Below are 115,343 nucleotides of genomic sequence, written 5' to 3'. Positions count from 1 at the left end.
ATATAAAAACATCATATTAGGTTGCATTACCCTATTCGCTTTGCATTCTTGTAAAAACGAACAATTAACCAACAACAGAGGAAAAGTTAAATTTGAAACCATTTCGGTTAGCGGTAAAGTTCCTGGAAGGATTGGAAAAATTTACGTAAAAGAAGGCCAAGTCGTAAAAAAAGGCGATACCCTTGCGGCCATGGATATTCCCGAAGTTCATGCAAAAATGATGCAGGCCGAGGGCGCTATTGTTTCAGCTAAAGGACAATTAAACATGGCTTATAATGGTGCTACAACCGAACAATTAAATCAAATTGAAGGCCAATTAAGCGCGGGAAAAGCCCAATTGCAATTTGCCCAAGAATCTTATAACAGATTGCAAAACATGTTTCAGGATTCCTTAATTAGTCAACAACAATTTGATGAAGTAAAAATGAAACTCCAGATGGCCAAAGCGCAGGTAGATGGTTTGGAAGCGAAGCGCGACGAAGTGAAAAAAGGGGCCAGAGCAGAACAAATAGAACAGGCCAAAGGGCAATTAGACCGAGCACTCGGGGCCAAAGAAGAAGTGCTTTCGGCGTCCAAAGAACAGTATTTAATGGCCCCGGCAGACATGTCTGTTGAAACCATTAGCTTGGAGGAAGGCGAATTGCTTACTCCGGGTTTCACCTTGTTCAATGGCTATAAAACCGATAGTGTTTATTTTAGATTTACCATTCCGGAATCAAGGATTTATGATTTTGAAGTGGGCAAAGAGCTCACGCTTATCAACCCTTATACCGAAGAAGAAACCAAGTCTAAAGTTGTAGCCATAAAACAATTGGCGCAATATGCAGATATTACAAGTACGGCACCGCTGTATCAATTGTCAGAATCTATTTATGAGCTAAAAGTGGTACCAACAACAGACGTATCAAAACAGAAGTTTTTTATCAACGCTACAATACTTATCAAATAATGAAAGATTTTATAAGCTTACTCCAGGTAGAATTTAAGCGTATTTTTTCAAATGGCGTTTTACTCGCTATCTTTTTTGGAGCACCAATAGGTTACGGTATTTTATTTGGCTATGTGTACCAACAAGGAAAGGTTGTAGATCTTCCCATTGTCATTATCGATGAAGATCGCAGTCCGGCATCCGATAAAATCATTGATGCGCTTGAAGATAACGAAGGTTTATTTGTTGCGGATGTTAGAGCAACTGATGGTAACATACGCGCTGAAATGCCCACCGAACAATACGCTGCGGTTATAACAATACCCACCGATTTTGAAAAGCATATTTTACAGAAAAAGCATCCTGAAATTCGAGTGGATTTAAATATGGCGAATATTTTAAATGCCAATACAGCAAGCAATAATATCAATACGGTTTTGATGACGCTAAACGCTGGAATGGAAATAGAAGGACTAAAAAAACAAGGACTTCACCCAGCACAGGCCATGGCCTCTTACGAAAGCTTTAAAATCAACTTTAACAAACTCTATAATTCTTCTGGGAACTATGTTAATTTTATGTTACCCGGAATACTCGCTGCCATTATGCAACAGGTTATATTTTTGGCCATGGCATTGGTGTTTTCGCGAGATTTTGAAGACGGTTATTTTGCACAACTTATTCAAAAAAGCAAGTCGTCCTTATATCATATTTTTTTAAAGGCGACCCCGTTTTTATTAATGCTTCCTTTTATGTGGCTATTTATTAGTCTGCTCTTTGTTTATTTTAAAATTACTGCAGATATTTTTAATTTTCCAATGCTCCTATTAACTGTCTTGTTAACACTGGCTTCCATGTTTATTGGTATGCTGTTTTCCATAGCTATTCCGAATCAGTTAAAAGCCACAGAGTTATTAATGGTAATTTCTACACCTGCATTTATTTTAAGTGGATTTACATGGCCAACAGAAGCCATACCCAATTTAATTACCAATGTGGCACAATTTATTCCCGTTACGCAATTTTTAAGTGGTTTTAGAAGAATTGCCTTTTACGGAGGTGATTTAGCATCCATACTGCCAGAAATAAGGATTTTATTATTAATCATTGTTGTGGCTTTTGTGAGCATGGTTTTACTGCTACAGTTTAAGATTAATTCGCAGTTCAAAAAAGAAGCAAAAACCGTTGTAGAGACAGATTTGCAATAGCATTGCAGTTTATTTTATTTTAAAAAACCGCTAAATTATCCGTAATGAAAACACATATCAAATCAATCAGGCCTTTTGTTGGCGCAAAAAACTATAATATTTCCAGACAATTTTACAAAGATTTTGGGTTTGAAGAAATTAAAATCTCAGAAAAGCTGTCATACTTCCAATCGGGAAATTTTGGGTTTTATCTACAAGATGCCTATGTAAAAGATTGGATTGACAATACCATGGTTTTCTTGGAAATTGTAAACGTAGAAGCGCATGCATCCAATCTAAAAAAACTAAATCTGGAAGAAAAATACAATGGTGTAAGAATTTCAGAAATCCAATACAACGATTGGGGAAAGGAATACTTTGTGCACGACCCATCGGGTGTTTTGTGGCATGTTGGGGCGTTTAAAATGGCTTAAAGCATCTTCAAAGTATTCAATTCTTGCTCGGTTAAGTGTTTCCAATGTCCGCGCGGAATATCTTTTTTAGTTAAATGCCCAATGGCGACACAATCCAAACTAATAATATCATACTTTAAATAATCGAAAATAGTACGGATAATGGTATTGCCCGTGTTTTTAATTTTTAAGCCAATTTCTTTTTTTGATGCACCATCAATATAGCTAATCTCTTCAACAGCGATCAGTTTTCCTTGAACCTTAAAACCTTCCTGAATTTTTTTCAGGTCTTCAAATTTCAAATTTTTATCTAATTCAATGTGAAACAAACGCGCCACCCCGCTTTTTGAGTTTGTAAATTTATCTACAATAATATCATCGTTTGTAAACAGCAACAAGCCTTTAGAGTTTCTGCCCAACCGCCCAATGGGTTTAATGCGCGAACTGGTTGCGTTGGCCACTAAATCCATTACCGTTCTACCTTTACCTTCGCTTGTGGTGGTTGCAAATCCTTTTGGTTTATTAAGCAAAACGTAGGCTTTTTTCTCCGGGTTTATACGGGCGCCATCGTAACGTACTTCGTCACCAATTTTAACCTTATAACCCATTTCGGTAATTATTTTTCCGTTAACGGAAACCAACCCCGTGGCAATATGCACATCGGCTTCGCGACGCGAACACATACCGGAATTTGCCACATATTTATTTAAACGAATCTCGTTTGGATTAGATGGTTTTTTGGGCTTTGTCTCGTTTCGTTTAAAAGCTGTATTGCCTTTTACATAACTTTTTTTGAAGTCCTTTTTAGATCCGTCAACTTTAGTTTTTCCTTTTCTTTGTCCGCTTTGTTGCTTACTCATCACTTTAATTTTGCTGCAAAGATATAGCTAAAATTGCTATTGTTGTTTTAAGAAGTAGATTTTTGTTAAATTCTATTCAATACCAAATCAACATTAATTAAAACAATACAAAAAACGCCAGCTAAAATGATGAATTTTAAAGTATTATGAAGTATCAAATAGTGAATTTTGGTTTTAGATTTCCAGAGTAATAACAAAAACCCAAACAACAGTACAATACATAAATAAAAGTAGATGTACATGTAACCAATTTCAAAACGATTTATCAATAAATATATAGGAATTAAGGTTAAAACAGCTAATACCGTTAGCATAATTTTTGATGCTTTTTCGCCGTAAACAATGGGTATGGTTTTATAATTTAATAGTAAATCACCTTTTAAGTTTTCAAGATCTTTAGTAAGTTCTCGCATCGATATGATTAAAAACAAAAATATGGCGTGAACAAAAATGACGGTTTCAAAATTTTTGTAATACATAAAAATGGCAAAAAACGGGGTAATGGATAATATTGCCGATGTTAAGTTGCCAATAAAGGGCATTTTTTTTAATTTATGCGAATAAAACCATATACCAAATATATAAACCGAAAAGAAGATAACGGGTTTAAACGACACATAGCTTGCCATAATAACTGCCAAAAAATTCAACACAAAATAGAATGACAGCTTTGTGTTTTGGCTAACCAACCTATCGAGTTTTGATTTATAGGGCCTATTAATCAAGTCTTTCTCTGAGTCGTAAAAATTATTAATAATATACCCGCCAGCAATAGTAGCAGCCGAAGCAAAAACCAACATAAGCAAATTAACATCGAAAAGCACGGTTTTAAGTGGCTTATCGTGCGCAAGAATATATATGGCCGTTAGGTACTGCGCAAAAACAATTACTAAAATATTGTAACCGCGCACCACAGAAAACAGACTGAAGAATTTTAATAGTATGTGTTTCTGCCTTCTGGATAACATTTGGAAAATTTGATGAGATTCTGAATCACATTTCGGCAAGCTCAATGTAAAAGTTCAGGATGACAGTCTTTGGAATTTAGAAGTTATAAACCACTTCTAACTTATAATCTTTCAGGGATTTTTTGGCTATGTCTATATTTTCGGTAAAGCCTAAAATATATCCGCCACCGCCAGAACCACAAAGTTTTAGGTAATACTCGTTGGTTTCAATGCCTTTTTTCCAGAGCTCGTGAAACTGTTTAGGTATCATGGGCTTAAAATGGTTTAAAACCACTTTTGACAATTGTTTGGTATTGCTAAACAACGATTTTATATCGCCTTTTAAAAAATCGTCCACACAGGCGTCGGTATGCTTAACAAACTGGTGTTTTATCATTTTTCTGAAACCTTCCTGTTTCATTTTTTCCATAAAAATACTTACCATTGGAGCGGTTTCGCCAATAATACCACTATCTAACAAAAACACGGCGTTTTTACCTTCGGTTTTTTGCGATGGTATGCCAGTAGCTTCAATGTTATCTTTTGAATTTATTAAAATTGGAATGCTTAGATAACTGTTTAATGGGTCTAAGCCCGAAGATTTTCCGTGGAAAAAAGACTCCATTGCCGAAAAAATCGACTTTAATTTAAGCAGTTTTTCTCTGGTTAAATTTTCTAAAACGGTAATTTTATCATGGGCATATTTATCGTAAATAGCGGCTACCAAAGCCCCACTACTGCCAACACCATAACCTTGCGGAATAGACGAATCGAAATACATACCTTTTGCAACGTGTTTTTTTAAGGCCTCAATATCGAAAGTTACTAATTGGGCATCGATACAACTTAAGTAATCAGCAAAGCGTTTTAAACTTTCGTTGGATGCCTTAGCCGACACGTTAGGGTTTTGGTCCACCTTCAAAGCGCCATTGTAAAAGTTATAAGGAATCGATAAACCTTTGGAATCTTTAATGATTCCGTACTCTCCGAAGAGTAATATTTTTGAGTAAAAAAGGGGTCCTTTCATAAAAGTGTTTATAAATTTCGACACTAATGTTTAACAAATATAGGTATTTTTTAAACAAAACTACACAGTCTGATTAATTAATTTCGCACCAAAACCAATTTGGTCGCAAATATAATGTCCATTTTGGCAATATGCAACTAATTCATTTTTAATGAATTCCAAAACAGTTTCGGTTTCATTTTCTGGATACAGCACATGCACATTCGCACCAGCATCTAAGGTAAAACAAATATTTGAATTGGTTGCTTTTCTAAACATCCATATTTTGTTAATAATTTCCAGGGTATTGGGTTTCATTAATATAAAATACGGCATGCTGGTCATCATCATCGCATGTAGTGTTAAGGCTTCACTTTCAACAATCTCTATAAATGTTTTTAAATCTCCTGTTTTAAAGGTGTCAATTAGGATTGAGAGATTGTTTTGAGCTTGTTTAAAACGTTCTATTGCAAACGGGTGGTTATGCATTAAGTTGTGCCCAATGGTACTGCTTACTTGCTTTTCGCCTTTATCTACCAATAAAATGGTATCGTTGTAATTTTTGAAATTGCGGTGGACTTTAAAAGGGTATTTTACGCCAAATAGATCTGAGCTGGCTTCTATTTCGTTATGTTTGCCCCAAACCACCATATCGCCTTCAAGACTTCTGCAAGCGCTACCCGAACCCAAGCGTGCTAGAAATGATGCTTTTTGGGTGAAATATTCATCTGTAATTTCTGGCTTTAATGCTTTTTCAATACTCATTAAACATAAGGCCATTGCGCTCATACCCGAGGCCGATGATGCGATACCAGAACTATGCGGAAATGTATTTGAAGTTTCTATTTTAAAATGATAGTCTTTTAAAAATGGCAAATACGCTTCAATGCGTTTAAAAAACGTTTCTATTTTTGGTTTAAAATCGTCTTTCTTTTCATCATCTAAAAATATTTCAAAAGAAAACTCGTTGCTATTTTCTTTTTTAGAAAAACTAAGTGTTGTGGTTGTTTTACAATTATTTAGCGTAAAACTTATCGATGGGTTTGCTGGAATTTGGTTTTCCTTTTTGCCCCAATATTTAACCAATGCAATATTGCTTGGCGAGGACCAGGTAAAACTCCCTTTTTCTATTGAATTTTTATGTGCTTTTAGGATAAAATCTTTTGCTCTCATTATCAAAAATTCTTCGTGCAAATATAGTGACTTTGTTACATAAACACTTGTTTTTGATTCTATATGATGACATATTGGTTTTTTTACGATGCCTTATTAAACAATACAATCATTATGAAAAATCTAACTTTTATCTTCGTTTTACTTTTTACTTCTTTAGGCTTTATTAATATACATGCCCAAAATACAGACCCCAAAAACTCTACAATTAAAGGTTTTAATTTTGCTGTTAAAGGTGGCGCAAACTTCTCCAAAACCCTAGGAGATGTTCAAGAAAACCAGTCTTTTTTAACTGATTTTAATATAGGCACTGTTGTTAAAATTCCAACAGGTTTAAACTTTAATATTCAAGCTGAACCTCAATTATCCAGAGTTGGCAGCTCTAGAGATGGAAAAACCGAAAGTCGATTTACTTTTTTAGACATTCCTGTTTTGGCTCAAATACACTCTTCTAATAATTGGAGTTTTGAGGCAGGACCAAAAGCAGCAGTTACTTTAAGCCAGAAACAACGTAGGCAAGAAAATCTAGAAACCGTAAACCGATTAAAAAAAGTAACACTGGGTTTAGTTGGTGGAGCTACTTATAATTTTGACAGCAATTGGTTTGGTCAATTCCGTATTAATTATTGGCTTTCAGATATCATTAGAGATGGTGCAGGCGATAATGAAGGCACATCGATTTTGTTATTTCAATTCTCTATTGGTTATTGGTTTAATTAATTACGCTAAGTTCAATAATCTTTACCATGGCACTTTAGTTTCTTGCTGTAGAAGAACACCCTAAATTACCTTAGGCCATAATATAGTAAAACGGGTACCTAAAGGACAGATGGGGCGTAAAAACGAGACCGTAACATTTTATAAACCAAAAGGTAATAACGTAACTTTATACGTTGAGTTATTTATTTGGGAGAAAATTAGTCAACGCTCTATTAAATAAAGCGAAAATCAAACTTTCTTTTTACCCCGTTAACATAAAAAATGTAAATTTAGCCAAAGACTATAAAATTTTAACAGCAAAATGGTTGCAAATACAATTGATGAAGTCATAGAAATTTTAGGAAACATAATTGAAAACTCCAAAAAAGACGAAAGCACTTTGGGGTATTTTGCTTCGTTGTACCAAAAAGTAACCATTAGCGTAAAAAACAAACTGCACACCAATTATTTTGATGATGACGCAAGAATGGAAAAGCTGGATGTAATGTTTGCCAACCGGTATTTATTGGCGTACTCGAATTACAAACAAGGGAAGCCTAATACAAAATCTTGGGACTCGGCTTTTAAAGCTTCAAAACAAAATAGTTTAATTGTGCTCCAACATTTATTGCTGGGTATGAACGCGCATATAAATTTGGATTTGGGCATTGCTGCTGCTGAAGTATCGGATGTATCATCAATTGATACATTACACTCAGATTTCAATAAAATCAATGCGGTATTGGCAGATTTAGTTGAAGAAGTACAGGAAGATTTATCGAAGATCTGGCCCACTTTAGTAAAAATCCTGAAGTTCGCAAATAAGGTGGACGACTTTTTTATAAACTTTAGCATGAGCATAGCCAGAGATGGTGCATGGAAATTTGCAAACGAGCTGGTTACCCAAAAAGAAATAAAAAGCAGAGAACAATATATTGCTATACGAGACGATAAAATAGCAGCTTTATCAAAATCTATAACCGTTCATAAAATTGTGGTGCGCATTATATTTTTTATTGTAAGGATTGGAGAACGCGGGAAACCATCGGATAAAATAAAAGCTTTGGAAAAAGTGATTAAAAGGGAATAAGTACCTTTAGATTGATGTTGAAGGGTTTGCGGATATTGAAAAGTTTGTTTACTAGAAACTTGACTTTATCAGAAAAAAATGATAACTTCGTTTAACGGCTAATATTAAACATTAAAGCGATTTAATATTGGTTGAGCATTGGCAAACATTTGGAATGAAAATTGCAGATATTTAAAAAAGCTATTGCTTTTAATAATTATGAATTCAAGTAGGAAAAAAACAATTGGAGCAAAATTTAGAACTGCTGGTTCTACAGTTAAGAAAGGCCACGTTATTGCAAGAGACGGTCATTGGGTTGTCTTTAAAGAAGGAGCCGAAAGAGTGTTGCATGAATTCGATGATAAAAAAAGAGCCGTTTTAACTGCTAGGGAAATTTTAAAATCAGGAAAAATAGAAGTTCTTGTTCTTCATAATTCTGATGGGACTGTTGAAAAAGTTCAATTAGCTAAGTAAAAGAATGGCATTTGATAAAAATATTTTTATTAATTGCCCATTTGACGACAAATACAAAACATTACTAAAAGCTATTGTTTTCTGCATTGTATATTTAAATTACAAACCCCTTTTATCTGAAACCAATAATTCTGCTGATTCACGAGTGGATGGAATTATTAATTTAATAAGTAACTCCAAATATAGCATTCATGACTTGTCAAGATTGGAGGCTAGTAAGAAAAATGAGCTTGCAAGATTTAATATGCCATTTGAATTAGGAATGGATATTGGTTGTAAAAGATTTGGCTCTGCTTCTCAAAAAGAAAAATGCTTTTTTAATTCTAGATAAGTTAAAATATCGCTACCAGAAATCCATTTCTGATATTTCCGGCAATGATATTTCTATTCACAATGAAAAGCCTGAAAAGGCGTTAAGACAAGTTAGAAATTGGATAAGAAAACTAAATGGAAACCATATTGCCAGCGCAAATAAAATATGGCGATTGTATAACGAATTTAATGGCGATTTTTATGAAATTGCAGAAAACGATGAATTGAGTGCTGATGAAATTTTAGAAATGCCTTGGGACGAATTTTATTATTATATTCAAGAATGGATTAAAGGACGTAAAGACTTTGTATAAAAACCAATTGCAAACTAAAGAAAACCATTATACGAACCCCTTTAGAAACAAAACAACTTTTCGATTTAAAAAACTAGAACTTAGCTGATAGGTGCGTTAGGGATAGTAGCGGCATCCTTTTTTGAAAAGAAGGAAAACACACTTTATTTAGAACTAAAATTTAACAGGTAGCCACGTTGTTCCTCCTCGCTATGACGTAAAAAAGATATAGCGGATAGCCCGACCCTTGTGGTAACGCCCAAATGAATAAAAAGCGTACCGCTTAAAAATTCAATATCATAGCCTTACAACTCGTAACGCACCCGTAATGTTATAAAGCGCGGTTGTATAAAGGTTTCGGTGTTAAATACGGCGAGGTTGCTGGCGCTGTTTCGCACGCGCGAATCTATATCCAACAGGTTAGTGGCTTTAATTTCGTATTCCCATTTAGCATCGTTGTTTTTTCTGTAAGATAGAGAAGCATCCCAGGTCTTAAAAGATTGCGATGGCTCTGTACCGCTGTCTTGATTAGTATAGGTGAATTCGGTTTTGAAGGTAACCGATTGCCAGATATAAGCATCGAAATCTATGGACGGCGCATTGGTAACAAACTTGGTTGTGCTTGTGCCCAAATTATTGTTGGAAACGCTATAACGGTACCTAATCCTTAGGTTTGGTGCTTCCCTGAAATTAGTGCGCAATTCGGGGCGATAACTTTGGGTAAACCGCTCGCTTAACGATTGCCGGCCTTGTACAAACTGATTGATTTTACTGTAGTTGAAATTGGCAGATAAACTGGCTCTTAATTTACCAAAGGTGCGCTGTATGCGGCCGTTTGCAGATACGCTTTCGTCGGCAAAATTGGAGTTGAAAAAGGTGCTTGTTCTAATCACGTTTTCAAAATCTGTTAAGCCTCTAATTTGGTCGATATTTTTTGAATATGAAAGACGCCCAAAAACATTGGTATAGTTAAACAGGTTGAAGCTGCTATAAAATAAACTTACATTGTGCGATAGCGCGTTTTGTAAATCTGGCTCGCCAAACTGAATGCTGTTAAAATTGTTAAATACTAAACCTTGAGCTAATCGGGTAACATCGGTAAATTGATTTTGCATGGTATAACGCAGGGTTAAACTTTCGCTTTTTTTAAATTGGATTCGAGTTTCGAAATCTGGTAGAAACTTAAAAAAGTTGTTTCTAAATGTTTCTCCAAACTGGCTGTTTTTATTGCCGTAAGCATGTAGTGAAAACCCGGGAGTTATGGTAAATTTTCCGGTTTTTAAAGTATAGTGAAGGCCTAAATACACATCGGTAAAATTGTAATCGGTATCGTTAGCGGCACGTCCGCTATTAAACGTTGGCGTGGGTTGAAACTGTGTATTGCCCTCTAGAAACTGAAAGATATTAGAGTTGAATTGCTGATTACTTAAAATTGCTCCTAATGTAAAATTGATGTTGCTTTTTGCATTGAGGATGTTGTAGTAATCTAACTTGGCATCTAATTGATTAGATTTTATGCGTCTGTTTTGCCCTAAATTGTAATTATTTAACGTGGTATTAAAGCCCATGGCTTGTGCCGTTGTATCAAAGGCATCTCTATCGTTGGGGTCTGTTGCATCGTTATTATTGGGGTCGTTTACCAATAATGCATTGTAAAACGGGTCTTCGTTTTTTATTAAATGCTGTGCTTCAAAAGCAAAAATATTGGTTTCGTTAAGTGTGTAATAATAATTCAGGTTTTGATTGATGCTAAATGGCGTAACCTCATCCAACTGGTTTGTATTGCCAATTACCGAAGATAAGAGGTTTTGGGTTTGGTCGTCTTTTGAAAAGCGCCCCAAAACATCATAATCTAGCTGGTTGTTAAAATTTGGTTTGTAAGACAGGCTTAATTTGGCTAGCCCCTGGTTAGAGCGTTCTTTACTGTTTTGCTCGGTAGCTTCGTCTGGAATTCCCAAATCGGAGTCGGTATATTGAACAAAACTGGTTTCTTTAGATAAAATCCTACTGCTGTTATATATGGCAAACCCACTTATATCGAGGCTTTTTTTAGGCGAATAGCTAAAATTTGATGCTGCAAGTTTGTTTGTTATTTCGAGCGCATTGTTTTGGCTAGTTAAAAAATTAAGTGCGTTGTTGCCCAGGTTTATGCTTGTGCCACTACCTCTGCTGGGTGCCCTAAAGCCACCACCAAAACCGCGAAGGTCTCGCCGTGTTACAGCCAAATCTCCGGTGTTATTAAGGTCTCCAATAAAATTAAGGCTAAATTTAGGGCTGTAATAAAATAACTTGGGTTGGGCTAAATAGAGCGTATTGTCTGGAGATTCGCCTGCACCGGCGGTAATATTACCAAACCAAAAATTTTCTTTGCCCTCTTTAAGTTTTATGTTTATGGCAACATTGTCTTGGTTGTTTGTTACATTTCTTAATTGACCAACTTCTGAATAGTTTCGCAATACCTGTACTTTATCAACTGCATTAGACGGGATGTTTTTAGTTGCCAATTTGGTGTCGCCATCAAAGAAATCCTTCCCGTTAACCATAAGTTTATTTACCACTTTGCCTTCCACTTCTACTTGCCCGTCATCATTAATTTCTACACCCGGTAATTTTTCCAAAACATCTTCAAGTTTACGTTCTGTTCCTGTTTTAAACGAATCGGCATTGTAAATTAAGGTATCTCCTTTTACCGTTACGGGCATTTCGTAAGTGAGTTCAACGGCATCTAATGCATTGTCTGGCATCATGGTAACATTCTTAACAATATCTACTTCTTTGGTGGTAATGGTTTCTTTAAAAGCCTTCATACCTATATAACTAACTTGTAAACTATAGGTCGTGTTTTTTTCTAAATTTAATTTATAACGCCCGCCATCATTAGTAATGCCGTAAGATTCCAGAGCTTGGGTTTCTTGGTTTATGGCTATTACATTAGCCAATTCAAGCGGATTGCCTATACTGTCTTTTACGACACCTTCTAATTTTATCTGGGCAAAAGCTGTACTTGCTATTAATAAGAATAGCGTGCTTATTTTTAATTTCATTTAGTTGTTTTATTGGTTGGTTAATTTAGGTACTACCCTCTTCTTCCGCCTCGACCTCTTCCTCTAAAGTTTTCGCGTAATTCCTTCATTTTCTTTTCCAGGATTTCCTGATATTCTAGTTTAGTAACTTCTTTTCCTTTTGAAGGTTTATTAATAACAACTTTTTCACTGGGATTGATCACTATTTTTGAGCACAAAACGGTTGTCCTTCCTGCGCTTACTTCTAAAATCAAACCAGGAAGCCCCCAATATTCTCCTGGGCCTTGGCTGATTGGAATTTGTAGTGTGTACCACGCTTCAACCTGAATTAACTTCTCGGAATTGTTGGTTTCTGGCTCTTTAGTTTGGGTTGAATCTTGCTGAGGGGTTGTGTGCTGCGAACGTCTTCTAAATCTTGTAAAATCAAAATTCGTGTCGGGAATTGTTGCGGTAGCCTTAAAGCACATATATTGCCCTATTTGTTTGGTTTCGCTACCCATTACCCAATTTATTTGGGGTAATGAATCTTTTATTAAAAACTGTTTTCCGAATAATTCTTGATCTTGCAAAAACGCTTTCTCCTTGATGTTTTTATATTGATTGCCACCTGTAAAACTAGACATAATCCCTCTAAATCGGGCACCTTGACCTTGACCGGGAGCTTCCAGTTTTTCTTCCTCTTTATAATTAGATTCGGTTTTGTTAAAGTTTAAAACGTATGTTTTTTCAAGCATGCTTTTCATACGTTCTGCGATCTGCTTTTTTTGTTCTTCGCTCATTCCAGGCCGCCCAAAATTATCCATATCGATAGAGGTTTTGGACATATAATAGGCTTTGGCTTGAAAATCTTGCGCTGTTAGTGGTAGAGAAACCAAAAAAAACAAAAGTAAAGTGGCACTTTTTAAAATGGTAGTTATCATAAATTTAATTTTTAACATTAAGTTGCTGTAAACACATCGATTTTTTTTAGACCCAAACAAAATCCCTTAGTTTAAGTACGCTGTGTTAAAATAATGTTAAATTGATCTGTTTTTGGAGTTTTCATACCCTTTTATCTGTTTCTTCTTCCTGTTCTGTTATTTCTAAACTCCTGCATTTTTTCAACAATTATTTTTTTGTATTCTTGCTTGTTTACTTGCTGCCCTTTATCTGGAGCATTAATTTTTATTTTCTCTTCTGGATTTATTACAATTTTTGAACAAAGAATAGTGGTGTCGTTTACGTTAACTTCCAGTATTAAACCCGGCAGCCCCCAATATTCGCCAGGACCTTGGCTAATGGGCAGCTGTGGCGTGTACCATGCAACAACCTGGGTGATTTCTTCTAGTGTATCAGTTTCGTTGGCGTTGGAAGCATTGTTGCGCAATTGGCTCCATGAAAACGAATACCAAGATAGTTGGGATTTAGCAATTAAAGCAGTTGCCTTAAAACAAGTATATTGTCCTATTTGCTTAGATTCTGTTTGCAATTTCCATTTAAGAGGCATTAGGCTATCTTTAACCAAAAACTTTTTTCCATAAAACTCTTGAGCCTGCAAAAAGGTATTGGTTTTTACATTTTTGTACTGTGTTCCTGGTGTAAAATTCTTTCCCCAAGAATCTGTTGCTCCAGAAATAGCATCTAGTTTTTCATCTTCTTTATAAACAGAAGCTTGTTTATTGAAGGTTAAAACATAGGTTTTTTCCAACCTATTTTTTAAACGTTCTGCAATTTGTTTTTTTTGTTGTTCGCTCATTGTTGCTCCCCAACTACCAAGATTCATAGGGGTTTTTGAAAAATAATAAGCTTTACCCTGAAATTCTTGAGCAAATAATGAAGCCGAAACAGATAATACGATTAAAAAAGCAGAGTGTTTAGCAAAGAAAGTTTTCATGACTCGAGTGTGTACGATTGTTGTGTTTAACAAATATACAAAATAATTAAACAAAACTATTAATTATCAATCAATTAAACATTATATCCAGACACCATATTATATTTAAAGGTTAATACAGTTGAGAGAATTTTAATTTGTCCACCAACTCTAATCATCACCCTTTCGCCATCGCCACCACCTCTTCTGTACCGAAATTGCTCCATCATTTCTTTTGTATTTTTCCCATAATCTGGTCAAATTTTGTTTGGTAACTTCTTTCCCTTTGTGGGTTCTAAAATATTAACAGGCGCGTTTTGGATTTATAACAATCTTGCTGCAAACCAAGGTTAGGTCGCCATCGTTAACCTCTAAAATTAACCCCGAAAGCCCGTGAAATTTTGAAGGCTGATTATTAACGGAAATTTTCGGCGAGTACCAAACCGTAATTGCTCGGTATTTGGTTAATTCTTTGGTTTCGCCATTCTGCATTATATGTTTGTGGGGTATAATCATCTTTAAAAACCACCTTAAAACAAGTGCAATTGCCAATGTTTTTGGTTTCGTTTACCTATTCCCTTTTTCGGTTGGTTAGCGTGTTTCTTATAAAAATAAAAAAAAACAGATTTCCTTAAATTTCTGTTATAAAACAAAAACGCGGTTTTAAACCTGTCTGTAATTCTAAATAAACTTTGGGAAACGATGACTTTTTTATCGGCAAGAAGTATGGATGTATTTATAACAAAACTCTGCAAAAAACTTAATAAAGGCGGGGGGGGGGAACATAAAAAATAATTAATGTTCGCATATTGTGTTACAAGCTTATTTACCGAGGCTTCTGTTTTTGTTTATACCCTATTTTTTTTTTACATTGTTAATGTAATATTGCAATATTACGATAATATAAATATAAATCTAGTACTGTTCGTTATGTTATGGCTTTTTCGTATTTTTCAGCCTATAATGAAACATGCCTTTTACATCTTTTTAATCCTGTCTTATGCCGGTTTCTGTCAAGAACCTATTGCAACTTCATTAATAAATAAAACCAATCTTAAAGCTGAAACATTTGTAGGTATCGATAATTTCGGAACCATTTTTTACATAAACAACAACGTTTTTAATAAAAAGCAAGCAAACAAAAGCCTCACTTATAGCAATGTGCAGTTGGGAAAAATCACTTACGCAAACACATTCAACCCATTAAAAATCAACCTGTTTTACAAAAACTTTAACACGGTTGTGATTCTAGACAACAGGTTGGGCGAGATATTTAAAATTGATTTCAATTCTATTCAGCCCTATAAAAACGTTTCGCAAATAACCACAGGGTTCGACAATACCCTTTGGATATTTAACCAAGACACCCAACAATTGGAATTATTCGATTACAAAGCAAAAAAAACGCGGGCAAAAACACTTCCGGTTAAAAGCAATGTGTTGCACATAGCCAGCAATTACAACTACTGCTGGCTGCTTACCAAAACGTATCTTTACAAATACAATTATTTTGGAAGTTTGATTTTTAAAACTGCAAACAATGGGTTTTCAGAACTGGCAGAACACAACGAAAATATAATCTTAAAAAAAGACAACAAGCTATTTTATTTAAAGAAAAACACCAAAACCCTAACGCCAATTAAAACACCCAATTTGTTGATAAAACAGTTTTTTGTAACGGGCGAAACCTTGTATATTTACGCAAACGAAACACTACAGGAATTCCAATTAAAAATAAATTAACTTATAACATGCATATTGCTATTGCAGGAAACATAGGCGCAGGAAAAACAACGCTTACAAAATTATTGGCAAAACATTATAAATGGGAGGCTCAACTCGAGGATGTTGTGGACAACCCCTATTTAGACGATTTTTACAACCAAATGGAACGCTGGAGCTTTAACTTACAGGTTTATTTTTTAAATAGCAGATTTCGTCAAGTGGCTCAAATCCGCGAAAGCGGAAAAGACATTATCCAGGATCGCACCATTTACGAAGATGCCCATATTTTTGCTCCCAATTTGCATGCCATGGGATTAATGACCAACCGCGATTTTGAGAATTACGCATCGCTTTTCCAGCTTATGGAATCGTTTGTACAAGGCCCAGATTTACTAATTTACTTGCGCAGTTCCATCTCTAATTTAGTCGATCAAATCCATAAACGCGGGCGCGATTACGAAAATTCCATAAGCATCGATTATTTAAGCAGGCTAAACGAACGCTACGAAGCTTGGATTACAAAATACGATAAGGGCAACTTGCTTATTATAGACGTTGATAACTTAGATTTTGTTTCGAACCCCGAAGATTTAGGAGATATAATTAATAAAGTCGAGGCAGAAATTAACGGCCTTTTTTAGGGCGTTTTTACCAAAAAAGGTAAACCGCGCTTTCCGTTATATCTTTTTCTCGTACCTCAAAAAAGGATGCCACATCAATCGCTAACGCAAACAAAAACAGCCACATCAAAAAAAGATGCGGCTGTTTTTGTTTTAAATAACCAACTGCTTAGCTATTCTCTTCTTTTTTCAAGTTAGAAACGGCTTGTTTTACTTCGGTCTCTGTACCTTCAAACGTTTCATAATTAGTGGTTTTTTCACCATTTTCATTTACAACAGTAGTAACTACGGCTTTAAAAATGCCGTCTTCACCTTCATTCATTTCTACTTTAATATCTTTCGAAATATTTTGGGCCACTAATTCCGTAGCTTCTTTTTCTTCAGTATAAGCTGCCATACCTTCAGCAGTAATAGCGATACTAGGCGCGATAACCAAAGCTACAACACTCATTAACTTTAATAATATATTTAATGATGGCCCAGACGTATCTTTAAAAGGATCTCCAACAGTATCACCAACTACAGCAGCTTTGTGCGCTTCCGTTCCTTTTCTACCTTGTTCTTCAATGGTTTTCTTAGCATTATCCCAAGCACCACCGGCGTTAGATTGGAAAATGGCCATTAGCACACCACAGGTAGTAACACCTGCCAAAAGGCCTCCTAACATTTCTGCACCTCCAATAAAACCAACTGCAACAGGAACAACTATAGCCAATAAACCAGGGAGTACCATTTCTTTTATAGAGGCCTTTGTTGAAATTGCAACACACTTATCGTATTCTGCATAACCATCGGCAGCATCAAAGGTTTTTCTTTGCTCTGGAGTTGCTTTGGACATATCGGAGTCAACCGCCCGCATCACTTCTAAAGCGGCTTTTAACTGAGGTATATCTCTAAATTGGCGGCGCACTTCTTCTATCATGGCCATAGCAGCACGACCAACGGCGTTCATGGACAGGGCCGAAAACACAAATGGAAGCATACCGCCCACTAATAGTCCTGCCATAATATCTGGTTGAGACACATCAATAGCCGTTACACCGGCTGTTTCCATAAAGGCTGCGAATAAAGCTAAAGCAGTTAAAGCTGCTGAAGCGATGGCGAACCCTTTGCCAATAGCGGCAGTTGTATTACCAACAGCATCCAATTTATCGGTGCGCTCTCTTACTTCACTAGGTAATTCTGCCATTTCAGCAATACCACCTGCATTATCAGATATTGGCCCGTAAGCATCAACTGCCAGTTGGATCCCAGTGTTTGCAAGCATTCCTACCGCTGCAATTGCTATTCCATATAGCCCTGCAAAGTAGTGCGATACTAAAATTGCAGCAGCAATTAACAAAATTGGAATAGCGGTACTCATCATACCAACCCCTAGGCCAGCAATTATATTTGTCGCACTTCCTGTTTCAGACTGTCTAACGATTGAATTAACAGGTTTTGTTCCTGTTCCTGTGTAATATTCGGTTACTTTACCAACTGCCAAACCAGCGACCAAACCAGCAATGGTAGCTAGAAACACTCCTGTAGAGGTATATTCTATTCCTTTGTAAAGCCATGATTCTGGCAACATTTGCTGAATTATAAAATACGATGCAACCAACATTAATCCTGCCGACCCAAATTCTCCTATATTTAATGCAGCGTGCGGCGAACCACCATCTTTAACCCTTACAAAAAATGTACCTATTATAGACATTATAATACCAACTGCGGCTAATACCAATGGTAAAAACACGGCTCCAAGGCCATTAAACTGTGAAGCAAACTCTGGTAAGGTTGCAAAAATTGCACCTAATACCATGGTACCTATTATAGACCCTACATAAGATTCGAACAAATCGGCTCCCATTCCGGCAACATCGCCTACGTTATCTCCAACATTATCGGCTATAGTTGCAGGGTTTAATGGATGATCTTCTGGAATACCAGCTTCAACCTTACCAACCAAATCTGCACCTACATCGGCAGCCTTGGTATAAATACCACCGCCAACACGGGCAAATAATGCAATTGAAGATGCTCCAAGAGAGAAGCCCGAAAGTACATTTAGCACTTCGTTTATGCCCCAACCCATTTGGCTGTAAATCATAAACAAACCACTTAGCCCCAATACGCCCAAGCCTACAACGCCCAAGCCCATTACAGCACCTCCTGCAAAGGCTACTTCTAAGGCTGTTCCCAATGATGTTCTTGCAGCACTTGTGGTTCTTACGTTAGCTTTGGTGGCCACCTTCATTCCTATAAAACCGGCCAAGGCAGAACAGATAGCTCCAACAATAAACGATACAGCTACCATACCGTTGGACCCTACTTCATTAATTCCTTTAAAATATAATAGGACTGCAACGGCTACTACAAAGATTGCAAGTATTTTGTATTCGGCTTTAAGGAAAGACATGGCGCCATCTGCAATGTTCTTAGCTATCCTTTTCATTTTTTCCGTGCCTTGATCTTGCTTAGATACCCATGCGCTTTTTATAAAGACAAATAAAAGTGCCAGTACACCAAAAAGTGGTAAAAATTTTACTATTAATTCCATATTAGTTAGTTAGTTTTAGTTAATTATTTTTTTTTAACGGGACTAAAAATAGGAAAATATAAGGGATAAAAAAAACCACCTTATACATAAGATGGTCTATTTTTATATTAACCTATATTTAATCATTTTAGTTAAATTGTAAAGGTTCTTTTTTTCTTGTGCTCGCTTTCTTCATATCGTTGTACGCACTTGTGGTAAATGTCTATGGCTTTTTCGGCATCGCCCCAACCACCAACATCTACTTTCTTTTCTTCTAAGTCTTTATAAACCTGAAAAAAGTGTTCGATTTCTTTAATTATATGCGGATTTAAATCGGTCAGGTCTTTGTTCTTACACCAAATGGGATCTGAAACCGGGACACAAATAATTTTTTCATCAGGTCCTTTTTCATCAGTCATGTGGAATACCCCTATGGGTCGCACTTCCATTACCACCATTGGATAGGTTGGCTCTGTGCCCAACACCAAAACATCTAACGGATCTTGGTCCAAGGCTAAGGTTTCTGGAATAAACCCATAATCGCCCGGGTACATCATGGATGAAAACAAGGTACGGTCGAATCGGATTTTGTTCAGTGTAAAATCGTATTCGTATTTATTCCTACTGCCTTTTGGTATCTCAATTAACACATCAAAGGTTAATCCTTTATTCTTAGTCATATTTTTTCCTTTTAGGGCTGCAAATGTACTGAACGCTTTAACATTTAACAACAAAAAACACTTGTTTTTTACTGCAAAAACCTAAAGCTGAGACAAACTACATAGCATATAAACCTAGATACCGCTGTTTGTATTTAAATAATGAAAAAATCAATTTCTTGTACTAAATTAATGTTTAACTTAAAACCAGGTGCTTGTGCTCTTAAAACTTGTTTAATTAAAAAATTAAAAGTATTGCTACCACAGATTCTAAATAAGTAAAGCTTTGGTAAACGGAATAAAGACAACTTATTATTAAGCTAATCAAAATTTACAAAACCAGCCCCTAAAAATAAAACCCAAAGGTTCCTGTTACACCAAATTTACGTGCATTGGGGTAGATAACACTATCTTTATAATTACCTCTAAAATTAAAGTCGATTCTAAAGACTTTAAAAATATTGCCAATGCCCAAACCATACTCGTAATACGGTTTATTGTTTGGTGCCACCAACGGAATACTATTGGGGTTATTGGTTGTGCTTAAGTTAATGTTTTCTTGCGAAATTTCGCCCCAAACACCACGAACACTTACAATCTCACGAAGATTAAGTTGTCGTAAAAACGGAATTCTTGAAAAGAATCGTCCGTTAAAATTGTGTTCTAAATGAAACGATGCGTAACTATCGCTTACAAACTCGTAATAATCTAACTGTGAAAAGGTGTTGTAAATTGAAAAATACGATTGATTTCCGGGAATAACGCTTAACAAACCCAATGGCACTTCGCCAAAGGTTTTGCCCGCTTCTAGGGTTGTGTACAACCTGCCAAAACCACCAAGTTGCCAGGGCTGTATGTACGATAGTTGTAGTTTGGTATAGCTAAAATCGCTATTGAATACTGTTTTATCGCCACGGCTTATTTGCGCAAAAATACGAGCAAAATCGTCGTTTGCGGTTCGTCGCTCTACGCCAAAGCCTGTCATTTTTCGCTTAGGAAAATAAGATAGAGAAAATGCGGTTTCAAATTGTTTTATTTCAGATGAAAAACCTGTTGGCGATTGGGCATCGACATAATCTAAACTAAAGGTTGCCGATGCCGACTCTAAAGTGCGGTAGTTGGCACCGAGCCTAAAAACAAGGTTGCGCCAAGGCTCAAGTTGCACTGCTAAACTGGTTAAGTTGATGTTCGTTAATTTGTCGTTTGCCCCGGTTCCCACAACCGATGATGAGGCTAAACTGCGCCCCAAAACATCGGTGCTTGTGGTTAGGCTTGCCCCTATTTGTTCTACATCGCGCCGGTTTCCGCCAGAAATAATCAATCGGCTTTTTTTGTCCAGCAGCCATTTGCCCGAAATACCATATTTGAATTTATCGTCTCTAAATCCGTAAGCCAAAAAACCTTCTAAACGCCACAAATCGTTTCTGCCAAAATAGGTGCGGCCGCCAGTGCGCAATCGCAGGCCTTCAACTTCGTTAAACCCGAAAGTTGAAAAAATAGGGCCGTAATCTAACGGCAACGTGTTAAACTCGATATAACCCGATGCTAATATGCTTCCTAAATTATAGAGCCGTTTAAACTTTTTTACGGTTTTTAGGGTATCCAGCATTTTGTAAACGCCTTGTTCGTCTTTGTTTAGGTCTTCTAAACGGTTTGCTGCCCAAAAGGCATCGTCCCTATCGTAAATATCTTTATCGTAATTGTAAACTTGCCTGTCGTAGAATTTTTTATCTAAGGGTTTATCAAATTTGTAATTATCGAAAAGTGTGGTGCGCTTACCATAAATGCCTCGCGATTTTTCTTTTTTACTTAATGCAAAATCAGACATCATATAATCTCGTTTTACAAGGAAAATGGAATCGTTAAGCACGTCGAATTCTTGTTCGATATAAATATCTTTTACCCAATTTATATTGGCACTTTTTGAGGCTTGTAAATTAATTTCCTTAATGGCATAGGTAGAATCTGCCACCCAAAAATCGCCTTTAAAAGTGAGTTCGTTTTTACGGCGCGGATAATAAATAATGTTGTAGCACCATTTGTTATCGATATATGCACTGTCTGAAAGGACATAATTATAAGTGTTTATGCCGGTTTTTGAAAGCGGACTTACAAAGCTTTTATCGAAGAATTTAAGGTAATTATCGTATATATTATAATCGGAATACAAATCGCCAACAAAATCGATAATAACTTGATTATCGCTAAAGCCCGAGTTTTTGTTGCCTTTTAAAACTTCTTTTTCTTTGTTTATAATGTTGTCGCCATAAACCTTTGATACGGCTTCGTTAATAAACATGGGCAAGTAGGTTTTACCGGTAACGCGTGAGGTATCTACTTCGTTAAACACAAACTCCATACCTCTAAAGAGTTTGCTTTTTATAAGCGCGCTATCGATGGTGTTTATATCGAATTCTACTTTTTCGTATTTATCGTATTCGTATTGCTTGTAAAGGTTTAATCCGTTTTTACGTTTGTGTTCCCAAATTTTACGTAGCAAATCGATAGCGGGATTATTCTTTTTTGATTGCTTTCCAGAGACGATAACCACAGCATCTAATTGTGCTGTTTCTTCTTTTAAAATGAATTTTAAATTGTAGTTTACTTTTTTTTCTAATTGAATCTCCAGGGTTTGGTAACCTATAAAGGAGATGGTTAGAGTGTTCCAAGTTTCGGCAGATTCTAAATAGAATTTCCCGTTTTCATCGGTAATGGTACCATCAGAAGACCCTTTGAATATAACGTTTGCGAACGAAACGGCTTCGTTATGTTCATCAAACACATAACCGCTAACTTTGGTTTGGGCTGATGCTGAGATAAATCCGAATAAAAAAAATACGAATAGTAGTCTTATGTTCATAGTATAAAAAAACTCCATCAACAATCGTGCTAATGAAGTTTATATAACGTAAATAATATCAATTTATTTGTATAATACTTTTTTAACGGCTTTTATTACCTCTGTGTAATCTGGCAACCACTCTTTTAGTAAAACCGGTGAGTAGGGTGCTGGCGTATCTGCTGTGTTAATTTTTACAATGGGCGCATCTAAATAATCAAAGGCTTCAGACTGTACCAAATAAGTGATTTCGGTTGCTACATTTCCAAAGGGCCACGCTTCTTCTAAAACCACTAATCTATTTGTTTTTTTAACCGATTCCACAATTGCTTTTCTGTCCATGGGGCGTACGGTTCGCAAATCGATTATCTCGCAAGAAATGCCTTCTTTTTCTAGTTCATCGGCAGCCTTGTAAGCTTCTTTTATAATTTTCCCGAAAGACACTATGGTAACATCTGTACCTTCTCTTTTAATATCGGCAACACCAATTGGCAATACATATTCGCCTTCAGGCACTTCGCCCTTATCGCCGTACATTTGCTCGCTTTCCATAAAAATAACTGGGTCGTCATCGCGAATGGCAGCTTTTAACAAGCCTTTGGCATCGTATGGGTTTGATGGTACAACCACTTTTAAACCCGGTGTATTGGCAAACCAATTCTCGAAAGCCTGCGAGTGCGTTGCCCCTAATTGGCCCGCAGAAGCTGTTGGTCCACGAAACACGATAGGGCACTTAAACTGCCCCCCGGACATTTGCCTAATTTTAGCGGCATTGTTTATAATTTGATCAATTCCAACTAAAGAGAAATTAAAGGTCATGTATTCTACAATAGGCCTGTTCCCGGTCATGGTAGAGCCAATGGCTATTCCTGCAAAACCAAGCTCTGCAATTGGCGTATCGATAACCCGTTTTGGGCCAAACTCGTCAAGCATCCCTTTTGAGGCTTTGTAAGCACCGTTGTATTCTGCAACTTCCTCACCCATTAAATAAACGCTTTCGTCCCTTCGCATTTCTTCGCTCATGGCTTCGCAAATGGCTTCTCTAAATTGAATTGTTTTCATTAATGCTGTTTTTAAGATCGAATTGCAAAAATAACAATAAATAGAATACCTTGTTTAAAAGAATTATCTAAAAATTTATTATGCGCGCATAGTAAATATTCAAAATAAAATAATTAACTTCGTTGCCATGAAAAGCTTGCGGTTTTTTACTGCTTTTGGTAGGTTAAAATCGTGCTCTTTTAAATAACTAAGTATTAATACATAAACGATTTATAATGAAAATTTTAGTGTGTATAAGTCACGTTCCAGACACCACATCGAAAATTAATTTTACAGATAACAACTCAAAATTCGACACCAATGGCGTTCAATATGTTATCAACCCAAACGATGAGTTTGGTTTAACCCGTGCCATGTGGTTTAAAGAAAAACAGGGCGCAAGTGTAGATGTTGTTAATGTTGGCGGTGCAGAAACCGAGCCAACTTTACGTAAAGCGCTAGCTATTGGTGCAGACAGTGCCATTCGAGTTAACACAGCTGCATTGGATGGTTTACAGGTAGCCAAACAATTAGCAAAAGTAGTGCAAGATGGCGGCTACGATTTGGTTATTGCCGGTCGCGAATCTATTGATTATAACGGTGGTATGGTTCCGGGCATGTTAGCTGGTTTAACCCATGCCAATTTTGTAAACAATTGTATTAGCCTTGAAGTTGACGGGGCAAACGCTACGGCGATTCGTGAAATTGATGGCGGAAAGGAGACCGTATCAACAACCTTACCATTGGTTATTGGTGGACAAAAAGGATTGGTTGAAGAAAGCGATCTGCGCATCCCTAACATGCGGGGTATAATGATGGCTCGAAAAAAACCATTAACCATTGTTGAACCTGTTGAAGCAACAGCAGGCACCACTGCGGTTAATTTTGAAAAACCTGCGCCAAAAGGTGCGGTAACATTGGTATCGCCCGATAATTTAGACGAATTAGTAAACTTGCTTCACAACGAAGCTAAGGTGATTTAGCCTGCTAAATCATCCTGAATTTATTTCAGGATCTTTTAAAGTTTACGAAAATATTAATTAAGATTCCCGTCTTCACGGGAATGACAAATAAAAAGATTGCATATTATGTCAGTTTTAGTATATACAGAATCAGAACAAGGAACATTTAAAAAAACAGCTCTCGAGGTAGCCTCTTACGCCAAGTCTGTAGCAAACCAATTAGGAACCACAGTAACTGCGTTAGCTATAAACGCAAACGATACTGCTGCTTTAGGGAATTACGGAGTAGATAAAGTTTTAAACGTAAGCAACCCGCAACTCGATGCTTTTAGCGCAAAAACCTATGCCGATGTTTTAAAACAAGCCGCAGAAAACGAAAATGCCAAAGTGGTAATTTTAAGCTCGAGTGCAGACAGCAAATATCTAGCTCCTCTTTTAGCCATTGGCTTAAACGCAGGTTTTGCTTCAAATGTTGTTGAAGCACCATCAAGCACGTCGCCTCTTACCGTTAAACGTAACGCCTTTACAAACAAAGCTTTTAGCATTACAACCATTGATACCGATGTTAAGATATTGGCGGTTTCTAATAATTCTTTCGGATTAGTAGAATCTAATGGTAGCGCTTCCGCGGAAGCGTTTTCGCCCTCAATTTCAAAATCTGGTGTAACCGTGAAATCTGTTGACAAAGCTACCGATAAAGTAACCATTGCCGATGCCGAAATAGTGGTTTCTGCCGGTCGTGGTTTAAAAGGTCCTGAAAACTGGGGCATGGTTGAAGAACTGGCCGAGGTTTTAGGCGCTGCAACTGCATGCTCTAAACCAGTATCTGATTTAGGATGGAGGCCCCATGGCGAACACGTTGGGCAAACCGGAAAACCAGTAGCAGCAAACCTTTATATTGCCATTGGTATATCTGGAGCTATCCAACATTTAGCGGGTATTAATGCTTCAAAAGTAAAAGTGGTTATTAATACCGATGCCGAAGCACCGTTCTTTAAAGCCGCAGATTACGGCGTTGTGGGCGATGCTTTTGAGGTGGTTCCGCAACTCATAGAAAAATTAAAAGCTTTTAAAGCGCAACAATAAATATTTTTTTATAAATTGTAATAGCAAAAAGACTGTTTAATTTAGCATTTTATCTTAAATCTGCTTTGGCAGTTGGTAAAGTCCTAATTTAAACAGTTCTTTGTGCTTAATTAACTACCTTGGCAATATACACTTGGTATTTTTTAATAAACATGTTTTTATTAGGAGATAACCCTCTAAATATTTAAGTCTCGATTATCGAGTAAACTATGAGTTTAGTAAGATTAAACATAAAAGGCATTTCGTACAGCCAAACCCAAAATGGCGCTTATGCCCTTATTTTAAACGAAGTAGAAGGCGATCGCAAACTCCCCATTGTAATTGGCGCTTTTGAAGCACAATCTATAGCCATAGCTTTAGAAAAAGAAATTCGCCCGCCTCGGCCTTTAACTCACGATTTATTCAAAAATTTCGCCGACAGGTTCGATATTGTTGTAAAACAAGTTATTATCCATAAATTGGTAGATGGTGTTTTTTACTCCAGTTTAATCTGCGAGCGCGATAAAATTGAAGAAATAATAGATGCCCGAACCAGCGATGCCATAGCTTTGGCCCTTAGGTTCGATGCTCCTATCTTTACCTATAAAAACATTCTTGACAAAGCCGGTATTTACCTAAAAGTGAACCCCAAAAAAGAAGACGAGCAAGAGCTACAAGACAGTATTTTGGTTGACGATATCTTAGCCAATGAGCTAGAGCCCAAAGCTCCTCGAGACCATTACAAAACCAAAACACTAAAAGAGCTTCATCAATTATTGGACGAGGCCGTTTCAAACGAAGATTACGAAGCCGCTGCCCATATTCGCGACGAAATTTCAAAACGCTAATTTTTTAAAAACAATGAAACAGGTTTTTTTGTCTTTAGTTGCTATTTTCTTGTTTTCTACTTCAATATTAATAGCACAAGAAACAAACAAACAAAAACCTACTGAGGCTATCGAAATTGTTTCGCAAACTGAAACTATACTAATAGATTCAACAAACATAAATTTACCTAAAAAAGAAGCCGCAAACACCTCAGAGACAGCCTCTTCAAAAACAACTGAAAGCACCATAATACCAAACCAAGGCTTTTCATTAAATAGTTTGTGGCGCGGTGTTTTAGGTATGGTTACCTTAATTTTTATTGCCTTCCTTTTTAGTAGTAACAGAAAAGCAATAAATTGGAAAATTGTAGGTATTGGTTTAACATTTCAACTATTAATTGCTATTGGAGTATTAAAAGTGGAATTTATTAAAAATATTTTTGAATTTATTGGTGGCTTATTTGTTGAAGTATTGGAATTCACAAGAGCTGGCAGTAAGTTTTTATTTGAGGGTTTGGTTGTAGATATGGACACTTTCGGTTTTATTTTCGCCTTTCAAGTGCTTCCAACTATTATCTTCTTTTCTGCTTTAACATCAGTTTTATTCTACTTGGGCATCATTCAAAAAGTAGTAAAAGCGTTCGGTTGGTTGCTTTCTAAATTATTAAAGATTTCTGGAGCAGAAAGCTTAAGTGTAGCCGGAAACATTTTTTTAGGGCAAACCGAAGCCCCACTTTTAATAAAGGCCTATTTAGAAAAAATGAATAAGTCTGAAATGCTTTTGGTAATGATTGGCGGAATGGCCACCGTTGCCGGAGCGGTATTGGCAGCCTATATTGGGTTTCTTGGTGGCGACGATCCTGCCTTACGGCTATTTTATGCAAAACACTTGTTGGCGGCATCGGTAATGGCTGCACCTGGTGCCATTGTAATTTCTAAAATACTATATCCACAAACCGAAAACGTTAATACCAATGTTAAGGTTTCGCAAGAAAAAATAGGTTCTAACTTTTTAGATGCCATTGCCAACGGCACCACCGAAGGTTTAAAACTGGCCGTAAATGTAGGGGCTATGCTTTTAGTGTTTGTCGCTTTTATTGCCATGTTTAACGGTATTTTAGGATGGGTTGGCGATGTAACCACTTTAAATGGATGGATTGCAAACAACACCGCTTACCAAAGCCTATCGCTCGAACTTATTTTGGGTTACGTTTTTGCCCCGCTTATGTGGCTTATAGGCGTTGCAAAAGAAGACATGGCCTTAATGGGGCAGCTTTTAGGCATTAAACTTGCCGCCAGCGAATTTATAGGCTACATCCAATTATCCGATTTAAAAAACGTAGCAAATACAACACATTTAAGTTACCAAAAATCTATAATTATGGCCACTTATATGCTTTGCGGGTTTGCCAATTTTGCATCTATTGGCATTCAAATTGGTGGTATTGGCTCGCTAGCGCCCGGGCAACGCAAAACCTTATCTAAATTTGGCATGAAAGCCTTAATTGGCGGTACCATCGCCTCTTTAATATCGGCTACCATTGCCGGAATGATTATTGGGTAAAAAGCCCCTTTACTTTCCCAAAGGGAAATCGAAGCCCAAAATAAATCCGTTAATAACTTTGTGATATTTTATTGGAGAAACAACCCCCTAAGTTTAATGATTTTATATATTTTTAGCACTGGCATTTTGTTGTGCTGGCATGGCTTGAAATAAGGCCGGTTTTATTGAAAAACACCTTACAAAGCCAGTTAAAACAGCTATTGACTAAGATTCGATTTCAATTATAAAACCAAGTTTAATTAAAAAACATTTTCGCTTTCGCGGAAAGAAAACATGAAACAATACCACGATTTAGTAAAACACGTTTTAGAAAACGGCAACAAAAAAGAAGACAGAACAGGCATAGGCACAAAAAGTGTTTTTGGTTACCAAATGCGGTTCGATTTAAGTGAAGGTTTCCCCATGGTTACCACAAAAAAACTGCACTTAAAATCGATTATTTATGAGTTGCTTTGGTTTTTAAAAGGCGATACCAATATTAACTATTTAACCGAAAATGGTGTGAAAATCTGGAACAGTTGGGCAGACGAGAATGGCGATTTAGGTCCTGTTTATGGCCACCAATGGCGCAACTGGAATAACGACGAAATAGACCAGATTAAAGACATTATTAACACCCTAAAAACCAACCCGAACAGCAGGCGCTTGTTGGTTTCTGCTTGGAACCCTTCGGTTTTACCAGATACCTCAAAAAGCTTTAGTGAAAATGTGGCCAATGGCAAAGCGGCGCTTCCGCCCTGTCATGCTTTCTTTCAATTTTATGTTGCCGATGGTAAATTATCGTGCCAACTCTATCAACGCAGTGCCGACATCTTTTTAGGAGTTCCTTTCAACATTGCAAGTTATGCGTTGCTTACCATGATGATGGCTCAAGTTTGTGGTTACCAAGCTGGAGAATTTATTCACACCTTTGGCGATGCGCATATTTACAGCAACCATCTTGAGCAATTAGAATTACAATTATCCCGTGATTTAAGACCGCTACCAAAAATGATTTTAAATCCTGAAATTAAAGATATTTTTGATTTTGATTTTGAAGACTTTACACTTGTTGATTATAATCCGCATCCGCATATAAAAGGGGTTGTTGCGGTATAAAACCGTATTCAATCTTTTTTTAAAACAAAAAAAAGCGCTTTCAAAAATTTTAAAAGCGCTTTTTTGTCTGATTTCTTTATGGGTTTAACTATACCGTTAACACACCGTTTTCTGATGCAAATTCGTTTTTTGCATAAGCATCTGCTTGCTCATCGTTTACGTAAGCACCATCAATAAGGTACCTAAACTCGTAAGAATTGTCTTTCTCTAAGTTTAATGTTCCTTTAAAAGTTCCATTTTTCAGTTTTTTAAGTATTGTTGCATTCTCGTCCCATTGGTTAAAACTCCCAATTACCGCTACTTTTTTTGCATCTTCTGCAGGTACCGTAAAAGTAACTTTACAAATAGGTTTGCTTTTTAAATACTGTTTTGTAATAGCCATGATTCTATCTTGTTTAATTTAGTTTTATTTTCAACCGGCAAATTTATAAAACAATCACATATTTACAATTATTTAAAACACTTTAAGTCAAAGATTTATCGTTTTAACAATACGTCTTAACAATAATTTAACGAAACCGCTTATTTTAACGAATTAATTAGCAAAACATCAAAAAAAATCCTGTTATCCTTTTATTATTTTTAATCGGTCTTAAAACGAAAACGTTTTAGTAACCAATACTTAAGCAACATTTAAGGCAAATTCTCCAAATAAGCTCCAAAAATCGTTTGGTATTACTAAAAGTTTTAACTTTACAGCTCTGTTATTTTATTATATATGTTCGGAAAGAAAAAACAAAAACCCTTAATAGACGCAAACCAATTAGAGCTAATTGAAAACGCCCAAAAACGCATTAAACAAAAAAAGCGCTTATACGTTCACTTTGTTGTATTTTTAATTGGAGCACTATTTTTAATTGTTGCCAATACCATTTTGGGCATAGGCAAAGACGTAACCTTTTTTGGCAAAGAATGGTTTGTATTTGCTATTTTGCTTTGGCTTTTCTTTTTATTGTACCATGTCTTTAATGTATATGTAACCCATAAATTTATGGGAAAAGCTTGGGAGAAAAACCAATTAGACAAACTGGTTGCAAAACAGCAAGAGCGTATTGATAAACTTAAAGCGGGCTTTGTAAAAGAAGAAACCTTAATAGCGCAAAGCGAAGTTTATAATAAAACATTACCCAAAACCCAAAACCCAAAACCTAAAATAGAATTGACAATAATTGTCGCTGCCGCGGAAAATGATGCCATTGGAAAAGGCAACAAACTTATTTGGCATTTAAGCGACGATTTAAAACGCTTTAAAAGCTTAACCAACGGCCACCATATTATAATGGGGCGCAAAACCTTTGAAAGTTTCCCGAAACCCTTGCCCAACAGAACGCACGTAGTTATTTCAAGACAAAAAGACTACAAAGTTCCCAGCGGTGTTATTTTGGTAAACTCTTTAGAAGATGCCATAGACGCTGCAAAAAACGATGCGCAACCCTTTATAATTGGCGGTGGCGAAATCTACAAACAAGCCATGACTTTAGCCGATAAAATTGAGTTAACGCGTGTACACGAAAGTTTTGAAGCCGATACGTTTTTCCCGAAAATAGACACCTCTGTTTGGAAAGAAACCGCAAACACCTTTCATTCAAAAGATGAAAACCACGAGCATGAGTTTTCGTTTTTGACTTATGAGAGAAAGTAACTAAACTTGACTTAAACAGAAAAAAAACGATAACCTCACTTAGCGTCGGATGCAAGTTACCTGTGCCAAACTTGTTTTCAGTATTAAAGCGACGTATATCCGCGAGCCAATTGGCAACAATATAAAAATGACTAAATTTGGAAAATGAACAAATGGACTAAATTAAGTATAGATTATGCAAATCAAAGGTCATACTTAGATGACTTATTTCAAGTTTACCCCACAATTCCTGAAGGAATTAGAGATATTAATGAAGATGTTTGGGCTGAAGTTGAAAAATCTTTCAAAAAGAAAGATAATGACTTATTAATAAGGCAATTATTAAAGTTTGATTTGTTTCCAATTAAGGATAGTTACATAGCATATTTGAAAAGAGATGGTTCTGCAATAGACAGAAACCCAAGAACAATAAACAGAGTTTGCGGTCGTCTTTATGAAATGGGACTTGAAAAAATATTTGAAAGATGTAGCGAACCAAAAGAAACTAACAGACAGATAGGTCCAATGTTTCGTGATTGGTTAAAAAGAAAATCGCTTGGCGTTGAACCTGTTTCTTTAGATGTTTTTTTAAGAAATGACAAAGATGCTATTCTGGATGCAAGCGACAATGCAATGATGAATTTTGCTAAAGAAAATTTAGGATATAACCATAATAAAGGTTTAGATTTTGTTGGTCGTTTCAACAAGCAATATGTAATTGGAGAAGCTAAATTTTTAACCGATTTTGGTGGACATCAAAACGCACAATTCAATGATGCTATTAGTACAGTTGAAGCCAAGGGCGTTAAAGCTGTTAAGATCGCAATATTAGATGGAGTTTTATTTATAGAAGGACGAAACAAAATGCATAAATCAATAACAGAAACTTACAAAGATTACAATATTATGAGTGCTCTTGTTTTAAGAGAATTTCTTTATCAACTATAAACACTATGAACAATTTACTTTTAAAATCAGATAATATTATAGGACTTAATTACCTTCTTAACGAAAAAGATTTAAAAGGTAAAATTGATTTAGTTTACATAGACCCACCATTTGCAACAGGTGGTAATTTTACAATTACAGATGGTCGTGCTTCGACAATTAGTAACTCAAGAAATGGAGATATTGCTTACTCGGATAAATTACTTGGTAATGATTTCTTAAACTTCATAAAACAAAGATTGATTTTACTGAAAGAATTAATGTCTGAAGAAGGCTCAATATATCTTCATATTGACTATAAAATCGGGCATTATGTAAAAGTTCTAATGGATGAAGTTTTTGGTTTTGAAAATTTTAGAAACGATATAACTAGAGTAAAATGCAATCCTAAAAATTTTAATAGGCTAGGTTATGGCAACGTAAAAGATTTAATTCTATTTTACACTAAAACAAACAATCCTATTTGGAACGAACCAAGAGAAAAGTACACAGAAAAAGACCTTGAAAAATTGTTTTCAAAAAAAGACAAGCAAGGAAGAAGATATACAACTGTTCCAATTCACGCACCAGGCGAAACAGAAAATGGGAAATCGAACCAACCATTTAAAGGAATTTCACCACCAAAAGGTAGGCATTGGAGAACTAATGTAGAAACTTTGGAACAATGGGATAAAGATGGATTGATAGAATGGTCTTCAAATGGTAACCCAAGAAAAATAATTTTTGCAGACGAAAGAGAAGGTAAAAGAGTGCAAGACATTTGGGAATACAAAGACCCACAATATCCAACTTATCCAACAGAAAAAAACCCTAACATTTTAGACTTAATAATTCGTACTTCTTCAAATAAAAACAGTATTGTTTTAGATTGTTTCTGTGGTTCAGGAACAACATTAAAGTCAGCCCATTATAATAGTAGAAAATGGATAGGGATTGACCAATCAGATCACGCAATTAAAGCGACTAAAGAAAAACTTGAAAAAATTGAAGGAGACCTTTTTATTGAAAAACCTGCATACGATTTTAAAGAGCTTAAAGAAAATACAGTTGCAAACAAAGAAGTTTATAGCTAATGGTTATTTTGTGCTGAAATTCAAGATTTTAACACATAATAAAATAAGTGCTAAATTGAAAGTTTAGTACTTCGAAACCTCAACGAGCAATAAATAAAACTGGCAAACAAATCTTCAATAATTTATTCCCATTACCTTTTTCTATTTTCCGTAATTTCGCAACATGGTAAAAGAAATCCAACTTCGTATTACACTTAAAGAAGAAGCACAACCCAATATTTTAGTTTTAAAATCTGCCCTAAAACTCGATATCGATAAAAGCGATATTACGGGTGTAAAAATTCTTAGAAAATCTATTGATGCCCGTAAACCAAAAATTGTTTTTAATTATAAAGTTGCGGTTTATATTAAAGAGCCTGTACCAAAAAACCCAGAATACATCTTTAATTATAAAGACGTATCAAAAGCGAAACCCATCCATATTATTGGGTTTGGTCCAGCGGGCATGTATGCCGCTTTGCGCTGTATAGAACTGGGTTTTAAACCCATTGTTTTAGAGCGCGGTAAAAATGTGCAAGACCGCCGCAGGGATTTAAAAGCAATAAATCAAGATCATTTTGTAAACCCAAACTCCAATTATTGCTTTGGCGAAGGTGGCGCCGGCACGTATAGCGATGGTAAATTATACACCCGAAGCTTAAAACGTGGCGATGTGCGTCGTATTTTTGAAAACCTCGTGTTTCACGGGGCAACCAATCAGATTTTAGTCGATGCGCATCCGCATATTGGCACCAACAAATTACCCAAAGTGGTACAGAATATTCGCGAAACCATTTTAAACTATGGTGGCGAAATCCATTTTGAAACACGCGTGGTAGATTTTACTATAATAAACAACAAAATACAAGCCATACAATTGCAAAACGGTAACGAAATGGTTGCTAACCGCGTTATTTTGGCAACCGGACATTCGGCTCGCGATATTTATTATTTACTTTATAAAAAGCAAATTGCCTTAAAAGCAAAATCGTTCGCTATGGGTGTTCGGGTGGAGCATCCGCAACATATTATTGATCGTATTCAATACCATTGCTCTGGCGAACGCAACCCTTTACTTCCGGCGGCTTCTTACGCTTTGGTGCAGCAAGTAAACGCCCGTGGTGTGTATTCGTTTTGTATGTGCCCGGGCGGATTTATAGTGCCTGCGGCCACCGCTAACGGCGAGGTTGTTGTTAATGGGATGTCGCCTTCAAGACGAAATAACCTGTATGCCAATTCGGGTATTGTTGTTGAAATTAATGCCGAACAAGATTTACGGAAATACGAGCAATTTGGGGTTTTAAAAGGCTTGGAATATCAAAAGAATTTAGAGCGATTAGCATTTACCGCAGGCGGAAGAAGTCAGGTTGCTCCGGCGCAACGCTTAACCGATTTTGTTGAAGGTCGCTTGTCGAACACTTTGAATACCACATCGTATCAACCTGGGCTAAACTCGGCACCTTTACATTCACTTTTACCAAAATTAATTGGGAGCAGATTGAGAAAAGGTTTTGAAGCATTCGGACAAAAAATGGATGGCTATTATACCGAAGATGCCAATGTTGTTGGTGTGGAATCTAGAACCTCATCGCCCGTTAACATCCCACGAAAAGACAATTTAGAGCACATAGAGATTGAAGGTTTGTTTCCCTGCGGCGAAGGCGGCGGTTATGCTGGTGGCATTGTTTCGGCTGCTATGGATGGCGAACGTTGTACCGAAGCAGCAATTGTAGGATTGTAGGATTGTAACTTGGGCTCTGCGTTAGGGATTGAACGACATGTTTGAGCTCGCCGACGCAGGAGGAAGCGAGTAGTGAAAGCCCGACCCCTTTTCGGGGTAACGCCCAAATAATTATTTTATCTGTTTTTCTAAAAGCAAAGTAAGCTATCTTGTTTAAAAGATTTATTCCTATTTTTGCAGCATTAAAATTTAAAACACTATGAACGCATATATATTTCCAGGCCAAGGCGCGCAGTTCTCAGGAATGGGTTTAGACCTTTATGAAAGATCTGCATTGGCACAAGAATTATTTGAACAAGCTAATGATATTTTAGGCTTTAGCATTACAGACACCATGTTTGAAGGCACTGCCGAAGCCCTTAAGGAAACCCAAGTAACCCAGCCCGCCATATTTTTACACTCGGTAATTTTAGCCAAAACTTTGGGCGACAGTTTTAAACCCGATATGGTTGCGGGACACTCTTTGGGCGAGTTTTCTGCTTTGGTTGCCAACGGAACTTTAAATTTTGAAGATGGTTTAAAGTTGGTATCGAAGCGTGCTTTGGCGATGCAAAAAGCCTGCGAAATTAAACCCAGCACCATGGCCGCTGTATTAGGTTTAGATGATGATATAGTTGAAAAAATATGTGCTACAACCGAAGGTGTTGTAGTGGCAGCAAACTACAACTGCCCTGGGCAATTGGTTATTTCGGGCGAAATTGAAGCTATTAATAAAGCCTGCGAATCTTTAAAAGAAGAAGGGGCACGACGTGCATTGGTGCTGCCCGTTGGTGGTGCATTCCATTCGCCTTTAATGGAGCCTGCCCGCGAAGAATTGGCTGCGGCTATTGAAAACACAACATTTAGCAAACCCAACTGCCCCATTTACCAAAATGTAACGGCAAATGCGGTTATTAATGAAGCCGAAATAAAAGCAAACTTAATATCGCAATTAACAGCGCCAGTGCGCTGGACCCAATCTGTACAACAAATGATTGCCGATGGCGCTACTTTATTTACCGAAGTTGGCCCAGGTAAAGTATTACAAGGATTGGTAAAGAAAATTAACAGAGCATCTGAAACGGCTTCTGCAACTTTTGAAAGTAATAGCTAAATGAAATTATCGAAACGCTCTATTTTTATTTTATTGGTTATTATTGTTACAATTGCAATAGATCAAATTTCAAAAATTTGGGTTAGAGCTCATGTTGTAGCAGGAAGCCAATCTGAAATTATTGGTGATTATTTTACGTTACACAATGTAGAAAACAGTGGTGCTTTTTTAGGTCTGGGCAGCGATTTAAGCGAAACGCTTAGAATATTGCTGCTACTAATTCTACCCATTGTTGTTTTGGCCTTGGTGCTGCGTTATGTTTTTAAAGATAAAACTCTAGATAAGTGGTCTCTTTTTGCCTTTTCCAGTATTATTGGCGGCGGTATTGGCAATGTTTACGACCGTTTTGTTTATGGATCGGTTACCGATTTTTGGCATATCGATTTTGGTGGTGTGTTTAGAACCGGTATTTTTAATTTGGCTGATTTATCGGTTACTACCGGCATGATTATTTTGGTAATTTCTAGTTTTAGGAAGAAGAAAAAATAGCCCAACAAATTTATTATAAACAAATCGCCTAGGATATATTCACTAGGCGATTTAATTTTAATGTTAGTTGTTTTTTTATTGCTTTGTCCAAACGCTAGTTGCGTTAATAAAACCGCTGGAAACCTCAACACTCCAAGTACCATCATCGTTTACAGTACCCGAAAACGCAATGTTATCGCCACAGCAATCTGGAGCAGAACCGTTAAGCGTGCCACAAACATCTGTAATATTGCCAATTGAGGCATCTCCGCATATTCCAAAAGGGCCACAGAACAAACCATCGTAAGCACCTCCAGAATAATCAGACAAAGCATAAGATCCGCCACCATTATCAGTTACCGTTACAGTATATTCATAATTTGTAATTGGTGCCACACCGCAACATCCTGTTCCTGTACTAGAAACTAAATAAGTTCCCCCAATATTCGAAGGGCAAGATACAGGATAGTTAATAACAATAGAAACCAGTTTAGAGTTGCTAAGCGTTGTTCCTGTGTTATCTGTACCGTCATCATTCAATATGCTTAAAACCCTTCCGTCTGGCATGGTAAATCTTGTAGAAATCCTTAAGATATCACCTAATTTAATATCGTCTGCACTATTTATTTCTGAAAAGGCAGCAATAATATCATTTGTAGTTAAAGAATAATCTATAGGCAAGCCTACATTGCTTGCTAACGTTGAAGTATAAGCAGATCCTGATAACGTAACATACGCAGCAATAATATCTACAGATGCAGGCATTTTGCCTTGAGCTAAATCGGCATTAAAAGCTATGGTTAACACCTCACCACTGTTAAGCCTTACAAGATCGATAATGCCATCAGACCCTGGTGCTTTTGTCATATTAGGAACTGCTCCCGCTTCTAAAACGAGTGCTGAATCCCCTCCATCTTTATTTTCACAGGAAAAACCAATGAAGGCGATTATAGTTATTAATAATACATTTTTTATAGTTCTCATTTTTTTATATTTTTTATTTGTCCCAAAACACTCTATAAGTCGCTATAGTTTTTTGTTCTGGAGCGTTTTGATTAAGGTTTAACTCGTTTTCTGGCCAGAAAAATGTTCTGTTAAAAGGGTTATTCAATGTGGTATCGGTATCGAGTAAAGGATATGGGTCTCCATTATCCAACTGATATTCATTTGTTCCATTAGGATTAGCCAGAACAGGGTAACCTGTTCTTCTGTAATCGTTATATTGATCCATTTGGTCGCCATAAGTAGCCACCCATTTTTGGGTCATAATAATTTCCAATTGTTTATCTGCGCTTGCTGCTGCAAATTCTGTTTCTATATTCGCTATAAAATCTGTTACTGCGGTTGAGCCCGACAGTACCGGCACGGTTTGGGTTGTGCCCGTTCCTGCTACAACCTGATCAACCTTAGCAAAGCTTGCCGTTATGGCTTCAGTTAATTTTGCACTAGCATCTCCAGAGATTAAGCCCACGTGCATAAGTTCGGCTTGGATATATAAAAACTCATCGTAAGTTAATATCCGTCTTGGAGCTACACCAGTACCACTTGCAACGGTTCTTGCAAAACCTTGTCCGTCATCGTATCTTCCGCCACATGGGAAAATACCCGGAAATGTAGCATCGTTGGCTACGGCACCATCTCGCCATGGGCCAACGCTACCAAAACGAATGGTAAAAAACCCTGTAGAGGAATCCCAATAATCTGCTCTAGGGTCGCCAGAAATAGGATCTGACTGATCTCTGGGAAATTGCCCTGGTTGCAATTGATTTGCCCAATAATAGGGTATTCTAGGGTCTTGGTTTCCTGTATGGATATTAGGATTCATTCCCATTATAATCTCATAAAACCATGGGCTTACATAATGATCTACCTGAGCACCACCATAAGCGGCTTGAAATAGTTGGTTACGCTCGTCTTGTGGTGAAACCGTGGCCGTATGCGTGAATTGAAAATCGTCTGCATTTGATGTAAAAAAGTTGTTTTCAGCCACCAATGCATCTAAAGCAGGTTGACTAAACAATGGTGATGATGACAACCGTATTTGATTTAATAATTTTAATTTGAATGTATTGGCGAACTTAATCCATTTACTGGTAGAACCCGCATAAAATAAGTCGTCTCCCCCAGGAACCAAGCCTCCTGGATTATTCAGATTCACTTTGGCATCATCAATTAAATTAAAAATATCTTGGTATATAGTTTCTGAATCGTCAAAAACTGGACTTACATTTCCTTGGATTAGCAAAGTCGCTTCAGAATATGGCACATCGCCCCACAAATCGACAGCTACAGACATCATATAGGCTTTAAGCAATTGCCCAATACCTTTATATACTGTGGCGCCATCAGTATCTGCTTGAGAAATCAGTGTCTCTAAATCTGTTAGTGTTAAATACACATTGTTCCAATCGTTATTTAAAGGAATATTATTGGCTTGGGTACCGTATTGATCTTGGCTACTTCTTGAGACCCCTTGATGGGTTTGCGTACCAAGAACCTCACCGCTAAAGTTATTCCAATCTGCAATTAAAGCCGTGGTTATTTCTATATTTGGCAACAACTGGTTCATTGGTGCAACGGTTGGGTTATCTGTATCTGTATCTACATCCAAATACTTGTCGCATCCAAAAAAAGATATAACGACGATAAGTATTGGTAAAATATGATACCTTTTAAATTTTATGTTTTTCATTGTTTTTTTATTTAAAAAGTTAAGTTGATTTTAAATCCATATCGCTTAGACGTTGGTGCTGAAGAGTTTTCAATACCCTGGATTCTACTAGAGCCAAAGGATGTTATTTCTGGATCGTAATTGGTGTATCTTGGTACATTTGGCGCAAAATACCATAGGTTATTACCAAATGCGCTTAAAGAAATTTTACCAAAAGGCGTTTTTTCCAACCATTTGGACGGCACATCGAAGGTTAAATTCAACTCTCTTAAACGATACACCGTACCATCGAACACCGTACCTTGATCGGTTGAGTTTATGCCCCAAGTATTGCTGGGGCCTCCTCCTGTAAAGTACAAATCGTTTGTATCGATTTGCGTTGTATTAGGGATTCGGTTTCCGTTACTATCCAGAGTATAGTTTCCATTTACATCACCATAAAACCCAGGGATAATGTGGGTACGCTCTCTATCTTCTGTATCTTTGGTAACCCCTCTTCCTAAAAGAGAGCCTATGCTTATAGACTGAAAGTCTCCACCTTCTCTCCAATCGAACTGAGCCCGTAACGACCAATTTTTATAAGTAAACGTGTTGATAAAGCCCATTTTAAAATCTGGGGTTGGATCGCCGATTATATCACTTTTTGGATCTTGGAATATCCATCCTGTAGATTGATCGATAATATAATTACCCTCATCGTCCCTTTGGTGTTTGGTACCAAAAAACACGCCGAATGGCTGCCCTTTAATAGCATAAGCTATCTGGTTTCCGTCCAATCTTATTCTTTCAAGGCCTTCAACCAACTCGGTAACCTCATTGGTGTTTTTGGTAAATGTGGTAAATATGTTCCATTTAAAGTTCTCGGTTTGAATGGGCACTAATGTTAAGCCAATTTCCACTCCCGTGTTGGTCATTTCCCCTATATTGGTATTAAAGGATGTAAAACCACTTGATCTAGGAACAGAAACCGGTGAAATTAAATCGGTTGTGGTTTTTTTGTACCAAGTAAAATCTAGGGCAATGCGTCTTTTAAAGAACTCTAAATCTGCACCAATTTCAATTTCGTCTGTAAACTCTGGAGTAATAGATTGATCTCCCAAACCAGTTCTATTACCTATAACAGGAACAGATGCAAAGGGGATTCCTAGAGCAAATGTAGTACTTAAAAACTCTGCACCTGCATCGTTACCAACCGATGCCCAACCACCTCTAAGTTTAGCAAACGTTAGTACGTTACTGTTTAATTTGAAAGCTTCGGTAACAATTAACGACAAACTTGCTGATGGATAAAAGTAAGATCGATTATCTATGGGTAAAGAAGACGACCAATCGTTTCTTCCCGTACCGTTTAAAAACAAAAAGTCCTTATAAGACAATGTTAAATCTGCAAATACACCTACATTTCGTTTTCTTAAAAACCCTACACTAGTAGGGAGAAACAAACTGTTTTGATTTGAAACCGTTACCGTATTTGCCAACGTGTAAATGCCCGGTGATATAAAGGTAGTTCCTAAATTAACATCTCGGGCAAAAGAATTTTGGTAGGTATTAAAGCCTGTAATAACCGATAGATCTAAATCTTCTGTTAGCGTATAATCAAAGTTCAATAGAAATGTAGATTCTAGATCTTCGATAGTTACATTATCCAAAGTAATTGTTCCGCCTGTTAAAGCTGAAGCTATGGATTGCGGGTGCCTTATTTCTTTTCTTTCGAGATTATACTTGTTGTAACCCACTTTAAACGAGGCCGAAATATTATCGTTAATGGGCACACCAAAACTTAAGTTTGTAACAATTCTATTTGAATTTGTAATAACCTGATCGTTCTCCCAAGACCATAACGGATGGTCCCAACCTGTGTTTGGAATTACAGAACCTCCAGTTAATGGATTGGTATAGGGAATTGATAAATCCCAAGTACGCCCTAACCACAATGTTCTTGCAAAAGAAGCTGAAGACCCCGAAAATTGATTGTTGCCAAAAAACCCGCCCACTTGCTGCGTATCAGAATAACTTGCAGAACCGCCAATACTAATGTTATTGGGCAGTTTAAAATTTCCGCCCGCAGAAAAAGAAGTTCTGTCGTAGGTATTAAATGGGATGTAGCCTTTTTGCTGCAAATCAGACAGCGTTACACTAAAACTACCATTTTCGTTTCTTGAAGATGCCGTAATCGAATTATCTAAAACAACACCTGTTTCAAATAAATTCTTAACATTGTTTGGCTGTGCTACATAGGGTAAGGTTTCAATTAACCCAGGCCCGTAAACATCTGGAAAAGCAGTTACCCAGCTATTCCAAACGGGAATGGTTTCCAAGGTATCGAAAGCTGGCCCCCAAGAGCCGTTGGAGCCTGCATTAAAATTAAACTGTGTACCTTGCCCGTATTTATTTTGGTACTCTGGTAAGTTGGCTATTTCCTCAAAATAAGTACCGCTACTCACATTTATACTTAATTTATTATTAGCACTTCCGGCTTTTGACGACCCCGATTTAGTTGTAATTACAATTACACCATTTGTAGCCCTAGAGCCATATAAGGCCGCTGCCGCCGCACTTTTTAACACCGATACAGATTCAATGCTGTTAGGATCCAAGCTGGAAATACCAGACTCGTAAGCACCGCCACCAGTAGTTTGGCTTGAAGTTGTTACTTGAGAATTATCATAAGCAATGCCATCTACAATAAACAAAGGTTGGCTGGCTCCACCTATGGTAGTTTGCCCGCGTATGCTTATTTGGTTTGAAGCTCCGGCAACACCGTTAGAGAAATTTACATTTACACCAGCAACTTTACCGGATAGCGAGCGTAGTAAATCGGGTTCTGAATTTTCAAGGATTTCTTCCGATTCAACCTGACTTACCGCATAGCCCAAGTCCTTGGCATTACGTTTTATCCCAAAAGCAGTAACTACCACTTCCTCTAACGATGTAGTGTCATCGCTAAGCTGCACGTTAATTGTGTTTGATGTTCCCACAACAACCTCTCTGGTAGTATAGCCAATAAAGCTAATTACTAGAGTAGCACCTTGGTTTGCCTTAATCGAGTAATTGCCATCAAAATCTGAAGACGTACCTGTTGTTGTTCCTTTAATTAAAACAGTTGCTCCCGGAAGCGGCAGACCGGAACTATCTGTTATGGTTCCAGACACTGTTTTTTCTTGTGCAAAAGATAATTGCACAACAAACGCCAGTAATAGCGTTAGTAATCCACTAAACTTTTTTTTCATTTGTTCTTATTTTATGAGTTAGTCTGCGCAGATTGTAGAAAAGGAAGGCAGCAAAGAAATTTTTTAAAAGACTAATTCAAAAAAATTATACTCTACGAAATGAAATCAAAGTTTAGAGAAACCCCGAATTTTTTTAAAAGCAAAGCTCTAAACACTGCCTCACCTTTTACAATTGCAATAGTAAAGGAAGCGGTTTAATTTGCGTTTTATGTCAAGTTTGATTTAAAGCATACATTAAATGATTTAAGTATGCTTTTTTGCCGGTTAACTGCATTAACACATTTTTAACGCCCTAAAACTAAAATATACCTTAACTTACGTACAGCCACAATAGCAAAAAAACACCAATAAACACCTTAAAAACAAGCGCTTAATCAAATAAAAAAATTTTTAGAAGCCAAATTATATTATATTGATTTAAAACCCATTATTTCTGAATTGTACTAAAGTTATATTGATTTGAAAACCCTTTTTTTTGATGTAAAGAGAAATAATGCAACTTAATTAGTTGTTTTTTTGTGTTAGTTTAGAATACTTAATTAATAGTTTTTTAATGTTTGCTCCTATAAAGGCCATAATAATAGATGATGAATTCTTAGCGAGAAAAAGAGTCGCTAATCTATTGAACGAGATTAAAGATATTGAGGTTATTGAAGAGTGCAGCTCTGGTAAAGAAGCCATTAAGGCTATAAACAACAAAAAGCCCGATCTTATTTTTTTGGATATCCAGATAACCGATATGACTGGGTTTGACATTCTGAAAGAGGTAGATGAATCTATCAGGCCTCTAATAATTTTTATAACTGCTTTTGATGAATTTGCCTTAAAGGCCTTCGATTTTTTTGCTTTTGATTATTTACTAAAACCCTTTAAGGACGAGCGTTTTTTTCAATCTACAAACAAAGTAATCGAACTATTTTCTTCAAACAAATCTAATGCACTAAATAAAAAAATAAACAATCTATTAAAGTACATTAATAATCCCAATGCCAGTTTCCAAGACATTAAACATACCAAGCTAGCTATTAAAGCCAATGGTAAAATTTCGTTTATTGAAAAAAACGACATTAAATACATACAAGCCTCTGGTTATTATGCAGAGATTTTTACCGAACAAAAAAAATATCTTTTAAGAGAATCGTTAAACTCTCTACTCGACCAATTAAAATCCTTTAACTTTATAAGGATTCACAGATCCACCATTATTAACTCTGCTTTAATTAAAGAAGTTCTTTACTCCAATTATGGCGAAATTGATGTAAAAATGATGGACGAAAAATTATTTAGAATTAGTAAGACCCATAAAAAAGAGTTTCAGAAAAAAATGGGAATCTAAACAATTTGTTTTTTTATGATAAAAAAATTAAAAAAGTACCTAGACATTAAACTAATAGGCATTTTATCTTTTTTCTATTTATTGTTTGTAATTATATATGCATCAAAAAACGCTTACTTAAGAGTGTTAATGAATAGTGAAACAGACTGGGGCGAATTTGTTTTTGGAAACTTATTAGATTGGCTCCTTATAATTATATTCATGGTTTTTATAGCCATTACTACAAACTACTTAATGAGCAAAAAAACCAAGCTAATCTACATCGGCTTTATACATCTGTTTTTTTCTTTTTTTATTGGGGCTTTCACGCTTGGCATATCATTAGTTGTAAGTAATATTAGAAACCCTTCGGAGCTACTGGATTTCTCTTTTGAGGCGTTTTGGATCTCTTTTATAAGGTTAGTGGATTTACATTTTTTAATTTACATGTCTTTGGTGGCATTAATCTATACCTACTACTACTTAAAAAAAATGCAGGAAAGTAAAATACAAACCATTAAACTCCAAGACCAGCTTTCTAAATCGCATTTAAAATTTTTACAATCCCAAATGCACCCGCACTTTTTATTCAATACCCTAAACGGTATTCATTCCTTAATGGATATAAACATTGAAAAATCGAAGAACATGGTCGTAGATTTAAGCGACCTGTTAAGAAATGTTTTAGATAAAAAAGATGAAAATTTAATTGAATTACAGGAAGAACTAAAAATACTAAAAAAGTACATTCATATTAAAAAAACGCGCTTTTCCGATCAGTTAAATATCCATCTTAATATTGAAATGGGATTGGAAAACGTGCTAGTACCCAACATGCTTATTCAGCCCATAGTAGAAAATTCTACCAAACACGGTTATGGCTCCGATTCTATTTCGTTGGAAATTGTAATTGACATCTATAAGAAAAAGAACAAACTTGTTGTTAAAGTTGAAAATAATGGCAAAGCCTTAAAGGAAAACCTTAGCGTTCTGCTTAAAAAAGGAACTGGTCTTAGCAATATTAAAGAAAGACTAGACAGTTTGTACGGCAAAAATTACAAACTTAGCATATATAATAAAGCTGGTAAGGTTATTACTAAAATTAGCATTCCTATTACATTTTCAATTTCAGAAATTGATAAACACTACTAGTCCTTTTTCCTAACTACCTGCTCCCATTTCCAAGCAGAACGCATCGCATCATCAAGCGTTAGTTTTGTTTTCCATCCAAGCTCGTTATTGGCTTTAGCAGTATCTGCATAGGCAGAAATAACGTCGCCTTCTCTTCTGCCGACAATTTTATAATTAAGTTTTTCTCCTGAAACTTTTTCGAAAGCTTTAATAACTTCTAAAACAGAGCTGCCTGTTCCGGTTCCTAAATTAAAGGTTTCGTAATTGGTTTTGTTTTTGTTTTGTAATAAACGGCCCAGAGCTACAACATGCGCTTTGGCCAAATCGACCACATGAATATAATCACGAATACAAGTTCCATCTGGCGTAGGATAATCGTCTCCAAAAACCGATAACTGCTCGCGAACACCAATAGCTGTTTGTGTAATAAAAGGCACTAAGTTTTGTGGCACTCCTATTGGCAACTCTCCTATTTTAGCCGTTTCATGAGCACCTACTGGATTAAAATAACGTAAGGCTATCGCTTTTAAATCTGGAGTAACTTTACAGGTATCTCTTATAATTTCTTCACCTATTTGCTTGGTGTTTCCGTAGGGCGATTCGGCTTGTTTAACAGGTGCGTTTTCTGTTATTGGCAATTCATCGGCTTGACCGTAAACCGTACACGACGAGCTAAAAATAAATGAAGCAGATGGTAATTTTTTTAATTCTTTTAAAATATAAACAAGCGTAGAAATATTATTTTCGTAATACAACAAGGGTTCTTGCACACTCTCGCCTACGGCTTTACTTGCCGCAAAATGGATAACGCCTTTTATATCGCTGTGCTTTGCAAAAAAGCTTTCCACTTTTGGCCTATCTTTTAAATCTAATTTTTCGAATACGGGTGTTTTTCCTGTAATTGATGTAATACCATCTAAAACGTTTTCTGAAGAGTTTGATAAATCGTCAATAATAACAACCACATAACCTTCGTTTTGTAATTCTACAACCGTATGCGAGCCTATAAAACCTAAGCCGCCTGTAACTAATATTTTATCCATTTATAAAATTTTTAAGAGTTGATGTAATGTATTCTATTTGCTCATCATCCAATTCTGTATGCATTGGTAACGAGATAACCTCCTTTATTAATTGATTTGTAACCTTAAAATCGGATTCGTTATATCGAGAATCTGCATAGGCTTTCTGCCTGTGTAGAGGGATTGGGTAATACACGCCACACGGAATATCGTGAGCGTTTAAATGTTTTACCAAAGCATCCCTATCTACACCTTTTAATTTTAATGTGTATTGATGAAACACATGGCAATCGCAAGCATCGCATATACCATCGCAATTATTTACAGTTACTGGTGTAATTATATTTTCAACACCTTTAAAGGCTTCATTGTATTTTTTTGCAGCGGTTTGTCTTGCTCTGTTGTAACTATCTAAATATGGTAATTTGGCATCTAAAACGGCTGCTTGGATACTATCTAAGCGCGAATTTACCCCTACAACATCATGGTGGTAACGCTTATACATACCGTGGTTAACAATACCTCTAATAATGTGCGCTAAATCATCATCGTTTGTAAAAATAGCACCACCATCGCCATAGCAACCCAGGTTTTTTGATGGAAAAAAAGAAGTGGACGATACATGCCCTATAGTGCCTGCTTTTGCCTTAGTACCGTCTTTGTAAGTGTAAGTAGCACCAATAGCTTGTGCATTATCTTCAATAACAAATAAATTATGTGCTTTTGCAATATCCATAATAGCCTCCATATTAGCACATTGCCCAAATAAATGTACCGGAACAATAGCCTTTGTTTTTGGGGTAATGGCTTTTTTTATGGCTTCAATGTTTATATTAAAATCGTCTGGATTTACATCTACCAAAACGGGTGTTAAATTTAGCAATGCGATAACCTCTACGGTAGCTGCAAAAGTAAAATCGGCAGTTATTACCTCATCGCCAGGTTTTAGGCCCAAGCCCATCATGGCAATTTGCAAGGCATCGGTACCATTGGCACAGGGAATTACGTGTTTTACATTGTGGTACTGTTCTAAGTGCTTTTGGAATTCATGAACTTTGGGACCATTTATAAACGAAGTGGTCTCAATAACTTCCTGAATCGATGGGTTTACAACATCCTTTATTTGATTGTACTGACCTTTGAGGTCCACCATTTGAATTTTCTTCATATAAAAAAATTTACAACTCGTTCATATTAAGAAAACAAGCTTTATTGTAATGCATAATGCCAATAGGTATTTAACGCTGCGAAATTACAAAATTCATAAGCGTTAACCAACGTATTTATTTTAAAGAAATGTATTTTAGCACTAAAGAAATAAAAGTGGGATTAATTTACAACACAGGGATTCGTATAGCAAAGTTTGGATTAAAATGTTTAGCGCCAGTTAATAAAAAAATTAGACTTGGTGTTAAAGGACGAACCGAAACCTATACTATTTTAAAAAACAACATTAGCAAAAACGACAAAACCCTATGGTTTCATTGCGCTTCTTTAGGCGAATACGAACAGGGCCTTCCTGTTTTTCAAGGCTTGCGCAAACATTACAAAACACATAAAATTGTACTCACTTTTTTTTCGCCTTCGGGCTATCAAGTTCGTAAAAACTCGCCCATTGCCAATGTGGTTGTTTATTTGCCTTTAGATACCAAAAAAAATGCCTCAAGATTTTTAAATATTGTAAACCCAGAACTCACTATTTTTGTTAAATATGATATTTGGCCCAATTTTTTAAATGAATTAAAATCAAGAGGATTAAGAGCCCTATTAATTTCGGCAGCATTTAGAGACAATCAATCGTTTTTTAAATTCTACGGAAAAACATTGCGAGACGCCTTATTTACTTTCGAGCATATTTTTACACAAAACGAATCCTCTAAGGTTTTATTGGAATCCATTAACTACAACACCGTTACGGTTTCTGGCGACACCCGGTTCGACAGGGTTTCCAATCAATTAAAAACAAACAACCAGCTACATTTTATCGAAGATTTTAAAAACAATAAGCTCTGTGTGGTTGCTGGTAGTTCTTGGCCAGAAGACGAAAGCTTATTCGTTAATTTCATTAATTCTAAAGTTCCAGAAAACATAAAATTCATCATAGCGCCTCACAATATAAAATCTCAACAAATAAAAAACTTAAAGGAAAAACTAAATACCAAAACCGTTTTATTTAGCGAAAAAGAAGAAAAAAACCTCGCTGATGCAACCGTTTTTGTTATAGATACCATTGGTTTGCTATCTAAAATATACAGTTATGCCGATATAGCTTATGTTGGTGGCGCCATGGGAAACACAGGCTTGCACAATACCTTGGAACCCGCGGTTTTTGGCATACCAATTATTATTGGCCCCAACCACACTAAATTTCCGGAGGCAAAATCTATGATAGACAATAACGGGATGTTCTCAATCTCCAATCAAAAAGAATTCAATTTTATTTTAAATGAACTGATAGAAAATAACCGGAAAAGGCTGTACTCGGGCAAAAAAAACTCAGAGTTTATAATAAAAAACAAAGGTGCTGTCATCCAAATACTCGATTACCTGCGTATATAAGATGATTTTAGAAGCAAATGTTAAAAATTCGTCCCTCTAAAAATTTGGATTTAACAGGAAGTTATTACATTAGCAGTCTAATAATTATTATTAAAAAAATTAACACTAACACAAGAAAAAACAAAAAACCAATGAAAAAATTATTTTTAAGCACTGCCTTATTATTAGTACTTAGTTTATCATTTACTTCATGCAGAGACACAAAAAAAGCTGAAAATGCTGTTGAAAACGCTGTTGAAGCAACCGAAGAAGCTGCAGAAAAAGCTGCTGATGCCGTTGAAGACGCCGTTGACAACGCAGGTGATGCAATAGAAGACGCTACTGATGCTGCTGGAGAGGCAGTTGACAAAGCTGTTGACGCTGCTGGTGATGCCGCTAACAAAGCTGCCGATAAAGCTGAAGAAGCTGTTGATAAAGCAGCCGAAGCCGCAAAAAACAAAGTTAAAGAAGTTACTGGCGGCAACTAAGAACCAACTACAATATTTACAAAAAAACCACCTAATAGGTGGTTTTTTTTATTGCTATACCTAATCTTATCTCTATATAATACACGAGTGGGATTTACATAAAAAGCAAATACACCATATTAGGTTGTGGCGGTATCTTATATTAACCCTCGCAACTTGTGCATTCTTTCTTTTGCCTAAATTTCTGAGCGGCGTTCATGCTGTGTTGGTAGTACAACGATTTAATTCCCAGTTTCCAAGCGGTAACATATATCTTATTAATGTCTTTAACCGGCATATCAGGGTGCACCATTATGTTTAAAGATTGCCCTTGGTCTATATGATTTTGCCTGTTTGCAGCTTGGTAAACAATGGTCATTTGATCAATTTCAGAATAGGTTTTAAACACCTCTTTCTCATGGTCTGTGAGCTGCTCTAAATGCTGTACAGAACCATCGTAATCGCGAATGCTTTTCCATATTTCGCTGGTATTCAATCCTTTTTCCTCTAAAAGTTCGACTAAAAACGGATTTTTAATAGTAGTTTTAATTTTAGCTATATCCTTTACGTAGCTATTAGACCAAATGGGTTCGATACCTTGAGATACTTGCCCCAAAATAAACGCCGAAGATGTTGTAGGCGCCACGGCATTTAAGGTTGTATTGCGCCTTCCGTAGCCTTTTAGCACTTCGGGTTCTCCAAAAAGTTTGGCTAATTCTTCTGATGCTTTTTTAGATTTTTCTCCAATGGCTTTAAATATTTCACTATTCAAATTAAAAGCTTCTTGACTATCAAAAGCCAACATTTTAGACTGCAATAAAGAGTGCCAACCTAAAGCGCCCATGCCCAATGCCCTGTTTTCTTTGGCAAAATTATAGGCTTTTTCCATGAACATGAAGGTTTGCCTATCATCTCTATTGTCAGAATCCCTATAAACTTCTAACTTGGTTATAAATTCTTCTAAAACGGCATCTAAAAAGTACACCATGGTTTCTACCGCATCGGTATCTTTCCACTTATCGTAATGTAGTAGGTTTATGGATGAGAGTACGCAAACAAAAGACCACCTGTTGTTTGTTGGCAACATAATTTCTGAGCATAAATTACTGGCGTAAATTTCATGCTTTTTTTCTTGATATACTTCTGGCGCAGCATTGTTTGCATTATCCCTAAAGAAAATGTAAGGGTAGCCTATTTCGCCTCGGCGTTGCAAAACTTTTGCCCAAATGGCTCTTTTGTCGGTATCACCATCAATCATTTCTTGCATCCATTCGTTACCTACGGTTACGCCATGTGTTAATTCTTGTATTGGGTTTCCTTCTGTTCCAATTTCTAAAAATTCATGAATATCTTGGTGTTCTATGGGTAGATATGGTGAAAATCTCCCGCGTCTTACTGAACCTTGACTTACCACATCTACCATTTTTTCGAAAAGCTGCATAATGTGAACTGCTCCTGATGATTCGCCATTGTTTTTTACAGGTGCGCCTCTATGGCGTAGTTTGCCAAAATAGCCAGAAGTTCCTCCACCTAGTTTAGACATCATACCAACTTCGGATTGGGTATAAAGAATATCTCCCATATCGTCTGATATGTGCGAGCCAAAACAGCTAATGGGCAGGCCTCTTTTTTTACCAAAGTTAGACCAAACCGGTGAAGCTAGCGAATAATAGCCTTCTGCCATATAGCCATAAAACTTATCTGCAAAGCCATCAATTTTTAATATTTCTTCGGCTCTAAGGGCAATTTCCTTAATGCGTTCTTCTGGTGTTGTGCCTTCTGTTAAGTAGCCCGAAGATAAAAATTTACGGCTATTATCTGTTAACCATTTTATTTCCGGTTTTTTGCCGGCTTCTTTTATTGCTTGGTTTCTGGCGTTGATTAATTCGTTGAATTTTGAAGGCGTTGCTTCTTGGTGCAGGTTTTCTGCTGTGGTTTTGTTGGTGTAGTTGCTCATTTTTTAAAAAAGGTCGTCGCTGGTTATACTTTTTGTTCTTTTACTGTAGTTTATAGATCGTTTTACAAAGAAATCGCCGTGTTTTGTACCTATAATTTCGTCGTCAAACCATTCGGTTTGTTCAACTAATTCTTGATTGATATCAAATACCTTTTCAATACCGATGCTTTCCAGTGAGTTGTTAAATCTGTTTTTAATAAACTCGTTAACAACATTTTTAGGCAAGAACTCTAATTCTCCGGCTTCAAAAATCCAATCTATTATTTTGCTTTCAGATTCAAAGGCTTCCTTACAAAGGTCTTGTACAAATGTGGCATGATCTTGATCGAACCAAGTTGGGTTTTCCGTTTTTATTATTTTAATTACGTCTATCCCGAAATCGCCATGTATCTGCTCTTCTTTAGAGGTCGCCTCTACAACGTTAGAAACCCCTTTAAGCATGTTTTTGTGCTTATTAAAAGCCATGATTATTAGAAACTGAGAGAACAAAGAAACGTGTTCTATAAACAGTGAAAACAATAAAATGGACTCAGAGAACTCTTTGTTGTCTTCGCTTTTCGCGTTTTTTAGGGCGGTTTCCAAATAGTGAACCCGACGCATAATTACCGGTTTCTTCTTAAGGTGTTTAAACTCGTTATTAAGCCCTAAAATTTCCAGTAAATGAGAGTAAGCATCATGATGGCGCACCTCGCTTTCGGCAAAAGTAGCACCAACAGATCCTATTTCAGGTTTTGGCATTTTATTGTACAGATCGCCCCAAAAGCTTTTAACCGCAACCTCTATTTGCGAAATGGCCAGCATGGTGTTTTTAATGGCGTTTTGCTCTACTACGGTAAGTTTGGTTTTAAAATCCTGTATATCGCTTGTAAAGTTAAATTCTGAATGAATCCAATAAGAATGCCTAATGGCATCTACATATTCGTATAAAGCCGGGTACTCATAGGGTTTTAAGTTTATGCGCTTTTCAAAAATATTGGTTTTCCTATTTCTAGCCTGCTCATCTCTATATAGAATATAGGCTTTGGCTACATCGTGAAATGCGCTTTCCATTAATTTTTCTTCAACAAGATCTTGTACCTGCTCTACGGTTGGCACATATTTATTGTCTTTTTCTTTTCTTTCCAACAAGGCTTTTAAAACATTTTGGGCAATGGCATTGGCGTCTTCTTTAGTACCGTTTCCTACAGAAAGCATTGCTTTTTCAATGGCATTTGAAATCTTGTTTAAAACAAAAGGACTTGTTTCGTAATCTCTTTTAATAATTTGTGTAATCTCCATAGTTTATATTTAACAGCTTTGTTATTGCAAGAATAATGTAAAAATAATCTGGCTTTGTTTTTGCGGTTTTCTGTTTTCCAAAAAGAAATACAAGGCCAGTGTTTTGCAAAAAAAATTAAGATCCTCCTTCGTTTTTTTAAACTTACAAAAAAGAAAATCCAACTTTATTTGCTCTTAACAAAGGTTGCTAAATGTTATTAAAAAAGAAAGAGGGTTTTATAAACCTTATCAACAAGTTTTTAACAAACAAAAAATAGCACTAATTACAAGAAGTTTACACATTAATTTTATAAGTATCTATCTATCAGGCTATTGTGTTTTTTGAGCAAGCGTAAAGTGAACATAAAAAGTAAAGAATATATAGCCTACACCCCTTGTTTTACTAGTGTTTTTAGAAGTTGCTCTACAAAGTTTTGGCAACTTTTTCCAGCTCTAAATACCAGTCTTCTCCAAACTTTCTAATTAAAGCCTCTTTTACAAATTTATAAACGGGCACTTGCAGTTCTTTGCCAAGTGAGCAAGCATCGTCGCAAATGTCCCATTTATCGTAATTTACCGCCGAAAATTCAGAATAGGCCTTTACCCGAACGGGATATAAATGGCAAGATACTGGTTTTTTCCAAGAAATTTCTCCTTGGTTATAGGCCTCTTCGATACCGCAAAGAGCTGTATTTTTTTCGTCAAAAATCACGTAGGCACAATCTGCATTGTTAATTAAAGGGGTTTCTAAATCGCCAAATTCCGTAATTATGTGCGTGCCTTGTTTCTCAATAGCCTCAATGCCTTCTGGTCGCAAAAAAGGTTTTATTTTTGGATAGATAGCTTTTAATATTTGAATTTCATCCTCATCAAGCGGTGCACCGGCATCGCCATCGATACAACAAGCCCCCTTGCAAGCCGATAGGTTGCACACAAAATCTTTTTTTATAATATCTTCTGAAACTATGGTTTTCCCTAATTGAAACATGCTGCAAAAATAGAGAAATTCTTTATTTAGTTTTACGCTTTAAGCATTGTTTTTGTTATACCACAATGAATTATTAATCTTTCCATCTTGCGAGAACCTCAATTTTATAAGCTTGCTTCAACATATAATGCCCAGGATTTTTTTTTATTTATTGTTACAAATCAGTATTAATCATCTACTTTTGCCGAAAAATTAAAAACAAAAGTTATGCAACTTAATTTTAAAGAGATTTTTACTGCTTTTATGGTACTTTTTGCAGTAATTGATATTGTTGGAAACATTCCTATTGTTATCGATTTGCGAAAAAAAGCAGGACACATTCAAAGCGAAAAAGCCTCAATAATAGCAGGTGTTATTTTAATTGTATTCCTGTTTTTAGGTGCTAGTATTTTAAACCTTATTGGTATAGACGTTAACTCTTTTGCCGTGGCCGGTGCCTTTATTTTATTTTTTATTGCTTTAGAGATGATTTTGGGTATAACGCTTTATAAACAAGAAGAGCACGACGCCATGACAACCGCTGTGTTTCCATTGGCATTTCCATTAATTGCTGGCCCAGGCAGTTTAACCACGTTGCTCTCTCTACGTGCCGAATTTAGAATAGAAAATATTATTGTTGCGGTTTTATTAAACGTAATTATTATTTATATTGTGCTTAAAACATCGTCTAAAATAGAACGTATTATAGGGCAAAACGGTATAAATATTGTACGCAAGGTATTTGGTGTTATTTTGCTGGCTATTGCTGTAAAACTCTTTGCCCACAATATTAAGGCTTTGTTTGAGGTTATATAAAATAAATCCATAAAAAAATGAAAACCTTAACCCTAATACTTAGCCTTATTGCTTTAGGGCTTATTGCTTTTAACTTTACCAAAGTAGATTTTAACGCGCCTTTGCAGGGCGACAGCATAATTGCCTTAATTACCATTTTAGCCGCGTTATGCGTAATACTTATGATGGGTATTTTAAGAACTTCGAAACGCATTGAACAAAAAGTAAAAGAGCGCAAATAATGTACGACACATTAATTATTGGTGGTGGTGCAGCAGGCTTGTCTTGCGCTTTGGTTTTGGGCTCTGCAGAAAACAAAGCTTTTGCTAAAAATAAACGAGTAGCTATTATAACGCATCAAAAAACATCGCATTTACAAACGGCTTTATTCAATAATGTTTTAGGATTAAAACCCGGAACCACCGGCGACTCTATATTAAAAAGCGGCAAAGCGCAATTACAAGATCTGTACCCACACATCGAGCAAATTGAAAACGAAAAAGTATCTGCGATTTATAAATTTGAAAGCGGATTTATAATAGAAACCAATAAAAACAGCTATAAATCTAAACTCGTTGTAGTTGCTGTGGGCTATTCCAATTTAATGCGGATAAAAGGTTTAGAACAATATGTTGCACCACACCCAAGGGCAGCCATTGAAAAAAACCGCATTTGGTTAAAAAACACCAATCATTTAATTGAAGAAAACCTTTATGTTGCCGGTACATTGGCTGGTTGGCGCAGCCAATTTGCCATAGCTTCGGGAAGTGGCGCGCATGTAGCCACGGATATTTTAACCCTTTGGAATGGTGGGAAACACACTAAGGTGCATGATAAGGTATAGTTAACCGCGCAAAGGAGCGAAAAAACTGAGTTTAAAATTGTTTAGGCATATCTTTACTTCCGTGGAGTACTCTTACTATTCTGATATGATTTTTTAGGATTCTATAAAATATAACATGTCCCTGTTCAGTAATACTGTACAATCCCATTTTTATTTCGTTTCGTTTTCTTCTAATTTCTGGATTGATGACCAATTGGTAAAAACCGTATCTAAATCGTTAAGATATTTTACTGCTTGATTAAAACCGTGGTAATAATGTGAATAATCAAATATGGCTTCAATATCAAAATCTGCTTCCTCCGATAACTTGTAGCTTTTTATTTTGTTTAACATTTAGCCCGTTTTATTTTGGCGTTTACTATCAATAATATCTTTTACATTGCGATTACTTGTTGCTGCAGACCAACCTTTTTCAATTTCAGCTTTTAAATCTACAATAACACGATGCCTGTACGTTTCATGTAAACGCAATGCATCTCTAACCAGCTTACTTGCGTTTTGAAAATCGCCAGATTCAATCTGATTTTCAATGTATTCTTTTTGTTTTTTTGTTAAACTTACATTCATCGTTATAATTTTTATTATCCATTAATTATAGATAATAAAAATGTCCATATTTTACGAATATGGACATTTTTTTGTTATTTGAATTTTTTTTTTAGTTTCGATTTTACTTGAAGAAAGCATACTTAAAAAACTAACAAAGGCTTCAAATTATTATTCCCCATTACTCAACTTAAGCACCTCGTCTATCATTAAATCGCGTTGATTAAAAACCTCTTCGAAAGCGCCATTGCCAAAAAGTTGGTCGGCCAAAGTGGCTTTAATATACTGTTTTACTTCGTTGTGGTAAGCCACAAAGGTTATTTTACGGTTAAGCCTAAGGTTTACATAATCTTCTATGGCATATACCCAATCTTCTTGAACCTCAAAATTATCTATAAAATCCTTTCTACTCAAATCCGTGTATGCATGTCTGTTTTTATCCAACTCCCTAAACACAAAATTACCTATAAAACCACGTCGAAATAATTGAGAAAGGGTTTCGTTGTGCATACTGTTATCAATGGGCACAAACACATCGGGGATGATGCCGCCTCCGCCGTAAACAATTTTACCTTTTGGCGTGGTAAACTTAAGCGAATCGGCGACTTGAATTTTTTCTGGGTCCAAGAGTTCGCCGCTGTCCAACCGCTCGAAATACTCGTCGTAATAATCTTTGTGCCCTTTTTTATAGGGGCGTTGTATAGATCGCCCCGTTGGGGTATAGTAACGCGATACGGTTAAACGTACGGCACTGCCGTCTCCCAGGTCCATTTCGCGTTGTACGAGCCCTTTGCCGTAAGAGCGTCTTCCAATAATAGTGCCTTTATCGTTGTCTTGTAATGCGCCGGCAACAATCTCGCTTGCCGATGCAGAGTTTTCGTTAATTAATACATAAACGTTGCCTTCTTCAAACTCACCTTTACTGGTTGAAAAGCTTTTTTCTACGCTGCCGCGTTTGTTTTTTGTAAACAGTATCAGCTTGTCGTTTTCTAGAAATTCATCTACTATTTGTTCGGCTATGTGCAAAAACCCACCGGGGTTATCGCGTAGGTCCAAAGCAATTTCTTTAGCGCCAAGGTCTATTAATTTTTCTAAACCTTTTTTAAACTCTTTATAGGTAGATTCGGCAAAACGATTGATTTTTATATAGCCCAACTTATCGGTTAGCATATACGCTGCATCAACACTTTTAAGAGGAATGGTACTGCGCTTAACGGTAAAATCCAACAGCTTGGGTTCACCTTTTCTGTAAACCTTTAAGTTAACTTTACTGTTAATGGGGCCTTTAAGTTTTTTTAAAATCTCGTCGTCTTTTAATTTATTTCCAAAAAGCGTATCGCCATTGGCCATAATAATACGGTCGCCTCCTTTTATGCCGGCCTTGGCACTTGGGCCGTTTTCGGTTGGCCTTATAACGGCAATGGTATCTCTATAGGTATAAAAACTTACGCCAATACCCACAAAGTCGCCTTTCATGCTTTCGGCAACGCGCTGCATATCTTTTTTTGGGATATACACCGAATGCGGGTCTAGATTATCCAGAATGCCATTAACCGTAACATCTACAATGCTATCGGTATTTACTTCATCTACATAATCGTAATCTATGTAGTCTATAAGCCTGTTTAACTTGTCTTTTTTGCTATTGGTAGAAAATAGACGATCTGGCGAATCGGAGAAATTTAACTTGCCGCCAATAAAAATACCAGCTGCTATGGCAAGCCCTAAAACCAGTGGTAAATATTTTTTTTGGTGGGACATTATTCGTCTATTTCTTGAATTAATTTAAGTTTGATGCCTGCTTTTTCTAGAAAGCGCAAGCCAGAGTCGTCTTTATAAGCTTGGTTGTAAACCACTTTTACTATACCTGCTTGGTGTACTAGCTTGCTGCACTCTTTACAGGGCGACATGGTAATGTACAGGGTTGCCCCTTTTGCCGATTGAGTGGACGAAGCGACTTTTAAAATGGCATTGGCCTCGGCATGCAGCACGTACCATTTGGTGTAACCCTGCTCGTCTTCGCAAAAATTCTCGAAACCCGATGGCGTACCGTTGTACCCATCAGATATTATCATTCTATCTTTTACTATAAGCGCGCCAACCTGCCGGCGTTTGCAGTACGATAGTTTTCCCCATTCCCTGGCTATTCTTAAATAGGCTTTATCGTACTTGAGTTGTTTGTGTTCTGGCATTAATTTGTTTTATAATTTGGGCTTTACCCTCATTTAAAATTTAAAAAATACGATTTAAATTTCTAGTTATTCGGGGTATGGCTTTTCGTTACAATCTTTTTTGTGGTAAACTTACTACTGTTTTTAGTACGTTTTTTATTTTAATAATTGCTTTTAAATAACCTATATATTAAAAAGCGTAAAAAAGTATTTTCACTGATCCCGATAGCTATCGAAACCTAACGCGAAACCTTAGATTTAACGAATATACTCGGTTCGTATTTTAATTGCAACGCAAGTTCGTTAAATTTTTATGAAAATTTTTGTTTTTAGTACTACATTCGCGTTAGGGATTGAGCGGTTTGTTTGAAATCCTTTTTAAAGCTTAAAAGGCATTTAGTTTGAAAAGCTCCAAAATTTAACATATTGCCACAGTAGTTACTTCTTTGCAATAAGGCTTTAAAAAGATTGAGTAGTGAAAGCCCGACCTCCCGAAGCTTTGGGCGTTACACTCCCAAAGCTTCGGGAGTGTAACGCCCAAATAATTATTTAAGTTAAAAAGTCGCTATTTAGTAACATTGGTATTACCAAACCAACTACGATTGCCGAAATAACCATTATCCAATCGCGTTTGGTAAACCTGAATATGGTTTGCACCACATAGCTTAAAAACAGGACGACAAATACAATAATTACTTGGGCGAGCTCGATGCCTAAGGCAAACTCCAGCAGCAAAACAAGTTTGTTGTCGGTGGCTCCAAGCAGCATGTTAAACTCGCGCGCAAAACCCAAACCGTGTATTAAACCAAAGAAGAGCGTGGTTAAAAACAGGACGCCTATTTTTTCTTTTTGCGCGCCCTTACCGGCTGTAAACACGTTGTATAGCGCTACAATTAAAATGGTTATGGGTATTAAAAACTCGACCATTGCAGCGTTAACACTTACCACGTTATAAGCCGCTAAAACCAGCGATAAGGTATGCCCAAGGGTAAAAACGGTTACCAACAGCAAAACGCGTTTCCAGTCTTTAAAAACGTAGGGTACGGTTAATACGATTAAAAACAATACGTGGTCGTAGGCGTTAATGTCCAGTACGTGGTTTATACCGTATTTTACGTTGAATAAAAAATTATCGAGCATTTTAATTAAGATTTAGGGTTTATTGGGTTTGCCAAATATACAAATAAAAGCTTGTGCGGGTTTTTAATTTGTTTGTTAACGCTGGTTGTTTGTATTGGGGTTAATATTTTTTTTAGGGTACGGCGGTATTGCATTTTTTATTTAACTGAAACAGCATTTCCTTGGTAATGTCTTGTAGTGAAAAATCGTGTTTCCAATTCCAATCTTCTCGTGCGGCGGCATCGTTAATGCTTTTTGGCCAGCTGTTGGCAATGTCTTGCCTGTAATCTGGCGTGTAGCTTATCTTAAAATCTGGAATGTGCTGTTTTATAGATTGGGCCACTTCTTTTGGCGTAAAGCTAATGGCGGCCAAATTATAAGACGAGCGTAATTTTATAGCCTTGGCATCTGCACTCATAATATCTATGGTTGCCTTAATGGCATCGTCCATAAACATCATGGGCAGCTTGGTGTTTTCGCTTAAAAAGCAATCGTATTTTTTTTGGCTAACCGCTTTGTGGTATATTTCTACAGCATAATCTGTAGTGCCACCACCGGGTTGTGTTTTCCAACTAATAATGCCCGGGTAGCGCAAACTCCTAACATCTACACCGTATTTTTGGTTGTAGTATTCGCACCAACGTTCGCCCACTTGTTTTGTAATGCCGTAAACGGTTGTAGGCTCCGTTATGGTATGTTGCGGTGTGTTTTCGCTGGGTGTTGTGGGGCCAAAAACGGCAATGCTAGAAGGCCAAAACACTTGTTTTATAAACTTATCTTTGGCTAGGTTTAAAACATGGAACAGGGAATTCATGTTTAAATCCCAGGCTTTCATAGGGAATTTTTCTCCGGTTGCGCTTAACATAGCTGCCATTAAGTAAATGGTGTCGATATTATATTTTTCAACACAGGCTTTAATGCTGGCATAATCTTGGGCATCGATAATTTCGAAAAGACCAGGTTTAGCTATATCTAAATTAGCGGGGTTTATGTCGCTGGCAATTACGTTATCGTTGCCATAAATGCTTCTAAGCTTAAATGTTAATTCGGAACCAATTTGTCCGCAAGCACCAATAATCAAAATCTTAGGTTTCATATAAACTCGATTAGTTTGAATGTGCCAAAATTAAAAAGATTTTAAAGATTATATCTTATTACTTGATATTTATATGGATATATTTTAGTCAATAACCACTCATAATTTAATCAAAAAAACAATAAAGAACAAACTAATGGCATATCTTTACAGGCGTTTTAAAGCACTTAGTGATATGAATATTAAACTACTGGGTTTAACCTGTATTTTTACAATAATAGTGTCTTGTAAAAAAATTGAAGAACAGGTTGTTACCGATACGATTGTTACCGAAAGCACGAGCAAAGAGTTTAGTGAGGGCGAGCTATCTAAGCTCGATTATTTAGATTTTGGTTTAGATGAAAAAACAGAACGCGCCATTGAGAATTGGCAGGAGTACGGCCAGCTTCAAGACGTTGTAACACGCGTAAAAAAAGGTGATTTGAGTTTTTTTTTCAATAACGAAGAGGCTATTAAAACGCTTTTAACAGATTTAAAGCGCAATATACCAGCACCCGTAAATACGCCATCAACTTTGGCGAGGATTCAGGTTTTAGAAACCAAGATTTACAAGTTGGAAAGTTTATCTAATTTATCGACCACAACTAAAGATGCGCTTAAATCCAGCATAAAAGAGTTTTTGGTTGGGGTTTCTAACTTAAATTTCCAAATGAACAAAAAGCTGGAGAAAGAGTATCAGAATATTAAAAAACCGGAATAAAACCACTATAAAAAATAGACTTTTAAGTAAAAAACCACAGTTTCTAAAATTAGAAACTGTGGTTTTTTAATATCTTTTTTGATCTAGTTTTTAGACTGGGCAGCCTCTTGGGCCAGGGCCTGTTTTTGCCTTAACAATTCGTTTTTGGTTATTTGAATTAAGTTAAAATTAGGTGCGTTTTTTAAGGTTTCATCTAAGATATCGACCGCCTTGTCTATGTTTGCTTTGGTATCCTGGTTATAAATAACTAATGCGTTTAGGTACATAAAAGCCGATTTTAAAGAGACTTGGTAAGGCTGTTGGGTTTCGTAAAACGCTTTAGTCATATCGTCTTTAGCATTGGCAATGCCGTAAGCAATGTGCTTAGAGGCTTCTTCTAATTTTTGAGTTTGCAGGTTTAATTCGGCCAACTCGTATGCAATTAGGGCATTCGGGTTTCTTTTAAACAGCTCCTCAAAATGCCCAATGGCCAACGCTGGCCTTTTAACCGATTTTAAAGATAGTGCTTTAACCTCAAGAGCCATATCGGAATCGCCAACATTTTTCTCAAAACCAATAGTGTTTAAGGCTTGTATATATTTACCTTCGCTCATATAAAAATAGGCTAGTGTATCTTGCCTTGCAACAGATGGAGACAACACATTTAAATGCGTCATGGCATTAATTATGCCTTGCATATCGCCCTGGGTTTTCATTTGCTTATAATAGGCTTCGTAATGTTTTATTAACTCTGGGTTGCTTTGTGCATTTAACTGAAAAGCGCCAGCTACAATGGCCAGCATTAAAAATCGTTTCATTTCCGCTTGTTTTTAAATTTTGCTAAAACTATAAAAAAATAGCTAGTAATGCCTTAAAAGTATGCTAATTATTTTCATTAGCAAACCCTTTTAAAACCTACTGTTGTTAATATCAATTAGGAAAATTAAAATAAAATAACTATATTTAAGATTACTTAATTATTATTTTACCTATGGCTATTAAAAATTTTCGAGGCGCTAGAAGGCAGCAAACAAAGACTGAGGACAGCACACCGCTTAAGGTTAGCGATTACATGACACGGGATTTGATTACCTTTACACCTAACCAAACCATTGAAAGCGTGATGCAAACTTTAATTAAAAACCGGATTTCTGGAGGTCCCGTGGTTAACGAGAAAAATGAATTGATAGGTATTATTTCTGAAGGTGATTGCATAAAGCAAATAAGTGAAAGCCGTTATTATAATATGCCTATGCAAGATAAAACCATTGAAAAGTTTATAACGCCCAACGTAGATACCATAGATGGCAACATGAATATTTTTGATGCTGCAAACGAGTTTTTAAAAACCAAACACCGGCGGTTTCCTATATTAGAAAACGGCAAGTTGGTTGGCCAGATTAGCCAAAAAGATGTGCTTAAGGCAGCTATGGCGTTAAAAGGACAGACCTGGAAATAGCTTGTTTTAGCCCTCGCGTTTTACCAAGGCATAATAATTGCCCTCTAACGGTAAGTACCCTTGGTTGTAAACAAAATAATAAACCGCTCCTGCTTTAGTGGTGTAAATACTGGTAAAGTAATTAAAATCGAAACCAGCTTCAATAAGTTTGGCGCGCGAGGTTTTTGTTTTTTGTTTGGGGTTAAATGCTTCTAAAATCCTGTAATTTTTTCTGAGCCTGTTATTGGTATTGCGTATTAAGTTTTTACTGTCTTTGTTTATACGGTTGTTGTAAGTATTTCTACAGCCATCTCCACAGAATTTTTTATCGATCCTGCCCACAATTTTATCGCCACATTCCAAACATTTCTTATCCATAGCTGTTGTTTTTTAATTCGTACCATCTTATATGCAATTGCTCTTGCTCAAAATAAAAATCTTCAACATAGTGCAATCCTATTTTTAAGAGTGCGTTGTGCGAGGCTTGGTTACCAATTTCGGTAGTTGCGTATAATTCTGGTAGTTTTAAAACATTAAAGGCATATTTTACAGTGGCTTTACTAGATTCTGTGGCATAGCCTTTCCCCCAATATTTTGGTATAAGCCTGTAGCCCACATCGTAATATGTTGTATAACCATTCATATTATATTCGGTGTTTAATCGTATTCCAGACCAGCCTATAAAGTTTCCTGAAGATTTTTCAATGGCTGCAAACCTGCCAATGCCACGTTCTTTATATTGTTTAAAAACATTATTTAATATTGCTTGGGAGCCTTCAATGGTTTTAACGGGTTTGTTTCCTAAATACCGGTGCACTTCTGGGTTTGAGTCTAGCTCGAACATACCGTTTAAATCTGAGTTTCGCAACTCTCTTAGGATTAGCCTTTGGGTTTCTATGTGGAATTTCATGTGGGGGTAAATTGTAGTGAAAACACAAAATCTACTTAGGGTTAATAAACACTTCTAGAATATAAAATTACAACTTTTAAGTTTTAATCTAATTTATTTTTATTTCCAACTCTCTGAATATTTGTTTATTTATCTTTTCAAAACTATTAAAAGATATTTACGCTCAATATTACGAATTATTTTTAAACCTGTTTAAATCTTAAATTTATAGGTTATTTTTTAATCCATAAAAAAACCCGCCATTTTATTGAAAAATGACGGGATTTAATAAACTAAATACAAAAACTAATTATTGTGCTGCTGTTCCCGCTTCGATTAACCAACCTGGGTTTTGGTAGATAACCGAATTATTCGCATCTCCACCTTCACTTGTAATTAAAAAGTGATTATAGGCAATGGGGCTCAAGTAATGTGCAGGATTCCAATTATAACCGTTATAAAAATTGTTATTGGCTTGAACAATTTGGTACGGTCTGATATACATGCTATTTGATTCTGGCGATACATTAGGGCTTCCATCTGGTTCTGCTCTTAACTGCGAACTGCCATCTGGATTCTCGTACCATGTTTGCATAGGGCCCCAAACTTTAAAACCTTCAATTACATAATTAGACACTTGGTCTAAAGCTCTCCATCTTTTTAAATCATCCAAACGCATGCCTTCTGCAATAAATTCTGAACGTCGCTCGCGTCTAATATTATAAAGCGTTGGATCTACCAAGCTACCTTGCGAATATTTAGCCCAATCGTTTTCTTGAGATAAATCGGTGGCTGCTACGGTAATGTTGTAATCTGCAGGTAATCCTGCTCTTGTTCTTAATTGGCCCCAGTAACTTGCAGAGTTTCCGTTAAGACTACCATTTTTCACATAATCTGCTTCAATATAGTTTAGGTAAGCTTCAGAGGCTCTAAACACTATGGATCCAGTAACGGTTGGGTTTGCACCATCTAACATGTTGGCATCAGGATATATCCCTTTTCTAACAGAATAGCCGGTTACAGCTCTAACTTCAGAAATTTCAAACAAGCCAGGTGCTTCCTCAAAGGTTTCTCCATTAATATAAGTAATTACATCACCAGGTTCTTTGGTAAATAGGCGTAATCTGTCGTCTCTATCGTCTAGTACATCAGCAATGTAATCATCACCATTGTAACCCGAGCCACCTGCATAAATAGGCAAGCCGTTTTTCATTAAATAACTATCTACATAACCTTTGGTATATCCTGTATTAGCTCCATTCTTCAAGTAGTGCATGGTATGGTGGGACACCAATGTTTCATCATAGTCTCTCCACAACAGCACCTCGGAATAACTAGACATGTCTAGATCGCCAAACATAGCGTAATACGGATTGTTAAATACATCTCTTCCTTCTGTATTTCCGTTACTTGGTGTTAAATTAACATTACTAGCAACAACCTCTGCGGCATTCATGGCTTCTGTTAAAAAGAAATCTATTTCACTATCAATATTAATATTAAAACCAGATAAATAGTCTTTATTTGCTCCAGGCCAATCTGGACCACCAGGTACATGAGCTGTTCCTTTATGGTAATTTAACCAAGTGCCTTCGTACAAAGCAACACGAGATTTAAAAAGCTGTGCCACCATAGGGTTTATCCTGTTTTTGTTTGGGTCTATGTTGGTTAACATATCTATAGCTTTATCCAAATCAGATAAAATAAAGCGTGCTACCTCATTTCTTGGGCGTCTTTGCGATGCTATTATCAATTCTTCTTTTACATCTGGCAATAGCGTTGTAATTATTGGAAAATCGCCTACGCTTTTTAACTTGTTAAAATACTCATAAGCTCTTAAAAAATAAATCTCGCCTATATAATGCTTAATATAAGTTTCGTTACCCGTAATTTCTCCAGCTTCAAGTCTTGGTATAACGACATCTAAAAAGTAGTTTAAAGTACGAATACGATCAAAACTCCAAGCACCTCCACTTGTACCCACTCTATACTGCCCAGGCGACCAAAGGTTACTGGCGCTAGTACTTGCTTGGTTGTCTGTACCGTTATCGGCTACAAAGGTTCCTGCATTCCACCCGGCGTGCGAAGGAAAAGAATAATTAGAAATGGCGTATGCAGCTAAATCGGCTTCAGATTTTAAATAGAATTCTGGTGTTACGTTAGACAGCGGAGCCCGCTCTAAGAAGTCTTCACTACAGGCGGTAAAACCAACCAAAATAAGACTTAAAATAAAAATATGTTTATATGATTTTTTCATTTTTTAATATTTAAAAAGTTAAACTAAGACCAACTGAATAGACTTTAGATAAAGGATATATTTTACCGTTGCCCCAGGCACCACCAGTAGTTTCAGGATCAAAAATATCGCTCATTTTTGTAAAGGTTACCAAGTTTTCTCCAGATAAATAAATCCGCATTTTAGAAATCCTTACTTTTTCTGTTACGTTTGCTGGTATGGTGTAGCCCAATTGAATATTCTTTAATCTTAAATACGCACCGTTTTGTAAAAACCGTGTTTGGGTAGCAAAATTTTTCCATCCAGAATCGAAAAGCGGTCTTGGGTAATAAGCGTCTGTATTTGGCCCAAAAGGACTTGTAGTGTCTGCTGGCCTAAAATAATCTAGGTGTTGCGTAAAACCAGCTGATTGCCACATATTTGAATTGGCGCCAGAAAAATAAGGACCTCCAACAGCAACATCTCTTTTACCTACACCTTGGAAAAACGCCCTAAAATCGAAACCTTTATAGTTGGCATCTAAATCTATACTATAACTGTATCTGGCTTGACTATTACCAATTATCGATAAATCGCCATGGTCGTCTAGTGTATTAGATCCATTGTTAATGGCAGGATCATCGTCTAAGTTTTGGTACATAATATCTCCGGCAGCCCAGTTAGACCCCATACGGTCTTGGTTATGCATGGCCAACCAATCGTTCATTTCGGCATCAGATCTGGCAATGCCTTGTGTGGTGTACCCCCAAATCTCACCAAATTCTCTACCAGTGTACCATTGCCCTAAATTACCAGTTTCATTAGGATAAGAAGTTACAAATTGCCTGGTGTCAGATAAGATAAATTTAGCTCCATAAGAGAATTCGTCAAATGTATCTCTCCAGCTTATTTCCAAATCGAAACCTTTTGATTCCATATCGGTATTGTTTATTCTTGGCGGGCTAGCACCCAAAACCCCTGGTAGTTCTGGTGCGGGACCAACCATATCAAAGGTTGTTCTGTTATAAATATCTAAACCAACGCCCAATCTGCTGTTAAAGGCACGCAGGTCTAAACCAACATTCCAAGAGGTAACTCTTTCCCAGGTTAACAAGGTACTTACAAGCCCTGGAGGATACGCAGTGTTTGGTCTAGAACCGTTTACTAACCAACCGCCATTATTTACACCAATGCCCATACTAGGGTAAAATGGGTACCAATTATCGGTATTTTGGTTTCCTAATTCCCCGTAAGACCCTCTTAGTTTTAAAAAGTTAACATGCTGCGACAATTTACTGTCTTTGTAGAAATTCTCGTTAGAAATATTCCAACCTGCCGAGAAAGAAGGGAAAAACTGCCATCTTTTGTCGTCTAAAAAACGTGAAGAACCATCATACCTGCCATTAACTTCTAATAAATATCTATCCTTATAAGTGTAATTAAATCGTCCAAAATAACCTTGGATGGCCCAATGCTGGTAAGCCCCATAACCTCTAGTGTCTCCTGTTGCAGTATTGATAGTAGGTAGGCTAGGTGTTATTAAATCGTCTCTATTAACGCCTAGGTTACGGGTTTTTGTTAATTCTGATTGGTAACCCGCCATTACTTTAAACTCGTGGTCTTCATTAATAGTTAACGTATAGTCTGTGTAAACATTAGGACTAAAATAGTTGGTCTTGTAAGCACTCTCATAAATTCTTGAAGCACCCGGAGACCATAATACATGTTGTAATGCGGCAGGATGCGCAACACCATCTTCATCGTACCTATAGATTGGTAAAAATTCGTTATGGTTAAAAGAGTTAGTTATTTTATAATTTAAATTAGCATATATGTTCCAATTCTCTATAGGAGTAAATTGCACATTTAATTGCTGAACAAACTCGTCGTTTTGGTCTTTATTTCTACCGTTTTCTAAATGTGCAATTTCGTTACCATACACATAGTTTCCGTTAGGGTCTTTAAATGGCATTGTAGGCCACCTTCTAGCAATGTTATGAAAAAACAAACCGCTTTGGTAAGATGATCTTTCGTAATCTACCCTTGTTAATCTGCTTAAATACGTTAGGTTGATTTTATCAGATATTTTAGAACTAATTTTAGAATTTATAGAATAACGATCGTATTGGTCGTTACCATAATTAAGCAGTCCTTCCTGATCTAAAAAATTGGCAGAGAAATAATAATTTACTTTTTCTGTACCCCCATTTACGCTTAAGTTATGTTCTTGAGAAGCTGCTGCATCTTTGTAAAAGATATCGAACCAATTGTTATCAGAAAACCCATTAGGGTACATGTTCCAATTGTTATTGGAACTATTCCAATCGGTTTCATTAGGTAAAAGTCCTGATCGATAATCTCTTATTTTTTGCAATACCTCATCAGAGAATTTTGGAGATTGACCAGCATTTGCAGCCGCTTCATTCCAATAGTTGGCAAATGATTCTGAATCTAACATTTCTGGTTGTAACAACGGACTGGTTAACCTGAAATTATTGTTATAGTTAATGGTGATCTTACCGTCTTTTCCTGATTTAGTAGTAATAAGAATAACACCAAAAGGCGCTCTAGAACCATAAATAGAAGAGGAAGCAGCATCCTTTAGCACCGATATGCTTTCAATATCTTGCGGGTTTAAGGTATTCATGTTTCCTTCCATGCCATCTATTAATATTAATGGTGCACCAGAAGAGCCAGAACCTATGGTACCCGAACCTCTAATGTTAAAACTTACAGGGTTATTAAGTTCGCCACCACTATTATTAACAGAGAAGTTCATACCTGCCACGGTTCCTTGTAAAGCTGCGGCTACGTTTGTTACTGGCCTGTTCTCCAAGGCCTCTCCATCAACAACTGATACCGAGCCCGTTAGGTTAATTTTTTTCTTTGTACCAAAGCCTACTACCACGACTTCATCCAGTAAAGCTGCATCTTCTACAAGAACCACAACTATTTTGGTATCGCTAGCCGTTACGGTATGCTCTTTGGTTTTCATACCTATATATGAAAAAACAAGCACATCACCTGTTTTTACCGTTAAGGTGTAATTACCATCAAAATCTGTTTGTGCTCCTGTAGTTGTTCCTTTAACAATAACGTTTGCCCCTGGCAAAGGCGCATTGTTTTGATCGGTAACAGTACCACTAATTACTTTTTCTTGTGCTACTAAGCTCATAGTACTTAATAGCAGAAAGAAACCAATAAAAAAGTTGAATTTCTTCATAGTTTAATGTTTGTTTAGTTAATTATTTTGGTTAGTTCTTTTTGGTAATAACAGAACTTATACAATATTAAATATGATTGCTATAATATCATAAAAAAAAAGGTTACATTTGGGTTACATATTGTTACATTTTAGTTACAATAATTATTAAAAATCAATTACAAATCAGTTATTTAAAGTGTTTTTACTTAGATTAATTAACAAAACATTAAGTTAACAATGCGCCTAACACTATTCGTTTATTTTTTTTTCAGTTTTATTTTTATTCCTTTAAAATTCAGGGCGCAAAATGTAAGCTTGCAATTTCAAAATATCACCTTTGAAGATGGTATTTCAGACAGCAGAATAGAACACGTAATTCAGGATAAAAAGGGCTTTGTTTGGATTGCCACAAGGCTGGGTATAGATAGATATAATGGCCAAAACATTAAGAGCTATAAATTCTTGCAAGAAAAACAGGCTGGAACCAACACCATGTTGCAAACCCAAAAAGGAAATATTTTAGTCGCTACAACTAGGGGACTATTTATCTTTGATGCTAAAAAAGACCTTTTTGAATTATTGAAATCTGAAGATTCAGTTTTAAATACACATTTAAACTCTAATATTCACACTATCATTCAGCTAAAAAACGGAAAACTATTATGTGGTAACGCAAACGGAACGGTATTTAGCCTGTCTTTTGAAGAAAACGATGGTAATGTAAAGCACCAAATGCTAAATTTTTCTAATGGTTCTAATTCAAATCATCCCTCTTCCATATTTCAAGACACAAAGGGCACTATCTGGATGGGCACGAGCCAGGGTGATTTATTCGTTTTCAACGAAAAAGAGTTCTTAAACACTACCTTTTCTAAATACAACCACAATACTTATATAAATGACATTACTGCGGACAGCAATGGTAAACTTTGGATTGGTACTAAAGGAAATGGCCTCTTTAATTTTGATGTTAATACCAATGAGGTAAAACAATACAAAAAGCAATTAAACAATAACGACAATATTTCAGAAAGCATTAACAATAATTTTGTTATATGCCTCTATGCTGATAAAAATGATAATATATGGATTGGTACCGATGGTGGTGGGCTAAATCTTTACAAAAACAAAAAAAACAAGTTCTACTACTTTCAAAGTGATAGCAATAACAAATTTTCAATTTCAGATAATGCCATTTTACACATAAGCCCCGGAGAAGATAATATTATCTGGACCGCCACTGTGCATGGTGGCCTAAGCTATTTTAAAAACAACATTAGTTTATATAACATACCGCCATCTAAATTAGGTATTCGCAATAAAGACAAACAAGGTTCTCGAATCTTAGAGTCCAAAAATGGCGACTTATGGCTTACAGCGGGCAGAAATGGCTTAAGGCGATATAATCGTAGAACAGGCAAGGTAACGGTTTTTATTAGCGACCCAAATAATAAAAGCGGTTTAAGCGGAAATAATATTTTGTCGCTATATGAAGATAATCAGAACCGTATATGGATAGGCACATTGTATGGCGGATTGAATATTCTGGAACCAAAGACGGGCACATTCTTAAAAGCTGAAAATTGGTCTGGGCTAAAAGCTGTATTCGCTATAGAAAAAGATGGAAACGGCAACATCTGGGTAGGCAGCAATTCTGGGGTTACAGTATATAACAACAACTTAAAAATAATAAACACATACACCGTTGGCTCTAACATAGGCCTTAGCAGCAATGTTATTACCTGCATGTTTAAAGATGTAAAAGACGATATGTGGGTAGGTACCGCTAAAGGGCTTAATGTGTTTAAGCAAGGTAAGTTTAAATCTTATTTACCTAAAAAAGAAGACAGTACTTCTTTAAGTGGCAGCCGTATCTTATCAATCGCCGAGGATGACGACCTCTCCATTCTTGTAGGAACCTATGGCTATGGACTAAACCGTTATTTTAGAAATAGCGACAACTTTAAAAGAATTGGTCAAGAAAAAGGGCTAAAAGCTACTTTTATTAGAGGCCTATTTTTAGATGATGAAAAAAACATCTGGTGCAGTACCAATTTAGGGCTGAGTAAAATCACCCCTGCTGGTATGGTACAAAACTTTAACAGTTATGATGGTATTGAGCCCTTTAACAATAACAAAGCCGAACTTGGCCACAACGGATACATATATATGGCAGGCAACTTTGGTATAACTTACTTTAAGGCTGAAGATTTAGCAAATAACTATTCAAAAGATCATAACGTTTTTTTTACAAACATATCGCTTATCAACAAAAACGGAATTAAAGAAGCTCCCTTTAAAAATTATTTAGAAAACTACAAACTAATACTGCCCCCAGACAATGTTATGTTTACACTAAGGTTTACCACTTCCAATTATTGGGATCCAAAAAACATTAGCTATAAATACAAACTGGAAGGGTTGCACGAAACATGGCAAAATATTGGCAACAATAAAACACTTAGTTTTTCTAACCTTAATCCAGGAGACTACTCGCTTAAAATAAAAGCTTTTAATAGAGAAGGCCTTGAAAGCACACACATTGCTACTTTAAATATTTATGCTTCGCCTAGTTTTTGGGAAAAAACCTGGGTTAAAATATCACTACTTTTATCTTTTATTGCCATTATATTTGGGTTTGTAAAATGGCGGGTCTCAACTATAAAAAAACAAAAGCAAAACCTTAATATTCTAATAAATCAAAAAACAAAATTAGTAGAAGCACAAAACAGAAAAATCTATCAAAACAATATCGACTTGCTTAACGCCGAAAAGGCAAACCAGCAATTAAAACAAAAACAGCTTGAAAACGAACTTAATTTTAAAACTAACGAACTTACCAACCGTACTTTAAGAGAAATTCATAAAAACAATTTACTTGATAAAATAAAAGACGACATCTCTAAAGTTGCAAAACAAAACAAGGACAGTAAAAGTTTAAAATCTATTGTAACACTTATAGATAACACTCTGAACCTAGACAAAGATTGGGATGATTTTTACAATTTATTTCAACAAGTACAACCATCGTTTATAAAAAACCTGCTAAAAGAGTCCCCTAAAATTACAGATAGAGATATTAAGCTATGCGCATTAATACACTTAAACTTCTCTTCTCAACATATTGCAACACTATTTGGCATCTCAGAAAGCTCTGTAAAAGTAGCCAGACACCGATTGAGAAAAAAATTAAAAATTGAAGAAAACCAAACTTTTAAGGAGTTTTTTGAGCGCTTAACAACACATGCGGCAACATAAACTTTAATGTGTTTTATATCAGTTGGCCATTAAAAAAACAAATACCTCAACAGGGTTTAATTTTCAACTAATAATTAAAGCAAGTTATTTTACAATTGTTTTCGATAAAAAAACAGATAAACAACATCTTTACTTTTTGTTGCAACAGAAATGCTATCGTTAAACCATACCTCTTTGGCTAAAGAGAAATAACTTAACAGTAGTATTATAAAAAGGATTTTACAAACAAGTAGCTTAAGAACCAACTATTAAAATTTTTATAACAAAAGCTTTTTATTATACTAAACATATAACTATTTAAACACCTAACAAAAATAGCTAAAACATTTTTTTTGATGCCTTTATCTAGAATAATAGTTCTTAAGCCACACCATTAATCGATTACAAACGACTACAAACATTTACAAACGAATTTAAGCAAGTAATAACCGAATAACTTTTGGATCCCGTTGCATATTTGCATTGTCGAAACATAAGAACTCGATAGTATTAACTGTTTAACGATAAAATTTAAAATTATGAGCACACTTAGAAACAAAGTACAGTTGATTGGCAACTTAGGAAACGATCCAGAAATCATAAATCTGGAATCTGGAAAAACACTGGCCAAATTTAATATGGCCACCAACGAAAGCTACACCAATAATAAAGGTGAAAAAATTACCGATACCCAATGGCACAACATTGTGGCCTGGGGCAAAACGGCAGAAATAATTGAAAAATATGTAACTAAAGGCAAAGAGGTTGCTGTTGAAGGGAAGCTAACATCGAGAACTTATGACGATAAAGACGGAGTAAAGCGCTACATTACCGAAGTAGTTTGCAGTGAGTTGCTTATGCTTGGAAAGTAAAACCTTTTTTTGCCCAAGAAAACAAACAAGATTCTTTTCTAGAATCTTGTTTGTTTTTTTACGTTATCTACATTAAAATAACCTCCTTTATTTTCTTTTCTTTCTAAAGATTGATTAATTATTAAATGCGCAACATTTATCATGTTTCGCAATTCGCAAAGTGGTGTGCAAATTTTAGATTCTTTGTAAAGATCTTCAACCTCGTTATATATTAAATCGAGGTGCTTTACGGCTTTTGTTAGCCTGTTGTTACTTCTAACAATACCAACATAATTGCGCATTAATGCTTGTAATTGATGTAAGTTATGCTGAATTAAAATGTGCTCTTTTGGGGTAATTGTACCTTCATCATTCCATTCGGGAATTTTCAAATCTATAGCTTTAAGGCTGTCATCGCATAAATATTTAAAAATATTATGTGCGTAAACCAAAGCTTCTAATAGCGAATTAGAGGCTAATCTGTTAGCGCCATGCAAGCCAGTTCTGGTACATTCGCCACAGGCAAATAAATTAGCAACAGAGGTTTTTCCGTGTTTATCAACGTTAATACCTCCGCACAAATAATGAGATGCGGGCACAACGGGAATCCAATCGGTTTCTAGATTAATATTATGTGCTTTACATTTTTGGTAAATGTTGGGAAAGTGTTTTTTAAACGCCACCATGTCTAAATGCGTGCAATCTAAAAACACGTGCGTATCACCGGTTTTTTTTAATTCGCTATCTATGCTTTGCGAAACAATATCTCTGGAGGCCAATTCTGCCTGCTCGCTATATTTTGGCATAAAACGTTCTCCGGCTTTATTGCGCAAATAGGCACCAAAGCCTCTAACGGCCTCGGATATTAAAAAAGCAGATTGGTTGCCCATTGCATTGTACATGGCCGTTGGGTGGAACTGTACAAATTCCATATCAGATATTTTGGCTTTAGCTCTATATGCCATGGCAATACCATCGCCAGTTGCTATTACCGGGTTTGTAGTATGCCCATAAACCCAACCAATGCCACCAGATGCTAAAACCGTTCGGTCTGCTTTTATGGTAAAAATAGATTCGGTTTTTTGGTCTAATACATAAGCTCCGTAGCAGGCATCTTTTATAGGTTTTGCTTCTTTTAAATGATGATTTGTAATTAAATCTATAGCAAAATGATGCGGAAAAATACTAATGTTTTGTAGCTGATGTGCTCTAGTTAATAATGCACGTTCAATCTCGAAACCTGTTATGTCTTTATGATGTGCGACACGCGATTCTGAGTGCCCGCCTTCTTTTCCTAAATCTAAATTGCCACTCGTATCAAAATCAAAATTGGCGCCCCAATTTATAAGTTCTTCCAAACGTTTTGGCCCCTCTTTTACCACCATTTCTACAACAGAAGGGCTACAAAGCCCATCGCCAGCTATTAAAGTGTCTTTAATATGTTTATTGAAGGAATCTTTTTCAGAATTTAGCACTACCGCTACACCACCTTGGGCATATTTTGTATTAGACTCTTCTTCGCTGGATTTAGTAATTATAGTTACTGTTCTATCGGGAAATTTTTCAGCGATTTTAACCGAAAATGTTAAACCCGCAACACCAGAACCAATCACTAAATAGTTTGTATGCATTTTAGTTATTTTGATAATTCCAACATGCGCTCAATAGGTAATAAAGCACGATTAATAATCGTTTTATCGACTTCTATTTGTGGCGATTCGTTAAGCAAGCAATCGTATAATTTTTGCAGGGTATTCATTTTCATAAAATGGCACTCGCTACATGCGCAGGTATTATCTTCTTTGGCTGGCGCAGGAACTAATTCGGTGTTGGGCATTTCTTCCTTCATTTTATGTAAAATACCGGCCTCAGTGGCTACAATAAACTTTTGGTCTGGATGCTGCTTTACATAATTAATCATACCCGAAGTAGATCCTATATATGTTGCCGTGTTTAAAATATGCTCTTCAGATTCTGGGTGTGCAATAATTTTATAATCTGGGTATTTTTTATGAAGTTCGATAAGTTTATCCATCGAAAAGGCTTCGTGCACAATGCAACTGCCGTCCCAAAGCAACATATCGCGCCCGGTTTCTTTAATTATGTAAGCGCCTAAATTTTTATCGGGGGCAAAAATAATTGGAGTATCCTTAGGAACAGATTCTACAATTTTTAGTGCATTTGACGAAGTGCAAACAATATCGCTTAATGCCTTAATTTCTGCTGAACAATTAACGTAGGTAATAACCACGTGGTCTGGATGTGCTTCTGTAAATTTTTTAAAAGCATCTGGCGGGCAAGCATCTGCCAACGAACAGCCAGCGTTTAAATCGGGCAGAACCACGGTTTTATCAGGACTTAAAATTTTTGCTGTTTCTGCCATAAAATGTACACCTGCAAACACAATTATATCGGCATCTGTTTTGGCTGCCTGCTGCGATAACCCCAAACTATCGCCTACATAATCTGCAATATCCTGTATTTCTGGCACCTGATAATAATGAGCAAGAATTACGGCGTTTTTTTCTTTTTTTAGCCTATTTATTTCTTTTACTAAATCCATGGCTTTTATTATTTTTTTAATTAGAAAATAAAAATTTTTTAAAACAAACTATTCCTCAAGGGCTAACCAAAAAAGGTAGGCTTGGAATGTGCCAAGTAAAGGTTTTGCTCGTTTCATTTTAACCTAGGGGCAAAAACTAGATTTGTTGTTTATACCTACTCCTTACAGTTATAGGGACAGGATTTTTAGGAATAAACACCAAGGTTTGGGGCTACAGAAACCCTAATTAAACCTTAACTAAAAACTCCCAAATTTAAAAACCTAAATTAAACAGTTACAGCAGATAGCTTTTTTATTTCTAAATTAATTTCGTTTAATGTTAATTCGCTTTTATCCAATTCTTTTAAAGCTGATGTTTTAATGTCTTCGAATACATTTTTTACACTTTTAAATAAATTTTGATAATACATCACACCTTCTTTCATGTTATTGGTAAAATTTAAAAGGTATTTTTCTTCTTTTTTATTAAAAGATGCTTTAGAGGCTTCTAATTTATTTTTTAAATAATCTATGTAAATATACAACTCCTTAATAAACAAGTTTGGACGATCGTTTCTGCTTATCATGTTGGCTCTTCCGTATATGTGATCGGTTATATCTTTTAGTGTCATAACTTTAGAGTAATAAGCCATATTTGGCCCTGGGCAAATAGAAACACCCTCGCCCTCCACTTTAGTCTCTAAGTTATATTTTAACAAAGCTGATGTACCTAAACCAACACAGGTGCAAGATTTTTCAATGATTTTATGGTACTTCTGCTCGTAATCTTCCTTGGATAGCTCTTGTGCTTTTAAGTCCTTTATTTTTAAATATTGATATTCTCTGGATGCTGTACAAATACCTGTTTCTTTAAATTCTTTATTGAGTGCTACAAACTTTTTAGGACAAGAGCTACCAGGTCTTCCTTTGTCTATTAAAACCTGCTTCTCAATATCTTTTGTGTTGGCTCTAAGGTTGTTAAACGGCACTCCTAAAGGCGAAATATCGCTTAAATACAAATCTTTTTCTTTAGAATCTGCTAGTTGCTGAATTGTTTTTTCGTCAACTGTTGTTGCATCTGGAACTAGCAAAAATGGCGATCCCCAACCCACAGAGTCTAAATTGTATTGCTTAATAAGGAACTCGTGTTCTTCATCTGTACCTACACCTCCTTGGGCTGTTATTTGAATAGGTAATGCTTTGTTTGGCACCACTTTATTTTGATTTAAAAGCTCTTGATTTAAAAGTGCTTGAATATCTGTTTTTAATTCTTCGCGTTTTTCTTTAAATTCTGCTAAAACAGGTCCTAAAAGATAACCATCTGTGGCGAAAGCATGCCCGCCGCAATTAAGGCCAGACTCGATTCTATATTCTGAAACCCACAGTCCTTTTTTAGCTAAAAACTTACCTTGTATTAATGCCGATCTGTAGTCGCTTACTTTTAAAATAATCTTCTTTTTTAAGTTACCGTTTTCATCAGGGAAAAAATCGTTAAACTGAGACATGTAACTGTACAGTCTTGGGTTCATTCCTGCAGAAAGCACAACGGCAGAGCTTAATTTGCTATTGGCAAAGCCTCTTAAGGCAGCATGGGCATCGTTATATTCTACGGGCAGTTTTTCGTTTTTCTTATAATTGTCCTTATCCACCTTGGTCATTATATTAACATCTATGCTTCCCATGGTTAGGTTGTTGTTGGCCCAAGTTTTTAGGTCCGAAAAACTGTAGTCTTTGGCTGTTAATTTTTTAAACTCTTGTTTTATGCTCGAGTTGTTTGGCAGCATGTTTATGTACTCGATTAAATCGTCGCTTTTATCGGAGGTTATTTGTTTTAGCGATTCAAATTTTTTCTGGGCCAAATCGCTAATTAAGTTAAGGTAAGAGGTAATCCTTTTTGCTCTAAAATCTTCTATTTTATCCGAGATTTCCTCATAGGGCATTTTAAATTTTTCGCTGTACATTTTTCTTAACTTCTCAAGTAAAATATCGTCAACAAGAGAAATTACAGAATCCATACCATACTGTGCTACTTTTAAAGGGGTGTCTATTGTAAATCCTATTCCCATAACAGGAATATGAAAGGAATGTGTTTTTTTCATACGCGCTAGATTAATCGGCAAATATACTACGTTTATTGTTCATGGAACATGACAAATGTCATACTTTAACTTGCCGTTTGTTAAAAAAAGCAAAGGACTGAATATTTTAATTAACAAAAAAGTTATTGATTTTAAACAAAAAAAAATTATTAAAGATGCACGCACAACCCTTGTTTTGTTTAATTATTCTTAACAAGTAGCTGCAAAACAACAAAAATCGATAAAACTTAAACGCACCTATGCTGTTTACCTAAGCTTTAGTATTTTTACGGTTAATTCTCAATTCGATCGCTATTATGTCTGTAGAACCAAAATTAGTTAGATTTAAACAAAACGTACTGTCTAAATTCCAGATATACAACAGTATATTCATGACATTGCCTTTTGAATCAATAACTAAAACAGGAGTGTTGCTCCCTTTATTTTACGAAACCTGCAAAAAAGGATTTGCCAATGAAGACGACCCAACAACCATTGTAGATACGTTTTTTAAAAAATACCAAGCCCGTCGAAACCGAGAAAGCCAAATCAATTTATTATTCCGTTTTATACAATACATTGAAAGACAAGTGGTTTTATTTGATGCCGTAGAAGATGCTGCATTCCCAATAATAAACAATATGGAAGGCATTGGCACCCTAAGAAACCTTAAAGAAAGAGCCAAAGCAGAAAACAAAATAGACGATTTAATAGCCTACCTTGAAGAATTTAAGGTACGTATTGTATTAACGGCACATCCTACACAATTTTACCCTGGCCCGGTTTTAGGAATTATTACCGATTTAACAGAAGCCATTAAAGACAACAACCTAAACGATATTAGTAGCCTATTTGCGCAATTGGGAAAAACACCGTTTTTTAAACGCGAAAAACCCACACCTTACAACGAAGCCAAAAGCCTTATTTGGTATTTGGAGAACGTATTTTACTCTTCATTCGGGGAAATATACAATTATATCCAACAGAACATCTATATTGAAAACAAAAAACACAACGAAATTATAAATATTGGTTTTTGGCCCGGTGGAGACCGAGACGGCAACCCTTTTGTAAAGCCAAAAACAACCCTAAAAGTTGCCAAAAAATTAAAAAAAGCCATCCTTAAAAAATACCATTTAGATTTAAGGGCCTTAAGGCGTAAGCTTACCTTTAGAAACGTAGAAGACAGAATTATCAATTTAGAAACCATACTGTACAATTACAGCATCAATTTAAACACAAGCAAAACCATTTCTTTACAAGACCTTATTGCAGAACTAACAAGCATAAAAAACTACATAATAAAAGAGCACCAATCGCTGTACGTAAAAGAAATTGATAATTTACTAAACAGAATTCACCTGTTCGGATACCATTTTGCCACGCTTGATATTAGGCAAGATAGCAGAATTCACACCACAGTATTCAATACCGTAATAAACCGTTTAATTGAAAACGGAAGCAGTTGGTTTCCTAAAAACTACAATAGCTTAACCGAAACCGAACAACTGGAAATACTATCAAAAGCAGGTTCCGAATCTATAGATATCGATGCTTTTGAAGACGAAATGGTACAAAACACCCTAAAGAGCATTGAGGCCATAAAATCCATACAATCCACAAATGGCGAGCGGGGTGCACATCGATACATAATAAGCAACAACCAAACCGCTTTAAACGTTATGCAGCTTTTTTCAATGCTAAAAATGGTCGCTTTTAAAGACCAGTTAACCGTTGATGTTGTACCGCTTTTTGAAACCATAACCGATTTAGAAAACGCCCCGGCAGTTATGGAGCAGCTTTACACAAATGCCGCTTACAAAGCCCATTTAAAAAGTCGAGGCAACAAACAAACCATAATGCTCGGTTTTTCAGATGGCACAAAAGACGGTGGCTATTTAATGGCCAATTGGGGCATTTTTAAAGCCAAAGAACTGCTTACCGAAATATCCAGAAAACACGATATTACCGCCATATTTTTTGATGGCCGCGGCGGACCACCAGCAAGAGGCGGTGGTAAAACGCACCAATTCTATTCTTCTTTAGGCCCCACTATTGAAGACAAGGAAGTACAGCTTACCATACAAGGCCAAACCATTAGCTCTAATTTTGGCACCCTAGAATCGTCGCAATACAACCTAGAGCAACTTATAAGCTCGGGCATAGACAACAGGATTTCTGGTGAGCGCAACAGATTATCGGACGACGACAGGGCGGTAATGACAGATTTGGCCGAAACCAGTTACCAATCTTATAAAAACTTTAAAAACCACCCCATGTTCATTCCGTATTTAGAACGTATGAGCACCTTAAAATACTATTCCAAAACCAATATTGGAAGCCGCCCATCAAAACGCGGCAACTCAGACAAATTAGTGTTTTCAGATTTAAGAGCCATCCCGTTTGTAGGGTCTTGGAGCCAGCTTAAACAAAATGTTCCAGGCTTTTTTGGGGTTGGTACAGCACTTAAAAAATACGAAGATGCCGGCCAGTTTAATAAGGTCGAACAACTTTACAGCAACTCCAAATTCTTTAAAACCCTTCTAGAAAACAGCATGATGTCTTTAACAAAATCGTTTTTCGATTTAACAAAATACATGTCCAAAGACGAAGAATTTGGCGATTTCTGGAATATAATTTACACTGAATACGAAACAACCAAGAGACTTATATTAAAGCTTACAGGTTACAGTGCATTAATGGAAAACGAACCTACCGGGAAAGCATCCATAGAGGTTAGGGAATCTATTGTTTTGCCCTTGCTAACCATACAGCAATATGCGCTTAAACAAATTCAGGTACTAGAAAAACAAGGTGTTGGCAATGATAACGAGGAAAAGAAAATTTTCGAAAAAATAGTAACACGCTCGTTATTTGGCAATATTAATGCAAGTAGGAATTCGGCTTAAAAACTTTGATATAAAATAAACGCTGTTTTAAAACATATAAATCGCTGCTAGCGTTAAGGCCGCAAAACTATTTACAGGCATTAAATCGCTATCAAAATAAACTTTTTCAGAATTACTATCTAAACGCAGCTCGGGTTTAATAATTAAATTTTCAACGGTATAGCTTCCGGTAAGGGTTATTGAAAACACATGTGGCTCATCGAGAGCTCCATCCGTTTTCCAATTAAAATACTCGCCTCGCAAACCAATTGAAAAATTATCAGACGTTGCTAATTGCGGATATAGTGCAACACCGTAAAAACCACTACCTGCATTATCTGAATAACCTGCGTTAATGCCAAGATAGAACTTATCAAAAACATCAATGCCGCCAGTGTAATCTACTTCAAATCCCAAAACCTCATCATCATCATAATAAAAATTCAAAAAATGGCCAGCATACCCTAATTGTGCGCCTATTGCATAACCGCCAACCAAGTCGTTATTAACATCTGTTGGGTTCATTATTGCCAGCATTAAGCTAAAATCTTGGGTCAAGGCAAAATCTGCTTTTAGGCCAACATGCGAAAACGGGCCGCTAGAAAACAGGTAAGACGTACTGTAATTAAAGTTTCCGGAAGGAGAGATAACCTCGTAACCCAAATACGTGTTAAATCTACCAAGTGTTAAAGTGGTTTTTTTAGACACCTCCCAATAGGCATATAATTGATTAATAAAAACATCGGTATCTGCTCCAACTGCCTGCAATCCGCGAGTACCAAAAGCAAGATCTGAAACAGCACCGGTTTTTTCACCTTTATAAGACACTATAATATTTGCCATACCCAGCCCAAACCCTGTTTGGTTGGCAAACGATGTACCAAAAGATTGAGCGCCCCCATCACCACCATTAAATATAGGATTGGCTTTATCGGTCGAGGTTAAATTGGTTTGGTAATACGCATCAACAGTTCCGCCAACACTTAATTTATTGGCTATTGCTGGATCTTGAGCAAATAATACCGTTGCTAAAAACAGCATCAAGAGCGTTGTAAGTTGTTTCATAATAATCAAATGGCCGGTTGTAAGTCTTTAGTTTTCCTAAAAAAGCGGGTCAAAATTATAAAAAAAATACAAGCCCTGTTTTTTTTGACCCATTTTTTATTTTGATGAAAAACAAACAAGCCACATTAATTATTTATTATAAGCTTAAAGCCAATTTTTTAGCAATTGAATATTTATTAAAATATTATTGTTTAACTGATATATAATTAGTTTGGGCTTGGGTATATTTTTAAAATCGGAATAATAACTCAACCCTTATTACAAATCAAACCTTAGTGTATATATTAGCTAATCAAGGCCTATTTTTAATTTAAAATTTGTTGATTATGCTGAAGAAACAAGGACTTTATTTACCCGAATTTGAACACGAAAATTGTGGTGCAGGTTTTATATGCAATCTCAACGGCGAAAAAACCAACCAAATTATACACGATGCTTTAGAGATTTTGGTAAAACTGGAGCACAGAGGCGGTGTGAGTTCCGATGGAAAAACAGGTGATGGTGCAGGTCTCTTAATCGATATTCCGCACACTTATTTTAAACGGGTTTGCGACTTTGAAATTCCGGCACAGGGTAAATATGCTGTGGGCATGGTGTTTTTGCCAAAAAACCTTAACCAATATAAATTCTGTAAAGACAGTTTCGAAAAAGAAATAGTTGCCCAAGGCCTATCGGTTTTGGGTTGGCGGAAAGTTCCTGTCGATTCTACCCAATTGGGCGAAATCGCTTTGGCTTCAGAACCCAATATCGAACAAATATTTATCGAAAAAACAAACGATATTTCTGAAGATGTTTTTAAAGCAAAGCTCTATGCGGCACGTAAAATTACCGAACATACTATAGCCAATTCCAAAATGTCTGAAAGTTCATATTTTTATGTATCAAGCCTATCAACAACCACATTAATTTACAAGGGTATTATTATGCCCGAAGACATTGGCCCCTATTATAAAGATTTACAAGAAACCGATTTAGTTACTCGATTGGCATTGGTGCACCAGCGTTTTTCTACCAACACCATGCCCACTTGGGAACTCGCACAACCCTTTAGGTTTATGTGCCAAAATGGAGAAATCAACACACTTCGAGGCAATGTAAGCCGTATGCGCGTTCGCGAAGAAATTATGAAAAGTGATGTTTTTGGCCCTCAAATCGATAAATTATTTCCTGTTATATTACCAGGAAAATCAGATTCCGCATCCATGGATATGGTGGTAGAATTATTAACCCACACCGGACGCTCGTTACCAGAAGTGATGATGATGATGATTCCCGAAGCTTGGGAAAAACACAAAACCATGTCGCCAGAGCGTAAAGCCTTTTACGAATACAACGCTTGTATTATGGAGCCTTGGGACGGTCCCGCATCGGTACCTTTTACAGATGGCAATTACATTGGCGCCTTACTGGATAGAAACGGATTGCGACCTTCGCGATACACCGTTACCAAAAGCGGCAAACTAATCATGTCCTCTGAAATTGGGGTGGTCGATATTGCCCCCGAAGCTATTGAAAGCCACGGCCGCTTAGAACCCGGAAAAATGTTTCTGGTTGATATGAACGCGGGCCGCATTATTAACGACGAAGAAATTAAAAGTAAAATCGTATCGGAAAGACCCTATCAAGAATGGTTGGACAAAACCCGTTTGCATTTAAAAGACATTCCGTACAACAACGAAACTTGCCCGATTGAAACCATCGATTTAAAAACCCGCCAGCGTTTATTCAATTATACCTTCGAGGATATTCAAGAGGTTATCACTCCAATGGCCGTAAACGCTAAAGAAGCCTTGGGCTCTATGGGAACCGATACGCCATTGGCGGTTTTATCAGACAGACCCCAACTTATTTCAAACTACTTTAAACAACTATTTGCCCAAGTTACCAACCCGCCTTTAGATGGCATTCGCGAAGAAATTGTAACCGATATTAGCTTAAACCTAGGCAAAGACCGTAATATTTTCAGTATTTCCGAAAGGCAATGTAGAAAATTAAAAATCCAAAATCCCGTAATATCCAATACCGATTTAGAAAAAATAAGACACATTACCGTTGAAAGCTTTAAGGCCGAAACCATAGAAATGCTCTATCCAAAAGCACAAGGACTAAACGGACTTGAAGATGCTCTGGATGCCATTATCGTTCAAATCGAAAAAGCTCTCGACCGCAAAACAAACATCATCATACTTTCAGATAGAGGTGTAAACAAAGTATTTGCTCCTATTCCGCCGTTATTGGCCTGTTCTTATGTGAACCATCAAATGAATCGTTTGCGCAAACGCTCGTATTTCGATATTATCATAGAATCTGCCGAACCTCGCGAGCCGCATCATTTTGCTACATTAATTGGTTATGGCGCCAGTGCCGTAAATCCGTACATGGTAAACGAAATTATAAGAATGCAAGTAAAAGAAGGGTTTATTGAAGGCATGGACGAGCAACAGGCTGTCGATAATTTTAACAAAGCCATAGGGAAAGGTATCCTTAAAATAATGAACAAAATAGGAATCTCTACCTTACATTCGTATCGAGGTTCTCAAATATTCGAAATTGTAGGTTTTAATTCTTCTTTTGTTGAAAAATATTTCCCATATACCGCTTCAAGAATTGAAGGTATTGGATTATACGAAATTGAAAAAGAAATTAACGAACGTTACAAATACGCCTATCCAGATATATTAATAGACAAACGATTAGGCTTAAATATTGGTGGCGATTACCGTTGGCGACGCAATGGCGAACGCCACATGTTCAACCCAACAACGCTTGCAAAATTGCAGCAAGCAGTAAGATTGAGCGATCAAGCCAGCTACGATGTGTATGCTAAAGCTATTAACGAACAGTCTGAAAATTTAATGACCATTCGTGGATTATTTGAATTTGATAATTTAGACCCCATTCCGTTAGATGAAGTAGAACCCTGGACAGAGATTGTAAAACGTTTTAAAACAGGTGCCATGTCTTACGGATCTATTTCTCGTGAAGCACACGAAAATCTGGCAATTGCCATGAACCGTATTGGTGGCAAATCCAACTCTGGAGAAGGTGGCGAAGACAGAAACCGTTTTCATATCGATGCCAATGGCGATAATCGCAATTCGGCCATCAAGCAAGTAGCATCTGGTCGTTTTGGGGTAACATCGCATTATTTAACAAATGCCAAAGAGATTCAAATTAAAATGGCGCAGGGTGCAAAACCCGGCGAAGGCGGACAATTACCAGGCGAAAAAGTACTGCCATGGATTGCCGCGGCACGTAACTCCACTCCTTTTGTGGGGTTAATTTCGCCACCACCGCATCACGATATTTATTCCATTGAAGACTTAGCACAACTTATTTACGATTTAAAAAACGCCAATCGCGAAGCCAGGGTAAACGTAAAACTCGTTTCAGAAGTTGGTGTTGGCACTATTGCAGCCGGCGTTGCCAAAGCCAAAGCCGATGTGGTTTTAATCGCAGGATACGATGGTGGCACGGGCGCATCGCCATTAACCTCTTTAAAACACGCTGGTTTGCCTTGGGAACTCGGTTTAGCCGAAGCACAACAAACCTTGGTTTTAAATAAATTAAGAAGCAGAATTGTTGTAGAATGCGATGGCCAGTTAAAAACAGGGCGCGATGTGGCCATTGCTACATTATTAGGCGCAGAAGAGTTTGGTTTTGCCACAGCTCCTTTAGTAGCCTCGGGCTGTATTATGATGCGCAAATGCCACTTAAACACCTGTCCCGTTGGAATCGCTACTCAAGATAAAGAATTGCGCAAAAACTTTAAAGGCACACCAGAACACGTTATTAATTTCTTCTATTATATCGCTGAAGAATTGCGTGGTATCATGGCACAACTCGGGTTTAGAACCATGGACGAAATGATTGGTCAAACCCATAAAATTAACGCCAATAAAGCCATAAAACACTATAAAGCAAAAGGCTTGGATTTATCTTCAATCTTACACAGACCAGCAGTTTACAAAGAAATGGAAGTTCGCAATACTAAAAAACAAGACCATGTTTTAGATGATGTTATGGATTTTCAAATCCTGAAAGATTCCCACCCAGCACTGTACAGAAAAGAAAAAATGACTTTAGCCTATCCAATCCATAACATAAACCGAACGGTTGGCGCTATTGTAAGCAACGAAATATCTAAAAAATATGGCCATCTGGGATTGCCTGAAGATACCCTAAACATCAATTTTACAGGTTCAGCAGGACAGAGTTTCGGAGCCTTTGGCGCACACGGATTAACGTTTAAATTAGAAGGAAATACAAACGATTATTTAGGGAAAGGCTTATCTGGCGCAAAACTAATTGTTAAGAAACCCGAAAAAGCAACCTTTATCGCGGAAAACAACATTATTGTTGGAAACGTTTGTTTGTTCGGTGCCGTTGAAGGTGAAGCCTATATTAACGGTATTGCTGGCGAGCGTTTTGCGGTGCGTAACTCGGGCGCAACCGCAGTAGTTGAAGGCGTTGGCGACCATTGCTGTGAATATATGACTGGTGGAAAAGTTGTTGTTTTAGGCAAAACAGGACGAAATTTCGCCGCTGGAATGAGTGGTGGTATTGCTTATGTTTACGATCCTGAAAACAAATTTGTTAACGGATTGTGCAATACCGAAACCATTGAATTTGAGGATATTTTGGATGATGATGCCAACGATTTAAAAGCTTTGATTGAAAAACATGTTTTATATACAGACAGTAATCTTGGTAAAAGATTATTAAAAAATTGGGAAAACAGCTTAAAAGATTTTGTTCGGGTAATGCCGACTGAGTATAAAAAAGCTTTGAAGCGTTTAGCAAAAGGAGAAATACTAGTTGAAGCATTAGAAACAGCATAATACGATGGGAAAGATAACAGGTTTTAAAGAGTTTGAAAGAAAAAATGAAACATACACGCCTGTAAAGGATCGTGTAAAACATTATAAAGAATTTACAATTCCGCTCTCAGAAGAGGAACAAAAAAAACAAGGGTCTCGCTGTATGGATTGCGGTATTCCTTTTTGCCATAGTGGTTGCCCACTAGGGAATTTAATCCCAGATTTTAACCACATGGTGCATCAAGGTGAATGGCAAAAAGCCTCTTGGATACTACATTCTACAAATAATTTCCCTGAATTTACAGGACGCTTATGCCCTGCACCATGCGAGCAAGCTTGCGTTTTGGGTATAATTGAAGACCCTATTTCTATAGAAAATATCGAAAAAAATATAGTTGAGCGCGCTTTTGAAGCAGGCTGGATTAAACCTCAGCCACCAAAAGTTAGAACTGGAAAAACCATTGCCATTGTTGGCTCGGGGCCAGCTGGATTAGCTACCGCACAACAATTAAACAGAGCTGGACATACAGTAACAGTTTTTGAACGTGATGATGAAATAGGCGGTCTATTACGCTATGGAATTCCTAATTTTAAAATGGAAAAAGAAATTATCGACCGTCGTCTTGCTATTTTAGAAGCCGAAGGCATCACATTTAAAACCAATGTAAATGTTGGCGTAAACTATGATGTTGAAGAATTAAAAGCCTTTGATGCCGTTGTACTTTGTGGAGGTGCTACTAAAAGACGCAGCTTACCAACCCCAGGTATTGATGCCGATGGCGTGGTGCAAGCCATGGATTTTTTAACCCAGCAAACCAAAGTGTTATTTGGCAAAAAAGTAGAAAATCAAGTATTGGCAACCGATAAAAACGTAATAGTAATTGGTGGTGGCGATACAGGTTCGGATTGTGTAGGCACATCAAATCGCCAAGGTGCAAAATCGGTAGTGAATTTTGAGATTATGCCAAAACCTCCAGGGCATCGTTCGCCAACTACTCCGTGGCCATATTGGCCTTTACAGTTAAAAACATCGTCTTCTCATCAAGAAGGTGTTGAGCGTAACTGGTTAATAAACACAAAAGAATTTTTAACCGATAAAAACGGAAAACTCACGGCTTTAAAAACCATAAATGTCGAGTGGAAAATGATTCCTGGCGAACGCCCAAAACTGTTAGAGATTGAAGGCACCGAAAAAACATGGCCTTGCGATTTAGCACTTTTAGCTTTAGGCTTTACAGGTCCTGAAAGCACTTTGGCCGATAAACTTGGCATTGAAAAAAATGCACGTTCAAACTATAAAGCTGAATACGGAAAATACCAAACCAATATACCGAATATATTTACAGCTGGCGATATGCGTCGCGGACAATCATTAATTGTTTGGGCCATTTCCGAAGGTAGGGAAGCGGCTCGACAAGTTGATATTTATTTAATGGGCAAATCTGATTTAGCCACTAAAAATGCTGCTGGCGATTTGGTTGGTGTACATTAATAAATCTATACATATGCTATAGAGGGGCTGTCTAAAAAGTAAAAAACTATGTCATATTGAGTACTTCGACTGCGCTCTGCACAGGCTTTGACGAAGTATTTTAACTTATTGACAATCAAGGTCGGTTTCGACAAGCTCAACCTGACAAATTAAACCCAAAGGACTTTTTAGACAGTTGCTTTTATGATAACTGTATAAACTTTTTTATAAATTCGTCTTTACGTCTTACCGAAACATCTATAGTGGTATTGTCTTTCATGGTTACGTAGCCACCTTTTCCTTTGGTGTATTTTTTCACATAAAACAAATTAACCAAGTAAGAATTATGAACTCTAAAAAAATGGTTGTTTAAAAGAAGTTTTTCAAAGACTTTTAAGGTTTTGGCTGTTGTTATTTTGTTTCCTTGTTTGGTAAAAATATGTGTATAATTAACATCTGCATTACAATATAAAATATCTGAAACTTCAACAAATACATAACCATCTGGTGTGGCAATACTAATTCTTTTTAAGGCATTTTCAACCTTTAAATTATGAAGTAATACATCTATCTTGTTTTTTAAATAAGAGGTTTCAACTACATTTTTAAGCTTTAATACGGTGGCGTGAAAATCGTCTTTATCAATAGGTTTTAGTAAATAGTCAAGTGCGCTAAAACGAAATGCTTCGACGGCATAAGTTTCAAAAGCGGTTGTGAAAATAATATTAAAATCAATATGCCCAATCTGTTCTAAATAATCAAATCCTGTTTCATTGTTTATTTTAACATCTAAAAAAACCAGTTCCGGTTGAAGTTTTTTGGTGGCTTCGAAACCCTTTTTAACGGTATCAAACGTACCTACAATATTAAAAACATCTGGGTAATTTGAGGTTAGTTTTAAAACAGCATCTATGCAATGCTGCTCATCATCAATTATTATAGTTTTTATCATAATTAAAAAGCTTGTTTTAAAGGCAATTTAACTTCAACTCTTAAACCTTGTTGTTTATCAATTATGTTAAGGCTTCCTTTTGTTTTATTCTGAGAATTTATAATATCAATTCTACTTTTGGTTAAATTTATTCCGAATGATTTATTCTGTTTTTTATCCTTTTTAGCATGTTTTCTTCCAACGCCGTTATCTTCTACAGAGCAGAATAGCATATTAGCTTCTTTTTTAAATGTTATATCAATATGTCCAGCATTTGCCATTGGTGCTATGCCATGCCAAATGCTGTTTTCTAAAAAAGGCTGCAAAATTAAAGGTGGAATTAAGGTGTTATTGGCATCAAGGTTATCATTAATTTTAATGCTGTAGGTAAAGCTATTGTTAAGTCGTTTTTTTTCAATCTCTAAGTAATTTTTTAAAACCTCAATATCGTTTTTAAGTAGAATTTCTTTTTCTGTTGAGTTTTCTAATGTTTTTCTAATTAACCGTGAAAATTTGGTTAAATAATTTGTTGCCGATTCTGTGTCGTTATTTATAATATAACTGTTTATGGAGTTTAGTGAATTGAATATAAAATGCGGATTCATTTGTGCTTGTAAAGCTTTTAATTCGGTAGCTGAAACTTTGGCTTTAAAGTCCGATTTTTGTTTTCTTTTGTAAAACAGAAAACCTATTAAAGCGCTTATTAACAATACACTCCCAGTAATTATTGCCGCCGTAGTTAGTGTTTTTTGATGCTCAGCTTCGTTTTGCGCTAAGAGCTTTTCTTTATCTGCGTCAAATTGGATTTGCTTTCTCGAAATCTCTAATTTTTTGCTGTTGTTTATAAGGCTATCTTTTAAAACCGTATATTTTGTGTGTGCTTTAAGTGCCTGTTTGTAATCTCCTTTTTTTTGATATACGTTATACAATGCCTGCCAAATTGCTTTTTCGAGATTAGCGTTTTTTAAGGATTTTTTTGAGGATAAGGCTTTTAAAGCATATTTTTCTGAAATATCTAATTCGGCATTGTTCATATAAACTTCGGATGCGTTAAGATATACTGGTATTCTAACCATTTCCAAGTTATACTTATTTAATAGCTCTAAACTTTCTTCAATGTTAATTTTGGCACTATCAATCTTGTTTATTCTACTTTTAATTAATGCCAAATTGCTAAGTGTATGGCTTAAATAAATAACGTTTTTGGCTTTTCTTTCTAACTCTAAAGCTTTGTTTAAATAATAAAGTGCGGAATCGTTCTTTTTTAATTTACCATAAATGTTTCCTAAATTTTCATAAGAACTAAAACTTGGGTAGTATTTTATAATCTTTTTAAAATAAGGTATTGCTTTTCTGTGCTCTTCCAATTCGTAATAAAGCACGCCCAAATAGCTGTTTAATTTTACAGATTCTAATTTTAAAGATGGGTTTTCACTGCCAATAGCCATGGCTTTATGGTAGTAATCCAGGGCGAGGTAAGGATTTGAAAGAATGTATTGATGCACAACACCAATAACCTGATACGATTGTAAAACACCCTTTTTAAAACCTATTTCTTTTGATACTTTAAGCGTTTGTTTGGCAAAATCGATCTGGGTGCTATCCTGTGGGCGTAACGATAGTGTTTTTCTTGAATAATGCGTTCTCAAATTAACATAAGTTGTATCAAATGTTTTATAGTTTTTAATAATATTTTTAATGGAATCTAATTCGTTGTGCTGAGAAAATAGCATTGTTGAAAAAAGGAATACAAAATAACACAAACTCTTAATCATACAAAAAAATTAGGGAACAAAGTACACTTTGTTAGTTGGTTAAAAGTTTTAAAAGTACAAATAAGCAACAGAATAATCTTTATTAAATTTTTAAAATAATTAACGAATAATAACAAAACACACACAAATAATAATTTAACATAGCCATTTTTAACTTTAACACTTAAATTTATAAAAGCTATTAATCAATATTATTATGAAATCCCTCAAAAACAAGTTTTTACTTACTGTTTTTTGTCTGTCTTTTTTTATGCCAATACATGGTAGGTCTCAGGAAAAAAGGCTATCAAAACCAAAACGATATTCTAAAATAGAAAGCGCAGATAAGTTTGTAGATATTACCTACAAACTATACAACAAGGTTTACGTACACGATAGCCTTACCCATGTTGGCGTTGAAATTCCCGGAGATTTAGAAGCTGAACTGTTTGAAAGTGCCCAGAACGATGTAGATAGCCTTTGGCAAGTTTTTCCGGATATTATAGACGATATAGCAAATAGCAAAACCTCTTTTGTAAACAAAGGGCGAGCCACCTTAAATTTGAATAAAGCAAAAAAAGCTTTAAAATATTGCGTTCTATATATTAAAAACACGCTAGTTGGCACAAATGAAGAAGATGATTAAAACATACTAAAATGAAACACTTATTAATTTTACCACTTCTTTTTTTTAGTTTAAACGGCTATTCTCAAAATTATAAAGAAAACTATAAAGCCGATATTTGTGCTTGTTTGGAAACTAAAAAAAACACCTTGCAAACTGCCAATAAAATTTTCGATGCGTGTTTTGCAAAACAAATGACTACTTATGCTTCTTTAATAGAAGCTGAAATAAAAGAGGAAGACAAAACACAAAAGTTTATAGTTGGTCAAAAAATAAGACGGGAATTACACCAAAAACTTAAGTACGAACTTGTGTATTCTTGCAATGCATATTTCGATATTATTGAACAAAAAAAACAAGATGTTTTACAACAATACCGTTCCAAAAAAATAGATTCCACCAGAATTGAAAGACTTAATGAATCCGTAGCAATGCAGCCCCATTACTCTAATTATTTTAATCGTGGACAGTTTTATTATTTTATTGGAGATTTAAAAAAAGCAGAGCAAGATGTAAAAAAAAGCATTCAAGAAAACCCTTTAAGCCAAAGCCATTTAGCAACTGCACAAGAAAGCCTTTTACTTGCCATGATTTACGAAGAACAAAAAAAATATAGTGAGGCTATTGCAATTTACGATACTATAAATTCTAAAACTATAAATCCATCAGTAGCTCTATTAAGAGCCATTGTTTTTAGAAAAAGTAATGGCTATGCGCTAAAACCTAAAGTGCCGGTAGAAAACAACAATTCAACTTCGGCATCAAACTCAAAACCCGCAGAAAAAGCTAAAAACAAACCCGCCAACACTTCCCGAACACGAACAGCACAAACAAACCGAAACCGAGCTAGGGCAAAAAAAGAACAAAATCGTACAATAAACCGCGCAAAACAAAAGCCTAAAGACTCAACAAAACCCTTACGTGGTCTTTTTAAACTAGACGGATAATCTTAAAATAAAGTACAACGCTATTAAACCAAAAAAAATGAAGAAGGCAATACTTGTTTTTCTATTATTCATAGCAGCGAAAGCTTACTCGCAACCCAATGTAATAGATGTTCCCGAAATTTGGGAAATCGACTCGTGGAATGGTACAAACTGGGATTTACTCTCGCAAGTTACCTATTTCTTTAACAACAAGTGTTTTGCTACCGAGGCTTTAGGCAAGTTTAAAGACGTTGGAGGTAGCAACATGCTAGAAAACGCTACGTTATTAACCGTAACCTATAACACCAACGATTTGCCCATAGAAAACTTAAACCAACTTTGGAATGAAAGCACAAGTACTTGGGAAAATCATCTAAAAACTGAATATACATACTCAGGAACAATTTTAACCGAATTAACAAATTACGATTGGCTCAATAATAACTGGGAACCTCGAAGCAGGGAACTAAACACCTATAACGTTTCAAACCTAATTACAGAAAAAATTAGCCAAACATGGAACGCAACTAATACTGTTTGGGTTAATGTTTTAAAAACCGAATATACCTATTACCCCAACGAAAAATTAAATGTAGTAACAGCATATATTTGGAATTCTGCCAACAGCAATTGGAATAACGATTTAAGAGAAACATACACCTATTCTGGAAATTTACCAACCGCTTTAAAAGCCGATACATGGAATGGAACTATTTGGGAAAATAACAGGTTGCGACATTATACTTACGATAGCAATGATTTTTTAACAGAAACTTTAAAAACAAAATGGAACGGAAGTGCTTTTGAAAATGATGAGCGCGTTTTACGAACCAACAATAACGAGGGCTTCCCTACCGAAATGATTAACCAAGCCTGGTTTTTTGGGTCGTGGTTAAACAACTCTAGAGACCGACGCACCTATCCGGATTGTAATGCGCTTTCAACAAATAAAATTTCAGAATCCGAATTAAAAATCTACCCAAATCCTGCTAAAAACAAAGTTACTATCAAATCAAAAATAAAGGGATTGGTTATTGTTGTAGATTTAAACGGAAGAACGCTAAAAAAAGCTGATATTACTGATGTAACAACAACTATAGACACATCTAAACTAACCAATGGTGTTTATATTTTGTTTTTTGAAAGTGAAAATAAAAAAGCAATCAAGCGCTTAGTTATTCAAAACTAAAAATCTGTAAAAAACAGCCGCTTATTATTGCGCTTCCCGCATAAATTCCTCACATTTTTCAACCATATTTTTACTGCCGCAAACAAAGGGCACGCGTTGGTGCAATTCGGTGGGCTCAACATCCAATGTTCTTATAAAACCATCACTCGATTTTCCGTTGGCTTGTTCAGCCAAAAACGCCATAGGGTTACATTCATAAAGCAATCGTAGTTTCCCATTGGGGTTTTTAGAGCTTTGCGGATATAAATAAATGCCGCCTTTAATCATATTTCTATGAAAATCGGACACCAAAGAACCAATATAACGCGAGGTGTACGGTCTGTCGCCTTCTTCTTGTTGGCAATACTTGATATAGTTTTTTATGCCCTGCGGAAAATGAATATAGTTCCCTTCATTTACCGAATAAATATTCCCGTCTTCAGGAAATTGCATGTTGGGATGCGACAAATAAAAAGAACCAATGGCAGGGTTTAAGGTAAACCCGTTTACGCCATCTCCTGTGGTGTAAACTAGCATGGTTGATGTCCCGTAAACCACATACCCCGCAGCTACTTGCTGGCTTCCTTTTTGTAAAAAATCGGCTAAAGTAACCGGAGTTCCCACCGGAGTTACGCGTCTGTAAATTGAAAAAATAGTACCCACCGAAACATTAACGTCGATATTTGAAGAGCCATCTAACGGGTCGATTAAAACCACATATTTGTTTTGGTTGTTTTCATCTTGACTGTTAATCGAAATAAAATCGTCTTCTTCTTCACTGGCAATACCGCAAACAATGTTTCTTTTGGTTAGGGTTTGTATAAATTTTTCGTTCGCGTAAACATCTAATTTTTGCTGATCTTCACCTTGTATATTCGTATCGCCAACGGCACCAATAATATCAACTAAACCAGCTTTATTAACTTCGTGATTTACTACCTTTGCCGCCAATCGTATGGAATTAATAAGTCGGGATAACTCGCCCGAACTATACTTAAACGATGTTTGATTTTCAATAATAAACTCTCCTAAAGTTTGGTTTTTTCTAGTCATGAAAACAGTTTTTTGTTTGTGCAAATATCTATTAATTTTTAACCAACTACAACGTTTTCGTAAAAGATTAATGGGTTTATATATTTAACTTTAAACTATATTTGAATTTATTTTAACCCTATGACTTACAAAATAAGAAACGCTACAGCGCACGATATGCCACAAGTGCTGCGTTTAATAAAAGAATTGGCGCTTTTTGAAAAAGAAGCTGATGCTGTTGAAGTAACTGTTGAAGAATTACAAAAAGACGGCTATGGAGAAAACCCGCAATTTCACTGTTTTGTTGCCGAAGTTGATAACCGTATTGAAGGCATCGCATTAGTGTATAATCGCTATTCGACATGGAAAGGAAAAGCCATTCATTTGGAAGATTTAATTGTTAACGAGAAAATGAGAGGCTCTGGTTTGGGCACCGCACTTTTAGATGAAGTGATAAAATACGCTTACCAATTAGGTGTAAAACGCGTTAATTGGGAAGTGCTGGATTGGAACGAACCTGCCATTGCATTTTACAAGAAAAAGGGCGCCGACGTTAAGCGCGATTGGTGTGTGGTGCATTTAAACGAACAAGCTATAAAAGATTATATTTCGAAGTTAGGATAAACCGTTATTAAGGGACTCAAAACATGCAAGTATTCAAATTTGGTGGCGCATCGGTTAAAGATGCCAATGGTGTAAAAAACTTAGCGGCGGTGTTGCAAAAAACAGGTTATAAAAACACCTTGATTGTGGTTTCGGCCATGGGCAAAACCACCAATGTCATGGAGTTGGTTTTAAAAAATTATTTTAATAATAAAGCCCAGTTACAAAGCTCAATTCAAGAGATTAAAAAGTTTCACAATCAAATTTTATTAGATTTATTTGAAGATGAAAACCATCCTGTTTTTAAAAAAATAAGCTTGTTTTTCGATGAGCTAAACAGCTTTTTAAAAACCAATAAATCGCCAGATTACAACTTTGTTTACGACCAAACCGTTGGTTTTGGCGAGCTTATTTCAACTACAATCATCAGCGAATATTTAAACATTATTGGTATAAAAAACAATTGGATAGATGTTCGGAATCAAATAAAAACCGATAATTATTACAGGCGTGCCCATGTTAATTGGGTCGACACCCAACACTTAATTACCGCGCAATTCAACAAAAACGTTTTAAATATTACACAGGGTTTTTTAGGAAGCGATGCCAATAATTTTACAACCACACTTGGTAGAGAAGGCAGCGATTATACCGCAGCCATTTACGCGTACTGCCTAAATGCTGAAAGTGTAACCATTTGGAAAGATGTTCCGGGTGTTTTAAACGCCGATCCACGGTATTTTGAAAACGCACAATTACTTAATAAAATATCGTATCGCGAAGCTATTGAATTGGCTTTTTACGGGGCTTCGGTTATTCATCCAAAAACATTACAGCCTTTACAAAGAAAGGAGATTCCGCTTTACGTAAAATCCTTTTTTAATCCGGAACAAGATGGTACCATGGTTGGCAAAGACACCACTTTAGAGCCTATGATTCCTTGTTTTATCGTTAAAAAAAACCAAGTGCTTATTTCCCTATCGTCTTTAGATTTTTCGTACATTGTTGAAGATAATATCAGTGATATTTTCAAACTTTTGCACCAATATAAAATGAAGGTAGATGTGATTCAAAATTCGGCCATCAGCTTTTCGGTTTGCGTGGATAATATTTATAACAATCTCGAAGAATTGTTACATCATTTAAAAGCAAAATTTAAAGTCACCTGCAACAAAAACGTATCGCTTTACACCATTCGGCATTATACCGATGGTGCTATTAAGCAAATTGAAACCGGTAAAACCGTGTTATTAAAACAATTAACACAAGAAACCATTCAAGTAGTAACTAAATAGTTTATTTAGTACATTTACACTCATGACCAAACAACAAAATACAGGATTGGTAACCGCCAAAGAAGTAGCCAAAGCCATACAATTGGACAAGTATGGGTTTATTGGTACGTTTTTGGGTTGGGTTTTAATGAAACTGCTTAAAATATCTACACTCAACAAAATATACAATAGAAATAAGCATTTAAGCCATTTGGAATTTCTGAATGGGATTTTGGATGAATTTCAAATAAAGTTTGAAATCCCCGAAGAAGACCTAAAACGCTTGCCAAAAGACGGTGCTTATATTACCGTATCCAATCATCCGCTTGGAGGCATTGATGGGATTTTACTTTTAAAATTAATGCTGGAACAACGCAGCGATTTCAAAATTATAGCCAATTTTCTGTTGCATCGCATCGAGCCGATGAAACCGTATATTATGCCTGTAAATCCTTTTGAAGACCGGAAAGACGCCAAATCCAGTATAGCCGGTTTTAAAAACGCGATTCGCCATTTAAAGGATGGGCATCCGCTTGGTATTTTTCCAGCCGGAGAAGTTTCAACCTATCGCGATGGCAAATTGGTGGTGGATAAACCCTGGGAGGAAGCTGCCATGAAACTGGCGCAAAAAGCCGAAGTGCCCATTGTTCCTATTTATTTTCATGCCAAGAACAGCAAGTTGTTTTACAAGCTTTCTAAAATTAGCGATACTTTTAGAACCGCAAAATTACCGTCGGAGCTTTTAACCCAAAAACGTCGGGTTATTAAAGTTCGAATTGGTAAAGCCATTTCGGTTAACGATCAAAAAGAACACACAACCCTTGATGAATTTTCTGGATTTTTAAGACGAAAAACATATATGTTATCCAATGCTTTTGAGGATAAATCTAAGATTTTAGATAATATTTCATCAACGTTAAAAGCCCCAAAAGTTCCTAAAAAAATAGTAACGCCAGTTGATTCGGAAACCATGATTTCTGAGGTTGAAGCCCTGAAAAACGAAGATTGCAGATTGTTAATAAGTAAAAATTACGAGGTGTATTTAGCGCCTGCCAAAAGTATCCCGAACATATTAAGGGAAATTGGTCGTTTAAGGGAAATCACGTTTCGCGAGGTGGGCGAAGGCACCAACGAATCTATCGATTTGGATGGTTTTGATACCTATTACCACCACATGTTTTTATGGGATAACGAAAGCAATTTAATTGCCGGTGCCTATAGAATGGGATTGGGTTCGCAGATTTTTGAACGCTACGGGATTGATGGTTTTTACTTGCAGGATTTATTTCGGTTTGAGCCCGAGTTGTACAAAATGATGAGCCAATCCATCGAAATGGGCCGTGCTTTCATCATAAAGGAATATCAACAAAAACCCATGCCCTTGTTTTTACTTTGGAAAGGTATTGTGCACACCACATTGCGCTACCCCGAACACAAGTTTTTAATTGGTGGCGTTAGTATTAGTAATCAGTTTTCAAATTTCTCAAAATCGCTAATGATCGAGTTTATGAAATCGCATTATTACGACCCTTATATTGCGCAATATGTGCATCCCAAAAAAGAGTTTAAAGTAAAACTGAAAGACGCCGATAAAGAGTTTGTTTTTGATGAAACCGAAGCCGATTTAAACAAATTCGATAAAATAATTGATGAAGTAGAGCCAGGAGCCTTACGCTTACCGGTATTGCTAAAAAAATACATAAAACAAAATGCCAAACTTGTAGCTTTTAATGTAGATCCTTTATTTAACAACTCTGTTGATGGACTTATGTACATTAAAATTGCCGACTTGCCAGAAAGCACCGTACGCCCCGTTATGGAAGAGTTTCAAGCCGAATTGGAACGAAAGTTTATGGAGAATAATGGGAGTTAACGCAAGTGATATTCCTCAACAAATTCCTTAAAATATCCCTTAATTTCTTCTCTTGCTTTTAAAAACGCTGTATGTTTTTCCTCGTCAGTCCCCACAACTTTTGAGGGATCGAAAAAATTATGGTGCAACCGTTTTGCGTTTTTACTTGGGATGTACGGGCAGTTTTCATTGGCATGATCGCAAACCGTAATAATATAATCGAAATCTACATCGGCGTACTCATCAACATGGTTTGAGGTGTGATGATCTATATTTAAACCATCTTCTTTCATAATGGCTAAAGCACCAGGATTTAATCCGTGGGTTTCAATACCTGCACTGTATATATTGTAGGATCGATTATTTAAAAAATGATTCAAATAACCATGTGCCATTTGGCTTCGGCACGAATTTCCTGTGCATAATACTAGAATGTTTTTCATTTGAAAAGTGTTCTTTTTTCATTTCCGTGAAAGCGAAAAAATTATTTAACAACAATTAGATTTTGTTTTATTAAAAAAAGCGGTTACCAACATTTGAAATTCTTCAAACCGTTCTATATTAATCCGATAGCTTTTATTTTTGCCTTTAAAAATTACTTTTAAAAGTCCTTCATTGCCAATAACCGTTAAATGTTGCGAGATGGTGGGCTGGGACAAACCTATTTCATCTACAAGGTCGTTACATATACATCCATCCTGTTGGCTAATGTATTTTAAAATCGCTACACGAGCAGGGTGTGCAAAAACCTTACTGATTCTAGCAATTTGATTAGTGTTTTCTGTATGTAAATTAAGTTTTGAAATACCCATTTTGATATTTTTATTATCGTAATATTGCAATATTGCAATGTTGTGATTTTAAAAAAAAGCCAGGACTCAAATCCCTAGCTTTTTTTAGGGATTTAAAACCAAGGTTTTCTGCCTACTTGGTATGTGTTATAAAACTCCTCATCGGATTTTGTTAAATAAATAATACCTTCAACAAGGCCAATAATTGGAGCTATATAAATTGTTAAAGCACCAATAACAACACAAAACAACGGAATGGATATTAAAGTTATGCCTAATAATATCATCCCTTCTTTTTGGTAGCCTAAAATAAATTTATGTACGCCAAAAGCCCCAAAAAGTATTCCTAGGATTCCTGCTAAAACTTTTTTGTTTTCACCTGTTACATTTTCAAAAGTTTCTTTGGCGCTATCTGCAAATTCAGATGCTGTTTCTTTGGCTTCTTCAGCAATTTTTTTGGCTTTATCTTTGGCATCGTCGGCTATATCTTCTGCTTTATCGGCAGCTTTTTTTGCGCCTTCTTTGGCATCGCCTAGCATGTCGTTTAGGTCGTCGCTTAAATTTTTGTTATCGTCAGACATTTTTATTTATATTTTTGGTTAAACCCAAAGTTAATAAAATTATACATTATTAACTATTTCTTAAACTATAAGTATATAAAAGAATTGCTACAAATCACTTTTAGAGAATAAATCATCTAAACAACATAATAACACCGCCTATAGCTGTAACAATTAAAATAAAGCGCCTGTAATTAATATTTGAAATTAACTTTACCATATAAGCGCCTAAGAAAAACCCAATAATAACTGTTGGAATTAAAACCGAATTTAAAACCAAAGACTCTAAAGTTACCGTTTTCCAAATAAAAATATGAAAAGGTAGTTTAAATACGTTTATAATGAAAAACAACCAAGCGGCGGTACCAATAAATTCATTTTTAGGAAATCGCATGGCTAAAAAATAAATATTTGAAATTGGGCCAGCTAAATTACCTATCATAGTTGTAAAGCCGGCCAAAAACCCGGTGCCCGTTGAAAACAATTTATGGGTTGGCACTTTGTTAGATTTTTTGTTTTCTGTATAAAACATTATAGTAACAGAACCTATTATTATGATTGCCATGAGCCTTTTAAAAAGGATTTCGGAAATACCATTACCCACCCATACGCCCACTAAAACACCAACAATCATCCAAGGGATTAGCTTTTTTATAATATGCCATTGCGCATGCCTATTATAATAAATAACAGCAAAGATATCGGCAAAAATTAACAGGGGAAGCAGAATGCCGGTCGATGTTTTTTCGCCAAAAACAAAAGCGAGAATTACAACTATAACAATACCAATTCCTTTAATTCCTGATTTAGATAAACCCAATAAAAAAGCAGCAAAACCAATAGCTATATATTGTAATGCAGTTAAATTAAATGAGTGTAGTATTTCTAAATAAGCCAATTTAGTTTTTGGTTGTTGGCTGTTGGTTGTTAAAAAAAGTAACTATGACTTATAAAAATGCGCTATCGATAGGTTCCCAAAGCTCTATTTTGTTACCATCGTTATCTAAAATCCAGCCAAATTTTCCGTATTCGTATTCTTCTACTTCGCCTACAATGGTTACGCCTTCTGCTTTTAAAACTTTAAGTAATTCATGCAAATTTTCAACTCTGTAATTAAACATAAAGTCTTTTTTTGATGGCTCGTAGTATTTTGTGTTTTCAGAAAAAGGACTCCATTGCGTTGAGCAATCGTTGCCTGCTTTGTCTTTCCACCAAAAGGTGCAACCGTAATCATCGGTATTAAAACCTAAATGCTTTTTGTACCAATTTTTAGTTTCTTTTGGGTTTTTTGTTTTAAAAAACAAACCGCCTATTCCTGTTACTCGATTTTTCATAAAATTTAGTTTTTATTAATTTCCGCGAAAGCGAAAACCTTATTTTTTTATTGCGCTTTCATAAATATCTATCCATTGTTTACAGGTCATTTTTCTGGTTAGTTCGCCAATTAAATCAAACGGAATGTCATCCATTTTTTTAAATCGGATACAACTTTTTCCCATATCTAATTTTCGTTTACAATGTTTTGGATATTCGTTTACAAACCAATCGTGCAATTCTTTTTTGGCGTAAATTCCGCTGTGGTATAAATTAACCGAATTTTTCTGCGATGCAAAACTCATAAAAGGCAAAGGTGTTTTGGGGTCGCAATGGTACCCATTGGGATATACCGAATGGGGTACATAGTACCCAATCATTTTATAAATAATGCCTTCTTCAAAACCCTTTGGTAAATTATCATTAACTACTTTTCGTAATTTTTTTAAAGTGTCTTGCCGCTCTTCGGGTACTTGACTTATATAATCTTCTGGTGATGTGGCGTGGTATTGCATAGTTATATTTTTATTTGCGTTGAAGTATTAATGCTGAAATTAATGAGATAATAAATCCTAAAATTACTACTGAAGCAAACATTATAAAAGCCATAAAACTTGGGCTGCCATAATCTTTAATTTGCTGGGTGAGTTCTGCGGTTTTAACTTTTAATTCTTCGGGAGGCAAGGTTGTTTCCATTTTTTTTATGGAATACTCTAAGTATTGGCTTGCAAAATCCGGGTTTATTTGAGTGGTGTAAATATAATCGAACAAAGCAACCCCAACAGCTGCGAACAATGCGATAAGCATTCCTACTGCAATGGCTTTCACTAAAGATACTTTTCCGTTATTTACTTTATCGCGGTAGTGTTTAATTCCGAAAAAAACAAATAACAAAGAAAGAATCATGGCGGTGTAGCCAATAAGCTCTCCATAGTCATAATCTACCTCCATGCCTAACAAGAAGGGTGCTCCAAAAAATAGAAACCCACTTATTAATGCATAAATGCCGTACTTAATTACTGTACTTTTCATTATTTATTATGTATTTATTAGTTAACCCAAAGTAGTGGTGTAAGAAGAAATGAAGCTCATACTAAAGTGCTAAATTGCTCATCCTTTAGCATAAAATCAAACATGCTGATCTACAAGAATGGTATTGCCATCGGGGTCGAACAACACTAAACTTGCTGGCCCGTTGGTGTTTTCATCGGCTTCGCGTTCTAGTTTAATGGATTTGCTTTTTAAGTGCTTTTGAATCTCGCGAACATCGGTAAAGGTATCCAGTTTGTTTGCGTTTTGGTCCCATCCGGGGTTAAAGGTTAAAATGTTATTTTCAAACATACCTTGAAAAAGCCCAATTACGGCATTGCCGTTTTTCATGATTACATAGTTCATTTCAATATCGCCTGCAAAAACACTAAAGCCAAGGGTTTCATAAAATTGCATAGACTTGTTAATATCCTTAACATTTAAGCTTGCAGAGAACGCTCCTAATTCCATGGTTTCTTTTTTTAAGATTAATAACTGGTTTAAAAGTAGGCAAACAACAGATTTTAAGGCTCGTACTAAAGTACGAATTTTAAATAATCTGTAAATTTTTCGCAATTTGCAACGCTTGGGTGCGCCGTTTTGCATTTAATTTTAACAATACATTTGAAACATGGGTTTTTATCGTGCTTTCGGTAAGGAATAATTTATCGGCTATTTCTTGGTTTGATAAGCCCAATGCCACTTCTTTTAAAACTTGGTACTCGCGTTTGCTTAAACCAAGTTCTTCAACTTTATTTAAATCTATTTTGTTAGAAGAAACAGACTCTTGTTTTTGGGTTCTTTTATTTATAAAAAGACCAATACCCAAAAAAGCAATGGCAATTATTGCCATAATAAACTCTATCTGCATATCGCCACTAATTAAAGTGTACTTGCTAAACTGAAACAGAACCAATAGTGCTAAAACAAGCAGTGAAAAAACAAGAACGGTTTTCTTCATGTTTAAAATTAAGAAAATTATACATAAAAAATTGAAGAAAATAACTGCAATTTAAACGCAACCTTTTTGTACTAATAGCATCTATATAAATAATACAAACTTGTAACCATGAAATTAGCAAAGCCTTTTTTACTTTCAACCTTAATATCCGCAGCTACTTTTCAATCCTGCAGCACAACAGATGAAATATCAATTGAACCTTTTGACTCTGTTGCCAAAGGACGTGAAATTGTTTCCGCCAATAACGACTTTGCATTTTCTTTGTTTAAAGAAATTAACAAAACCGAAACCGAAGATAATTTCTTAATATCTCCTGTTAGCGCGTCATTGGCTTTAGGCATGGTTTATAATGGTGCTAATGGCGAAACCCAAGAAGCGTTCTCTAATGTATTTAACTACGGCAATACTACTTTAGAAGAAACCAACTTGGTGAACCAAAATATTATAGACAACCTAAGCTATACATCAACTGGGGCAGTTTTCGAAATTGCCAATTCTATTTGGGTTAACAACTCATTCCCTGTAAACAATTCCTTTTTGCAAGCCAACAAAACGTATTACTATGCAGAAGTACAAAACAAGGACTTTAGTGATCCTAAAACCTTAGAAACCATAAACCATTGGGTGTCTAATAAAACCCACGAAAAGATTCCTGAAATTTTAAAGGAAATTTCCCCTAACGCGGTGCTTTACGCCATTAACGCGATTTATTTTAAGAGCGATTGGAAGTACCGTTTTAAACCCGAAGACACCAAGTTACTGCCTTTTAAATTAGATAATGGCTCTATAAAACAGGTAGAAATGATGACTATGGAACAAGATTTAAAATACTTTTCAAATGACATGTTTTCTTCAGTTGAATTGCCTTATAATAACGACAAATATATGATGACACTCTTGTTGCCTCATGCTGATAAAGTAGCGAATGATATTGTTGCTATATTGAATAACAAAAACTGGATGGCATGGCAAAACAACTACACCGAGCAAGCCGTAAAAATTACAATGCCAAAATTCACGTTTTCTTATAAGAAACAATTTAACGATGCTTTAACCAACTTAGGTCTTGGTATCGCTTTTAGTGATAATGCCGATTTTAGTGGGATAAGCGATGTGGCCACAAAAATCTCGTTTGTATTACAAAAAACCTTTATAGATGTTAACGAAAAAGGTACCGAAGCCGCTGCCGTAACGGCCGTAGAGATTATTAATACTTCAATGGGTGGGCCAATACAATTTTTATTGGATAGACCTTTTGTATTTACCATAACCGAAAAAGAAACGGGCTCTCTGTGTTTTATGGGAAAAGTTGGAGCACCAGAGTATAAGGAATTAGATTAGAACGACGGATTGAAAGAGAATATTATTTCTTTAAGATGATTAACTAAATTTCGATTTAATTTTATCTACAATAGTTTGTGCTAATTTTTCTTTACTTTCAATAGTCCAACCAGCAACGTGCGGCGATAACAAAACGTTTTCCGCTTTAATTAAATATTGAAAAGCCTCTGGCATTGTTGAAGAAAAAAGATTTTCAAACGATGCTTTTTCGTATTCTAAAACATCGAGTCCAGCGCCTAAAACTTTCCCCGTTTGTAGTGCCCAAACCAAATCTTTAGTTACCACGCTTTTACCGCGTGCAGTATTAATTAGCCAAAACGGTTTTGCAAATTTATTGATAAAAGCGGCATCAACCATGTTTACGGTTAGGGGTGTTTCCGGCGTGTGCAAACTCAAAACATCTGCCTGCTCCTGCAATTCGTTTAATGTAACTTGCGTTGCATTTTCGTCTGAAACATTCGATTTAATATCGTAACACAAAACGCTTGCATCAAAACCGCGCAGCTTTTTCGCAAAGGCTTTACCCATGTTGCCATAACCAATAAGTCCAACGGTTTTTCCGTCGAGCTCTAAACCACGGTTCTCTTCGCGTAACCACTTCCCTGCTCTAACCTCTTTATCGGCTGTATTTAATTTGTTAAACAACGAAAGTAACATGCCCAAAGTGTGTTCGCCAACGGCATTTCTGTTTCCTTCTGGTGCTGCGATTAAGGCAATGCCTTTTTGTTCGGCATAATGGCAATCTATATTTTCTAATCCGGCACCCACCCGACCAATAAATTTTAGTTTGGTTGCGGCATCTAAAAAAGTTTTATCAATTGAAAAACGGCTGCGGATTATAAACCCATCGTATTGATGGATTTTGGCTTTAATGGCTTCTTTTGAAGATGTATAATCTTCATCATTTATAAAGCCTAAATCGTTGAGTTGATTTATTAGTAATTCGTGATTGGTGTCGAGGTGTAGAATTTTCATTTTAAAATATTATAAGATACTGAAACAAGTTAAGCATAACGATAGTTATAGTTTCGGATATTCGGTTTGTGTTTTTTCGTGTTGTACGTTTCCGGTGTGTGCTATATTTAGTTTTTCAAATAACAACACATGTACTTCTTCGTCGTTTTTTGTACACGGATTATGCTCTATACCTTTTGGTACAACAATAATTTCGCCCGCTTTTACAACTTCTGTTCTATCTCTAAATTGCATGTACAATGTGCCTTTTGTAACTTGAAAAAGCTCGTCTTGGTTATCGTGACTGTGCCATACAAATTCGCCTTTTAGTTTTGCTAGTGTAACTTGCATATCATCAACTATTGCAATTTGATGCGGATGCCAGTGTTTTGAAAATTTGCAAAACTTTTGATTAATATTTATTGCCTTCATATTGTAAAGTTACGATGTTTTGCTTTAGGGATTCAGGCATACTTCGACTGCACTCAGCACAAGTTTGTTGGAGCTCGCCGAAGCATAAGGAGGCGACTGCCGAAAGCCCGACCCCTTTTTTTAGGGTAACGCCCAAATGAAAAAACAACTAAATGCCCAATATCATTTTTGCTATCCAAAAATAGATGAGAATACCAAAAATATCGTTACTTGTGGTAATAAAAGGGCCTGTAGCAATTGCCGGATCTATACCCCGTTTATCTAAAAACAAGGGGACAAATGTACCCACTAAACCGGCAACTATAATAACGGCAACCAAAGATACCGATATGGCGAAGGCGGTGTTGATTTCGCCTTTTATGGCCCAGACAAAAAGAAACAAAAACACAGCCAACAATACGCCATTTAAGGCCGCTAGCAGCATTTCTTTAATTAATCTGCTATTTACGCTTCCTTTTACCTCATCGTTAGCCAAACCCTGTACAATTATGGCGCTAGACTGTACGCCCACATTACCTGCCATGGCCGCAATTAAAGGTGTAAAAAAGAACAACACAGCATATTTGCTAAAGGTATCGTGAAAACCTTCCATGATTAAAAAGGCGCCCACACCGCCAATTAAGCCCAAAAACAACCAAGGCAATCGTGCTTTTGTGAGTTGCAGAATACTATCGTCTGCCTCGACATCTTGGGTAATACCTGCTGCCAATTGGTAATCTTTTTCGGCTTCTTCTTTTAGTACGTCAACAATATCGTCTATGGTGATTCTGCCCAATAGTGTTTGGTTATCATCTACAACAGGAATGGCTTCCAAATCGTATTTTGCCATTACTTTTGCCACGTCTTCAACATCGTCTTGAACATTAACATAATCTACATTAACCTTAACTATGTCTGAAATTTTTTGGTCGCTTTTGGCTACAATTAAATCTTTTAAAGACAATCGACCGATGAGTTTTTCTTCTTTATTTACCACATAAATGGAATGGACACGAGTTACCTCTTTGGCTTGTCCGCGAATTCTGCGCATGCAGCCGGCAACGGTCCAGGTTTCGTAAACCTTAACAAGTTCTTTTGCCATAAGGCTACCGGCAGTAGCTTCATCGTAGGTTAGCAGTTCTTGTATTTCAGATTTATGCGCTTCGTCTTCAATTTGCGATATTACTTCTTCCTGCCTTTCTTCCGGAAGTTCTGCAATTATATCTGCGGCGTCATCGGTATCCAGCTCTTCAACCTCTTCTGCTATTTCTTTTGCCGATAGGTTTTTTAATACTTTTTCTCGATTGTCCTCATCAAGCTCCATTAAAATATCCGCAGTGGTTTCAGAGTCTAATAGCTTAATAACATACATGGCTTCACCTAGATTTAACTCGTCTAGAATTTCGGCAATATCAGCATAGTGAAAGCCATTAAGCAGTTTTTGCAGTGCCTTATCGTTATTTACTTTAATAAGTTGCTCTACATGGTTAACAAGCTCTTTTGTTAACTCGAATTGTATGTTTTCTTTTTCTTCGGACATATGAGGCATATACTTTTCGATAGGGTTTCAAAAAAAAAATATTTTGAAATAGCTCGATGCAACATTTAACAGCTATCGTTCTCAATGCGTTGGGTAAGCTCGATAAAGGCTTGTACGCTTAATTGTTCGGGGCGTTTGCCAAATATAACATTTGCTTTTAAATTATCTGATAAATTAAAGGTTTTTAAACTGTTTCGCAGTGTTTTTCTGCGTTGCTGAAACGCTGTTTTTACTATTTTGAAGAATAATTTTTCGTTGCACGGCAAGGTATGGTTTTCTTTTCTTGTAAGCCGTAAAACGCCTGAATCGACTTTAGGTGGCGGGTTAAATACCGATGGCGGAACGGTAAATAAATACTCGGCATTGTAAAAGGCTTGGGTTAAAACCGAAAGTATGCCATAAACTTTGGAGCCTTCTTTAGAGCAGATGCGTTGCGCTACTTCTTTTTGGAACATGCCTGAAAATTCGGGAATTTGATCGCGCATTTCCAAAGTTTTAAAAACGATTTGTGTTGAAATATTATATGGAAAATTGCCAATAATAGCAAAAGAACCGCCTTTAAAAACCCGGTTTAAATCGTACTTTAAAAAATCTTTTTCTATAATTCTTGGGGCAAGGTTTAAGTAGTTGGCCTGTAAATAAGAAACCGATTCGGTATCGATTTCTATCACATAGGTTTTTACATCTTTTTTAAGCAAATACTTGGTAAGCACGCCCATGCCCGGGCCAATTTCAAGAACTTTTTTATAGTCTTTCAACGATAAAGTATCGGCAATTTTTTGTGCCACAGATTCATCATTTAAAAAATGTTGCCCTAAATGTTTTTTTGCTTTTACTTGATGTTGGTTGTTTGCCACGAATTTGCGAATGTTTTTATGATAATTACGAAGATAGAAAACTATGTTCCTATAAGTTTAATGTGCATGAAGGTTTTTTTGTCTCGCAAAGGCGCAAAGCTTTAAAGCAATACGCTTTGCGCCCATACGAGAAACTTTTTACTTAAAATTAACCGTATATTCATCTACAATTTGCAGTTCGGTTCTAAAAGCCAGCATTTTATCACCAAATTTTTTTTGGCCTTCTGCTCTTAGTTTTTCGGCATCGTCTCTATAATAGGCATCTAAAGCTGCGCGCGAGTAGCTGCGGTATTGAACGGAATAGGTTTGCCCGCCCATTTCTTCTTCTACCAAAACTTTGGTTAAGGTTGCTTTTTCGAATTTACCCGTGCTTAATACTTGCGGTATGTGTTCTTTAATCCAGGCTAGCCATTGCTGGTGAATGCTCTCGTCTATATTTACGGTTACGTTGTATATATACATAATTTAAAATTCCAAAAAATTAAAGACTAAATTCCAAATGCTGTTTAATAGCTCGATAGTGTTATTTGGAATTTAGTTTTTGTTATTTGATTTATAGTTATAAATCTTTTACAAATAACAGAAGTTCTTTGTCGTCATCAAAGGGATTTACCTTTTTTTCTAGAGCAAATCCTAACTTTTCCAATAGTTTAATAGATTTTATATTGCTTGGCATTGTTATAGCCACAACTTTTTTAAGCTTGAATTTTAATTTTGCAAGCTTTATAATTTCTACCGATGCTTCAAAACCAAAACCTTGGCCTTCGTATTCCGGTAAAAAAGCAAAGCCTATATCTGCATTATCTAACTTTTCTCGTTTTGCCAGTCCGCAGGTACCAATGGGTTTGTTGTTTTCTTTTAATGATAGTTTATAAAAACCAAACTCAAGATCGGTATAACTTTTAATGGTTTTTTCTTGCAAATACGCTTTGGCATCGACAACCGTTTTAAGGTTTTTATCCCCAATATATTTTAGGCAGTTGGGCGAATTTGCCAATTGCAAAAAGAAAGGTGCATCAAAAATTGTGAATTTTGAAATTAATAAACGTTTGGTTTCGGCGATCATCATTTTAAAATTTCTAAAAAAACAAATTCCAAATTCCAAAGTTAGATACTTTCTCAGTTTTTGGGATTTGGGATTTGAAAATTGAGATTATTTAGTTTATGGCATCGCCACGCAATGCTCGGTATTTTTTTCGTGCTTCAACAAAATAAATACTGTCCAGATGGTTAAAAATAATTTGCTCGTACAGGGCTTTGGCTTTTTCTGGTTGGTTTAAGTGCTTCTGGTAAATATAGGCTAATTTGTAACAGGCATCGTCAACCAAAATTCCGTCTCTGTAATTGGCAATTATCAATTCGTAATTGGTTTTGGCTTTTTCAAATTGTGCTTTTTCCTCAAACAATTGGGCTTGTTTTAAAAGTGCCTGAGCGATTATGGGCTCGGTTTTATGGTTTTGCAAAATGGTATTTAACACAGAAATGGCTTGGTTGTCTTTATTTTGAAACGCCAACAAATCGGCTTTGGCATAAAGTTTTAATGCGGTTTGCAAAGAATCTTCGTACTTATTGTCTGAAATCAATAATTTTAAATCGAGTGCATCGTTGGCTATAAGTTGCGATGTCGAGGCTTTTAAAATTTTAAGCTGGGATTCTGCCCACTTAAAATCGCCTTTATAGTAGCTTGTTTTGGCCACTTTATAGCGGGCCTTCTGAGACACGGTACTGTTTTTTAAGTTGCGCTGTATTTGGGTGTAATAAATAAGGGCTTTGTTGAATTTTTCTTGAAGCACTAAAATATCGCCCAACTCTAATTTTACCTCGGCTTTTTCAAATTCGTTTAAGGGGAGTTTTAGTGTGTTTTCTAAAAAATTGATGGCTTCATTGGTTTGGTTTTTATAAAATGCTAAAAAATGAGCGTAAGCCACTTGTAATTTTAAGGTTTGCGGAAAGGTGCCGAACCCCTTAAACAACTCTAAATATTTATGGTTTATAGCCTCGTATTGTTCTGGCGAACTTGCTTCAATTTCAAGCTGCAAAAGGTTATGGTGGGCCTGCAATTGGGTATCAAGATCTTGGGCGGTTTCTATTAAAAAGCCGTAAATTTCTTTAGCGATTTGGTTGGCGTTTTCGTTTTCTGCAATTTTTGCCAGTTCTTCAATTCTGTTTAAACTTTCGGGTTGCCTGTTAAAAATGGCTTTTTCCTGTATAAATGCTTTTTTAAAATCTTTTTGCTGGATAAACAACCAGCTCAACATTTCATTCCAAAGCAAATTGGGCTCTTGCTGCAATTTTTTCAACAAGATTTTTTTAAATATAACATTGTTTTCGCTTGTACTTTTTTCGCTTATAAAATCGTTAATATGCCTTTTTATGTTATTTAGAGACACCGGGTTTTTTTCGGCAAATTCTATATAGCTAACAAACATTTTTTCAATTTTACCTTGCTCGCCATAAATCCTGGCCAACTGAAACTTGAAATTCAACTCGGGTTTTATGGCCATGGCTTTGTTGTACACTCTAATGGTTTCGTTTAACAAGCTGTGGTTTTGAAAACTTCTGCCCACAGAAAAGGCATTATTTACATTATCGTCTAAACTATTTATGGCTTTTTGGTAATATAGGTTAGCGTTTTCAAAATCGTTTTTAAGCTGATAATTATACCCTAACTCTACCAAAAAAGCGGGGTACTTAATGCGATTAATCAGGTTTAAAAGAAACGCCTCGGCTTGGTTGTACTGCTCTAATTGCTGGTGCGTTCTAACAAGCTGGTTTATGTAATTTATATTTGAAGGCGATTTTGCGTATAGTTTTTTATACTCGTACAGTGCTTTTTCGAAATCGCCATTGTTAAAATAGTCTTTTGCCAAGGCATCGTCTTGAGCAAACAAGCTTGTGCAAAAAAGCAAACATAGAATTAATAACGTTCTCATGATGTAAATATAGCGAATGTGATATATAGAAATTGTTGAACTTATCTTAAATTTTTGATGAGACCCCGATTTTCTTCGGGATTAATTGAACTAGCAAATTTTTGTTGGTTAAAAAACTCCATAAATTAGAGTTTTATAAAAAAATGCCCGAATAAAAATTCGGGCACCAACCAACCAACAATAAGCTTTTATTAACAACCGTTAATTTAAAAACTATATTTTACTAGATTGGGGACAGTCTTAAAATCTCTATACACGAGCACGACTATTCTTAAGAAAATTAGTTTTATCAAGCAAATCTTTTATTTGCTTACAACTGCCACAGTAGCATTGTTTTCGGTCTTAAATATTTCAAAATCTGAAAACAACACTTTGCCGGCAATTAAAACCAATGCTATTAAAAGCACTAAGCGTTTAATATTTTTCATGGTAGGTTAAGTTTACTTATTTGGTTGGAAGCTAACTTCTAAAATATAATTAGATTTTCAAAAGAAAAGAGTATAAAATCGTTAAACAGCATGATTTATTCGCATTTCATCGATTTATTTTAAAAAACACAGGTTTATTTGTAAGTTTTTTTCGTATTTAATATAGAATTCTATTTTAAATGGCGACCAAAACAATTCCTGTAAAAAACCAGGCACCTTTTTAAGGGCAAACTGCCCATAAAAATCAAATCAATTTCTAATTAATAATTGAAAAACCAGTGTAAGATTGTAAAACTTCCGGAATTTTTATACCAGCTTCAGTTTGATGGTTTTCTAAAATACCCGCAAGCACTCTTGGTAAAGCTAAAGCACTTCCGTTAAGTGTATGAGCCAGTTCGTTTTTACCATCGCTATTTTTAAATCGCAATTTTAAGCGGTTGGCTTGAAAGGTCTCAAAATTAGACACAGACGACACTTCCAACCATTTGTTTTGAGCCGTAGAGAACACTTCAAAATCGTATGTCAAAGCCGATGTAAACCCTAAATCGCCGCCGCAAAGCCTTAAGATGCGATAAGGCAATTTTAATTCTTGTAAAATGGTTTTCACATGGTTTACCATACTATCCAAAGCTTCATAAGATTTTGTTGGGTGCTCTACACGTAAAATTTCAACCTTATCAAATTGGTGCAATCGGTTTAAGCCACGAACGTGCGCACCGTAACTTCCGGCCTCTCGACGAAAACAGGGCGTGTAACCGGTAATACCAATGGGCAACTCGCTTTCATTTAAAACCACATCTCTAAAAATATTGGTTCCAGGCACTTCGGCAGTTGGTATTAAATACAAATTATCTGCGGTAACATGGTACATTTGTCCCTCTTTATCGGGCAATTGCCCTGTACCAAAACCAGAAGCTTCGTTAACCAAATGAGGCAATTGGTATTCGGTGTATCCAGCCTCTGTATTTTTATCTAAAAAATAGGCGATTAAAGCGCGTTGTAATCGGGCTCCTTTACCTTTGTAAACCGGAAATCCTGCGCCAGTTATTTTGTTGCCCAATTCAAAATCTATAATGTCGTATTTCTTGGCTAATTCCCAATGCGGCAAAGCGTTATCGTGTAAAACGGGGATGTCGCCTTCTTTAAAAATTTCTTCGTTATCTTCATCTGTATTTCCAGACGGGACAATGGCATTTGGTACGTTCGGAATTTTATACAACAACTCATTTAACGCTTCAACTTTATTGTTAAGCGATTCGTTAAGGGTTTTAGATTTATCTTTTAAAGCACTCGTTTTTTCTTTTAGAGCATTGGCTTTCTGTGCTTCGCCAGATTTGTATAAGTTCCCAATTTCTTTTGATAGGGTGTTAGATTCTGCCAAAGTATTATCCAATTCGGTTTGAATGCGTTTTCTGTCTTCATCAAAAGCAATAACCTCAGCAATCATTGTTGAAGCGTCAATATTTCGTTTTGCCAATCGAGCAATTACCAAATCTTTGTTTTCTCTAATAAAAGGAACCTGTAACATGAGTGAAAAATTTAAGCGACAAAAGTACATGATTTTTTTCATTTTTTAGTTTCTTAAAACCAAATGAAATAAAATTATGTGCCAATAAAATGGTTGCTAAAATAAAGTTGGATTTTGTACTTTGTTAAAACAAAATTCTACTTTTTACTAAAGAGATTTAATGAATAACAAAGCGCGTAAAACGATATTTTTTTAGATGATTTTTTTGGGCGTTACCCCGAAAAAGGGGTCGGGCTTTCGGCAGTCGCTTCCGCTCCCTGAGCTTCGGGATAGGCGAGCTCCAACAAACTTGTGCTGTGTGCAGTCGAAGTATGCCTAAATCCCTAACGCGAGACAGTCTGCAGTGGGCAGTTATCAGTAAGCAGTCAGGTATAAAATCTCAAATGTTTTTAGCTTTTTTCTTTTTCCATGAGTAGCTATCCCTCCCCTTTGGGGAGGCTGGGAGGGGCTTAATTATAAGATAAAATCCAACCATTGTGCTTAAAGTAATGAAAAGGTGCTTGAGCTAAATCGACCTCCGGATTTATAAGTGTCTTAAAAGGCTTTCCGTTTACGCTCACTCTGCAGTTTACATAAACCGCAATATCTTGTCCGTTATTTTTAAATTCTGCTTTTAACCGTTGCGAAAATTGCCAAATGGCATCGGGTTTTGTACTTGCCAACCGCTTTTGCTTTTCGGTTAAATAAGCATCTAAATTAACGGCGTAGCGTTTTCGTGTCGCCTTGTTTTCAACCCAATAGGTCGTGTTTCCGCTTTTGGCCCTAAGCATCATGCGCCACGACAGGCGGTGGCCTTCTTCGGTCCAAAGCACATTGCCTTTTATAAAATGATGCCGTAATGGCAATACTATTTGAATCAAAAAATAAATTGAAAACAATGCGATTAACGGGGTTTTATATTTGGGAACAACAACCTCATCTAATTCATAAAAAACCTTCTTTTTTAAAAATAACTTTTGAATGGTTTTCGGGTTAAAAAAGAACACAGTAAAAGCCAATGCCAAATACGGAAAAATGCCAATTTGAAATACAAATGAATTGAACAAATGAAAGAAAACAGAAACTATAAACGCCCATTTTCTGGTAGGTTTAAACAATAGCAACGGAATAATTAAACCATCAAATAAAATACCACCATAAGCCAACGCAAAATGCAACCCTTTTTGCTGAAGCAACTCGCCCACCAAAACATAATGCTGTTTGCTTTTCATTAGTAACTCTATAACCGAAGCATCCAACCAATCGGGGTATAATTTGGCTACCGATGCATAAGTATAAACAATAAATAACTGAAGCACAAAAACCAAATTGCACCACAGCGGCATCGCATAACTTTTAAGTTTCGGGTTTTGTTTCGCATCTAATGAGGCGTACTTGTTCGCAGGCATAAAAACCATAATGCCGCTTATAAGCATTAATAAATAGTAATGGTTATTGTACGACGATTTTTGCATCAAATAGGTTGCAGACCACATAATTGTAAAACCTAAAATGCTTAACCTGTATTTGTAACCTAGCATAATGCCCAGAGCAAACACAGCCATTAAGGCAAAGTACCAATACATGCCATTTGCGGGCAAGGGCTGCAACCACTCAAAACCTATAAACGAAAACGTAAAATCGGGGTCGATAAAAACCCGTTTTACCCAACCGGTTAGAATAGCACCAACAGATTCTAAAAAACAAAGCAGCCCAAAAAGGATTCTAAAAACTATTAAAGCCGAATTATCTATACGCTTAAACAACCATTTATTTAGCATGGTGCTTTGCTATATAGGCTTGCGCCGTTTGCTTGTCTTTTGCAAGTTGGTCTTTTAAGGCTTCAACCGACTCGAATTTTTGCTCGTCGCGAATACGTTCGTGCAAATCTATTTGGATGGTTTTGTTGTAAATATCTTTTTTAAAATTAAAAAAATGGACTTCTATGCTTTCGCTAATGCCGTTAACCGTTGGGTTAACACCAACATTTAGCATACCGAATATTTTTTTTTGGTTGAAAACGGAACTCACAATATAAGACCCGTATTTAGGAATTAATTTATAATCTTCTTCAACCTTTATATTAGCGGTGGGAAACCCCAATGGCTTGCCCAAGCCTTTGCCCTTAACAACTGTTCCGGTAATCATAAAATTATAGCCCAAAAACATGTTGGCTTTGGCAATGTCGCCTTCGTTTAAAGCTTTTCTTATTTTGGTAGAGCTTACGGCAACATCGTTAATATCTTGTGCCGAAATTTCCTCGACCTCAAAATTAAAGGTGTTTCCAAAGCGTTTTAAGTCGTCTATATCAGCGTTACGGTTTCTTCCAAACCGGTGGTCGTAACCAATAATTACTTTTTTGGCTTGTAGTTTATCGACCAGGATTTGCTTTACGAAATCTTCGGCGGAAAGCCTGGAAAAGGCTGTGGTAAACTTTTTAATAAGCAAGTAATCCAATCCTAAAGCCTTTAATATAGTATGGCGCTCTTTAATGGTATTTATTAGTTTAATAGACGAGTCTTTTTGCAAGACCATGCGCGGATGCGGAAAAAAAGTAAGGATTACAGATTTTAAACCTTCTTGTTTTGCGGCGTCAATTAGACGCTTAACAATTTTTTGATGCCCAATGTGCACCCCATCAAAAGTACCAATGGTTACTACGGTTGGTGCCTTTGCCTTATAGGATTCAATATTGTTTATACGGTTCATTTAACAAATAAAATTGCTAATTTCATATTAAAAAATTAGATTTGTTAGCATTACATTAAAAAAATTGCTCGAAAAAATGTTTATGAAAACAAAACTACATTATGTTTTATCAATAGCAATACTTTTGTTTATATTTTCGGCTACGGCCCAAAATACAACATGGAAAAAAATTGAGCATATTGAAAACCCGGAAAATTTAGCAAAACTTAATCTAAATAATGATACCGTTCATTTATTTGAACTGAATGCTTCGTTATTGCAGCAAGAGGTATTATCTACACCGTTACGAAATGCCAAAAAAAAGACATCAGTAAAAACAATTAGTGTTCCTGGTTTACACGGTGAATTTGAAAGTTTTAACCTTTTTGAAGCCCCTGTTTTTTCAACAGAACTTGCCGCAAAATACCCTAATATTAAATCGTATGTAGGGGTTAGCACTAAAGACCCTAAAACACGATTGCGCATGAGCGTTTCGCCCCAGGGCGTTCAAACCATGATATCGTATGTTGATAAACCAACGGTGTTTATGCAACCTATAAAAAAAGGAAGCAATGCATATGTTTTGTACAAAAAACATTCTAAAAACAAATCGAACCACCGATTTGAATGCAATACCATTGATGAGCTAAATGAGATGTTTAACAAATCGAGTAAATCCAAAGCCAACGAAGGTGGAGCGAATAACCAAACTTTACAGAAATTCAGGATAGCAGTTTCAACCACTGCCGAATATACTGCGTATCACGATGATGGAATCCCAGGAAATGGAAATGCCGTTGCCGATGCACTTGCAGCCATTAACGCTACCTTAACACGCGTAAACCAGGTTTTTGAAACTGATATGGCGGTAACTTTTGAGCTTATTTCAAATAACAACTTAGTTGTTTATACAGATGCCGCAACAGACCCCTATTCTGACGCGAGTGTAGGAGCAGACTCGGACAATTCAAATAATTTAAGCGGATGGAGTTTACAGGTCCAGAATACCTTATCGAGTGTTATTGGAAATGCAGCTTACGATATAGGGCACTTATTTGGCGCCTCTGGTGGAGGTGGTAACGCGGGTTGTATTGGTTGTGTTTGTAGTAATGACGACACCTCTGATTCTTTCGATAAAAATAAAGGTAGCGCATTCACTTCGCCCGCAGATGCCATTCCAGAAGGCGACACTTTTGATATTGATTATGTAGCCCACGAAATAGGGCACCAAATGGGAGCCAACCACACCTGGGCGTTTGATTCTGAAGGCACAGGAGTAA

At 36.1% G+C, this 115,343-nt stretch carries 104 protein-coding genes (2 of these 104 cut by a window edge); 43 read left to right on the top strand and 61 right to left on the bottom strand.

Features of this window, described 5'->3' with window-relative positions:
* The 3 genes in view from ACFSQS_RS11705 to ACFSQS_RS11695 are tightly spaced (at most 44 nt apart) and all read left to right on the top strand, a layout consistent with a single transcriptional unit that may run on beyond the window.
* Window positions 1-949: the 3' portion of an HlyD family secretion protein gene (locus ACFSQS_RS11705; RefSeq protein WP_388018904.1), read on the top strand. 8 nt of this gene lie to the left of the window's left edge; 949 of the gene's 957 nt are visible here — the last part of the coding sequence; the start codon falls outside the window, past its left edge; the stop codon is at window positions 947-949.
* Window positions 949-2,136 (top strand): ABC transporter permease, encoded by a 1,188-nt coding sequence (locus tag ACFSQS_RS11700; protein ID WP_388018901.1) that lies wholly within the window; start codon window positions 949-951, stop codon window positions 2,134-2,136. The genes ACFSQS_RS11705 and ACFSQS_RS11700 overlap by 1 nt, the downstream gene beginning before the upstream one ends.
* A 44-nt stretch (window positions 2,137-2,180) precedes the next feature.
* On the top strand, window positions 2,181-2,549 hold the full coding sequence (locus tag ACFSQS_RS11695; protein ID WP_388018898.1) for a glyoxalase: 369 nt from the start codon (window positions 2,181-2,183) through the stop codon (window positions 2,547-2,549).
* Here ACFSQS_RS11695 and ACFSQS_RS11690 read toward each other — a convergent pair.
* The 4 genes from ACFSQS_RS11690 to ACFSQS_RS11675 form a co-directional block, all read right to left on the bottom strand.
* A complete protein-coding gene (locus tag ACFSQS_RS11690) occupies window positions 2,546-3,388 on the bottom strand; it encodes a pseudouridine synthase (RefSeq protein ID WP_388018895.1) in 843 nt (280 codons plus the stop codon). The two genes, ACFSQS_RS11695 and ACFSQS_RS11690, sit on opposite strands and share 4 nt — an antisense overlap.
* Window positions 3,389-3,453: 65 nt before the next feature.
* Entirely contained in the window at window positions 3,454-4,356 is a 903-nt protein-coding gene (locus ACFSQS_RS11685) for a geranylgeranylglycerol-phosphate geranylgeranyltransferase (RefSeq protein WP_388018892.1), read from the bottom strand.
* Window positions 4,357-4,432: 76 nt separating this feature from the next.
* The gene (locus ACFSQS_RS11680) at window positions 4,433-5,362 is read right to left on the bottom strand and encodes a mevalonate kinase family protein (protein WP_388018889.1); all 930 of its coding nucleotides are present in this window, start codon (window positions 5,360-5,362) and stop codon (window positions 4,433-4,435) included.
* A gap of 60 nt (window positions 5,363-5,422) precedes the next feature.
* Window positions 5,423-6,514 carry a diphosphomevalonate/mevalonate 3,5-bisphosphate decarboxylase family protein gene (locus ACFSQS_RS11675; RefSeq protein WP_388018886.1) on the bottom strand — a complete coding sequence of 364 codons (1,092 nt, stop codon included), beginning with the start codon at window positions 6,512-6,514 and terminating at the stop codon, window positions 5,423-5,425.
* 114 nt (window positions 6,515-6,628) lie between these two features.
* Between ACFSQS_RS11675 and ACFSQS_RS11670 the strand changes: the two genes are divergently transcribed.
* From ACFSQS_RS11670 to ACFSQS_RS11650, 5 genes are all read left to right on the top strand, one after another.
* A complete protein-coding gene (locus ACFSQS_RS11670; protein ID WP_388018883.1) occupies window positions 6,629-7,234 on the top strand; it encodes a porin family protein in 606 nt (201 codons plus the stop codon).
* A gap of 301 nt (window positions 7,235-7,535) precedes the next feature.
* Window positions 7,536-8,303, top strand: coding sequence for a DUF5995 family protein (locus ACFSQS_RS11665; RefSeq protein ID WP_388018880.1), 768 nt, complete (start codon window positions 7,536-7,538; stop codon window positions 8,301-8,303).
* Between the two features lie 138 nt (window positions 8,304-8,441).
* Entirely contained in the window at window positions 8,442-8,756 is a 315-nt protein-coding gene (locus tag ACFSQS_RS11660; protein WP_388018877.1) for a DUF2188 domain-containing protein, read from the top strand.
* A 4-nt stretch (window positions 8,757-8,760) separates the two neighbouring features.
* Complete coding sequence (locus ACFSQS_RS11655; RefSeq protein WP_388018874.1) at window positions 8,761-9,087, top strand: hypothetical protein; 327 nt, start codon at window positions 8,761-8,763, stop codon at window positions 9,085-9,087.
* The gene (locus ACFSQS_RS11650) at window positions 9,041-9,382 is read left to right on the top strand and encodes a hypothetical protein (RefSeq protein ID WP_388018871.1); all 342 of its coding nucleotides are present in this window, start codon (window positions 9,041-9,043) and stop codon (window positions 9,380-9,382) included. Before ACFSQS_RS11655 ends, ACFSQS_RS11650 begins: the two co-directional genes overlap by 47 nt.
* A 284-nt stretch (window positions 9,383-9,666) precedes the next feature.
* Here the strand turns inward: ACFSQS_RS11650 and ACFSQS_RS11645 are convergent, their stop codons facing one another.
* From ACFSQS_RS11645 to ACFSQS_RS11625, 5 genes are all read right to left on the bottom strand, one after another.
* On the bottom strand, window positions 9,667-12,405 hold the full coding sequence (locus ACFSQS_RS11645; protein ID WP_388018868.1) for a carboxypeptidase regulatory-like domain-containing protein: 2,739 nt from the start codon (window positions 12,403-12,405) through the stop codon (window positions 9,667-9,669).
* Window positions 12,406-12,437: 32 nt separating this feature from the next.
* Window positions 12,438-13,304 carry a GLPGLI family protein gene (locus ACFSQS_RS11640; RefSeq protein WP_388018865.1) on the bottom strand — a complete coding sequence of 289 codons (867 nt, stop codon included), beginning with the start codon at window positions 13,302-13,304 and terminating at the stop codon, window positions 12,438-12,440.
* Window positions 13,305-13,435: 131 nt separating this feature from the next.
* Window positions 13,436-14,257, bottom strand: coding sequence for a GLPGLI family protein (locus ACFSQS_RS11635; RefSeq protein WP_388018862.1), 822 nt, complete (start codon window positions 14,255-14,257; stop codon window positions 13,436-13,438).
* Window positions 14,258-14,331: 74 nt separating this feature from the next.
* Window positions 14,332-14,466, bottom strand: a complete 135-nt coding sequence (locus ACFSQS_RS11630) for a hypothetical protein (RefSeq protein ID WP_388018859.1) — start codon at window positions 14,464-14,466, stop codon at window positions 14,332-14,334.
* Window positions 14,467-14,539: 73 nt separating this feature from the next.
* Window positions 14,540-14,752 (bottom strand): hypothetical protein, encoded by a 213-nt coding sequence (locus tag ACFSQS_RS11625; RefSeq protein ID WP_388018856.1) that lies wholly within the window; start codon window positions 14,750-14,752, stop codon window positions 14,540-14,542.
* Between the two features lie 447 nt (window positions 14,753-15,199).
* Here ACFSQS_RS11625 and ACFSQS_RS11620 point away from each other — a divergent pair, with 447 nt between their 5' ends.
* Window positions 15,200-15,979, top strand: a complete 780-nt coding sequence (locus ACFSQS_RS11620) for a hypothetical protein (protein WP_388018853.1) — start codon at window positions 15,200-15,202, stop codon at window positions 15,977-15,979.
* An 8-nt stretch (window positions 15,980-15,987) separates the two neighbouring features.
* On the top strand, window positions 15,988-16,602 hold the full coding sequence (locus tag ACFSQS_RS11615) for a deoxynucleoside kinase (protein WP_388018850.1): 615 nt from the start codon (window positions 15,988-15,990) through the stop codon (window positions 16,600-16,602).
* A gap of 148 nt (window positions 16,603-16,750) precedes the next feature.
* On the opposite strand, the gene ACFSQS_RS11610 is transcribed toward ACFSQS_RS11615, so the two are convergent.
* The 4 genes from ACFSQS_RS11610 to ACFSQS_RS11595 form a co-directional block, all read right to left on the bottom strand.
* Window positions 16,751-19,123 carry a sodium-translocating pyrophosphatase gene (locus ACFSQS_RS11610; protein WP_388018848.1) on the bottom strand — a complete coding sequence of 791 codons (2,373 nt, stop codon included), beginning with the start codon at window positions 19,121-19,123 and terminating at the stop codon, window positions 16,751-16,753.
* A gap of 131 nt (window positions 19,124-19,254) precedes the next feature.
* A complete protein-coding gene (locus ACFSQS_RS11605) occupies window positions 19,255-19,782 on the bottom strand; it encodes an inorganic diphosphatase (protein WP_388018845.1) in 528 nt (175 codons plus the stop codon).
* A 325-nt stretch (window positions 19,783-20,107) separates the two neighbouring features.
* Window positions 20,108-22,621 carry a DUF5686 and carboxypeptidase-like regulatory domain-containing protein gene (locus ACFSQS_RS11600; RefSeq protein ID WP_388018842.1) on the bottom strand — a complete coding sequence of 838 codons (2,514 nt, stop codon included), beginning with the start codon at window positions 22,619-22,621 and terminating at the stop codon, window positions 20,108-20,110.
* Between the two features lie 63 nt (window positions 22,622-22,684).
* On the bottom strand, window positions 22,685-23,662 hold the full coding sequence (locus tag ACFSQS_RS11595) for a pyruvate dehydrogenase complex E1 component subunit beta (protein WP_388018839.1): 978 nt from the start codon (window positions 23,660-23,662) through the stop codon (window positions 22,685-22,687).
* Window positions 23,663-23,877: 215 nt separating this feature from the next.
* On the opposite strand from ACFSQS_RS11595, the gene ACFSQS_RS11590 reads away from it, so the two are divergent.
* From ACFSQS_RS11590 to ACFSQS_RS11570, 5 genes are all read left to right on the top strand, one after another.
* On the top strand, window positions 23,878-24,624 hold the full coding sequence (locus ACFSQS_RS11590; RefSeq protein WP_388018836.1) for an electron transfer flavoprotein subunit beta/FixA family protein: 747 nt from the start codon (window positions 23,878-23,880) through the stop codon (window positions 24,622-24,624).
* A gap of 105 nt (window positions 24,625-24,729) precedes the next feature.
* Window positions 24,730-25,689 carry an electron transfer flavoprotein subunit alpha/FixB family protein gene (locus ACFSQS_RS11585; RefSeq protein ID WP_388018833.1) on the top strand — a complete coding sequence of 320 codons (960 nt, stop codon included), beginning with the start codon at window positions 24,730-24,732 and terminating at the stop codon, window positions 25,687-25,689.
* Between the two features lie 209 nt (window positions 25,690-25,898).
* On the top strand, window positions 25,899-26,516 hold the full coding sequence (locus tag ACFSQS_RS11580; protein WP_388018830.1) for a bifunctional nuclease domain-containing protein: 618 nt from the start codon (window positions 25,899-25,901) through the stop codon (window positions 26,514-26,516).
* Between the two features lie 13 nt (window positions 26,517-26,529).
* A complete protein-coding gene (locus ACFSQS_RS11575; protein WP_388018827.1) occupies window positions 26,530-28,059 on the top strand; it encodes a NupC/NupG family nucleoside CNT transporter in 1,530 nt (509 codons plus the stop codon).
* Between the two features lie 273 nt (window positions 28,060-28,332).
* Complete coding sequence (locus ACFSQS_RS11570; RefSeq protein WP_388018824.1) at window positions 28,333-29,157, top strand: thymidylate synthase; 825 nt, start codon at window positions 28,333-28,335, stop codon at window positions 29,155-29,157.
* Between the two features lie 88 nt (window positions 29,158-29,245).
* Here ACFSQS_RS11570 and ACFSQS_RS11565 read toward each other — a convergent pair whose 3' ends face one another.
* Window positions 29,246-29,539 carry an isoamylase early set domain-containing protein gene (locus ACFSQS_RS11565; RefSeq protein ID WP_388018821.1) on the bottom strand — a complete coding sequence of 98 codons (294 nt, stop codon included), beginning with the start codon at window positions 29,537-29,539 and terminating at the stop codon, window positions 29,246-29,248.
* Window positions 29,540-29,875: 336 nt separating this feature from the next.
* Here ACFSQS_RS11565 and ACFSQS_RS11560 point away from each other — a divergent pair, with 336 nt between their 5' ends.
* The 6 genes from ACFSQS_RS11560 (at window position 29,876) to lspA (ending at window position 36,101) form a co-directional block, all read left to right on the top strand.
* The gene (locus tag ACFSQS_RS11560) at window positions 29,876-30,799 is read left to right on the top strand and encodes a dihydrofolate reductase (protein WP_388018818.1); all 924 of its coding nucleotides are present in this window, start codon (window positions 29,876-29,878) and stop codon (window positions 30,797-30,799) included.
* Window positions 30,800-30,943: 144 nt separating this feature from the next.
* On the top strand, window positions 30,944-31,726 hold the full coding sequence (locus ACFSQS_RS11555; RefSeq protein ID WP_388018815.1) for a hypothetical protein: 783 nt from the start codon (window positions 30,944-30,946) through the stop codon (window positions 31,724-31,726).
* Window positions 31,727-31,731: 5 nt separating this feature from the next.
* Window positions 31,732-32,799, top strand: a complete 1,068-nt coding sequence (locus ACFSQS_RS11550) for a site-specific DNA-methyltransferase (protein WP_388018812.1) — start codon at window positions 31,732-31,734, stop codon at window positions 32,797-32,799.
* A gap of 163 nt (window positions 32,800-32,962) precedes the next feature.
* Complete coding sequence (locus ACFSQS_RS11545; RefSeq protein WP_388018809.1) at window positions 32,963-34,519, top strand: NAD(P)/FAD-dependent oxidoreductase; 1,557 nt, start codon at window positions 32,963-32,965, stop codon at window positions 34,517-34,519.
* A 199-nt stretch (window positions 34,520-34,718) separates the two neighbouring features.
* On the top strand, window positions 34,719-35,612 hold the full coding sequence (fabD, locus tag ACFSQS_RS11540) for an ACP S-malonyltransferase (protein WP_388018806.1): 894 nt from the start codon (window positions 34,719-34,721) through the stop codon (window positions 35,610-35,612).
* Entirely contained in the window at window positions 35,613-36,101 is a 489-nt protein-coding gene (lspA, locus tag ACFSQS_RS11535) for a signal peptidase II (protein WP_388018803.1), read from the top strand. It abuts the gene before it with no gap.
* A gap of 75 nt (window positions 36,102-36,176) precedes the next feature.
* Here lspA and ACFSQS_RS11530 read toward each other — a convergent pair whose 3' ends face one another.
* Genes ACFSQS_RS11530 through ACFSQS_RS11520 form a run of 3 tightly spaced genes read right to left on the bottom strand, consistent with a single transcriptional unit; the run spans window position 36,177 to window position 41,981 of the window.
* Window positions 36,177-37,064, bottom strand: a complete 888-nt coding sequence (locus ACFSQS_RS11530; protein WP_388018800.1) for a hypothetical protein — start codon at window positions 37,062-37,064, stop codon at window positions 36,177-36,179.
* Window positions 37,065-37,077: 13 nt separating this feature from the next.
* Complete coding sequence (locus tag ACFSQS_RS11525) at window positions 37,078-38,772, bottom strand: SusD/RagB family nutrient-binding outer membrane lipoprotein (RefSeq protein WP_388018797.1); 1,695 nt, start codon at window positions 38,770-38,772, stop codon at window positions 37,078-37,080.
* An 11-nt stretch (window positions 38,773-38,783) separates the two neighbouring features.
* Window positions 38,784-41,981 carry a SusC/RagA family TonB-linked outer membrane protein gene (locus ACFSQS_RS11520; RefSeq protein ID WP_388018794.1) on the bottom strand — a complete coding sequence of 1,066 codons (3,198 nt, stop codon included), beginning with the start codon at window positions 41,979-41,981 and terminating at the stop codon, window positions 38,784-38,786.
* 553 nt (window positions 41,982-42,534) lie between these two features.
* Here ACFSQS_RS11520 and ACFSQS_RS11515 point away from each other — a divergent pair.
* On the top strand, window positions 42,535-43,317 hold the full coding sequence (locus tag ACFSQS_RS11515; protein WP_388018791.1) for a LytR/AlgR family response regulator transcription factor: 783 nt from the start codon (window positions 42,535-42,537) through the stop codon (window positions 43,315-43,317).
* Between the two features lie 15 nt (window positions 43,318-43,332).
* The gene (locus ACFSQS_RS11510) at window positions 43,333-44,448 is read left to right on the top strand and encodes a sensor histidine kinase (RefSeq protein WP_388018788.1); all 1,116 of its coding nucleotides are present in this window, start codon (window positions 43,333-43,335) and stop codon (window positions 44,446-44,448) included.
* On the opposite strand, the gene galE is transcribed toward ACFSQS_RS11510, so the two are convergent.
* Window positions 44,445-45,470, bottom strand: coding sequence for a UDP-glucose 4-epimerase GalE (gene galE / locus ACFSQS_RS11505; protein WP_388018785.1), 1,026 nt, complete (start codon window positions 45,468-45,470; stop codon window positions 44,445-44,447). The two genes, ACFSQS_RS11510 and galE, sit on opposite strands and share 4 nt — an antisense overlap.
* Window positions 45,463-46,617, bottom strand: coding sequence for a DegT/DnrJ/EryC1/StrS family aminotransferase (locus ACFSQS_RS11500; RefSeq protein WP_388018782.1), 1,155 nt, complete (start codon window positions 46,615-46,617; stop codon window positions 45,463-45,465). The genes galE and ACFSQS_RS11500 overlap by 8 nt, the downstream gene beginning before the upstream one ends.
* A 128-nt stretch (window positions 46,618-46,745) precedes the next feature.
* Between ACFSQS_RS11500 and ACFSQS_RS11495 the strand changes: the two genes are divergently transcribed.
* Window positions 46,746-48,008, top strand: coding sequence for a 3-deoxy-D-manno-octulosonic acid transferase (locus ACFSQS_RS11495; RefSeq protein WP_388018779.1), 1,263 nt, complete (start codon window positions 46,746-46,748; stop codon window positions 48,006-48,008).
* Window positions 48,009-48,139: 131 nt separating this feature from the next.
* On the top strand, window positions 48,140-48,475 hold the full coding sequence (locus tag ACFSQS_RS11490; protein WP_388018776.1) for a hypothetical protein: 336 nt from the start codon (window positions 48,140-48,142) through the stop codon (window positions 48,473-48,475).
* A gap of 142 nt (window positions 48,476-48,617) precedes the next feature.
* Here the strand turns inward: ACFSQS_RS11490 and ACFSQS_RS11485 are convergent, their stop codons facing one another.
* The 3 genes from ACFSQS_RS11485 to ACFSQS_RS11475 form a co-directional block, all read right to left on the bottom strand.
* Window positions 48,618-50,411 carry a ribonucleoside-diphosphate reductase subunit alpha gene (locus tag ACFSQS_RS11485; RefSeq protein WP_388018773.1) on the bottom strand — a complete coding sequence of 598 codons (1,794 nt, stop codon included), beginning with the start codon at window positions 50,409-50,411 and terminating at the stop codon, window positions 48,618-48,620.
* Between the two features lie 3 nt (window positions 50,412-50,414).
* On the bottom strand, window positions 50,415-51,689 hold the full coding sequence (locus tag ACFSQS_RS11480; RefSeq protein ID WP_388018770.1) for a ribonucleotide-diphosphate reductase subunit beta: 1,275 nt from the start codon (window positions 51,687-51,689) through the stop codon (window positions 50,415-50,417).
* A gap of 403 nt (window positions 51,690-52,092) precedes the next feature.
* Window positions 52,093-52,656 carry a DUF3109 family protein gene (locus ACFSQS_RS11475; protein WP_388018767.1) on the bottom strand — a complete coding sequence of 188 codons (564 nt, stop codon included), beginning with the start codon at window positions 52,654-52,656 and terminating at the stop codon, window positions 52,093-52,095.
* Between the two features lie 207 nt (window positions 52,657-52,863).
* On the opposite strand from ACFSQS_RS11475, the gene ACFSQS_RS11470 reads away from it, so the two are divergent.
* The 3 genes from ACFSQS_RS11470 to ACFSQS_RS11460 are packed head-to-tail and all read left to right on the top strand — an operon-like array spanning window position 52,864 to window position 54,274.
* Window positions 52,864-53,451, top strand: a complete 588-nt coding sequence (locus ACFSQS_RS11470) for a MarC family protein (protein WP_388018765.1) — start codon at window positions 52,864-52,866, stop codon at window positions 53,449-53,451.
* 17 nt (window positions 53,452-53,468) lie between these two features.
* On the top strand, window positions 53,469-53,672 hold the full coding sequence (locus ACFSQS_RS11465; protein ID WP_388018762.1) for a hypothetical protein: 204 nt from the start codon (window positions 53,469-53,471) through the stop codon (window positions 53,670-53,672).
* Window positions 53,672-54,274 (top strand): FAD-dependent oxidoreductase, encoded by a 603-nt coding sequence (locus ACFSQS_RS11460; protein ID WP_388018759.1) that lies wholly within the window; start codon window positions 53,672-53,674, stop codon window positions 54,272-54,274. The genes ACFSQS_RS11465 and ACFSQS_RS11460 overlap by 1 nt, the downstream gene beginning before the upstream one ends.
* A 31-nt stretch (window positions 54,275-54,305) precedes the next feature.
* Here the strand turns inward: ACFSQS_RS11460 and ACFSQS_RS11455 are convergent, their stop codons facing one another.
* From ACFSQS_RS11455 to ACFSQS_RS11425, 7 genes are all read right to left on the bottom strand, one after another.
* Window positions 54,306-54,422 (bottom strand): type II toxin-antitoxin system RelE/ParE family toxin, encoded by a 117-nt coding sequence (locus ACFSQS_RS11455; RefSeq protein WP_388018756.1) that lies wholly within the window; start codon window positions 54,420-54,422, stop codon window positions 54,306-54,308.
* Between the two features lie 2 nt (window positions 54,423-54,424).
* A complete protein-coding gene (locus ACFSQS_RS11450; protein ID WP_388018753.1) occupies window positions 54,425-54,607 on the bottom strand; it encodes a hypothetical protein in 183 nt (60 codons plus the stop codon).
* Window positions 54,608-54,841, bottom strand: a complete 234-nt coding sequence (locus tag ACFSQS_RS11445) for a type II toxin-antitoxin system ParD family antitoxin (RefSeq protein WP_388018750.1) — start codon at window positions 54,839-54,841, stop codon at window positions 54,608-54,610.
* Window positions 54,842-54,991: 150 nt separating this feature from the next.
* Window positions 54,992-56,581, bottom strand: a complete 1,590-nt coding sequence (locus tag ACFSQS_RS11440) for a S41 family peptidase (protein ID WP_388018747.1) — start codon at window positions 56,579-56,581, stop codon at window positions 54,992-54,994.
* Complete coding sequence (locus ACFSQS_RS11435; protein ID WP_388018744.1) at window positions 56,581-57,012, bottom strand: deoxycytidylate deaminase; 432 nt, start codon at window positions 57,010-57,012, stop codon at window positions 56,581-56,583. The genes ACFSQS_RS11440 and ACFSQS_RS11435 overlap by 1 nt, the downstream gene beginning before the upstream one ends.
* 528 nt (window positions 57,013-57,540) lie before the next feature.
* A complete protein-coding gene (locus ACFSQS_RS11430) occupies window positions 57,541-58,131 on the bottom strand; it encodes a HupE/UreJ family protein (RefSeq protein WP_388018741.1) in 591 nt (196 codons plus the stop codon).
* A gap of 112 nt (window positions 58,132-58,243) precedes the next feature.
* Window positions 58,244-59,206 carry an NAD-dependent epimerase/dehydratase family protein gene (locus tag ACFSQS_RS11425; RefSeq protein ID WP_388018738.1) on the bottom strand — a complete coding sequence of 321 codons (963 nt, stop codon included), beginning with the start codon at window positions 59,204-59,206 and terminating at the stop codon, window positions 58,244-58,246.
* Between the two features lie 136 nt (window positions 59,207-59,342).
* Here ACFSQS_RS11425 and ACFSQS_RS11420 point away from each other — a divergent pair, with 136 nt between their 5' ends.
* Window positions 59,343-59,906, top strand: coding sequence for a hypothetical protein (locus ACFSQS_RS11420; protein ID WP_388018735.1), 564 nt, complete (start codon window positions 59,343-59,345; stop codon window positions 59,904-59,906).
* Window positions 59,907-59,989: 83 nt separating this feature from the next.
* On the opposite strand, the gene ACFSQS_RS11415 is transcribed toward ACFSQS_RS11420, so the two are convergent.
* The gene (locus ACFSQS_RS11415) at window positions 59,990-60,703 is read right to left on the bottom strand and encodes a hypothetical protein (protein WP_388018732.1); all 714 of its coding nucleotides are present in this window, start codon (window positions 60,701-60,703) and stop codon (window positions 59,990-59,992) included.
* Window positions 60,704-60,876: 173 nt separating this feature from the next.
* On the opposite strand from ACFSQS_RS11415, the gene ACFSQS_RS11410 reads away from it, so the two are divergent.
* Complete coding sequence (locus tag ACFSQS_RS11410) at window positions 60,877-61,344, top strand: CBS domain-containing protein (protein WP_388018729.1); 468 nt, start codon at window positions 60,877-60,879, stop codon at window positions 61,342-61,344.
* A 6-nt stretch (window positions 61,345-61,350) separates the two neighbouring features.
* On the opposite strand, the gene ACFSQS_RS11405 is transcribed toward ACFSQS_RS11410, so the two are convergent.
* The 4 genes from ACFSQS_RS11405 to ACFSQS_RS11390 all read right to left on the bottom strand — a co-directional run bounded on the left by ACFSQS_RS11405 (window position 61,351) and on the right by ACFSQS_RS11390 (window position 67,650).
* Window positions 61,351-61,701: a hypothetical protein gene (locus ACFSQS_RS11405; protein WP_388018726.1), complete on the bottom strand. Its 351-nt coding sequence runs from the start codon at window positions 61,699-61,701 to the stop codon at window positions 61,351-61,353.
* A complete protein-coding gene (locus ACFSQS_RS11400; protein WP_388018723.1) occupies window positions 61,694-62,233 on the bottom strand; it encodes a GNAT family N-acetyltransferase in 540 nt (179 codons plus the stop codon). Before ACFSQS_RS11400 ends, ACFSQS_RS11405 begins: the two co-directional genes overlap by 8 nt.
* 289 nt (window positions 62,234-62,522) lie before the next feature.
* The gene (locus tag ACFSQS_RS11395; protein WP_388018720.1) at window positions 62,523-64,469 is read right to left on the bottom strand and encodes a RagB/SusD family nutrient uptake outer membrane protein; all 1,947 of its coding nucleotides are present in this window, start codon (window positions 64,467-64,469) and stop codon (window positions 62,523-62,525) included.
* A gap of 10 nt (window positions 64,470-64,479) precedes the next feature.
* Window positions 64,480-67,650, bottom strand: a complete 3,171-nt coding sequence (locus tag ACFSQS_RS11390) for a SusC/RagA family TonB-linked outer membrane protein (protein WP_388018717.1) — start codon at window positions 67,648-67,650, stop codon at window positions 64,480-64,482.
* A 297-nt stretch (window positions 67,651-67,947) separates the two neighbouring features.
* Between ACFSQS_RS11390 and ACFSQS_RS11385 the strand changes: the two genes are divergently transcribed.
* Both ACFSQS_RS11385 and ACFSQS_RS11380 read left to right on the top strand, forming a co-directional pair.
* Complete coding sequence (locus ACFSQS_RS11385; protein WP_388018714.1) at window positions 67,948-70,890, top strand: ligand-binding sensor domain-containing protein; 2,943 nt, start codon at window positions 67,948-67,950, stop codon at window positions 70,888-70,890.
* Window positions 70,891-71,408: 518 nt separating this feature from the next.
* Window positions 71,409-71,741 carry a single-stranded DNA-binding protein gene (locus tag ACFSQS_RS11380; RefSeq protein WP_388018711.1) on the top strand — a complete coding sequence of 111 codons (333 nt, stop codon included), beginning with the start codon at window positions 71,409-71,411 and terminating at the stop codon, window positions 71,739-71,741.
* Window positions 71,742-71,779: 38 nt separating this feature from the next.
* Here the strand turns inward: ACFSQS_RS11380 and nadB are convergent, their stop codons facing one another.
* From nadB to ACFSQS_RS11365, 3 genes are all read right to left on the bottom strand, one after another.
* Window positions 71,780-73,351 carry an L-aspartate oxidase gene (gene nadB / locus ACFSQS_RS11375; RefSeq protein ID WP_388018708.1) on the bottom strand — a complete coding sequence of 524 codons (1,572 nt, stop codon included), beginning with the start codon at window positions 73,349-73,351 and terminating at the stop codon, window positions 71,780-71,782.
* 5 nt (window positions 73,352-73,356) lie between these two features.
* Window positions 73,357-74,283 (bottom strand): quinolinate synthase NadA, encoded by a 927-nt coding sequence (gene nadA / locus ACFSQS_RS11370; protein WP_388018705.1) that lies wholly within the window; start codon window positions 74,281-74,283, stop codon window positions 73,357-73,359.
* Between the two features lie 266 nt (window positions 74,284-74,549).
* On the bottom strand, window positions 74,550-76,361 hold the full coding sequence (locus ACFSQS_RS11365) for a hypothetical protein (RefSeq protein WP_388018702.1): 1,812 nt from the start codon (window positions 76,359-76,361) through the stop codon (window positions 74,550-74,552).
* A gap of 296 nt (window positions 76,362-76,657) precedes the next feature.
* Between ACFSQS_RS11365 and ACFSQS_RS11360 the strand changes: the two genes are divergently transcribed.
* A complete protein-coding gene (locus tag ACFSQS_RS11360) occupies window positions 76,658-79,249 on the top strand; it encodes a phosphoenolpyruvate carboxylase (RefSeq protein ID WP_388018699.1) in 2,592 nt (863 codons plus the stop codon).
* Window positions 79,250-79,276: 27 nt separating this feature from the next.
* Here ACFSQS_RS11360 and ACFSQS_RS11355 read toward each other — a convergent pair whose 3' ends face one another.
* Complete coding sequence (locus ACFSQS_RS11355; protein ID WP_388018696.1) at window positions 79,277-80,293, bottom strand: outer membrane beta-barrel protein; 1,017 nt, start codon at window positions 80,291-80,293, stop codon at window positions 79,277-79,279.
* A gap of 326 nt (window positions 80,294-80,619) precedes the next feature.
* Between ACFSQS_RS11355 and gltB the strand changes: the two genes are divergently transcribed.
* Complete coding sequence (gene gltB / locus ACFSQS_RS11350; RefSeq protein ID WP_388018693.1) at window positions 80,620-85,134, top strand: glutamate synthase large subunit; 4,515 nt, start codon at window positions 80,620-80,622, stop codon at window positions 85,132-85,134.
* 4 nt (window positions 85,135-85,138) lie between these two features.
* Window positions 85,139-86,605: a glutamate synthase subunit beta gene (locus ACFSQS_RS11345; RefSeq protein ID WP_388018690.1), complete on the top strand. Its 1,467-nt coding sequence runs from the start codon at window positions 85,139-85,141 to the stop codon at window positions 86,603-86,605.
* A 181-nt stretch (window positions 86,606-86,786) separates the two neighbouring features.
* On the opposite strand, the gene ACFSQS_RS11340 is transcribed toward ACFSQS_RS11345, so the two are convergent.
* Window positions 86,787-87,536: a LytR/AlgR family response regulator transcription factor gene (locus tag ACFSQS_RS11340; protein ID WP_388018687.1), complete on the bottom strand. Its 750-nt coding sequence runs from the start codon at window positions 87,534-87,536 to the stop codon at window positions 86,787-86,789.
* Between the two features lie 2 nt (window positions 87,537-87,538).
* Entirely contained in the window at window positions 87,539-89,248 is a 1,710-nt protein-coding gene (locus ACFSQS_RS11335) for a tetratricopeptide repeat-containing sensor histidine kinase (RefSeq protein ID WP_388018684.1), read from the bottom strand.
* Window positions 89,249-89,486: 238 nt separating this feature from the next.
* Here ACFSQS_RS11335 and ACFSQS_RS11330 point away from each other — a divergent pair, with 238 nt between their 5' ends.
* Genes ACFSQS_RS11330 through ACFSQS_RS11320 form a run of 3 tightly spaced genes read left to right on the top strand, consistent with a single transcriptional unit; the run spans window position 89,487 to window position 92,009 of the window.
* A complete protein-coding gene (locus tag ACFSQS_RS11330) occupies window positions 89,487-89,915 on the top strand; it encodes a hypothetical protein (protein ID WP_388018681.1) in 429 nt (142 codons plus the stop codon).
* Window positions 89,916-89,926: 11 nt separating this feature from the next.
* The gene (locus ACFSQS_RS11325; protein ID WP_388018678.1) at window positions 89,927-90,841 is read left to right on the top strand and encodes a hypothetical protein; all 915 of its coding nucleotides are present in this window, start codon (window positions 89,927-89,929) and stop codon (window positions 90,839-90,841) included.
* A 37-nt stretch (window positions 90,842-90,878) separates the two neighbouring features.
* Window positions 90,879-92,009: a T9SS type A sorting domain-containing protein gene (locus ACFSQS_RS11320; RefSeq protein WP_388018675.1), complete on the top strand. Its 1,131-nt coding sequence runs from the start codon at window positions 90,879-90,881 to the stop codon at window positions 92,007-92,009.
* A gap of 24 nt (window positions 92,010-92,033) precedes the next feature.
* Here ACFSQS_RS11320 and fbp read toward each other — a convergent pair whose 3' ends face one another.
* A complete protein-coding gene (gene fbp / locus ACFSQS_RS11315; protein ID WP_388018672.1) occupies window positions 92,034-93,041 on the bottom strand; it encodes a class 1 fructose-bisphosphatase in 1,008 nt (335 codons plus the stop codon).
* 120 nt (window positions 93,042-93,161) lie between these two features.
* Here fbp and ACFSQS_RS11310 point away from each other — a divergent pair, with 120 nt between their 5' ends.
* From ACFSQS_RS11310 to ACFSQS_RS11300, 3 genes are read left to right on the top strand one after another with little or no spacing between them, the layout of a single operon-like run.
* Window positions 93,162-93,644 carry a GNAT family N-acetyltransferase gene (locus ACFSQS_RS11310; RefSeq protein WP_388018669.1) on the top strand — a complete coding sequence of 161 codons (483 nt, stop codon included), beginning with the start codon at window positions 93,162-93,164 and terminating at the stop codon, window positions 93,642-93,644.
* A gap of 23 nt (window positions 93,645-93,667) precedes the next feature.
* On the top strand, window positions 93,668-94,918 hold the full coding sequence (locus ACFSQS_RS11305) for an aspartate kinase (protein ID WP_388018666.1): 1,251 nt from the start codon (window positions 93,668-93,670) through the stop codon (window positions 94,916-94,918).
* A gap of 22 nt (window positions 94,919-94,940) precedes the next feature.
* Window positions 94,941-96,770 carry a GNAT family N-acyltransferase gene (locus tag ACFSQS_RS11300; protein ID WP_388018663.1) on the top strand — a complete coding sequence of 610 codons (1,830 nt, stop codon included), beginning with the start codon at window positions 94,941-94,943 and terminating at the stop codon, window positions 96,768-96,770.
* On the opposite strand, the gene ACFSQS_RS11295 is transcribed toward ACFSQS_RS11300, so the two are convergent.
* The 9 genes from ACFSQS_RS11295 to ACFSQS_RS11255 form a co-directional block, all read right to left on the bottom strand.
* Entirely contained in the window at window positions 96,767-97,192 is a 426-nt protein-coding gene (locus tag ACFSQS_RS11295) for an arsenate reductase ArsC (protein ID WP_388018660.1), read from the bottom strand. The two genes, ACFSQS_RS11300 and ACFSQS_RS11295, sit on opposite strands and share 4 nt — an antisense overlap.
* A 45-nt stretch (window positions 97,193-97,237) precedes the next feature.
* Window positions 97,238-97,561, bottom strand: coding sequence for an ArsR/SmtB family transcription factor (locus ACFSQS_RS11290; RefSeq protein ID WP_388018657.1), 324 nt, complete (start codon window positions 97,559-97,561; stop codon window positions 97,238-97,240).
* Window positions 97,562-97,653: 92 nt separating this feature from the next.
* Entirely contained in the window at window positions 97,654-98,121 is a 468-nt protein-coding gene (locus ACFSQS_RS11285; protein WP_388018654.1) for a TM2 domain-containing protein, read from the bottom strand.
* 112 nt (window positions 98,122-98,233) lie between these two features.
* A complete protein-coding gene (locus tag ACFSQS_RS11280) occupies window positions 98,234-98,998 on the bottom strand; it encodes a sulfite exporter TauE/SafE family protein (protein ID WP_388018651.1) in 765 nt (254 codons plus the stop codon).
* 49 nt (window positions 98,999-99,047) lie between these two features.
* Complete coding sequence (locus ACFSQS_RS11275) at window positions 99,048-99,434, bottom strand: VOC family protein (protein WP_388018648.1); 387 nt, start codon at window positions 99,432-99,434, stop codon at window positions 99,048-99,050.
* A gap of 39 nt (window positions 99,435-99,473) precedes the next feature.
* Window positions 99,474-99,929 (bottom strand): DUF1801 domain-containing protein, encoded by a 456-nt coding sequence (locus ACFSQS_RS11270; protein ID WP_388018645.1) that lies wholly within the window; start codon window positions 99,927-99,929, stop codon window positions 99,474-99,476.
* A 10-nt stretch (window positions 99,930-99,939) separates the two neighbouring features.
* Window positions 99,940-100,446: a DUF4199 domain-containing protein gene (locus ACFSQS_RS11265; protein ID WP_388018642.1), complete on the bottom strand. Its 507-nt coding sequence runs from the start codon at window positions 100,444-100,446 to the stop codon at window positions 99,940-99,942.
* A gap of 96 nt (window positions 100,447-100,542) precedes the next feature.
* Window positions 100,543-100,914, bottom strand: coding sequence for a VOC family protein (locus ACFSQS_RS11260; RefSeq protein WP_388018639.1), 372 nt, complete (start codon window positions 100,912-100,914; stop codon window positions 100,543-100,545).
* 79 nt (window positions 100,915-100,993) lie between these two features.
* Window positions 100,994-101,404 (bottom strand): response regulator transcription factor, encoded by a 411-nt coding sequence (locus ACFSQS_RS11255; RefSeq protein ID WP_388018636.1) that lies wholly within the window; start codon window positions 101,402-101,404, stop codon window positions 100,994-100,996.
* 108 nt (window positions 101,405-101,512) lie between these two features.
* On the opposite strand from ACFSQS_RS11255, the gene ACFSQS_RS11250 reads away from it, so the two are divergent.
* Entirely contained in the window at window positions 101,513-102,745 is a 1,233-nt protein-coding gene (locus tag ACFSQS_RS11250) for a serpin family protein (RefSeq protein ID WP_388018633.1), read from the top strand.
* Between the two features lie 39 nt (window positions 102,746-102,784).
* Here ACFSQS_RS11250 and ACFSQS_RS11245 read toward each other — a convergent pair whose 3' ends face one another.
* The 11 genes from ACFSQS_RS11245 to ACFSQS_RS11195 form a co-directional block, all read right to left on the bottom strand.
* Window positions 102,785-103,720 (bottom strand): 2-hydroxyacid dehydrogenase, encoded by a 936-nt coding sequence (locus ACFSQS_RS11245; RefSeq protein ID WP_388018630.1) that lies wholly within the window; start codon window positions 103,718-103,720, stop codon window positions 102,785-102,787.
* Between the two features lie 45 nt (window positions 103,721-103,765).
* Entirely contained in the window at window positions 103,766-104,131 is a 366-nt protein-coding gene (locus ACFSQS_RS11240) for a cupin domain-containing protein (protein ID WP_388018628.1), read from the bottom strand.
* 148 nt (window positions 104,132-104,279) lie between these two features.
* Complete coding sequence (mgtE, locus tag ACFSQS_RS11235; RefSeq protein WP_388018625.1) at window positions 104,280-105,650, bottom strand: magnesium transporter; 1,371 nt, start codon at window positions 105,648-105,650, stop codon at window positions 104,280-104,282.
* Between the two features lie 65 nt (window positions 105,651-105,715).
* Complete coding sequence (gene rsmA, locus ACFSQS_RS11230; protein WP_388018622.1) at window positions 105,716-106,507, bottom strand: 16S rRNA (adenine(1518)-N(6)/adenine(1519)-N(6))-dimethyltransferase RsmA; 792 nt, start codon at window positions 106,505-106,507, stop codon at window positions 105,716-105,718.
* A 138-nt stretch (window positions 106,508-106,645) separates the two neighbouring features.
* Window positions 106,646-106,969, bottom strand: coding sequence for a DUF4286 family protein (locus ACFSQS_RS11225; protein WP_388018619.1), 324 nt, complete (start codon window positions 106,967-106,969; stop codon window positions 106,646-106,648).
* Between the two features lie 97 nt (window positions 106,970-107,066).
* Window positions 107,067-107,576: a GNAT family N-acetyltransferase gene (locus ACFSQS_RS11220; protein WP_388018616.1), complete on the bottom strand. Its 510-nt coding sequence runs from the start codon at window positions 107,574-107,576 to the stop codon at window positions 107,067-107,069.
* A gap of 88 nt (window positions 107,577-107,664) precedes the next feature.
* The gene (locus ACFSQS_RS11215) at window positions 107,665-109,440 is read right to left on the bottom strand and encodes a tetratricopeptide repeat protein (RefSeq protein WP_388018613.1); all 1,776 of its coding nucleotides are present in this window, start codon (window positions 109,438-109,440) and stop codon (window positions 107,665-107,667) included.
* A 302-nt stretch (window positions 109,441-109,742) separates the two neighbouring features.
* Window positions 109,743-109,868 carry a hypothetical protein gene (locus tag ACFSQS_RS11210; RefSeq protein ID WP_388018610.1) on the bottom strand — a complete coding sequence of 42 codons (126 nt, stop codon included), beginning with the start codon at window positions 109,866-109,868 and terminating at the stop codon, window positions 109,743-109,745.
* A 256-nt stretch (window positions 109,869-110,124) separates the two neighbouring features.
* Window positions 110,125-111,396 (bottom strand): serine--tRNA ligase, encoded by a 1,272-nt coding sequence (serS, locus tag ACFSQS_RS11205; RefSeq protein WP_388019090.1) that lies wholly within the window; start codon window positions 111,394-111,396, stop codon window positions 110,125-110,127.
* 449 nt (window positions 111,397-111,845) lie between these two features.
* Complete coding sequence (locus ACFSQS_RS11200) at window positions 111,846-113,156, bottom strand: HTTM domain-containing protein (RefSeq protein WP_388018607.1); 1,311 nt, start codon at window positions 113,154-113,156, stop codon at window positions 111,846-111,848.
* Window positions 113,146-114,084: a bifunctional riboflavin kinase/FAD synthetase gene (locus ACFSQS_RS11195; protein ID WP_388018604.1), complete on the bottom strand. Its 939-nt coding sequence runs from the start codon at window positions 114,082-114,084 to the stop codon at window positions 113,146-113,148. The genes ACFSQS_RS11200 and ACFSQS_RS11195 overlap by 11 nt, the downstream gene beginning before the upstream one ends.
* Window positions 114,085-114,166: 82 nt before the next feature.
* Between ACFSQS_RS11195 and ACFSQS_RS11190 the strand changes: the two genes are divergently transcribed.
* Window positions 114,167-115,343 carry the 5' portion of a reprolysin-like metallopeptidase gene (locus tag ACFSQS_RS11190; RefSeq protein ID WP_388018601.1) on the top strand. The gene runs 1,925 nt beyond the window's last position, so the window shows 1,177 of its 3,102 coding nt (coding positions 1-1,177); its start codon is at window positions 114,167-114,169; the stop codon falls past the right edge of the window.

The sequence above is a fragment of the Gelatiniphilus marinus genome (assembly GCF_042684345.1).
Taxonomy (GTDB): Bacteria; Bacteroidota; Bacteroidia; order Flavobacteriales; family Flavobacteriaceae; genus Gelatiniphilus; species Gelatiniphilus marinus.
The sequence above is the reverse complement of the archived record's forward strand: the minus strand, read 5'-3'. Positions and strand labels throughout refer to the sequence as shown.

Bases quoted from the DNA above. Each gene is read 5' to 3' on its own strand.
- ACFSQS_RS11420 (WP_388018735.1), top strand. From the start codon at position 59,343: ATGGCATATCTTTACAGGCGTTTTAAAGCACTTAGTGATATGAATATT.
- ACFSQS_RS11475 (WP_388018767.1), bottom strand. From the start codon at position 52,656: ATGTTTCAATTAGGGAAAACCATAGTTTCAGAAGATATTATAAAAAAA.
- ACFSQS_RS11430 (WP_388018741.1), bottom strand. From the start codon at position 58,131: ATGCTCGATAATTTTTTATTCAACGTAAAATACGGTATAAACCACGTA.
- ACFSQS_RS11305 (WP_388018666.1), top strand. From the start codon at position 93,668: ATGCAAGTATTCAAATTTGGTGGCGCATCGGTTAAAGATGCCAATGGT.
- serS (WP_388019090.1), bottom strand. From the start codon at position 111,396: ATGTTACAGGTTCCTTTTATTAGAGAAAACAAAGATTTGGTAATTGCT.
- ACFSQS_RS11500 (WP_388018782.1), bottom strand. From the start codon at position 46,617: ATGAAGAAAATTCAAATGGTGGACCTCAAAGGTCAGTACAATCAAATA.
- fbp (WP_388018672.1), bottom strand. From the start codon at position 93,041: ATGACTAGAAAAAACCAAACTTTAGGAGAGTTTATTATTGAAAATCAA.
- ACFSQS_RS11515 (WP_388018791.1), top strand. From the start codon at position 42,535: ATGTTTGCTCCTATAAAGGCCATAATAATAGATGATGAATTCTTAGCG.
- ACFSQS_RS11560 (WP_388018818.1), top strand. From the start codon at position 29,876: ATGTTCGGAAAGAAAAAACAAAAACCCTTAATAGACGCAAACCAATTA.
- ACFSQS_RS11355 (WP_388018696.1), bottom strand. From the start codon at position 80,293: ATGAAACAACTTACAACGCTCTTGATGCTGTTTTTAGCAACGGTATTA.
- mgtE (WP_388018625.1), bottom strand. From the start codon at position 105,650: ATGTCCGAAGAAAAAGAAAACATACAATTCGAGTTAACAAAAGAGCTT.
- ACFSQS_RS11565 (WP_388018821.1), bottom strand. From the start codon at position 29,539: ATGGCTATTACAAAACAGTATTTAAAAAGCAAACCTATTTGTAAAGTT.
- ACFSQS_RS11585 (WP_388018833.1), top strand. From the start codon at position 24,730: ATGTCAGTTTTAGTATATACAGAATCAGAACAAGGAACATTTAAAAAA.
- ACFSQS_RS11590 (WP_388018836.1), top strand. From the start codon at position 23,878: ATGAAAATTTTAGTGTGTATAAGTCACGTTCCAGACACCACATCGAAA.
- ACFSQS_RS11325 (WP_388018678.1), top strand. From the start codon at position 89,927: ATGAAACACTTATTAATTTTACCACTTCTTTTTTTTAGTTTAAACGGC.
- ACFSQS_RS11550 (WP_388018812.1), top strand. From the start codon at position 31,732: ATGAACAATTTACTTTTAAAATCAGATAATATTATAGGACTTAATTAC.
- ACFSQS_RS11480 (WP_388018770.1), bottom strand. From the start codon at position 51,689: ATGGAGATTACACAAATTATTAAAAGAGATTACGAAACAAGTCCTTTT.
- galE (WP_388018785.1), bottom strand. From the start codon at position 45,470: ATGGATAAAATATTAGTTACAGGCGGCTTAGGTTTTATAGGCTCGCAT.
- ACFSQS_RS11675 (WP_388018886.1), bottom strand. From the start codon at position 6,514: ATGAGAGCAAAAGATTTTATCCTAAAAGCACATAAAAATTCAATAGAA.
- nadA (WP_388018705.1), bottom strand. From the start codon at position 74,283: ATGGATTTAGTAAAAGAAATAAATAGGCTAAAAAAAGAAAAAAACGCC.
- ACFSQS_RS11435 (WP_388018744.1), bottom strand. From the start codon at position 57,012: ATGCCAGAACACAAACAACTCAAGTACGATAAAGCCTATTTAAGAATA.
- ACFSQS_RS11460 (WP_388018759.1), top strand. From the start codon at position 53,672: ATGTACGACACATTAATTATTGGTGGTGGTGCAGCAGGCTTGTCTTGC.
- ACFSQS_RS11625 (WP_388018856.1), bottom strand. From the start codon at position 14,752: ATGATTATACCCCACAAACATATAATGCAGAATGGCGAAACCAAAGAA.
- ACFSQS_RS11405 (WP_388018726.1), bottom strand. From the start codon at position 61,701: ATGGATAAGAAATGTTTGGAATGTGGCGATAAAATTGTGGGCAGGATC.
- ACFSQS_RS11275 (WP_388018648.1), bottom strand. From the start codon at position 99,434: ATGAAAAATCGAGTAACAGGAATAGGCGGTTTGTTTTTTAAAACAAAA.
- ACFSQS_RS11330 (WP_388018681.1), top strand. From the start codon at position 89,487: ATGAAATCCCTCAAAAACAAGTTTTTACTTACTGTTTTTTGTCTGTCT.
- ACFSQS_RS11630 (WP_388018859.1), bottom strand. From the start codon at position 14,466: ATGATGGAGCAATTTCGGTACAGAAGAGGTGGTGGCGATGGCGAAAGG.
- ACFSQS_RS11390 (WP_388018717.1), bottom strand. From the start codon at position 67,650: ATGAAGAAATTCAACTTTTTTATTGGTTTCTTTCTGCTATTAAGTACT.
- ACFSQS_RS11600 (WP_388018842.1), bottom strand. From the start codon at position 22,621: ATGAACATAAGACTACTATTCGTATTTTTTTTATTCGGATTTATCTCA.
- ACFSQS_RS11635 (WP_388018862.1), bottom strand. From the start codon at position 14,257: ATGAAAACTTTCTTTGCTAAACACTCTGCTTTTTTAATCGTATTATCT.
- ACFSQS_RS11485 (WP_388018773.1), bottom strand. From the start codon at position 50,411: ATGAGCAACTACACCAACAAAACCACAGCAGAAAACCTGCACCAAGAA.
- gltB (WP_388018693.1), top strand. From the start codon at position 80,620: ATGCTGAAGAAACAAGGACTTTATTTACCCGAATTTGAACACGAAAAT.
- ACFSQS_RS11270 (WP_388018645.1), bottom strand. From the start codon at position 99,929: ATGCAATACCACGCCACATCACCAGAAGATTATATAAGTCAAGTACCC.
- ACFSQS_RS11700 (WP_388018901.1), top strand. From the start codon at position 949: ATGAAAGATTTTATAAGCTTACTCCAGGTAGAATTTAAGCGTATTTTT.
- ACFSQS_RS11645 (WP_388018868.1), bottom strand. From the start codon at position 12,405: ATGAAATTAAAAATAAGCACGCTATTCTTATTAATAGCAAGTACAGCT.
- ACFSQS_RS11465 (WP_388018762.1), top strand. From the start codon at position 53,469: ATGAAAACCTTAACCCTAATACTTAGCCTTATTGCTTTAGGGCTTATT.
- ACFSQS_RS11300 (WP_388018663.1), top strand. From the start codon at position 94,941: ATGACCAAACAACAAAATACAGGATTGGTAACCGCCAAAGAAGTAGCC.
- ACFSQS_RS11340 (WP_388018687.1), bottom strand. From the start codon at position 87,536: ATGATAAAAACTATAATAATTGATGATGAGCAGCATTGCATAGATGCT.
- ACFSQS_RS11555 (WP_388018815.1), top strand. From the start codon at position 30,944: ATGAACAAATGGACTAAATTAAGTATAGATTATGCAAATCAAAGGTCA.
- ACFSQS_RS11360 (WP_388018699.1), top strand. From the start codon at position 76,658: ATGTCTGTAGAACCAAAATTAGTTAGATTTAAACAAAACGTACTGTCT.
- nadB (WP_388018708.1), bottom strand. From the start codon at position 73,351: ATGCATACAAACTATTTAGTGATTGGTTCTGGTGTTGCGGGTTTAACA.
- ACFSQS_RS11620 (WP_388018853.1), top strand. From the start codon at position 15,200: ATGAAACATGCCTTTTACATCTTTTTAATCCTGTCTTATGCCGGTTTC.
- ACFSQS_RS11200 (WP_388018607.1), bottom strand. From the start codon at position 113,156: ATGCTAAATAAATGGTTGTTTAAGCGTATAGATAATTCGGCTTTAATA.
- ACFSQS_RS11610 (WP_388018848.1), bottom strand. From the start codon at position 19,123: ATGGAATTAATAGTAAAATTTTTACCACTTTTTGGTGTACTGGCACTT.
- ACFSQS_RS11225 (WP_388018619.1), bottom strand. From the start codon at position 106,969: ATGTATATATACAACGTAACCGTAAATATAGACGAGAGCATTCACCAG.
- fabD (WP_388018806.1), top strand. From the start codon at position 34,719: ATGAACGCATATATATTTCCAGGCCAAGGCGCGCAGTTCTCAGGAATG.
- ACFSQS_RS11605 (WP_388018845.1), bottom strand. From the start codon at position 19,782: ATGACTAAGAATAAAGGATTAACCTTTGATGTGTTAATTGAGATACCA.
- ACFSQS_RS11210 (WP_388018610.1), bottom strand. From the start codon at position 109,868: ATGAAAAATATTAAACGCTTAGTGCTTTTAATAGCATTGGTTTTAATT.
- ACFSQS_RS11690 (WP_388018895.1), bottom strand. From the start codon at position 3,388: ATGAGTAAGCAACAAAGCGGACAAAGAAAAGGAAAAACTAAAGTTGAC.
- ACFSQS_RS11415 (WP_388018732.1), bottom strand. From the start codon at position 60,703: ATGAAACGATTTTTAATGCTGGCCATTGTAGCTGGCGCTTTTCAGTTA.
- ACFSQS_RS11665 (WP_388018880.1), top strand. From the start codon at position 7,536: ATGGTTGCAAATACAATTGATGAAGTCATAGAAATTTTAGGAAACATA.
- ACFSQS_RS11295 (WP_388018660.1), bottom strand. From the start codon at position 97,192: ATGAAAAACATTCTAGTATTATGCACAGGAAATTCGTGCCGAAGCCAA.
- ACFSQS_RS11570 (WP_388018824.1), top strand. From the start codon at position 28,333: ATGAAACAATACCACGATTTAGTAAAACACGTTTTAGAAAACGGCAAC.
- ACFSQS_RS11335 (WP_388018684.1), bottom strand. From the start codon at position 89,248: ATGCTATTTTCTCAGCACAACGAATTAGATTCCATTAAAAATATTATT.
- ACFSQS_RS11265 (WP_388018642.1), bottom strand. From the start codon at position 100,446: ATGAAAAGTACAGTAATTAAGTACGGCATTTATGCATTAATAAGTGGG.
- ACFSQS_RS11380 (WP_388018711.1), top strand. From the start codon at position 71,409: ATGAGCACACTTAGAAACAAAGTACAGTTGATTGGCAACTTAGGAAAC.
- ACFSQS_RS11510 (WP_388018788.1), top strand. From the start codon at position 43,333: ATGATAAAAAAATTAAAAAAGTACCTAGACATTAAACTAATAGGCATT.
- ACFSQS_RS11445 (WP_388018750.1), bottom strand. From the start codon at position 54,841: ATGAATGTAAGTTTAACAAAAAAACAAAAAGAATACATTGAAAATCAG.
- ACFSQS_RS11345 (WP_388018690.1), top strand. From the start codon at position 85,139: ATGGGAAAGATAACAGGTTTTAAAGAGTTTGAAAGAAAAAATGAAACA.
- ACFSQS_RS11440 (WP_388018747.1), bottom strand. From the start codon at position 56,581: ATGTCCCACCAAAAAAAATATTTACCACTGGTTTTAGGGCTTGCCATA.
- ACFSQS_RS11310 (WP_388018669.1), top strand. From the start codon at position 93,162: ATGACTTACAAAATAAGAAACGCTACAGCGCACGATATGCCACAAGTG.
- ACFSQS_RS11425 (WP_388018738.1), bottom strand. From the start codon at position 59,206: ATGAAACCTAAGATTTTGATTATTGGTGCTTGCGGACAAATTGGTTCC.
- ACFSQS_RS11240 (WP_388018628.1), bottom strand. From the start codon at position 104,131: ATGAAGGCAATAAATATTAATCAAAAGTTTTGCAAATTTTCAAAACAC.
- ACFSQS_RS11470 (WP_388018765.1), top strand. From the start codon at position 52,864: ATGCAACTTAATTTTAAAGAGATTTTTACTGCTTTTATGGTACTTTTT.
- ACFSQS_RS11525 (WP_388018797.1), bottom strand. From the start codon at position 38,772: ATGAAAAACATAAAATTTAAAAGGTATCATATTTTACCAATACTTATC.
- ACFSQS_RS11215 (WP_388018613.1), bottom strand. From the start codon at position 109,440: ATGAGAACGTTATTAATTCTATGTTTGCTTTTTTGCACAAGCTTGTTT.
- ACFSQS_RS11575 (WP_388018827.1), top strand. From the start codon at position 26,530: ATGAAACAGGTTTTTTTGTCTTTAGTTGCTATTTTCTTGTTTTCTACT.
- ACFSQS_RS11395 (WP_388018720.1), bottom strand. From the start codon at position 64,469: ATGAAAAAATCATATAAACATATTTTTATTTTAAGTCTTATTTTGGTT.
- ACFSQS_RS11195 (WP_388018604.1), bottom strand. From the start codon at position 114,084: ATGAACCGTATAAACAATATTGAATCCTATAAGGCAAAGGCACCAACC.
- ACFSQS_RS11595 (WP_388018839.1), bottom strand. From the start codon at position 23,662: ATGAAAACAATTCAATTTAGAGAAGCCATTTGCGAAGCCATGAGCGAA.
- ACFSQS_RS11455 (WP_388018756.1), bottom strand. From the start codon at position 54,422: ATGGGATTGTACAGTATTACTGAACAGGGACATGTTATATTTTATAGA.
- ACFSQS_RS11580 (WP_388018830.1), top strand. From the start codon at position 25,899: ATGAGTTTAGTAAGATTAAACATAAAAGGCATTTCGTACAGCCAAACC.
- ACFSQS_RS11255 (WP_388018636.1), bottom strand. From the start codon at position 101,404: ATGAAGAAAACCGTTCTTGTTTTTTCACTGCTTGTTTTAGCACTATTG.
- ACFSQS_RS11640 (WP_388018865.1), bottom strand. From the start codon at position 13,304: ATGATAACTACCATTTTAAAAAGTGCCACTTTACTTTTGTTTTTTTTG.
- ACFSQS_RS11250 (WP_388018633.1), top strand. From the start codon at position 101,513: ATGAAATTAGCAAAGCCTTTTTTACTTTCAACCTTAATATCCGCAGCT.
- ACFSQS_RS11520 (WP_388018794.1), bottom strand. From the start codon at position 41,981: ATGAAAAAAAAGTTTAGTGGATTACTAACGCTATTACTGGCGTTTGTT.
- ACFSQS_RS11685 (WP_388018892.1), bottom strand. From the start codon at position 4,356: ATGTTATCCAGAAGGCAGAAACACATACTATTAAAATTCTTCAGTCTG.
- ACFSQS_RS11365 (WP_388018702.1), bottom strand. From the start codon at position 76,361: ATGAAAAAAACACATTCCTTTCATATTCCTGTTATGGGAATAGGATTT.
- ACFSQS_RS11260 (WP_388018639.1), bottom strand. From the start codon at position 100,914: ATGGAATTAGGAGCGTTCTCTGCAAGCTTAAATGTTAAGGATATTAAC.
- ACFSQS_RS11530 (WP_388018800.1), bottom strand. From the start codon at position 37,064: ATGAGAACTATAAAAAATGTATTATTAATAACTATAATCGCCTTCATT.
- ACFSQS_RS11290 (WP_388018657.1), bottom strand. From the start codon at position 97,561: ATGGGTATTTCAAAACTTAATTTACATACAGAAAACACTAATCAAATT.
- ACFSQS_RS11400 (WP_388018723.1), bottom strand. From the start codon at position 62,233: ATGAAATTCCACATAGAAACCCAAAGGCTAATCCTAAGAGAGTTGCGA.
- ACFSQS_RS11545 (WP_388018809.1), top strand. From the start codon at position 32,963: ATGGTAAAAGAAATCCAACTTCGTATTACACTTAAAGAAGAAGCACAA.
- ACFSQS_RS11495 (WP_388018779.1), top strand. From the start codon at position 46,746: ATGTATTTTAGCACTAAAGAAATAAAAGTGGGATTAATTTACAACACA.
- ACFSQS_RS11680 (WP_388018889.1), bottom strand. From the start codon at position 5,362: ATGAAAGGACCCCTTTTTTACTCAAAAATATTACTCTTCGGAGAGTAC.
- ACFSQS_RS11490 (WP_388018776.1), top strand. From the start codon at position 48,140: ATGAAAAAATTATTTTTAAGCACTGCCTTATTATTAGTACTTAGTTTA.
- ACFSQS_RS11655 (WP_388018874.1), top strand. From the start codon at position 8,761: ATGGCATTTGATAAAAATATTTTTATTAATTGCCCATTTGACGACAAA.
- ACFSQS_RS11450 (WP_388018753.1), bottom strand. From the start codon at position 54,607: ATGTTAAACAAAATAAAAAGCTACAAGTTATCGGAGGAAGCAGATTTT.
- lspA (WP_388018803.1), top strand. From the start codon at position 35,613: ATGAAATTATCGAAACGCTCTATTTTTATTTTATTGGTTATTATTGTT.
- ACFSQS_RS11695 (WP_388018898.1), top strand. From the start codon at position 2,181: ATGAAAACACATATCAAATCAATCAGGCCTTTTGTTGGCGCAAAAAAC.
- ACFSQS_RS11410 (WP_388018729.1), top strand. From the start codon at position 60,877: ATGGCTATTAAAAATTTTCGAGGCGCTAGAAGGCAGCAAACAAAGACT.
- ACFSQS_RS11285 (WP_388018654.1), bottom strand. From the start codon at position 98,121: ATGTCTGACGATAACAAAAATTTAAGCGACGACCTAAACGACATGCTA.
- ACFSQS_RS11220 (WP_388018616.1), bottom strand. From the start codon at position 107,576: ATGATGATCGCCGAAACCAAACGTTTATTAATTTCAAAATTCACAATT.
- ACFSQS_RS11615 (WP_388018850.1), top strand. From the start codon at position 15,988: ATGCATATTGCTATTGCAGGAAACATAGGCGCAGGAAAAACAACGCTT.
- ACFSQS_RS11670 (WP_388018883.1), top strand. From the start codon at position 6,629: ATGAAAAATCTAACTTTTATCTTCGTTTTACTTTTTACTTCTTTAGGC.
- ACFSQS_RS11320 (WP_388018675.1), top strand. From the start codon at position 90,879: ATGAAGAAGGCAATACTTGTTTTTCTATTATTCATAGCAGCGAAAGCT.
- ACFSQS_RS11245 (WP_388018630.1), bottom strand. From the start codon at position 103,720: ATGAAAATTCTACACCTCGACACCAATCACGAATTACTAATAAATCAA.